Source organism: Mesorhizobium sp. WSM4815 (assembly GCF_055811575.1).
In genome coordinates this window covers 109,617-211,806 of record NZ_JBVVQS010000094.1, presented here as the reverse complement: position 1 = coordinate 211,806, position 102,190 = coordinate 109,617, and the positions used below count along the sequence as shown (strand labels likewise).

Below are 102,190 nucleotides of genomic sequence, written 5' to 3'. Positions count from 1 at the left end.
ACGCCCCCCCGCCGCCTGGCGGGCGTGGGGGGGGGCCCCCCGCGCTACCCCCCCCCGCGGGCGGCAATTGCCTTTTTTTTTGTCCGCCGCCCCCCCGCCACGGGGCCCGCCCACCCGCGCGGGGCGGGCGCCGGCCGCGATGCGCGTCATGCGCACAGAGGCGACAACGATATCGCCATCGACGGCCACGAAGGACAGAGCGCGTTCATGCGGGCCGCCCTCACGGATCTTGTAGGCGCCCAGCACGAAACGGCCCGGCCCGAAGGCTTCGTCGTTGATGGCTTCGATTTCGGGGTCATGCGCCGGAGTTTCCGGCAGGTATTTCACGTCGGCAAGGCTCATGGTCTGCGTTCCGGTAGACGGGGAAAGGTTTGCTGCAAACGGCAGCGTTCGCCAGTCAGCCCTTCATCAAGCGCGGGCGCCCTTTCGTCGTCGGTCGAACCGGATCAAAGCAAAGTCAAACATGCGGATTTTCCGCTAGCATCAATCTTCAGCCACCGCAATCGGCCGTTTGCTGCCGCCATTCGTCTGCCGCACCGGGAGATTGACGAACTGTTCAACGCCTGGCGATTTCCGCATCGTCGGTTTGTGCCTAAATCCCTACAAAGAGGAAAGGACACCACATGGGATTGCTGGTCGACGGCAAATGGCAGGACAGCGGGTACGACACCAGGGCGAGCGACGGCGAATTCGTGCGGGCGCAGTCGCAATGGCGCGACTGGGTCACGGTTGACGGCAGGCCGGCCGAAGGCCGCACGCGCGGCTTCAAGGCCGAGCCGGGGCGCTACCATCTCTATGTCTCGCTTGCCTGTCCCTGGGCACACCGGACGCTGATCTTTCGGGCACTGAAAAAGCTCGAGGACGTGATTTCCGTCACGGTCGTCCATCATTTCATGGGCGCCAACGGCTGGACCTTCCTGGCCGAGGACGGCGCCACCGGCGATACGCTCTACGGCCTCGACTTCCTGCATCAAATCTACACCAAGGCCGATCCCGCCTATTCCGGCCGCGTGACGGTGCCGGTTCTGTGGGACAGGCGAGAACAGACAATCGTCTGCAACGAGTCCTCCGAGATCATTCGGATGCTCAATTCAGCCTTCGACGAATGGGGCGATGCCAGCCTTGATTTCTATCCGAAAGCACTGCGCGGCAAAATCGACGCGGTCAACGCTCTGGTCTATCCCTCAGTCAACAACGGCGTCTATCGCGCCGGCTTCGCCACCACGCAAGCGGCCTATGAGAAAGCGTTTGGCGAACTGTTCTCGGCGCTCGACCAGCTCGAGGATCGCCTATCTCGCCAGCGTTATCTCGTCGGTGACCGCATCACCGAGGCCGATTGGCGGCTGTTCACCACGCTGGTCCGCTTCGACCCGGTCTATGTCGGCCATTTCAAGTGCAACCTGCGCCGCATCGCCGACTACCCGAACCTGTCGAACTATCTGCGCGACCTCTATCAGGTCCCGGGCGTCGCCGGCACGGTGAGCCTGCACCACATCAAGGCGCACTATTACGGCAGCCACAAAACGATCAACCCGACGCACATCGTGCCGGTCGGGCCGGAACTGGACTACGCGCCGCCGCATGATCGGGCGCGGTTCAGGAAGGCAGCGTGATCTACCAGTAGGGCGATGCCGCGGCGCCGCTGAAATTCTCGGCAACCCGCCGCAACGTGGCCGGCGTCGTTGCTTCCGGCAGGCGGTCGAGCGGAAAGAAGCCGGCTGCGGCGACCTCGCGATCCGGCAGCTTCGGCGCCGTCTGGTTGAACTGCTCGACCAAATATAGGCCGACATGGTCGCGGCGGCTGGCCCGACGGTTGAAATGCATCGATTTCAGCACCGGCGGCGCGGTCAATGCAATATTGCCCTCCTCGGAGAGCTCGCGCGCCAACGCCTCGATCATCGTCTCGCCCAGCTCGACGCCGCCGCCGGGAAGCTGCCAGCCCGGTACATAGGTATGGCGAATGAGGAAGACGGAATTGGACCTGCGATCGTGGATCAAACCACGCACCCCGAGCGTCATCGGCCGCCGCAGCACGAAGTACAGATGAAACAGCCTTGCCCTGAGACCCGGCCAGCCGGTCTGGCGGAAAGCTTGCTCCGGATCGGGCCGCATCATCACCCACGAAACCGTGGGTGGAAAGCAGCGCGCGCGTCGCTTATGAAGGAGGGATGTTCAGGCTCGCGCATATTTCCGATATCCACTTGGGACCGCTTCCCGGTGTAACCTATCGCGATCTCGCCTCCAAGCGGGTGGTAGGTTACGTCAACTGGCAGCGCAATCGCCGCCGCCACATGCGCGACGCCGTCATCGACACCATCGTCGCCGATATCAAGGCGAGTGCACCCGATCACCTTGCCGTCACCGGCGATCTGGTCAATCTGGCGCTCGATGGCGAGATCGAGATGGGCAAGCACTGGCTGGAGACGCTGGGCTCCCCCTACGATGTGTCGGTCGTTCCGGGAAACCACGACGCCTATGTGCCCGGTGCTTTCGACAAGTCCTGCCGGTCGTGGACGGCGTGGATGACCGGCGACGGCGTCAATACGCCGGTCGACCGCGAAGCCTTTCCCTATCTGCGCGTGCGTGGCAACGTCGCGCTGATCGGTGTCACGACGGCGCGGGCCACGGCTCCGTTCATGGCCAACGGCTTTTTTCTGGAAGACCAGGCGGAAAGGCTGCGGGACGTGCTCGATGCCACGGCCAAACGCGGGCTGTTCCGGGTGATCATGATCCACCATCCGCCAGTGCGCGGCGCCGTTTCGCAGCCCAAGCGGCTGTTCGGCATTGCCCGCTTCCAAAAGGTCGTTCAGCGGCACGGGGCCGAGCTTGTGCTGCACGGCCATTCGCACGAGCCGACGCTGTTCTCGATCAATGGGCGCGGCGCCAAAATTCCAGTGGTCGGCGTCGCTGCCGCAGGGCAGGCGCCAGGCGGCAGGCGTCCAGCGGCGCAATATAATCTGCTGGAGATCGATGGTGAAATAGGCAACTGGCGGCTCAGGCTGACGCGACGTGGCCTGACCGGGCCGGCCATCCCGCCTGCCGATCTCGAGGTTGTGGAGCTTGGCGCGGACGCTATGGCCTAGAGCCTGTTCCATCCCGATGGAATCGGGATGGGGCTCTATCTTTTTGTTTGACCATGATCTTTTCCGAAAACCGGTTTCCACTTTTCGCTACGCGGACCTTCGGTTCAGGATCATGGTCCAAAACTCAGTCCCATCGCAACGAGGCGGTCCCAGAACAACACGATCGATACCGCCAGCCCGACCAGGGCGCCGGCAGCGATCAGGCCGAGACCGGAGAGAAAGGCTGACCAACGCTTGCGGCGCTTGACGGATCGCAGCGGCGGCTCGGCTTCCGGGACCAAGGCACGTTTCAGGCCGGCGACAGCCTGCTCGACCCCGCCTTCCAGCATTCTCTGGCGTTCGATGACGCGCTCCGCGACGTAGCGCGTCACCTGATCGGCAACCGGTTTCATCTCGGTCGATTCGGCGAGCACCACGCGGCCGATGCGCGTGTCCTTGAGGAAACGATAGGTGCGGCGGTCGCGCCCCATGGCGACATGGCTGACGGCGTCGATCCAGAGCCGCGGCTGCAGCCCAGACGAGACGGCGAAGTCGAAATTGTCCATGTCGGCGGGCACGTCGGCGAAGATCGGCGCGAGTTCGGCGGCAAGCAATTCCAGCCGCATGCGATGCGCCTCGCGCATGTCGACCACGACGTCGTCGCGGTCGGCGAAGGCGTTTTTCACGTCGCGGATGGCGTCGGACAAATTTCGCGACTGATCGGCCTGGCTTATGGTCTCGGCTGCATCCTTCATCGGCGTTGCCTCGCGGGTTTGGTTAACACCGAATTAACACAGTCGCTGGCAAAATGCAGCAAAATGCACTTGTGAGATCGATAGGCGGCTTGCAAAATCCGGCCCGAAGCCGCGCTTTGACAGGGATCAGCCCGCTGCGGGAGCGGAGTTTGGACGAAGTGGCCTGCTGCGGCGTTTCATGTTGTGGCGGACGATCTCGGCGATCAGGCCGGGCGCTTCCTCGACCAGCATATGGCCGGCCTGCAACACATTGTGCAGGTGGAAATGCGCCGGCAGACCATCGGCCTGGCTGAAGGGCAGCACCGCGTCATCGGTCCCCCAGACCACAATCACCGGCATAGCCAGGGTTTCGAGCCGTTCGCGCGGGATGACGCCCTGCCGATCGTCCTTGGTCATGGCGGCTGCGATCTCGACAAGTTTGTGCAACTGGCCGGGACGCGCACGCATTGCGCCAAGCACATCCACGATGCGCTCCGAGGGCCGGCTTTGCGGTCCGGACATGGCGGCGAGGCAGGCGCGAATTTCACTTTTGCCGGCTGCTGCGGCGTAACGGCGCAACAGCGGGCCATTGATCTCAGTGCCAAACCCGCCCGGCGCCAGAAGCGTCAGCGAGGCTATCTTTGCGGGTTCGGCCAGTGCCATCAGCACAGCCGCCGCCCCGCCCATCGAATGGCCGACGAGATGCACCCTCCTGAGTCTGCGTGCGGCGAGGTCTGCCAGAACAGCCCGGGCGGCCGCCTTGGCCGGACCGCCACCCGGGAAATCGAGGGACAGCCCATGGCCCGGAAGATCATAGGCCAGCGTCCGTGAATCAGGTGCCAGTGTCGAAATCACCTCGTGCCAGTCGCCGTGGCAACCGCCGAAGCCATGCAGAAATACAACCGTCTTCGGGCCGGCGCCCCGTTCGGCAGCGTAAAGCGATGAAATCATGAAATTCTATGGTTTTACGCGAATTCGGATGTGGCGGGATTGCGTCTTGTACTAGGTTCGATGGCCAGTAAATTTTCGCGATCGGCCGTTCTGGTCGCAAGGACTAGCTGGCATTGCTGAGCCCGGCGGCACGCAAAGCCTCGACCAGCCGCTCGGTCAGATCTGCGGGGTATCTCCGCTCGACAAAAGCCGCGCGCGGATCGGCGGCGAATTTCGGGAACTTGACAGTCAACTCGTCCAGAAGTTCGTGCGCCAGTTGATCGCGGCCGGCGGCCTTGGCAGTGATCAGCCGCGCTGCCAGATAGTGCGATTTCGTCGGCGTCGCCTGCAACGCATCGCTGGCAAGCGCGGCCTTGTTCATATCGCCAGCCATGAACTGGCCGACGAAAAGCCCGTAATCCCACCAGGTCGGATGGGCGCTGGAGGTTTCGGCGGCTTGAGCAAGGATCGGCGTTCCCTCCCTGTACCTGCCGGCGAAAATCAGCCCGTAGGCGTAAGCTGCCGCCATGCTGAGGTCGTAAGGGTTGAGGTCGTAGGCCTTGCGCATCCAGCGGATCGATTCCTCCGAATTGCCGAGGCGGGAATTGAGATAGCCATAGGCACGGTGGGCATAGGGGCTGGTCGGCCCCATCTGCACGGCGCGACGGGCCAGCGACATCGCCTGTTCGATCGTTGCGCCGGCTGGATAGGCGTAGTGATCTGTGCCCGCCTCGAGATGCAGGGTCGCCAGCTCCGAAAAGACGAGCGACGATTTCGCATCCCGATCGACCAAGATTTCGAGGCAGCGATAGGCAGCCTCATGGGTTTTGGCGCCCTGGTCGAGATAGTATTTGTCGTTGAGCAGCAGACATTCCGTCAGGCCGGTCTGAAGGCCGCTCTGTTCGATATAGTTGTAGATCGCGCCAGAGGCGGGAACGGCCGAACTCAAAATGCCGGCGACACTATCCTCGACGGTGGAGGGTGTGCTGTCGGCGGCAGTCAAGTTGCGTGACAGCAGGACCCGCCCGGTCGCCACGCTTTGAAGCTCCAGCGTGACATCGCCTGCCGTTGGCCCCGGCAAGACATCGAATACGAAGCTGATCGCATCGGCGACCGGATCGGGCTGGCCGTCAGCATCGCGACCGATGAAGCTGACCGTGTCGAAGCGGCTGAGGCCGGCGCGCAGCGATGCGGCGACGCGGGCAGCCTCGGCACTGTTGGTTTTCACCGCAATGTAGACGAGCGGAAGGCTTTCAGCCGGAGCCCATGGCGCAATGCTGCCGGTTGCCACCGCATTTTCAATCGTCGGCGCGGCATCGCTTCCCGCCAGCAATGCGCTGCCTCCCTGACGAAGGATCAGCACGCCCAGCATGGCGATGACCAGAGCGATCGCCAGCCAGAAGAACTGGAGATGGCGCAGCAGCGAGGGTGCCGGCTGGCGAACGACGGGGGACATCAACGATGCGGCAGGTGCGGCCATGCCGGGTTCTTCGGGCGATTCCGGCAAGGTGGCCGCCGCCTCGGTGTGTTTCTCTGGATCCGGCTCGACCGGCAGGCGGATCGCGTTGAGTTCATAGGATGGAACATAGCCGCCACGCGGAATGGCAATGCGGATCGGCTCGGCAACACCCTCATTGGCAAAATAATGCTGGAGAAGCTCGCGCAGCCTGCCCGCCTGCACCCGCACCACGGCGTCGGTCGACGGATCGAAATCGCCGTCCTTGCCGAAAACATCCATCGCGATGGAAAAGCCCTTGAGCTTGTCGGCTTCGCCTGCCTGCTCGCGCTCGACCAGATAGCGAAGCAGCTTACGCGCTCGTTCGGATCTCCCGAACGTTTCGCTGGCTAGCAATCGCTCCAGCGTCTCGCGCACTGCGGGGGCGGCAGGCGTGGCATGCTGCAAGTGTCGATCCTCTCGAAGTCGGCACAGGTTAAGACGCAATCATATAGCGCCTGCACTGCCTTACAAGCATGCATCCATTATGCGATCGCGTACCACACCGGATAATCTTCCGGTGGTTAATGGTGCGAAAGACTGGAGCAGGATGATACCATCCGGGCTCATCTTGCTCCAGCTCATAGCTTTCGGCATCTGGTCTGGAGCGGTTCAGCTTTTTGATAGAACCGCCGAACCGCTCTAAAGCGCGTCGCATTTGACCGGCCTCACGCGACGCGCTTTAGGTTGTTGTTTTATGCATGTCGTTATCGCAAAACCGCTGCACACCCTCGGTTCAAGCCCGAGGGCATGCTTTTGCGCGACATGCATCAAGCATTAGTTTTACGCAATTCCGGACGGAGAACCGCTACGCACTTTTCCTGGGATTGCTCTAGTCGACCTTCCGGCCGACGATGCGATTGGCGGCGGAAACCACCGCTTCCAGCGAAGCGGCGACGATATTGGTGTTGATGCCGGCGCCGAACAGCTTGCCGCCGGGATGCTCCATCTCGACATAGGAGATGGCCGAGGCATTCGAGCCGCGCTGCATGGAGTGCTCCGAATAGTCGAGCACCGACATCGGCACGCCGACATGGCGCGACAGCGCGTCGACAAAGCCGTCGATCGGGCCGGTTCCGGAGCCTGATATCGTCACCTCCTTGCCGCTGTCGAGGATGATCGCCTCCACCGCGCGCCGCCCCTTGATCTCGATGTCGGGATAAGTGTGGTGGTCGAGGAATTTCAGCCGCGCGTCGGGCTGATCGACGTAGGTTTCGAGAAAGCGCTCGTAGATGCGCTTGGCCGGCACCTCCTTGCCTTCGGCGTCGGTGATCGCCTGGATCGCTTGACTGAACTCGATCTGCAGGTTGCGCGGCAGATTGAGGCCGTAGTCCGCCTGCAGCACATAGGCGATGCCGCCCTTGCCGGACTGCGAGTTGATGCGGATGATCGCCTCGTAGTTGCGCCCGACATCGGCCGGGTCGATCGGCAGATAGGGCACTTCCCAGTACGGCGTGTTGGCCTTGCGCAACGCCTTCATGCCCTTGTTGATGGCATCTTGGTGCGAGCCGGAAAAGGCAGTGTAGACGAGCTCGCCGACATAGGGATGCCGCTCGGGGATCTTCAACTGGTTCGAATATTCGTAGACGTCCTTCATCCGGTTGATGTCGGAGCAGTCGAGCTCGGGATCGACGCCTTGCGTGTACATGTTGAGCGCCAGCGTGACGATGTCGACATTGCCGGTGCGCTCGCCATTGCCGAACAGCGTGCCTTCGACGCGGTCCGCGCCCGCCATCAGGCCGAGTTCGGTGGTGGCGATCCCGGTGCCGCGGTCATTGTGCGGATGCAGCGAGATGAGCAGGTTCTCGCGGCTGTCGAGATTGCGGCACATCCATTCGATGCGATCGGCATAGATGTTGGGTGTCGACATCTCGACCGTGGACGGCAGGTTGATGATCAGCTTGTTTTCCGGCGTCGGCTTCATGATTTCGGTGACGGCGTTGCAGATTTCCAGCGCCACTTCGAGCTCGGTGCCGGTAAAGCTCTCCGGCGAGTATTCGAAACGATAGAAGCCGCCGGCCTTCGCTGCCATGTCGGTGATCATCTTGGCCGCATCGGTGGCGATCCGCCTGATGCCGGCGACGTCCTTCTCGAAGACGACGCGGCGCTGCAGTTCGCTGGTCGAATTGTAGAAATGCACGATCGGGTTGGTGGCGCCCTGCAGCGCCTCGAAAGTGCGGGTGATCAGTTCCGGCCGGCACTGCACCAGCACCTGCAGCGAGACATCGTCTGATACATTGCCCTCTTCGATGCACCAGCGGGCGAAATCGAAGTCGGTCTGCGAGGCCGACGGGAAGCCGATCTCGATCTCCTTGAAGCCCATGTCGAGGAGCAGGGTGAACATGCGCGCCTTGCGCTCGTGGCCCATCGGATCGATCAGCGCCTGGTTGCCGTCGCGCAGGTCGACCGAGCACCAGATCGGGGCCTTGTCGATGACTTTCGAAGGCCACACGCGGTCGGTGAGACCGACGGTCGGGTAGGGTTGGTATTTGCGGGCTGCCTCCGGCATGCCTCGGGCTGCCCCCGGCATGGCCCGGGCATCCTGGCCCATCTCCCCGCTGTCTGAGCGGATCTCTTCTCGTGCGTTCATTGTCGTCTCTCCCGGCGGCTCGCGGGATCCGCCTTCAGGCGGATTTGGTGCCGAGCGGCGCCTTTACCAGATGTTCATTCGCTAGATGTGACTTGCCAATTTTGGGACTGGCCCAATTTTGAGACTGGCCAAGGAGCATGCGCGTGAGCGGCGGTTCGACCGCCGGGCGCTCCTTCAGCGAACCCGGCGATCGCCGATAAGGCCGAGCAGCAGCAGAGCGGAAGCAAGCGCGCGCACGGTCTCGCCAGCAAAGCCGGTCTGACGGGAAGCGACGGAGGTGGCGCGGTTGGTCATGGCGGTTTTCATACAGGAGCAGCCAAAGCGAGGCAAGTGGGGGCCGAACGACATGTGTCGTAAGCAGATGAGTTGTCCGGATTAGGTAGCACGTGAGTTGTCCGGTTTTATTACCAGCGGATGGAGGCTGGGGATGAGACGGACAGCATGGCAACCCAGCGTCGAACACTCGCGCCCACAGCGACATCGGCCGTCTCTCGATCGAACCTGGCGCCGACTGGAACAAAAAACGTTCCTGCGTTGTTCTCCAACCGTCCCGATGTTCGAAGGGGCTGGGTTATACGCCGGCCAGAGGCGATCCTTGCGGCAGGCGCTCGGCGGGCACGCAAAGCCAAGGGATGGCGAGGCAAATGGATCCTGACGATCTCAACACAGAACGGATCGTTACTGTGTTCGGCGGGACAGGTTTTCTCGGGCGCCGGATCGTGAAGCGGCTCCTGGAAAGGGGTTTCACGGTCCGCGCCGCATCCCGCCACCCGGCTCGGGTGGGCCAGGTTTTTTCCTCGACGGCAAGGCCGCCCGAAGCCGTCGAGGCGGACATATTGGATGCGTCCTCGATCGGGACGGCCATTGACGGATCACAAGCGATCGTGAACGCCGTCAGTCTCTACGTCGAGCAGGGCGCCCAGACGTTTGAGCGCGTGCATGTGGAAGCCGCAGCTGAACTTGCCGCCGCGTCGCGCGCTGGCGAGGTCGACCGGTTCGTCCAGATTTCGGGGATCGGCTCCGATCCTCAATCGGATTCGAACTACATCAGGGCACGTGGGCGCGGAGAAGAGGCGGTGGCGAGCGCATTTCCCGGCGCCATCATTGTGCGTCCCGCCGTCATGACGGGACCTGACGACGTTTTCCTCACGACGATTGTCAGGCTGATACGTCTGCTGCCGGTTTATCCGCTGTTCGGCGATGGCGGCACACGGCTTCAGCCGGTCTATGTGGAAGACGTCGCAGACGCAGTCAGCCGGCTGGTCGGCGGGCGAAACCACAAGGGCTCATCGATATTCGAATTCGGCGGCCCGCGCATCTACACCTATAAGGAACTGCTGCGCCAGATCGCCCGACAGCTCGATACCCACATCAGGCTGATGCCGGTGCCGTTTGCGGCGTGGGACGCCTTGGCCGGCGTCGCGGAACTCCTTCCGGGAACGCCGATAACGCGCAACCAGGTCGATCTTATGCGGCACGACAATGTGGCCGCAATCGGCGCGCCGGGCCTGAAGGAACTCGACATCGCGCCGCGCGACATCGAGGAGGTGATCCGCTTGATCGAACGGCGCGCGTGAAGCTGCTCGGGTCCGTCTCCTGCTTAGCAGGACTTCCTGATGGGAACCTATCGCCATGCGGCGGGTTGGACGAGCTTGAACCAATGAAGAAGAAGGAAAAGAACCATGGCCAGATGCGATCAATGCGGGAATGACTACGACAAGGCTTTCGAAGTGACGCTGGCTGAGGAAAGCTATACGTTCGACAGCTTCGAATGCGCGATCCAGAAACTTGCGCCGCTCTGCCCGCATTGCGGGTGCCGGATCATCGGACATGGTGTCGAACAAGATGACATCATCTACTGCTGCGCACATTGCGCCGCGGAGGAAGGTGCAAGCGCGCTGACCGATCGCGCGCCTTGATCGCCCGCATTCCCAGTGGCAAGCGACGGAGCCGGTCGTCGAGCCTAGCTGTCCTTCCTCGGTTTCTCGGCGACGATATTGCCGCGCTTCTTCCACTCCGAGAAGCCGCCGCGCAGGCTGCGCGCGTCAAGTCCCATCTCCTGCGCGACCTTGGCGGCGAGCAGCGAGCGCCAGCCGGACGCGCAGTAAAACACAAAGGTCCTGGGCTCGGCGAATCTCGGCTTGTGGTAGGGGCTTTCCGGGTCGATCCAGAATTCGAGCATGCCGCGCGGCGCATGGAACGCGCCGGGGATCATGCCCTCGCGCTCCAGTTCCCGCGGATCCCGGATGTCGACCATGACAACGCCGTCGGGAATGGTCGCCATGTCCGCTGCCTCGACCGAGCGGACGACCGCATCGGCGTCGGCCAGCAGGTCCTTGTATCCCTTCGGCATGGTCAGCGCCCCATCGCGTAGAACTCGTCGTTCGGCCTCATGCTGGTGACGTTGGCCAGCCGGTTTGACATGGCGAAGAAGGCGGCGATGGCCGCGATGTCCCAGGCGTCCTCGTCGGTGAAGCCATGCATCTTGAGGTCCGCGATGTCCGCGTCGCCGACCTCGTAGGCGCGCGCGGAAACCTTCATGGCGAAATCGAGCATCGCCAACTGGCGCGGGGTGATGTCGGCCTTGCGGTAGTTGGTGGCCACCTGATCGGCGATCAGCGGGTTCTTTGCGCGAATGCGCAGGATCGCGCCATGGGCGACCACGCAGTACTGGCACTGATTGGCATTGCTCGTGGCCACGACGATCATCTCCCGCTCGGCCTTGGTGATCGGGCCGGGCTTGTCCATCAGCGCGTCGTGATAGGCGAAGAAGGCGCGGAACTCGTCCGGCCGATGCGCAAGCACGAGGAAGACGTTGGGCACGAATCCCGACTTCTCCTGCACGGCGAGTATCCGTTCGCGGATGTCGTCGGGAAGGCCGGCGATCTCGGGAACGGGGAAGCGGCTTATGGCGGGCGCGGTCATCTGTGTTCTCTCCCTTGCACGGCCGTCAATTCGACTAGCTTTAGGCCATCGAACGCTTTTCGGCGAGCCTCATGGAAGGGCTGGAAGTGCCGAGGATGCGGTGGTCTCGCAGTCGCCGCGCGAGTTCCAATCGCTGTGGACGATGCGGGACTCCTGCGTCGACTATGTGCGCACGCGCGATCACATCGTCGGCGGGGTGGAGGCGGTGTATCGCATGGTTGCGGAGAGCGGCGGGTCGATCGCGGCCGAACATGGCGCAGCGCGCACTAGCGAGAATGACGGCTATCGCTATAAAGTCGGAACGGCCAGGCGCCGGCCAGGTTGAAAGGCGCCACCCCAGGACCATGGCTGCGAAAGTCGGGAACATTGATCGACACGGGCTTATTGGCAAGCACGGAACCGTGCTAGCAAAACCGTGACCAGCAAAAGCAACAAAACGGCGGTTTGGCCGTTCTGATCAGCCGCATAAGCGGCGGGGCATCCGAAGACATGACTACGCCGCAAATCCTGTCGTTCGCCGTTATCTTCATAATGATGGCGGCGCTCGTGTGGGGTCGGTATCGATATGATCTGGTTGCAGCCGCGGCACTGTTGCTAGCCCTCGCGATCGGCATCGTGCCTTTTGACGAAGCCTTCAGCGGGTTCAGCGACGATATCGTGGTCATTGTCGGCAGTGCCCTGCTGGTGAGCGCCGGCATAGCACGCTCGGGCATCATGGAAGTCGCCATCAGGCGTTTCGCTCCGAACCTGTCGGGCGTTCGCTCGCAACTGGCGCTGCTGGTCATCGTGGTCACGATCCTGTCTGCCTTTGTAAAGAATATCGGTGCGCTCGCGATCATGATCCCGATAGCCTTCCAGTTCGCGCGCCGGTCGAGCGTTTCACCGTCGATATTCCTGATGCCTATGGCGTTCGGGTCGCTGCTCGGTGGACTCATGACGCAGGTGGGGACATCTCCCAATGTCGTCGTGTCCCGTGTGCGGGAGGAACTGACCGGCGCCGCCTTCACAATGTTCGACTTCACGCCTGTTGGAGCCGCGCTGGCCGCCGCCGGAACGATCTTCCTGGTGCTTTTCTATTGGCTGCTGCCGGTGCGCGAAAAGCTCGGCGGGTCGGTGAATGAAGCCATCGACATCAAGAATTACCTGACAGAGGCCAAAATTGTCCGCGATTCCACTGTGCTCGGCAAAACCGTCGCAGACCTCATGAAGCTTTCCGGCGGCGATGCCATCGTGACGTCGATCCTGCGCAACCGGACCATGCGGATGACGCCACTGCCCGACGTCGTCCTCAAACTGAACGACATTCTGCTGCTCGAGGGCGACCCAGGGGCGCTGGATCGCCTTGTCTCCCAGGGCAAGCTCAGCGTTACCGGCAACAGGGTCGGCGGTGACGTCACGGCCAGCGAGATGGTCGCCATCGAAGCCGTCATCGGTGAAAGCTCGCCTTTGATCGGCTGGACGGCCCAGCGCCTTGCCCTCTATCACCGCTTCAATGTCAACCTCCTGGCCGTCAGCCGTCACGGCGAGCGCCTCGACCGCAGGCTGGCCGAAGTCCAGCTGAGGCTGGGCGACGTCGTCGTGCTGCAGGGCAATGCAGCGACGATACCCGATGTACTGCGTGAACTCGGCTGCCTGCCGCTGGCAGAAAGGGCTATCCTGCTTGGCAGCGTCCGCAAGGGTATCGTGCCGGTAATCATCCTTGCTCTCGCCATGCTGGCGACTGCGTTCGGGCTGCTCCCGGTCTCCGTTGCTTTCTTTGCGGCCGCGGTCGCGATGGTGCTTTTCAAGGTCATCCCGGTCCGCGACGTCTACCAATCGCTGGATGGTCCAATCCTCGTCATGCTCGCCGTTCTCATTCCAGTCAGCGATTCGCTGCGCAGCACCGGGGCGACAGGGGTCATCGCCGGCGAGCTTGCCAGACTGGGGACCGTTCTGCCGGCGCCCGGCGCATTGATGCTCATCCTTGTCGCCGCCATGGCCGTTACGCCATTCCTCAACAATGCCGCCACCGTTCTGGTCATGGCGCCCATCGCCGCCGCGTTTGCCGGCGATCTCGGCTACAGGCCGGAAGCATTTCTGATGGCAGTCGCCATTGGCGCCGGCTGCGATTTTCTCACCCCGATCGGCCACCAGTGCAACACGCTCGTCATGGGGCCGGGCGGCTACCGTTTCAGCGACTATCCACGCCTGGGACTGCCACTGTCGTTCCTCGTCGTCATTGTTGCCGTGCCGATGCTTATGATGGTTTGGCCAATGAACTGATAGGCGGCGGACGGATCGCTCTTGCGACAGTCGCGGTTAGCGAAGGCGGTGGTGACGGCCGATCTCCCCCCAAGTGGGGGAGATGTCCGGCAGGACAGAGGGGGGCGCTGTCCAGGGGCGCTGTCCCTCTGCCATCAAAGGTGCTGCGCCGTCGTGACGCTCTGATGTAACGGAATGGATCCCATCCCGTGACATCAACCGAAGAATGCAGCGGCTCAGGATAAATACTGATCTGTCGTGATCCTTCGCGCCCCCCTCTGTCCTGCCGGACATCTCCCCCACAAGGGGGGAGATTGGCAGCTTTGGCGCACCGCTCGCTCCTGCAACGGTGGCGGTTAGCGAAGGCAGTGGTGACGGCCGATCTACCCCAAGTGCCCCGCCGGCGCGCCGCAGGCCTCAGCGCCCAAGGAAGAGACTGCGCGCGATGCCGCCGGACCGCTGGTGTTTCCGGTGCGCGCTTAATGAGACGTCGATCCGTGTCGAAGGCAAGGACGTTGTTCTGACCCCGGGCATGTCGGTGACGGCGGAGGTCAAGACTGGCAATCGGCGGGTGATCTAGTTCCTACTTGATCCGCTAATGGAGATGACGGATGAGGCGTTTCATGAGCGGTAACAGGCAGCATCTGCGCAAACGTTCAACGAGTCATAAAGCCCGAAAGGATATAACAATTCTGTCATTTATTTTTTTCAATGTATGCACGATTTTTTTAATATACATACATATTATTCGTCTACTTATCTTTTTGCCTTTTGGCTTTAGAGAAACAAATTTCCTCGAATGCCGCCTTTGTTGGCAAAAAACAATCCAATCATTGGTAGTAACAACTCGAATTATAGTTAAAGTATGTTGCGGTCTTCTGGTCTCTTTTCTTATCTGCGGATGCGATCTCATAGGTAAATCAGGCGCGACGTCGACTTTGACCCGTGAGGAGCGTCTTAAGCTTGCCGCAGAGGCCTACTTCGATAACCAATGTGAAAAGCAGTGGGCGCTGCTTTGGCCAATGGCGCGAGAAGGCGATGGCGAAGCGCTTTCAGAGCTTGCCTTTGAACTTGGGGGAAGGCTCGAGATACCTGCCTCGGATTCGGATATGAAAGTCGATCCGGGAGATAAGTCATTTGCCAATGTGCTTGTCATGACGATCTACGGTGCGACAGCGTCAAAACATCCTGACAAGAGCAATCTTCACTACATCTTTGACTCCGCTAGATGGAGGAAGGGCGACGTAACGGTTGTATCCATTCGCTCTGGCCGGATCAGTTATAGCTCAATCAAGGCTCCCCCTCCAGTTTTAATGACAATGTTGGAAAATTGCCTTTCTCAGGCAAACTCCTCGGCTACTGGCGACAGATGTGTCGCTGAGGCCATCAAATTGGGACTCATTCCACGCTTTTCCGAATACAGTAAAGCCTGGGACGCAGTCCCGACCACGTACCGCCCGAACCATTGCCTTCGTCGTTCTTAATAGTCTTAAGAGGATATTACCCAATCTCAGAACGTCACTTGACACCCGGAGAAGTAGATCTAGGCCGTTCTATCTACGGAGATGCAATTAATTACGGCAAAGTGACTATCACAGATCAAAGTCTCTTTGGACCCCTAGCCGACAAAGATCGAGCACATGCACGCCCGCTCGAATTTAGCGGGAGGCGTCAAGTGTTTATCTAGCCCCTCCTTCAAAAGGAGGGGGACAGCCATCACGGCTTTTCCAAATTCGCTTGGTCTCAGCGCCGGGCACCTTTTCAATATGCCATAGATGTTACCTGAAATTTCTGCAGCCCGATGCAATTTGCCATCTGCCATACGTGCCAAGTAATTGATGTTTTGCTCTAACTGCCCGGCCGAAGCTGTCGATATTGTGAAGCAGATTCCTGCGATGACCGTTACCAAAATGCGGCTCAAATGTTTCCCCTCTTCTTGCAGTCAACTCGCCCTACTAATCACCCGTTATCATAGCTTGGCCTGATTCAAAATTTCGCCAATCGGCGCCAGCGGGCATGACCACTAAAGCTCAGTTGCGGACCTCGATGGGCGAACAGTTTATTTGGTGGACAAGCTGAAAATTTCTCGGCTCATAGCCATTAATTGCATACAAGCACGGAAATTCTGGGTTCTATTCGTCCATCGAAAATGTGAATCGAACTGGATTTGTTTTGATTCCCGGCGGCCAACACCGTTTCACGCCTCGTGCAAGGATCGGAGCGGCCTTCGCCATCGACTCTGAGTGAGGCTCGTATGCGACCACAGCAACAGTCTGTGCCTTGTCGACTTTATCCAGCGTGACCTTAAAAGTCACTTTGAACGGCGTCGCGATATCGACCGGAATGACTAAGCAGCCTCCAATTTCTCGCTGAGAAGAGCCTCTAATTCGCTAGCCCGTGCAGTGCCGGCGCAAATAATTAAACCCAATACGACGACTGCACGCATTCTGATCTCCCTTTGATCAACGGCAGCTTTAAACTATTAGGCGGAGCAGCGCCGTTCTCTACCGTGTCGCGGACTGGAAAAGCGGCAAGGTCTGGGCGACACCACTTAGCGAAATCCATATGCAGTTCCAGCCTCTCAATGGCGATTTTATCGAGGGCGTTCCCGCTGATCCCGGCGCGGTCGAATGGCACCTAAGCAGGTGACCTAGAGTGCCCTACATCAGGAAATTGAAATCTCTGTAAGTAGCTGATTTTGCCATATAAAATAATGATGGCTGGGGCGCCAGGATTCGAACCTGGGATTGTCGGTACCAAAAACCGATGCCTTACCACTTGGCTACGCCCCAACAGTCAGAACATGCCCGCTGCGCGCGGCCTTATAGGACGAGCCGACGGAAAGCTCAATGCCGAGAATAGCGAGGCGCGGAACTGATCCACTGGTTCCCGCAGCGTTCGCATCATTGTCTGCTGTCGCCTTGAGCCTGTCCAGCGTTCCACCAGTCGCCGGCAGTTTCAGGTAATCGAGTTCTCAGTCACATGGCGTTACCATGGTTCCTGTTTTGTGCTCTTCAACTGGCCGCCCAAGCCGCAAGTCTTTTTGTCATCGCTTTTTCTTAATCGATTGTAGAAGCCGGCTGGCTTGCCGACGGCTTGCCTTTCGCACTGCAGCATCATATCGCTCGTGCAGGGACACGGCGGAACTTCGGCTTCGTCAATCTTTTCAATCTCCTGCAACCGGAGAGCAAGCATGACCAAATGGGTCTACACCTTTGGCGACGGCGCTGCAGAAGGCCGTGCCGGCGACAGGAACCTGCTGGGCGGCAAGGGCGCCAATCTGGCCGAAATGTGCAGCCTGGGCCTGCCGGTGCCGCCGGGGTTCACCATCACCACCGAGGTCTGCAACGCCTACTACGCCAACGGCCGCACCTACCCGGCCTCGCTGGAAGCAGATGTCGCGGTCGCATTGGATCATATCGGCCGGCTGACCGGGCGCCGCTTCGGCGATCCCTCGAAACTGCTTTTGGTGTCGGTGCGTTCCGGTGCCCGCGCTTCGATGCCCGGCATGATGGACACCGTGCTCAATCTCGGCCTGAACGACGAGACGGTCGAGGCACTGGCCGCCGATTCAGGCGACGCCCGCTTTGCCTATGACAGCTACCGGCGTTTCATCCAGATGTATTCCGATGTCGTCATGGGCCTCGACCATGAGGTGTTCGAGGAAATCCTCGAAGACCAAAAGGGCGGCCTCGGCCATGAACTCGATACCGAACTGAGCGCCATCGAATGGCAGGGCGTGATCGCGCTCTACAAGGCCAAGGTCGAGGAGGAACTCGGCAAACCGTTTCCGCAAGATCCGAACGAGCAGCTCTGGGGTGCGATCGGCGCCGTGTTTTCGAGCTGGATGAACAACCGCGCCATCACCTACCGGCGCCTGCACGACATTCCCGAAAGCTGGGGCACCGCGGTCAACGTCCAGGCCATGGTCTTCGGCAATATGGGCGAGACCTCGGCCACCGGCGTCGCCTTCACCCGCAATCCGTCGACCGGCGAAAAGATGCTCTATGGCGAGTTCCTGGTGAATGCGCAGGGCGAGGATGTCGTCGCCGGCATCCGCACGCCGCAAAACATCACCGAGGCGGCGCGCATTGCTGCCGGCTCCGACAAGCCGTCGCTGCAGAAGCTGATGCCGGAAGCGTTCCAGTCTTTCGTCACCATCTCCGACCGTCTGGAAAAGCACTACCGCGACATGCAGGATCTCGAATTCACCATCGAGCGCGGCAAATTGTGGATGCTGCAGACGAGGTCCGGCAAGCGCACCGCCAAGGCGGCGCTCAAAATCGCCGTCGAAATGGCGCGCGACAAGCTCATTTCAAAGGAGGAGGCCGTCGCCCGCATCGATCCGGCCTCGCTCGACCAGTTGCTGCATCCGACCATCGATCCGAAGGCGGCACGCGATGTCATCGGCATCGGTCTGCCCGCATCTCCGGGTGCAGCCACCGGCGAGATCGTCTTTTCCTCCAACGATGCCGAGGAGCTCAAGACGCAAGGCCGCAAGGCGATCCTCGTGCGCATCGAGACCAGTCCCGAGGACATCCACGGCATGCATGCGGCGGAAGGCATCCTGACCACGCGTGGCGGCATGACCAGCCACGCTGCGGTGGTGGCGCGCGGCATGGGCAAGCCCTGTGTGTCGGGCGCCGGCTCGCTGCGCGTCGACTACAGGGCCGGCACCCTGATGGCGATGGGATCGACGTTCCGCAAGGGCGATATCATCACCATCGACGGCGGCAACGGCCAGGTGCTGAAAGGCGCCGTACCGATGCTGCAGCCGGAGCTCTCGGGCGATTTCGCCGCCATCATGGAATGGGCCGATGCCGTGCGCCGCATGAAGGTGCGCACCAACGCCGAAACGCCGCTCGACGCGCGCATGGCGCGTTCCTTCGGCGCCGAAGGCATCGGGCTTTGCCGCACCGAGCACATGTTCTTCGAGGGCGACCGCATCGTTGCCATGCGCGAGATGATCCTGGCCGACACGGAAAAGGGCCGGCGAACGGCGCTCGCAAAACTCTTGCCCATGCAGCGCTCGGATTTCCTCGAATTGTTCGAGATCATGGCCGGCCTGCCGGTGACGATCCGCTTGCTCGATCCGCCGCTGCACGAATTCCTGCCCAAGACCGAGGAAGAGGTGGCCGAAGTCGCCGCCGCCATGAACCTGTCGCCCGACAAGCTCAGGCAGCGCACCGAAGCCCTGCACGAATTCAACCCGATGCTTGGCCATCGCGGCTGCCGGCTTGCGGTTTCCTATCCCGAAATCGCCGAGATGCAGGCGCGCGCCATTTTCGAGGCCGCCGTCGAAGCCGGCAGGAAGGCCGGCGCGCTGGTGGTCCCGGAAATCATGGTGCCGCTGGTCGGCCTGGTGAAGGAACTCGACTACGTCAAGGCGCGGATCGATGCCGTCGCCAAGAGCGTGATGGAGGAAACCGGCGTCAAGATCACCTATCTTACCGGCACGATGATCGAACTGCCGCGCGCCGCGATCCGCGCAAACGTCATCGCCGAGGCGGCCGAATTCTTCTCTTTCGGCACCAACGATCTGACCCAGACCACTTTTGGCATCTCACGCGACGATGCGGCCTCGTTCTTGGAGACCTATCGCCAGAAGGGCATCATCGAGCAGGATCCGTTCGTGTCGCTCGACATCGAGGGCGTCGGCGAACTGGTGCGGATGGCGGCCGAAAAAGGCAGGGCAACGCGGCCGGATATCAAGCTCGGTATCTGCGGCGAACATGGCGGCGATCCGGCGTCGATCCATTTCTGCGAGGAGATCGGCCTCGACTACGTGTCGTGCTCGCCCTATCGCGTGCCGATCGCCAGGCTGGCTGCCGCGCAGGCGGCGGTGCAGGCTGCAAGGAACGATCGCGGGTAAGGGCCGACGTCGGCCATGGCCGTGCCACCCAATGATCGGCGGGACAGGCCGCGAGCCGTCCCTGCTCAGGCTGGCCCAACTCAGGCTGGCCCGGCTCAGGCTGGTTTGGCTTCGACCGTCACCTTGTTGGGATAGAACGCGCCGTGATCGCGGATTGCGATCATCTCGTCGAAAGGCCGCTCATAGGCCCACATCGCATCCTTGCCTGCTTCCGCGGCAGGCAGCACGCTCCAATAGCTCGCATCGCCCTTGAACGGGCAATGAGTCGACGAGTCCGTCTTGCGAAGCTGGTCGAAATCGATGTCTTCGAATGGAATGTAGAGGATCCCGGGGTAGGGGGATTCGGTCAACAGCTTGGCCCTCCTGGACGAGGCAATGACCGCGTCGCCGGCGCGTACGGTCACAGTTCCGCTGTACGGCTCGATGGTAATGACTTTATCGGGGTTGCGCTGAAAGCCGGGTGACGGATTGGCGGACTGGTCCATGACGGTTCTCCTTGCACGACCTTAAGGTGTGTAGGGCGTGCGCGCTACGCAAGGTCGTTGTCGAATGCGGGGGCTCCATCGCCTTTAGGCGTTGAAGGATCTCTCGTCAAATCGAGCTTGGCTATGACCGACCAGGGCCGATGACCCTATCAGGCTGATAACCGATCAGGCGGCAGCCTGAAAGGCGTCCATCAGCCCGGCATAGGCGGCGGCGATACCGGCGACAGGATTTGTGCTTCGCGATGCGGTTTCGACCTTGAGCGCACCACCGCCGGTCGGCAAGGTAAGAAGCAGGAACTGGCGGTTGCCGCCATCGCCGACGCAAGCCGCGGCGACGTGCTGGCTTTCGCCTTCGTTCTGAACGCACATCTTGAACAGCAGCGTGCCGCCGACCGCCTCAAGGGCGCCGCCGACGACTTCGACGAATTCGTCCTCGGAAACGGTTTTGGCGTCCGGCACCAAATCGGCCAGGCTTTCGGCAAGCGAATCTTCGAGAGCTTTGTCGTCGAGCTGCGCGTCCATGCGAACCTCTTTCATTCGCCAATCACACCCCTACCATTAATCAAAGTTAATGTCGACAATGGCCGGATTGTGGCGGTTTTTCCTGCCTTTTCGAACAATGGGCTGCTTCTGCCCGGTCATGGCTGGACAATCCGCGTGTTCGTCCCACAATGGAGCGAAAACCAGTGGGGGAACGAAAACCAATGGGAGGAGAAGAATGCTCGGACTGATGCAGGAATGGCCGCTGCTTTGCCACAAGCTTATCGACAACGCAGCCAGGCAGCACGGCGAACGCGAGATTGTGTCGCGCTCGATCGAGGGCCCGATCGTCCGGACCACTTACGTCGAAATTCATCGCCGCGCCTTGCGGGTCGCTGAGCGGCTCGAGCGTGATGGCTTCGGGCTTGGCGACCGCATCGCCACATTGGCCTGGAATACGGCGCGCCACATCGAAGCCTGGTACGGCATCATGGGTGTCGGCGCGATCTATCACACGCTTAATCCGCGCCTGTTTCCCGAGCAGATCGCCTGGATCATGAACAATGCCGAGGACAAGGCGATCTTCGTCGACCTGACATTCATGCCGCTGCTTGAAAAGATCGCCGGCGCGGTCAAATTGCTCAAAAAGGTGATCGTGCTGACCGACAAGGCGCACATGCCGCAGACGGCGCTGCCGAATGCTGTTGCCTATGAGGAATGGCTTGACGAAGCCGACGGCGCCTTCACCTGGAAGACGTTCGATGAAAACACCGCCGCCGGCATGTGCTACACCTCGGGCACGACAGGCGATCCGAAAGGCGTCCTCTACAGCCATCGCTCGAACGTGCTGCACGCCATGATTGCGGCGATGCCCGATGCGATGGGCCTCTCCTCGCGCGACACCATACTGCCGGTTGTGCCGATGTTCCACGCCAACGCCTGGGGCCTTGGCCAGAGCGGCCCGATGATCGGCGCCAAGCTGGTCATGCCTGGCTGCAAGATGGACGGCGCCTCGATCTACGAGTTGCTCGACACCGAAAAGGTGACGTTCAGCGCCGCCGTGCCGACAGTGTGGTTGATGCTGCTGCAGTACCTGGAGGAGACCGGCAAGAAACTTCCCTATCTGAACAAGGTCGTTATCGGCGGCTCATCCTGCCCGCGTGCGATCACGGCAAAGTTCCAGGGCAATTACGATGTCGAGGTCATCCATGCATGGGGCATGACCGAAATGTCGCCGCTCGGCACGCTGTGCACCATGAAGCCGGGCTATGCCGGGCTTGAGGGCGAAGCCCGGCTCGACGTCCAGGGCAAGCAGGGTTTTCCGCCTTTCGGCGTCGAAATGAAGGTCACCGACGACGACAACAAGGAGATGCCTTGGGACGGCAGGACATTCGGGCGCCTGAAGGTCCGCGGACCGGCCGTCGCGCGTGCCTATTATGGCGGCATCGGATCCGAACAGTTCGATGAAGAAGGCTGGTTCGATACCGGCGATGTCGCCCATATCGACCCAGGCGGCTACATGCAGATCACCGATCGCGCCAAGGACGTCATCAAGTCGGGCGGCGAATGGATCTCGACCATCGAGCTCGAGAATCTCGCGATCGGTCATCCGGATGTGGCGGAGGCGGCCGCCATCGGCATCCAACATTCGAAATGGGGCGAACGGCCGTTGCTTGTCGTGGTCCGCAAGCCGGGCCGCGAGCCGACCAAGACGGATATCCTCGCCTTCATGGACGGCAAGGTGGCGAAGTGGTGGATGCCGGATGACGTCGCCTTCGTCGGCGAGATTCCCCACACCGCTACCGGCAAGATCCAGAAGACAACCTTGCGCCGGCAGTTCAGGGACTATCGCCTGCCGACGGACTGACTGACATGACGTCCTTTGCCTACAAGCCGCCGCTGAACGGCTTAAGCGCCGGTCCGGGGTGAAGCAGTGCTGAAAATGATGAAAACTCCCGAGCGACAGACGTCGAGGGCGGCCGGCTGGTCGCGGCGGACAGGCGCTTTTTCGGCGGTTCTGCTGCTGACCGTTCTCGTCGGCCACCGCTATCAGCTTGTTGAAACGCCGGCTTTCCTTTGGGTGCTCGGCATTGTCGCGCTGCTTGCCGCCTTGGCGCTGCTGTTGGCCGGCCTTGCCTTTTCGAGAATCTGGAATTTCGGCGACCGTGGCGGTCGCGACCTCAGCGTCGGCGCGGTGCTGGCACTGCTGGTGCTTGTTCCTTTTGGCATTGCCGCCTACTGGGCAGCGACTTCTCCGCCGCTCAGGGACATCTCGACGGATTTCGACGATCCGCCGGCGCTCGACACCAGCACCCGGACCGCAGACATGAACGCGCTTTCGCCACCGACCCCGGGCGAGCGGCGCCTGCAGGCCGAGACCTATCCGCTGGTCACCAGTCGCAGCTATCAACTGCCTTTCGATCGGGTCCTGGAAGCAGTCGCAACCGTGCTCGGTCGTCGCGACTGGCAGCTTGCGGCGCCGTTTCCCCGTGCGATCGGGCAAAGCGAGGTGACGATCAACGCCCTGGCCAGGAGTTTTATCCTCAGCCTTCCCGCCGACGTCGCTATCCGGGTGACCGACGATGGCGATGCGGTCACCGTCGACATGCGTTCGGCCGCGCGTTACGGCCGCTACGACCTTGGCGACAATGCGGCCCGCATCGTGGATTTCCTGGCCGAGCTGGATCAGGAAGTCGCCGGCCAGGTCGGTACGGCCCCGGCCGAGTGACGTCCAGAGCATTTTTACAGCCAAAGCGGCATCGCTTTGACGCCACAGAAATGCGGCTTATACAATCAGGGGTTGAGTATGCGACAGGCTATTCGGCCGGCTCGAATTCACCCTTGAGCAAAATTGTCTCCACCGGCCCGAGCGGATTGATGATCCGGCTCTCCAGGACTTCGACAAGCTTGCGTCCGACAGCCGCCATATCGACGGAATGAACTTCGATCTTTGCCGGCAGGAAGCGTGCCAGCCGTGTGCTGTCACGCGTGACGATGTGGACGTCGCTCCCCGGCGCAAGACGTCTTTTGTCAAGAGCGTGCAGCGCCCCCAGAAGGCCGAGTTCGTTGGCGCATGCCAAGCCTGTCGGCGGATCTGAGCAAGCCAGCAAGCGATCGAACCAGGCTGCGCTCGATTCCATAGTGAACATGCCATGACCGATCAGCGATTGGTCGATCGCAATGCCGGCCTCGGCCATTGCCCTTGCATAGCCGGAAAGACGCATGGCACTTCCGTGATCCTCAGGAACCAGAAGTTGCAGTGCAATGCGTCGGCAGCCCTTGTCCATGAGCCGTCGGGTTGCCTCGTAGGCAATCTGTTCATTGTCGACATCGACATAAGGATACGCGGTGTCCAGGTCGGTTCTTCCAAACGCGACGAATGGCATGCGTTGATCCAGCAGCAGCTTGACGCGCGGATCACCCGACACCAGGCGCGTGATGATCAGTCCGTCCGTGCTGCGCGCCTGAAGCTGCCGCTGCACGCTCTCGACGGGATCGTCGTCGGGCGTCGTGGAATAGATGGACAGACTATAACCGGCTTGCCGCGCCGCCAGCGTCATGCCTTCGATCAAAGGCAGCTTCAACAGATCGGACAGATGGTCTCGGGTCTCCATCGGCAGTACGGCCGTCAGCGTCAGCGTTCGACCGGTCTTGAGCGCACGACCATGATGATTTGGCAGATAGCCGACCCGCTTGGCCGCCTCCTTGACGCGGGCTATGGTCGAGGGCTGCACTTCCGGCCCATCCTTCAGAGCGCGGGACACCGTGGTTACCGAGAGGGAAAGTTCCGCCGCGATCTGTTTTAGATTGGCCATTGTTCGCCCGACTTCCTTTGCGAAAGCGCCGGCTGACTTGCTGACCGCCATAACGTTACCGGATTCGACCTCCCGGTCAATCCGAACGCCCGTCGCAAGCAGCTTGACTCCTGCGTATTCAGATGCAATCGTAACGTTACGATTGCAAATAAATAGCCATTTCCGGCAATATTTGTTCAAGTTGGGGAGGAGAACCTATGTCCTGGCTGCGCATTTCCTTAACAGCATTCGCCATCTCGGCTGCCGTGCCCGTCCATGCGCAAACACTCACCATCACGACCGCAGGCGGCGATTATGGCAACGCCATGAAAGAGGCCATGTGGGGCCCTGCTGCAAAAGAGCTTGGCCATGATGTCCGCGAGGAGACCCTGAGCGACGGCCTGGCCGCCTTGAAGATGCAGGTCACCTCGGGGGCAATTGCGACCGACATTATCCACCTCGGCTCGCCGGAAGGCGCCCAGGCAGCCGCTCAATCGCTGCTGGAGCCGCTCGACTACAAGATCATCGATCCCAAATCCGTGCCGGAGGGTGCCGCGTCCGACTACTGCTATCCCTTCGATTCCTATGGCACCGTCCTGTCGTGGAACACCAAGACCTATGGCGAGAAGCCGCCGAAGACCTGGGCCGAGTTCTGGGACGTTGCCAAATTCCCGGGCCGCCGCGCATTGCGCGCCAATGCGCAGGACTCGATCGAGATCGCGCTTCTCTCCGATGGCGTGGCGCCGGCGGACGTCTATGCCGTGCTCAGCACGCAGGAAGGGCTGGAGCGCGCCATCAAGCGGCTTGAAGCGATCAAACCGGATGTCGCCGTGTGGTGGACCTCGGGAGCCCAGTCCGCGCAACTGCTGAAGGATGGCGAGGCGGATTTGGTCGTTACCTGGAACGGCCGGGCAGAGACCGTGAAAAAAGATGGCGGCGCGGCTGACTACACGTTCAAGGGGTCGGTCATCGGCACGGACTGCCTTGGGGTGCCGAAGGGCGCGCCGAACAAGGAAGCCGCGATGAAGCTCATCGCAGCGATGACGCAGCCCGCGCGCGTTGCGAAGCTGACCGATTTCATCGCCTATGGCCCGGTCAATCCTGCGGCCTATGAGGGCGGCCTGATTCCCGAGGACCGTCTGAAGACGCTTGCGACCGCGCCTGAAAATGCCGGCACTTCGGTGTTTTCGAATTCACAATGGTGGGTCAAGAACGGCGAGGCTGCCCAACAAGCCTTCGACGAGATGATGGCCCGCTGAGCCTCGGCTGACAAGGCTGGAGATGATGAAGTCGCTCCCGATCACCATCGACAGCGTCAGCAAGGCTTACGGGTCCTACGTCGCACTGGATGATGTCTCGCTCGACATTCAAGCTGGCGAGTTCCTCACGCTGCTGGGGCCCTCGGGATCGGGCAAGACCACGCTGCTCATGGCTCTGGCCGGTTTTGTCCGGCCGGATTCCGGCAAGCTCTTGTTGGGCGATCGCGACATTACTCGCCTGGCGCCCAACAAACGCGACATCGGCATCGTATTCCAGAATTACGCCTTGTTTCCCCACATGAACGTCCTGGCGAACGTCGCCTATCCGCTGGCGCTGCGCAAGACGCCGAGAGCGGAGGCGCGTCAGCGGGCGCTTGCCACCTTGGCCCGCGTGAAGCTGGATGGCCTGGCGGAGCGCAATGTTGCCGCACTGTCCGGCGGCCAGCGCCAACGGGTGGCGTTGGCGCGGGCAATCGTCTTCGAGCCGCGCGTGATGCTGATGGACGAGCCGCTGTCGGCGCTCGACAAGAATCTGCGCGAAACCATGCAGTACGAGATCCGGCGTCTGCACGATGACCTGGGGATCACCACAATCTACGTGACCCACGACCAGCGCGAGGCGCTGATCATGTCTGACCGGATTGCGGTGATGAACGCCGGCCGCATCCAGCAGATCGATACGCCGCAGCGGATCTATGATTGTCCATCGACCCGCTTCGTCGCCGAGTTCATGGGCGAGGCCAACATTGTGGCGCCGGGCTCGGTGCGCAGGATCGACGGCGCCGAAGCGTCAGGCGAAACCCTGATGATCCGCGCCGAAAGCTTCCACCTTGATGCCAAGTTCGTCGGGGCAGACGGCGTGGCTCTCGAAGGAATACTGCGCGCCAAGGCGTTCCGCGGCGAGAACTGGCTTTTGACGCTGGCGCTTGACGGTGGCCAGGAGGTTCTTGTCTGCATTCCGGCAGCGCTGGCCGGCGGCTGCGCCCAACTTGCCGCCGGCCAGCGGATGACCGCCTATGCACCAGCAGCCAAGGTTCACGCGATATCGGGAGCGATGGCGTGACGGTCACCGCGGATCCTGCGCTCCTGGCGGATGCGCGCCGCGAGCGGCGGTTTTTCCTTTCGCTTTCGCTGCCGGCGCTGTTCATCGTTGGACTGGCGGCGATACTGCCCATCCTTTGGATCATCCGGCAATCTTTTTTGACCACAGGCGGTGAGTACACTGTCGGCAACTACGCCAAAGTGCTTTCGAGCGGACTGACATGGTCGGCGCTCGTCACCACCCTCGAACTGTCGCTCGGCACGCTGGCGATCTGCGTTCTTCTGGGCATCCCGCTGGCACTCGCCTTGGCCAGCGCCAGGCCAAGGGTGGCCAACGTGCTGATGGCCTTCGTCATGCTGCCGTTGTGGACCGCCATCCTGGTGCGCACCTATGGCTGGCTCGTGCTCTTGCGGCGTGATGGCCTGATCAACGCGGCCTTGACTGGTTCGGGCCTGACGGCGGAGCCTTTGCCGCTGGTCTATAATTTTACCGGAACGCTGATCGGCATGGTTCACTACATGCTGCCGATCTTTCTGCTGCCGGTTTATGCCGCGATGCGCGATATCGACCCAAACCTCGTTCGCGCGGCAGCGAGCATGGGAGCCACGCTCGGGCAGGTCATCCGCACCGTCATCATGCCGCTTTCGGCCGGCGGCATTTTTTCGGGTTCGGTCATCGTGCTCATCTATTCCATCGGTTTTTTCATCACGCCGGCGGTGCTTGGCGGCGGCAAGGTAAATCCTCTCTCTACCCGGATCGAGCGTGCGCTATCGACCTTTCAGGACTGGGGGTCGGCGAGCGTCCTGGGCATCCTGCTCCTCGTTCTCATGGCGCTGATCGGTGTGATGCTGCTGGCGGCACGCCGCCTGCTGGCCCAGGACGCAGCGGCAGCCGCCCATGCTTGAAGCCTATCCGCAAAACCGGCTCGCCCGCATTGTCCTGTGGAGCTTTGCTGCGCTGGTCATGGCATTTCTGATGTTGCCGACGCTGGTGGTGGTGCCGCTTTCGTTTTCGGCATCGAGCCTCCTCGAGTTTCCGCCGCACGCCTACTCGTTGCGCTGGTACGAGAATTTTTTCGGCTCGGCGACGTGGATGGCAGCACTCAGGACGAGCCTGATCCTTGGGACATTGACGGCGCTGATCGCTGTGCCTTTTGCGCTGCTCGCCTGCATCTCGATGAATCGGCTGGGCGGCAAGACCGCAGCTTCCATCCAGAGCATCCTGCTCACCCCTTCGATCACCCCGGGAATCCTGCTGGCGATCGGCCTGTTCTTTGTGCTGGCGGCGCAACGCCTGGTCGGGACGCTGTTCGGTGTGCTGGTCGGACATGTGGTGCTCGCCGTTCCGGTGGCGTGCATTGTGTTGTTGCCTGCCCTGGCTCGCTTCAACTGGAACCAGGTTCAGGCGGCGCGCAGCCTCGGCGCGGACTGGGCCAGGGCTATTGGCGGGATAATCGTTCCGCAACTTCGGCTCAGCCTGTTGTCGGCGACATTGATGGCGTTCCTGACGTCGCTCGACGAGTCCGTGATTTCGATCTTCGTGGCAAGTGGTCGCAACAGCACGATGCCGAAGCTCATGTTCATCTCGCTGCGCGATCAGATCGATCCGACCATTGCGGCGATCTCGACATTGTGGACCGCCATTGTTGTGGTCGTCGTCGTGATCGTCGCCCTTCGCCAAAAATCCTGACCGAGCCAAAAATCCTGACCGAGCCAATATCCTGACCAAGATGGGAAGCATGCCCCAAAATCATCACGCAGCCGGTGCTCCGGCCGATCGATCGACTGACATACCTCAGGTAGGCTTGGCCGTCATCACCGGGTCGGCAAACTGGGGGCTGGCCTTCCCGGAAGACGTCGGCTTCGATGGCGTGCGCACGCTGCGGCGCGACATGAGTTTTGAAACGCCCTTCGGTCGTACCGACAACTGGAAGTTGCTCGAGTTCGATGCCTCGATTTCAGCCGAAGGCAGAGCAAAGCGGGCGTTGTGCATGTATTCGCACGGCAATCCCCGCGACCATATCGACCATTCCTGCCATCGCCGCGCGTTCTGGGTGTTGATGCAAGCGGGGGTGCGGCAAGTCCTCGCCTGCTCGACCGTTGGCGCCGTCAACAAGGCGATCCAGCCCGGCGACATGGTGGTGCCCGCCGACATCATCGAATTGACGCAGACCCCGTTTTCACTGCTTCCGGACCGCCAGAGTTTTGACTGTTCGGGCAAGCAGATCGTATGTCCAAGATGTGCGGCGGTTCTGGCCGAGACGGCCCGCCGCAATTGGCCAGCCCGCGTTCATGGCATCGAACAGCAACTGGTGGCCGCCCACTGCTATGGGCCGCGGCTGACAACGCCGGCCGAGGCTTTGGCCTATCGCGGCATGGGGGCGGATGTGCTCAACCATTCCATCGCCCCGGAGGCGACCCTGGCGCGCGAGATCGGCGCCTGCTTCGTGCCCTGTGCGTTCGTCACGGCGGGTTTTAACGACTATATGGACCGCAACCGCCAGAAATTGCTGCAGGAGGACGTGCTGCCCAATCTCTCCATGACAGCCTCGCTTGTCGCGCTGGAGACCGCCGCGCGGCTTCCGGCCAATCCGCAATGCTCTTGTCAGGGTCTGAAGTCGCCCCAACCTGAAGAGCGTTCCAGCCGGTTCTGAGCTTTCGGGAGGGCGATTATCTGGTTGACAAACCCAAAGAGCGGGCCCGCCAAGCCTTTTCCGCTTCGGCCCAATACGCGGGATATATTGCGGCGAATGGACGGTTCAGCAAGCCGACCCTTACGGGGGTGCGAGCAAAAGAGGAATTGCCCGCCGATCAAGTAGATAACGGCAAGCTAGGCGTTGCGCTTAGAGACCCAAGATCGCGCGCATTTTCCCGAGAACTTCCGCGGCGAGATCAGGTCTGTTTTCGACAAACTCGGCGTTCCGGGCCGACCAGTCGAAGCTTTTGACTTGATCCGACAACACCACGCCTGTCGTCTTTTTGCCGCTCGGCACGGCCACTTCAAAAGGATAATTTTTGGCCTGATTTGTGATCGGGCAGAGAATGCAAAGGCGGACAATTGAGTTATATTTTGTCGATGACAGAACGAAGGCCGGGCGCCTCTCGGCTTGTTCCCGGCCCATCTGGGGGTCAAAGCTAATTCTGATTATGTCATACTGCTCAGGGCAATATGGCACGCTAGAACTCGTTGCCGACCGACTTACCGGTGGCCACCTCGTCATGACGATTTACTTCCGTGATTCCACACAGAAGAGCTTCCAGGTCATACACGTGGGTATCATCAACCGGGCGTACCAAAAGTACCCCGTTTGTCACAGATATGTCTACGGTACCGCCTTCACGCACCGAAATTTCACGCGCGAATGCGGTTGGAATACGCAGCGCCAGGCTGTTACCCCATTTTGCTACAGCGGTGATCATCGGACTATCTCCTACAGCTCTCACTGTATCTACGTTGGAGACACATAATAGGTTCCAAAGCTGAACGCAATATGAATGCAGCAAAAACCGCAACCACCATCGCAACGGATAACGGGATAGCGGCAATTTCACCAGCCAGGCAGGCTGAAAATGCCGTCGATGTCAGGGTCGCCGTCGGTGCTCGCCAGGCCGCGCGCCACCAGGTCCTCGAGATGGGCAAGCACCGACAGGCCGGCCGCGCCGTGCAGGCGCGGATCGGTATCCCGATAGATCGCCGCGACCATCTCCTTGATCGTCCGGTCGCCGCTTGTGATCCGCTCCAGGATCGCTTGCTCGCGCATCCTGCGATGCGTCTTCAACGCGCGCATGAAGCTGCGCGGCGCTGTCACCGGCCCGCCATGGCCGGGCAGCAGCAGGCGGTCGTCGCGCTCGATCAGCCGATCCAGCGAGGCCATGTAGTCGGCCATGGCGCCGTCCGGCGGCGCAACGATGGAGGTCGCCCAGGCCATGACATGATCGGCCGAGAACAGGATACCGCTTCCTTCCAGCGCAAAGGCTGCGTGGTTGGCGGTATGGCCCGGCGTCAGCACCGTTCTGATCGCAAAACCGTCGCCGTCGACCACCATATCGTCGGCAAGCGCGGCATCCGGATTGAAGGCGGTGTCGGCGCTGGCGTCGAGCGGATTGATTTCGCCGGTGCGCAGCGGCCTCGCCGGCCGATGCGGACCCTCGGCCAGGATAATTGCACCGGTGTGCTGCTTCAGCCGCGCTGCCAGCGGGGAATGGTCGCGATGCGTGTGGCTGACGAAAATATGGCTGACCGGCCTGTCTGCGATCACCGCGAGCAATGTCTTGAGATGCGCCTCGTCATCCGGCCCCGGATCGATCACCGCCAGCGTTTTCCGCCCGACGATGTAGCTGTTGGTGCCGTGGAAGGTGAACGGGCTGGGATTTTTCGCGGTGATCCGAACCACGTCGGGCGCAACGGTCACGCCCTGGCCGTAGGCCGGGTCGAAGTCGGTGTCGAATTTCAGCGCCATGGCAGTTCAGCCCTGTTCCAGAGGCGGCAAAACCGATGTCGGCAAAACCGATTGCCGCATAGCACGGAAGCCAATATAGGAAAACGCAAGGCCGCGATCTGCGGCAGTCCGCAATGAGGAAGACCATGGCAATTGCAACGACGCCGCTTGTTTCTCTCGCTCTGCCTGAAAAGGGCGCGGCCCGCCTGGCGACCCAGCTTTTGCTGGCGATCGTTGGGACGCTGCTGCTGACCTTGTCGGCCAAGACCAGGGTTTTGCTCGGACCGGTCGACATCTCGATGCAGACCCTGGCCGTGTTCCTGATATCAGCCGCATTCGGCATGCGCCTCGGCGTCGCCACGCTGCTTCTCTACATGGCGGAGGGCGCCATCGGCTTTCCGGTCTTCCAGGGCACGCCGGAAAAGGGCATCGGCATCGCCTACATGCTCGGCTCGACCGGCGGCTATCTCTTCGGCTTCTTGGTCATGGCGGCGATCGTCGGCTGGGCCGCCGATCGCGGCTGGGATCGCCATCCGGTCAAGCTCTTCAACGCGATGCTGGTTGCCGAAATCATCATGATGGCAATGGGCTTTGCCTGGCTGGCGCTGCTCATCGGCCCGGAAAAGTCGTGGCAGTTCGGCGTCGTGCCGTTCATCGTCGGCGACCTGATCAAGGTCGCCCTGGCGGCGAGCCTTGTGCCCGCCGTCTGGTCACTGCTCAAACGCTCCTGAGCTCTCGGGCGCAGCACTGATCGGCAAGCACAGGAATGATCCTGTCTCAGCGGCGGCTCGTCGGACTCGTCAAAGCAGGGCGGTCGGCATCTGCTTCGCAACGCTTTGCTAACGATACCGTCACACTATGGTCAAGGCTAAAGACTAAGGACCACGACAGCCGACGATTCGTCGCGAGCCAGTGTAACCGGGCGGCTACACATCGGGGCAATCGTTCGATACCGCTGGTTGGGTGGCTAAAAAAATAATGCGGTTTGATGACTCGTTAGGCATAGCTAAAGTTAATGGACAAATAGCAGGTTTTTTTCGACGAACCGCCTTGATTCCCGCGACATAGCTGCTCGCCGGTATCGTTGCGCTGTCGTAACCCTTGACATCGACCATGCCGAAGACCGCCGAGAGCGAGACGCGTGACTAGCCCGAAAAAAACAACTGTCAAGGCGGCTTCAGCGTTGCAACGGCCCGGCGCCGCAGCGCGCTGGTATGCCGCCAGCGTCTTTCCGGGAAAGGAAGACGTCGCCGAACGGCATCTCCGGCTGCAGGGGTTTCACCCGTTCATACCTCGCTGCGAGAAGACAATTCGTCATGCCCGGCGCGTGGAGACGCGACCGGCGGCCTATTTTCCAGGTTACCTGTTCATCGCTCTCGATGTCGCGCTGCAGCGGTGGCGCTCGGTCAATGGAACGTTCGGTGTGCGCTCCCTCATCATGCAGGGCGAGCGGCCATTGCCGGTCCCCTCGGGACTGGTGGAGCGGTTCATTGCGCTGACCGGCAAGGACGGCTTGCTTGATTTCAGTGGAGGCCTTACTGCAGGCGCTTCGGTTCGGATTCTCTCTGGTCCTTTCGCGGAGATGATCGGTCGTCTTGACCGGCTCGATCCAGTTGGAAGGGCCCGGGTTCTGGTTGCCATCATGAATGGCGAGATCCCTGTTGACATGGATTCAAGGGAACTCGTCGCGATCGCATAATTGACGCTCGGTTATGCGATGCAAGTGCTGCAAAGTCGGCTCTCGGTTTTCACCCGGGAGTGCGGTAGCCGTTGTTGGAGGCCGGGAGAACGGCGATGGCGCAGCAGCTGCAGTGTCCGCTATACTTCGTAAGGTTGCCTTGCGTACTAGTGGACACGAAGCTTGACACTTTCTGTATTTGCGTGGGATGCCAAGTGTCTCCTGACCGTTTTTCGGGACCCGCTAGAGAGCTCTGAATTGAATATGTCAATCATAAAGCCGCAAAATCAGCGGCACCTGCTACACCGGATTAGATTTCAACTCCTTGGTGGATTGGCTTTTGCAATTCTAACTCCAGCGATGGTTAGGATGCTGATCGACCCGAATATCTTGTACTACTCCAACATTCAGATTACGATCTTCGCGGGCATTGTCGCACACACTGCGGGCTTTTTTTTCTTTCGGCGAATAATAAATCTGCCTGGCGTCGCGGCTGCTGGTTATATTATGCCCACCTTTGCGCTGTCCTACGGACTTGTCTATCTGGCAATTTTCCTTTTCCGAATTGACTATAGCGCTTTCCAGGCAGCCGGCAGTTTGACGCTGTCAATCTTCTGGTATTTTGGTTTGAGCATTCTGAGCCGGCGCCTGGATCCGTATAGTCTCGCCGTGATTCCAGGCGGGGCTGTCGGTCGCCTTGAGGAGATTAGCGGCGTAGATTGGCATTGGCTCGGCTCCCCCGATACTGTCATTGATCGCGTAAGCGGGGTCGTTGCCGACCTTCGTGCCGAGCTATCCGATGATTGGGAGCGCTACATAGCCGATCAGGCTCTCGCAGGAGTTCCTGTTTATCACGTAAAGCAGATCAGTGAATCGCTGACGGGTCGCGTCGAAATCGAGCATTTGTCCGAAAACACGTTGGGTTCGCTCAATCCCAATCAGGCCTATATCAAAATCAAGCAGGTGATCGACTGGGTTTGCGCCCTGTTCGCCCTGATTGTGCTGGCGCCGTTTTTGTTGTTGGTTGCGCTGATGATCAGGCTGGAATCTCCTGGACCCGCCATATTTCGGCAGGAGCGCCTAGGCTACGGCGGAAAGTCATTTACGGTCTATAAATTCCGGACGATGACGGTCAGTGCACCTGAGGCGGCAAACGTTCGCCGTCTCGCCGTCACCAGGCCAGGCGATAGCAGGATTACCCGGCTCGGTCGCTTCCTTCGCAGGAGCCGAATTGACGAATTGCCGCAGTTGATAAATATCGTTCGCTCGGAAATGAGTTGGATTGGACCTCGCCCCGAAGCGACGGTGTTGTCTTCTCACTATTCGGTGGCGCTGCCGTTCTATCGCTACCGAAATATTGTTCGTCCAGGAATTTCCGGGTGGGCTCAGGTGAATCAGGGGTACGTGTCGGACGACGACGACGAGATCGAGAAGCTGCACTATGATTTCTATTACATCAAGAATTTCTCGCCATGGCTCGATATCGTTATTGTACTAAGGACTCTAAAGACGATGCTAAGCGGGTTTGGGTCCCGATAATTTGTCAAGTTGAATTCAGCCTGGTTTCATTGGTCGAACGCTGCATCGTTTGACTGGAGAACGCTAAAGCCGCCGAAAGGAACGAAATGAGCCGAAAAATCGCACTTATTACCGGCATCACCGGCCAGGATGGTGCCTATCTGGCCGAACTCCTTCTAGCGAAGGGCTATGACGTCCACGGTATCAAGCGGCGTTCCTCGTCGTTCAACACCGGTCGCATCGACAATCTCTACCAGGATCCGCATGAGAAGGACGTAAGGCTGTCGTTGCACTATGGCGACATGACCGACGCCACCAACCTCATCCGCATCGTCCAGGAAGTGCAGCCAGACGAGATCTACAATCTCGCCGCACAATCGCATGTCCAAGTGAGCTTCGAGACCGCGGAATACACGGCAAATGCCGACGCGATCGGCACATTGCGTCTCCTTGAAGCCATCCGGCTGCTTGGCCTGACAAAAAAGACGCGTTTTTATCAGGCATCGACTTCCGAGCTCTACGGCAAGGTGCAGGAGATCCCGCAGCGGGAGACGACGCCTTTCTATCCTCGCTCGCCCTATGCGGCGGCAAAGATCTATGCCTACTGGATCACCGTGAATTACCGCGAAGCTTACGATATTCATGCGTCCAACGGCATCCTGTTCAATCACGAAAGCCCGATGCGCGGAGAGACCTTCGTTACCCGCAAGATTACGCGCGCGGCGGCTGCAATCAGCCTCGGCCTTCAGGACAAGCTCTACCTCGGCAACCTGTCGGCTGAACGGGATTGGGGCCATGCCCGCGATTACGTCGAAGGCATGTGGCGAATTCTTCAGCATGACGTGCCAGACGACTACGTTCTTGCAACCGGGGTGAAGAACTCGGTCCGCCGTTTTGTCGAGCTTGCATTCAGCGAGGTGGGGACCGAGATCCAATGGGTCGGTTCCGGCGTCGACGAAAAAGGGTTTGATGCAAAATCGGGCGCCGTTCTGGTCGAGGTGGATCCGCGCTATTTCAGGCCGACCGAAGTTGAGCTGCTGATCGGCGATCCCTCGAAAGCGAAGCGCGTTCTCGGGTGGAAGGCAACAACCTCGCTCGATGCGATGGTCCAGGAAATGGTTCAGTCCGACCTCGAGACGGTAAGACGGGAATCCGAACACCGGCGCCTGGACGAGGATCGCATTCGCGTTGCAGCACAGTAAGCAACGTTGGACCGCTTCAACATGAAAATCTCGGTCTTGACGGTCTGCCGGAATTCAGCGGCAACGATCAGGCACACGCTTGACAGTTTTTTTGCCCAAGATCATGAGGCCAAGGAGCTGGTCGTTGTCGACGGAGCCTCGACCGACGAAACGCTCGCGATCGTTCGTTCCTATGCCGGGCAAGGGCTACAGATCATCAGCGAGCCTGACCGAGGCATGTATGACGCTCTGAACAAGGGGCTTGCGCTTTGCACGGGCGAAGCAATTGGGGCTCTTAACGCGGACGATGCATTTCACGACCGGTCCGTGCTTGGCAAGATCAGCGCGGCGCTCGCTGACGCCGATATTATCCACGGCCATCTCGACTTTGTCGACAACCACGACAGCAAGCGAGTGGTTCGTCGCTGGCGGGCGGAACCAAGACCTCGCAATGGCTTCCGTTCGGGCTGGATGCCTGCTCACCCGACCTTCTATGTTCGGCGTGCCGTTGCGGAACAGGTCGGACCGTTCAATCTGGCCCTCAAAGTCTCCTCAGACTACGACTGGATGCTGCGGGCCGTCGAGCTTCATGGCTTTAGGGTCGCGACGATCGATCAGGTCCTTGTCGACATGATGGTGGGAGGCGCAAGCACAAGGAGCCTGCGTTCACACATCGGGCACAATCTGGAAGCGCTGCGCTCTCGACGCCATTGGCTTGGGTCAGGCCCAGTCGATTACGCGCTTGTGGCGAAGCCGGCGCGGAAAATCCAGCAGTTTGTTTTTGCGCGGCGAGGCTAGACGAATATGAGTTTTGATAGCTCTTCCCTTTCGAGCAAGTGTCTGGTCGGCCCTCAAGGCATGGTCGATTTTGCATTCAAGCTATCTTGAAACCTATCGACCTTACGCACCGAAGCAGCGAGACTTTGTCGTCGAGAGCACGGCGACGTTCGCTGGGTGGTTTCGGGTAAATGACGTTCGCCGGAAAATGCAATGGAGCCTCGTACAGTGTTGAGCGACGTAAAATTCTGGGCCGCCAAATCCGGCTTGATACAAGAGCTGCGGGACATTCCGCTTCATTTTCAGCGCCGGGAAAGTTATGCCCAACACGGGGAGGATACTTTCCTCCTCAACACCATCTTCAAGGGTCAAACGCATCCTGGTCGATATCTCGACATCGGCGCTTCGCATCCGGTTCGCATCTCGAATACTTATCTCCTCTATCTCAGAGGCTGGTCCGGCATCGTTGTCGAGCCGATCAGTCGCCTCCTGCGTCTTCATCAGCGCTGGCGCCCGCGAGACACCCATGTCCAGTGCCTCATTGGCGAGACGGACAGCGTAGCAGAGTTCTTCTTGATGTATCCATCAGTGCTTTCAACCACTTCGCCAGAACAGTATCAGCATCTGTCATCAGCTGGGCACCGCTTGGTTGAGCGGCTTGAGCTTCCCCAATTGACGCTTGGCACGCTTCTCCAAGAACGCGGCGGAGGGAAACGGATCGATTTCGCAAGTGTCGACATCGAGGGCATCGACTGGATTGTCGCACAGCAGATTGCCGAGCTCAATGAGAGACTGGTTCCACGCTGCCTCTGCATCGAATCGAATGATGAAGACGCAAATCTGCGCATGACAAATCTGCTACGCGATGTTTATCGAAACAAAGAGCGCTTAGGCGTAAATACTATTTTCTGGAATGAGGCATGAGAAGGTCGACGGGCTTCAGGCTGCCCGCGACGGGCCAGCAAGGCCTGGCGCAATCGGAGGAAGTTGCCGTCGTTGTTAGATATGGCGATTCGAAATGTTCCGAAGCATCCTGACCGTTTTGTCGGGGTCAGTAATTGCGCAGCTCATTGCAATTTCGGTCCTTCCAGCCCTGACGCGGCTGTATGACGCGGAAGCCTTCGGCCGGTACCAGATCTATCTGTCGGTTCTGAACGTGGCGATCATGTTTTCTGCGTTTCGCTACGAGGTTGCGCTTCTCGGCGCGAAACCGGGGAGAGTTTTGGAAAACCTGTTAAAGCTGACATTTCGGCTATGTATCTTAACCGGTATGGTGGCTGTTGTTGCCGCCGGTATCGCCGATCTGTGGATGCCGAACCTGGTGTCGCCCCTACGCGACATCATCTTTATTCTGCCCGGCGCAATGATTGTCGCGGGACTCTACCAAATGCTCTCCTACTTGCCGATCCGAGAGCGCAATTACAGCCTCAGCGCGCGTTCGAAGATATTGCAGTCGGTGGGCTTTTCCGTTGGCGCGCTTGGGTGTGCCATATTTCCTTTCATTGGAGTTGGTCTCGTTCTAGCCGACACCTTCGGCAGGGTCGCCGGGAGCATCGCCATCCTTGTTCGCAGCGGCAATCTCTGGCGGATTCTGATCTCTCCCATCTCATTTTCTGCGATGAGATTTACGGCGGTTCGCTTCAAGGAATTTGGGTTCTTCACCTTTCCGGGAACACTTCTGTCCGCGCTCGGTGCCACCATCGTGCCCTTCGCCTTTCTTGCGCTGTTCAACCTGGAAGTTGCAGGACAGTATGCCCTCGTCGAACGTTTTATTCTCATGCCGGTTGCTATCGTCGCCGTGGCCGTATCGCAGGTCTTCACCGGTGAGTTCGCGAAACTTTATCGGACCGATAAAAACGGGTTGAATGGCGCATTTCGACGGGCGCTCTTTCAGCTTCTTGCCATTGGCCTGTTGCCGACGGTGCTGGGGGTGGTGTTCTCGCCAATCGTCGTCCCGTTCGTCTTTGGCGCCGATTGGGTCATGGCCGGCAAACTCTGCGCCATTGCGTTCCCAATCGCCTATGTGCGCTTTGTCGCAACTGCGTTGACGATGACTCTCATCATCATCGAGCGCCAGTCGCTCCAGTTCACCTGGGAAATAGGCCGGTTCCTTTTCACTCTGTTGGTGTTTGGCTGGCTCGGCTGGGCGCGGGTCGACAATCCCCTCACCGTCATGATCTGGTACGGACTGGCGACCGCTGTCACCTATGCTCTTCAACTTGCGTTGGCTGACCGTGCAACACTGATAGTCAATTTGCGGGCAAGGGAGAATGGAGTGACGATGCCATGAGGGTGGGTTTGACGTTCGCTGCGCAGCGAGTTTTCAATATGTTTGGCTACCATTTGAACAAGCTAGAGCCCGGTGTCCGCATCGATGACTCATTCGAGGAGCAATTGCGTCTCGCAGGTGACATCACCACGATCTTCGAGGTGGGAGCTGCCGACGGACGGGATACGCGGACATATGCCGACAGGTGCACGAAGGCGATCGTTCATGCTTTTGAGCCTTTGCCTGAAAACTTTGCCAAGCTCCGCAACGTTGCGGAACACGAGCCGCGTATCGTTCCCATTAACATGGCGGTCTCTTCGAAAGCCGGAACTGCGTCCTTCCATGTTGCGGCGCTTCCGGATGCCAGCTCCCTGTTCAGCGCTCGCAGTACTGGCTCAACGTTCGATAAATACACATCAAAAAAAGAAGTAATCGAAGTTAAAGTTACTACTCTAGACGAATATTGCGAGAAGGAAAAAATAAAAGGCGTAGACTTACTTAAGATGGATGCGCAGGGAGCCGAGCTCGAAATTTTAAAGGGGTCCGAAAATATAATAAGCAAAAAAAGAGTAAATGTTATTTACTCCGAAGTTAATTTTATGAGAATATATGATGGGTCCTGCCAATTCCATGAGGTGACAGCCTATCTTGAGCAATTCAACTACCGGCTCCACGCGATTTATAATCAGCACCATAACCAGTTCGGCCGGCTGGCCTGGGCTGATGCGATCTACCTGCCGAACATTGACTGAGTTTCGGCGTCTTCTATAGGGCAGGCGGTCATGGCACATCTCTACGGCTATCCCGATATCGGCCGTTTCGGTCTTGGTCACAGCATGCTCGCCTGGGCGCGCTGCGAGATATGGTGTCGAAAGAACGATGCGCAGATGCTCGGGCCGCGCTGGTTCCGGCCACGTATCGGTCCCTATTTGCGTCGTGAACGGGACAGGCGCGAATATTTCAAGCTTTTTACCAACGAAGGCTATGTCGGAGAGCCGTGGCGCACCATGCTCCTCGCAACGGCACGCAAAGTTCCGGCAGACACAGCTCCTTCCACAGCGAATGACGGCGGGAACACGGTCGTTGTCTTTAGGAATACCGTGGAATCGAACTTCGAGAAACATTTTCATGAGGTCCGCGGCTACGGTCCGGTGCTATATGACGCGTTTCGTAGGATCACCCGCAAAAGGTACCAGTCGGAGGCGCCAGCCACGCCTTTCCTAGCCATCCATGTACGCCTTGGCGACTTCTCCCGTTTCGACGTGAGCAAAGTGGAGGCGAGGACGCACAATCAGCGGCTTCCGATCGAATGGTATTGCGAAAGCCTTGTCGCCCTTCGCAAGGGATTGGGCACGAACATGCCGGCTCGTGTCTTTTCCGACGGAGATGATACCGACCTTGTTCCGCTGCTCCGTCTCCCGGAAGTGCGTCGTGCCAATGACGCAGAATCGGTCACGCACATGCTGGAAATGGCCCAGGCAAGTGCGATCATCGGAGCCGGCTCGAACTTCAATCTATGGGCGGCCTTTTTTGGACAGGTTCCGCGGATCACCTTCCCAAACCAAGCGATCGTTGTGGTAAATGACGACCCGACCCGCGAAACGAGCTTCCGCGATGATGTGCCCCTTCCTGACGCGTTCGTGAAGCACGTGAAGAGACAGTTCATACGGGAACAAAAGCAGAGCGAACTAATCTAGATCTGGCTAATGGACGGTATAATAAAGTCATGATCTTGAGCTATTTTCGATGTTCCGGTCCGGACCGGTTGGCAGGAAAAGGAGTACGGTGATTCTCAAGGCGTTTATTGGTTGGAACAGGAATGCCGCAGCATGGCTCGAACGCCGCTTTCCCCGAGTTTTCGGCGCGCCGTCTTACAAGGCGGAGCTTGAGCGTCGTATCGCCGAGGATGTTGCGCGCCTGAGGCCGTCGGCGATCCTTGAGGTCGGCGGGATCGACCGGCCACTTCTCGAGCGGAGTGCCGATTTCACCTATATCGGTCTCGACATCGAGGAAAGGCCGGATTGCTATCGCATCTACGATCGGTTTGTTGTCCAGTCGATCGAACAGCCAGTTGATGTCGAAGCGGACATGCTCATTTCGATCACATTGATGGAGCATGTGCCGGACAACAAGGCAGCGGCGCGTTCGATGTTTTTGACGTTGCGGCCAGGTGGCGTGATGCACCACTATATCCCGTCGAAATGGCATCCCTATTCGGTAGCATTGCGGCTCGTCGGGCCCGTTCTGCAAAAATGGCTGATCCCGCACCTTAGGCCGTCTGCGGTCGATGTTACCGGCTACCCGGCCTTTTTCGACCATTGCTCTCCTGCGGATATGTCGAAGGTGTTTCGCGGCCAGGGATTCGAGCAGGTCGACGTCATGGCATTTTACCGCGCCAGCGACTATTTCGCTTTCTTCTTGCCCGCCTATCTTTCCGTCGCTCTGTTCGAGAATCTTTGCGCAGTGCTGAACTGGCGCATCTTCTGTTCCGGCTTTGTTATCAGCGCCACAAGATCTGCAGACTAATTGACTCCCGCGCTTGGTTCTGTTGATGGCGCTTGATCAAAAACCGAGTAACTGAAATGCTCACATCAATTCAAAAGCGGTTAGTGGAAACCGTGCTTTTATGGTCGTTGGTTGGATACCCGCTGATGGGAATCTACACTACCGTTGCCGGTTTGGATAATCGCACAGTCTCGATTGCTCTCAGGCTAATTGTTGCCTCGGCATGCCTATTTCTCATTGCGAAAGCCATTTCCGATAAGAGGTTTAAAATCAATGCCCTTTTGGTGACATTTCTAATATTGTATTTTATTAGGCTCGTGTACGACTATGCATATCAGTACAATGATTATGCGCTCGTAGCGATTCAAGTTTACTTGGCGTCAGTCGCTATCCCGGCTATTGCTCTTGGATCGTATTCTGAATACTTATTACTAGCTCAAAAGAGAATTGTATTCCTGATTTCCTTTTCTGGCATATTATTTCTTCCAGCATACTTCTATGCATACCGAAGTGGACTTTTATACACTCAAGGTTTTGATGATTTTAGCGTTCGGTATGCTTCCGAATTCGTCAATGCGGTTGCACTTGGGCGCTTTACCTGTATTGTAGTGATTGCGTCGTTCTTTTACATGGTCGAATACAGGCCGCGCGTGATAGCGTATCCCGTGTATGTCGCGATTTTGGTCGGCGCAGGAGTCGCTCTGTTCCTGTCGGGGGCGCGAGCTGGGTTCGTTGGCTTGGTAGTTGCCGCGGCTGTCTACGCTATTGCCCGTCCATCGCGTTTAGCAATTCTGATGCCTTTCGCGCTTGGCGGCCTGATGTATCTGCCTCAGGACAACTTTCTGGTTAAACGCATGACCGATCTTGTCAACGCGCAATGGGACACCGGGGCGTTGGCACGCATGAATGTCCAGAGTACAGCGATTTCCGACTTCCTCGACAGCCCAATTATCGGGAAGCACTTCATCGATATGAACTGGGGCCCCGGCCTCTACCCACACAACATCCTCATCGAAATACTTATGGCGCTTGGTTTGGTGGGGGCGGTTCCGCTTTATCTTATATTTGGCATATCAATCTATAGAGCAATGAAATTTCGGGTCAATCTGACCTTTTACGCGATTATCTATATGGTTTCCTTCACATTCCTCCAAACGTCAGGCGCGATATGGGCGGCAGACAGCCTATTTGTGCTGACATCTGTTTTGTTGGCGGCCAGCAAGGACTTCGTGCCCCCCCGCGCTGTGGCAGCGCTTCAGCGCTCGAACAGAACCGCTCAACGCTGGTTTCACGCCCGCGCGTAAGGGGCTCAGGGAATCTTGCCTAACTCGCGAAGGAACCTCAAGGTGGCCTGCCACCATTCCGCTTGTTCGTCCCATTTTTTGGGCGAGTAGCCCGCCTCGCCAGTCATCGTGCCCCAGATAACGATACCGTCGGCGAATGCCCTGCAGGTGTCCAGTTGCGTATACCAGTAATCGCCTGGCAGAAAGGCAAAAGTCTTGTGAAACTGCGGCCATAGGAAGCAATAGACCGGCTTTCCCTGCGAGATTCTGCGCGCCTCCTCAATGTTGGCCCGCGCGAAGACCACCCAAGCGTCCTTGTCACCGTAAAACGTATAGAGGGAAGGAAAGAGCTCATCGACATGCGCCACGAGAGCGGCGGCAACTTCCGTGTTCCGAGACTTCCAGTCGTTGAGAGCATCATCGCCTTGCCAGCCGATGGCCCGCCAGTAGTCGCGGACTGGCAAAACGCTGTAAAGCCCAAGCTTGACACTTGGATCGGCCCGCCTGAAAGCGCTGAGCGTCGCCTGGTACTTGGCAATGGACGCCCTCGTATCCGCGTCGGAGCCGTCCAGCGGCCATTGCTCGATGTCGATCACCAAATGCTGGTTACTCCTCGGCAAGGCCAGAGCTTGCTGCACATGATCGGCCTTGGGAACATCAAAGCCCAAAACATGAGGATCGACGATGGTGAGATGGTCGAATCCGAACAGGTGGAAATCGGGGGGCTCGCCGGAAAAAACCAGGGTCTCGAACAGCTTGAACGGAGCGCGCGTCTGCGCCGTCGCGGGCCAGGAACTGGCGAGAATGCTTATCACGCAGAATGCTATTTTTTGAAACATGATGCTCGGTATCCGGTATCGCCAGCCAACGAGTTTCTGTAATTCGACAATGTTATGCCGGAGACGCGACGCTAGTCCAGCAGGGCCTGGTGCCGGAGGTGTGTTGCGGCGGAACGGAACATAAGCTGCGCTTGGCGAGGTGCGGGATTGGTAAAAGTTCCGTGCCAGACAACATGAGCTTTGACCGCTTTCGGGGCAACTGGTACCAACTAATATGAATCGAGCTTGTAGGAGCTTTGCGGGCTCCATGGGTTCAAAGAACGAGGCCGATTCTTGTATGAGCCAGCTCCAGGTGCCTAGTTCAAATCGTCGAATAGGGCGGATAGTCGTGGTGCAGCCGGCCTTGCCGATCTATCGCATAGATTTTTTTGAGCGATTGGCATCGCAATTTGGCGATCGTTTCGTAGTTTACGCCTCAAGGGAAGATCTTGGCGTTTTGACAAGCGACGCAGCCGAGCTGGATTGGTTTCGGCAGCTAGGTAGTATTCGCTCCGTTGGTGTAGGTCTCGACTGGCAGGTCGGTGCAGTGAATATACAGATAACGGATGCCGATCTTCTGGTAGTTTGTGGGGCGCCACGAACACTATCTACAATTGTTCTTCTTCTAAAAGCTAAGATAAGCGGTGCAAGAACTGTATGGTGGGGCCATTATTGGTCATCGACAAGCAAACCGTGGCGTCTAAAGGTCCGTTACTGGCTGATGGGGCTATCTGACGCATTATTATTCTACACAGAAAAAGAAGTGGATAGCTATCGTCGATCGTTTGGTATTGGTAAAATGCCAATTTACTCACTTAACAACGGCGTTAACATCGAGCCAATAAAGCGATTAAGGTTGCCTTACATCATCGAGAATCGTACACGCGATCTGCTATTTATTGGTCGATTGACTCAAAAATCTGGGGTCGATATTTTGCTTGACGGGTTAGCACGGCCGGAATGCTTGCACGTGACGTTAGATTTGATCGGAGATGGTGAAAGTAAGGTTAGGCTCCAGAAGAAATGCGAGGCTTTAGGTTTAAGTTCTCGCGTCTGCTGGCATAGTGCGACGACGGATGAAGAAAAAATTGCATCTATAGCAAACAGATGTAAGGTATTCATATACGCTGGGAGCGTTGGATTGAGTTTGATTCATGCATTTACTTATGGACTGCCGGCAATTCTGCATGACAACCCAAATCAACAGATGCCGGAGTATGCTGCATTAAAAGTTAATTTCAATGGCGTTACGTTCATTCAGAACGATACTCGTTCTCTTTCTGAGACAATCGCTGCGGCAAAAAACGATCCGGAGAAACTGCGTATATTGTCTTCTGGCGCTATAAGGACTACTGAGGAAACCTATAATACTAAAGACATGTCAATACGTTTTCAGCGAGTAATCGAACATCTTTCGGAAATTCGACGCGAGGAAACTTGATAATATTCATAAAACCATTGCGCCTAGGCACTGCATCTTCCATTTTGAAGGCGTGTATTAACAACCATGTTAACGAAAGTATCGGCGATGCAGGCTGCTAAAAGCGTCGGTCTTTGGTCTGCAGACTATACGAATATCACAGGACAGGCGTTAGTCACCGCACGCGTAGTGCAGCACCAACCTCAATTTGCATGGAGGGAGTACGTCTATAGTGGATCCGGGCTTCGTTCGGTTATTTCATGGGCTATCGCCGTATTGAGGCTCTGGGCCGCGGTAGCCCGCGGGCAGATAAGCACTCTCTATTTGGTCTGCTCACGTTCGAATTGGGGGTTTCTGCGCGACGTACCTGCCCTCCTAACGGGTGTTATGGGTGCGCGCGTTGTAGTGCACGCGCATGGCTCTGACATTCTCGACCTACTGGTGTCGCGCCCATTGTCGCCGCTGGCGCGAGCGCTCTATAGGCGTTGCGAGATCATCGTACCGTCGGCGCACCTGCTAGAACCGCTGAGCAAGATTATCAGGGTGCCGCTTCACCTTTGTGAGAACTATTGCATGACAGCAGGCACGGGCATCGGCGAGACGCCGGCGGCTGCGGATTCGCAGGTTTTTGTCGTGCTTTGGAATTCCAACATCATGGACAGCAAGGGTTTCTTTTTGCTTGTGGGGGCGGTGCGCAGGATGACAGAAGAGGGGTATGCTGTACGGTTGGTCTCGATTGGGAGACCGATTGGCGATGATAGTCTGAGTGAGCAGGAGGTCTGCGATCGCTTGGCTGCCCTGAAGTCAGAAAGTTGGTTTGATTATCGAGGCCTTTTGTCCCCAGATAGTGCGAACGCCCTAATAGGTGATGCTGATGTCATCTCTCTTCCATCTCGATATCGTAGCGAGTGCCAGCCGTTGGCCATCATTCAAGCCATGTGCGCAGGCAGAGCAATCGTAGTGTCGGACATTCCCGCGTTGCGGGAGACCCTGGGGGACTATCCAGCGCGTTTCACACCTGTGGGTTCATCCGAGGCGATATTAGATGCGTTGCGGGACCTATTTCGCGAAAAGTTATCTGACCCAGAAACCTTCGTAGCTCGCCATCAGGGTCCTGCGTTAGCTGCGGCAAAACGGTTCGCTATCAGCCGCTTCGATCGCGAAATGGCAACGATCGTAGGGGGGCCTGAAAACCTTAAAGGGAGTGGGAGTCTGAAATGATGGGCTTGCAGACAGCTAGACGCGCCATCCGCTATCTAGCAGGGCGTGACTTTTTCGTCAGGCCAGATTGTAAATGTGCCTACGACCGCTTTGGTTCAAGCTACGGCGGCTGGGATGTCGTGGGGGAAATGCTCGGTAAGGAATCCATAGTCTATTCCTTTGGCGTTGGGGAAGATGTGTCGTTTGACGTCGGGCTCATACATCGTTTTGGAATGGACGTGCACGCGTTCGACCCAACCCCAAAGTCTATCACCTGGGTCAATGGGCAAACCCTCCCGCTGCAGTTCAAACTTCATGAATACGGTCTTGCAGATTTCGACGGTAATATATTGTTCAAACCGCCAGAAAATCCAGATCATGTTTCCCATACTATCCTGGAACGCCCGCAGACGGATGCACAATCGATCTCCTTACCGGTTAAGAGATTGATTACTATCATGCAAGAGCTTAGGCACAAACGAATTGACTTACTGAAGATGGATATCGAGGGAGCTGAATATTGTGTCATTGAGGATCTCGAAAATACCGATATTCGTCCAAAACAGTTACTCGTGGAGTTTCATCATCGTTTCCCGACCGTCGGTGCGCAGAAAAGCCGCGACGCAATAACTAAGCTGAAATCATTAGGCTATGGGCTTTTTTCTGTTTCGCCCACCGGAGAAGAATACAGTTTTCTACACAAACTTTCTTGAGAATAGGGCCGTCTGTCCTTTTGCCACTCGAGGAAATGGATGATTTTGGAGCCTTCAAGTTTGATGATCACAATTCGCACTACGAGGGGCGCTTACGGCCGATATTCAGAAACAGGCCGACCCGCTCCGCAAGGCAGCCATCCTCCGATGCGTACGGCAGGTGGCCAGTCCATGGCAATCAGGAGGATGGCCAAGAGCGACCCACCTTTGCCGGTCAAGCGGAAAATGTCGACCGCCTCTGAACTAAGCTCCAGCCGCTCGGTGGTTCGGATTAAGATGATGTGTACGAAAAGCCGATCCCGGCGCCGGGATACCAATGGTCGTGTGGCTTCTCGGCCCAGAAGAGAAAGCGGCGACCGTTTGCCCTTGACCACTCCTCCAGCTTACTGGTCACGTGCGAATTATCGCCGATCACTATGGCGCGCGCGCTTAGCTTCTCTTGGATAAGACAGTATTCTGCCTCCTCATACGAGGCCGAATGGTCGCTATCGTTTATGAATACATCGATCGCGCTGTCGATCAGCCGAAGGCTTTCGAGGCTGTCCCCGTAGACTATCTTACCAACGGATGCATAACGACCGCTTAGTAGCCGTCCGGCCTCGGGAACGATGTCCGTTCCGATGTATTCGCCAGTTCCGTTCTTCAAGAGCGCCGCCGCAAGGAGAACCGCTCCAAGTCCTTTGTCTACGCCAGTTTCAACCACCAAAGCCGGTTTGATAGCCCTCACGACGGCATACCATCCGAGACGGCGCGCGAAGCGCGCTGTCTTGTCCGCCGCTGAGGAATATACCTGTATGCCGGTGGCAATATGCGAAGTCAAATCCTTGTCGCTTAGGGGCTCATCGAGATACCCCTTGGCATCCTCAAAAGAGCATCCGGTAACAGTGGCTACGGCATGGGCAAGATATGTGTGTGACAATTCCGTCAATTCATACGTATAATTCGTATCTTCACGAGACGTGAAGGTCCATTTAGCAGCGCGCCATACTGGCGGTCCGACAATCCCTGCTGCCCCCGCCGCCCTAACTGGGATGTTCAGATAACGACCCGCGCGCGATGCGCGCATCCTGTGGAACAACGATCTGAGGCTCAACATCTCTTCTCCAGTTTGCTCCCGATATTGCACGCCAAGGCGGACGCAACAAGAGCTACGCAGCCAAGTCTTCACGACGGCGGGCGTGTGCTGCGTCAGAGTGCGTCCAGGCGTGCGGTGCCGGAGTTGGCTGGTGGGTATGGCAGCTGATCCGGTGGCAAAGGCGGTCACGGCCCCAAGTGCCAAGGCTCCCGTTAGCAGACGACGGCGGGTAGGGGGAGATTGTCTTCACGGACCATGCGACGCTCGCGCCTTTTCTTCAAACGCGCCGCAGTCGGCTTTTGTCATCGTCAATTGGGCGTCTCCTGTGATGACAGCCGAGTCGAGTTCCGTGCCCATCGATCGGATGGCTAGGCCCGCGCTCCTAGCCCGTCGTCGCTATCGAGAAACGGAGATTGCGGCGAGGTGAAGTCCAACGAATTGCCGCCATCACCCGGTACCCGGTTTCGCGAATTGCGAATTTGCGCGGACGAAGTTCGCGCGGTTCGAATCCTCGTGACTGAACTTGACCAGTCTTGAAACGGTAGCTTAGCTGGACGTCTCGAACAACCTCCTGGACTGAGGCGTGATAGACGCGCTGCTGCAAGGTGATAGCGAGATCCGGTTGGAGCACCGACGCGCAATCCTCGGTGACCTACGCCGTTAACCTCGATTCGGAGCCCTGCAAGTGGGCCGGACGCCTGGTGGTTCCCATGCTACCCGACGCAATCCTGAGCGACGGGCTGGTCCTTCAGCGGCCGCCAGCAGATTGCGGTCCATTTATGCAACAGCGCCGCAGGTCTTTCTGCAGCCGCAGCTCTATTCCCTCAGACTTCGCGCCACCAGCCGCGCCACGCTCGGTCCGACCAGCAGCACGACGAGGAAGCGGGCCGATTGCAGCGCCATGACGAAGGCGACATGCTGTGCGGCGGCGGCGATGATGGCGAGTCCATGCCGCCGGGGCTGGTCGCCAGATAGGCGGTCAGCGGATCGAGCACATGGCTGATCATGAAGTCGAGGCCGCCGCAGATGGCGATGACGATGATGATCGAGCCGACGATCTGCGGCAGCGCACGCGTCGCCTGGCGTCGCGATCCTTCGCGACCCCCTCTGTCCTGCCGGACATCTCCCCCACTTGGGGGGAGATCGGCCGTCATCCCGGCCTTGGCTAATCTCTGATGGTGCAAGAGTGGGCGGGACGCTGAAGCTGCCGATCTCCCCTCTCGTGGGGGAAGATGCCAAGTTTTGGCAAAGAGGGCAGGACAGAGGGGGGCGCTGGCCCGCCAGCTATCCCGCCTTGGCCTCAGCCAACCCAAACCCACCGACAGGATGCGTTTCGACCTGGAACTCAAACCCGGCGATGATCGGCCGCGCCCTGGCAATCGCCGCCTGGACTTCCGGCAATTGCAGCGAAGCCTTGTGGCTTGCCTGGTCGGTCCATACCTCGGTCACCCAGATCGCGTCGGCATCGGCCGGATCGGTGGCGATGATGTAGCTCAGGCAGCCAGGCAGGGCGCCGGTGCTGGCCAGCAGGACGTCCATCATTGCGTCGCGCTGGCCGCGCGTCGCCCGCATCTTGCCGATCAGACCATACATTGCCGGTTTCTCCGTTGCTTGCTGCGACAAGTATGCAGGTCGCCGCTCACGGCATCAACTGGCCACCGTCGTGGCCGGAGATGTACCCGCTCAACTGGGCGGTGGAGAGGAACGGCGCCGACGCAGTCCTGCGGCATGCCGGCGCGGCCCTGCGGAATGGTGGCAACCATGGCCTGCTCCTCAGTCGAATAGCGCTCATGGAAGGCGATGGTGCCCTGCGCCACCGCGTTGACGCGAGCCGATCAGTTCCTTGGCCATGCCGCGGGTGGAGACGAGCCGAGCCATAAAGGCCGGCGCCGCCGCCGGCGCCATTGCGTGCCGCGATCGACGAGGTGTTGACGATGAAGCCGCCCTGGCGCCATGGCATCGGCTGGCGTGATGCGGTCAGCACGGGGCGGGCGTTGAGGTCCGCGTCGCAATGCGCCTCGGTCAGTTCGGCCAAGGCACGCGGCCGAGGCGGCATTGTTGACCAGGCCATCGCGCCGGCCGAAATGCTGCGCGTGACGACGCGCTCGACATCGGCAGCGACCGAGAAATCGCCCTGGACCGGGAATACCTCGCCACCGCCGTTGCGGATGGTTTTGGCCAGGTTTTCGCCGACTTGAATTGTAATGCAGCGCGACGCGGCATTTCTGCGCGGGTAGGCCAGTGCAAATGCCGCCCCGATGCCGGTCGCGGTGACCAGCACCGCCTTGCCGGCGAGGTCGCCAAAGTGGGGGTCACAAGGGCGGAAGTGACAAGGGCGGAAGCGACAGGGGTAGAAGTGACAGGGGCGGTTGTGGTGGCTGGCATTCCTCCGGGGTCGTCCTGCTCTTCGTAGGGCCTCGCCGTGCTCATGTTCAAGTCCGCAGAGGTTCAGGGCCGCAAATAGGCGTAGCCCTGGCGCTGCAATTCGGCGAGCTTGACGACGCCGCCGGTCGCGGCGGCATGGAAGCCGTCGAGCAGATCGGTGAGCGCAACGTCCATGCCCTGCATGGTGTTGGCGCAGGCATGCGGGGCCAGCCCGTCGCGGACCAGTCCGGAAAAACGGCTGGACATGGCAGCCGAGGCGCTCTTCGACTTGAAGGCGGCGAGTGCCGGTCCGTGCACGACCAGCACGATGTCGACCTTGCCGCCGGTGCCCTCATAGTGGTTCCTGATATTGCCAAGCACGAAGCCGACCTTGTCGAGGTCGCTGAGGTGATAGGCGACCTTTTGCCTTTCCTCTGCCACGGCGGCCGCCTTGACCTGGCGCAGCCCGAGAAGACCGGCGGCGCCGGCAAGGGCCACGCGGAAAATATCGCGGCGTCGCATCATGTCGTTCTCCAGCATGTCCGCGCAAATTGCGTGGCTTCGGCCTCGATCCTAGCATAAATTGAAGCTGCGTCGTGGTCGGGCGAAGAGGGGCGAGGAGGGGCACATGACATCGAAGACCATTGTGGGGAAGACCATTGTGGGCGCCGGACTTGCTGTCGCCTTGCTGGCCGCTGTCGCCGGCACGGCCCTTGCCGCCGATACGCCTGAGCTCACCGAACTCAGCCCGGACGGCAAGGATGGCTGTTTCGGGCGTATCTACGATGCCGCGCATCTCAAGCTGCACCCGAACCAGAAGGTGGGACGGATTTTCTTCTATTTTGGCGGCGATCCAGTCAGCCCTCCGAACGAGGAGCCGAGCAGTGGTCCATCTGGCTACAACGGTTTTTTGGCGACGACGGTGCGCGGCGCCAACAAGCCCGAATGGGTCGGTGGCTGGTGCGGCAAGGACGATCCGCAGTCGGGCGAGATCCATTGCGGCATGGAATGCGACCGCACCATGGCCTTGCTGAACGTCGACGAAAAAGGCCGGCTGATCGTCTCCGGCGTGCATCGCAGCCTTTATCTCGATGCCGGCGCCGAGGACGAGCTTGGCGAAACGGAGTTTGCCAGGCAGGCACTCGGCACGGAAGACGACGGCTTCCGGCTCGACCGCATGCCGGGTGAGACCTGCAAGGCCGAATTCGCGCGCATCGATCCCGTCGATCCGGGGCTAGGAGCACCGCTGCGCGAGCGGCTGAAACCGGACCAGCCGTTCTGCTACGGGCGCGACTACGATGCCGCGCATCTCGGCTCGCATCCCGATCAGCTTACCCACACCATCCGGGTTTTCCGGGGCCCGATCGAACTGGCCGCCTTCGCCAAGGACGGCGAGACGGCAAGCTGGCCTGATGGCGCCGAGATAGTCGTTTCCGTCACCACGCGCCAGAATGCCGTAGAGGTCACGCAGAGCTACAGTTGTGACGGCGAAGCGGACCAGTGGCGCTGTGTGGCGAGCGCAAGGACGAGCGACTTTTCCTGCGACATTGCGGCCAGGGAGATTTTTCTGCGCCGCGGCGCCAACGGCACCATGATGCTGGCCAACCCCAACAGCAGCCTGCCGATCGTCGACCTGTGCTCGAAGGCGGCCGACGGCGAGACCTCATCCGACGACAAGGTCTATCGGCTGGAGCCGATGCCGCAGGCTGAATGCGCGCGTTGATATTTTTGGGGCGCCTTGAGATTTTCGGGTCAGAAAGGAGGCCATATGGACAAGGCGAAGGTGTTCTGGTCAGGCCGCTCGCAGGCGGTGCGCCTGCCCAAGGAATTTCGTTTCGAAACCAAGGAGGTTTCGATCCGCCGCCAAGGCCGAGCGGTCATCCTTGAGCCGATCGAGCAGGATTGGGACTGGCTAGACGAAGTGACTGGGCCGCTTGACGACGACTTTGTCGAGGCAGTTCTGGAACGGCCGATAGCGACTGGTTCATCGGCGCAGAAGTTTTGAAGGGTTGGATGTGCTTGCATAGACAGGCGCATGCCTTGGAAATTGGCGGAAAACAGCCATCGCTTCGTCATCCTGGGGCGGAGCAAGGAGCGAAGCGACGCGGCGCAGACCCCAGGATCCATGCCGTGACTTCAGAGCGCTGCTGCGCTGCCGAATTCTGCTCCGCTGCACTCTCCGACTGAGGTTACGGCATGGATCCCAGGGTTTCCGCGACGGAGCTTCGCTCCTGCTTCGCCCAGGGATGACGAAGTTGGGGAGGCTTCGGCCAATCTCCAGCGTTTGCGATAGTCCGCTGAAACGAACGTCTGCGTGAACCATCTCACGCGAACGGCACGGCGGTCGTGCCCCTGGGCAGTTTTGCCTCGTCATCGGGCTCGACATGGATGGTGACGCGCACCGAGGGGATTTCTGCCTTCAGCGCATCCTCGATGCGGTCGCAGATGACGTGGCTGGCGCCCACCGACATGTCGGCGTCGACGACCAGGTGGAACTCGATGAAGGTGGCGCGGCCGGCAATCCGCGTCTTCAGGTCGTGGACTTCCAGCGCGCCTTTGCAATTGGCCGAGATGATGTCGCGGATGCGCATGTGCTCCTGCGTGTCGACGGCGCGGTCCATCAGACCGTTCATCGACGAGCCGATGACGTGCCAGCCCTGCCACAGGATGTTCAGCGCAACGATGACGGCAAGAGCGGGATCGAGGACTTGCCAGCCGGTCAGCACGGCGCCGACCACACCCATGAACACGCCGACCGAGGTCGCCACGTCGGTCATGATGTGCCTGCCGTCGGCGACCAGTGCCGGTGATTTTTCGGCACGGCCGGCACGGATCAGCGTCAAGGCCCAGAAGGCGTTGATCATCGTCGCGACGCCGTTTATGGCGAGGCCGGTCCAGGGCCGGTCGAGCGGGACGGGATGCCGCAAGGACCACCACACTTCATTGAGGATCAGAAGGGCTGCCAGCACGATCAGCACGCCTTCCAAAACAGCCGAGAAATACTCGGCCTTGTGGTGGCCGAACGGATGATCCTGGTCGGCCGGCTTGTGGCTGACCTGGATCGCCCAATAGGCGGCGGCAGAGGCAATGACGTTGACGATCGATTCCAGCGCGTCCGAATACAGCGCCACGGAGCCGGTGACGTACCAGGCAGCCAGCTTCAGGCCGAGTACGACGAAGGCGATGATGATCGACCAGAAGGCGAGGCTGGCGACCTTGCGCTTGGCGGCGTTTTTCGAATCAATAGCGGTCATCGATTGCTTCCGGCCGCCGAAACCGGAGCTAAGCCGCCTTTTCCTTGGCCTTGCGCGGCAGATGCGCAACGATGTTCTCGATGATGCGCATGCCGGCATTGTGGCCGAGCGTCATGATCGATTCCGGGTGGAACTGCACCGCGGCGATCGGCTCCTTGCTGTGCTCGAAGGCCATGATGACGCCTTCTTCCGTCTCGGCGGTGACGACGAAGCCGTCCGGCAGGCGGACCGGATCGGCGAAAATCGAGTGATAGCGGCCGACCGTCACCTCCTTGGGCAGGCCGGAAAAGATGATGCCCGGCTTCGACACGCGGATGCGCGACGGTTTGCCATGCATCGGCACGTGCAGCTGCCGCAGCTCTCCGCCATAGGCTTCGGCCAGCGCCTGCAGGCCGAGGCAGACGCCGAAGATCGGCAGGTCGCGCGCGCGGGCCCGCTTGATGGTGGCGGCGCAGTCAAAATCCTTCGGCGTGCCGGGACCGGGCGACAGCACGACCAGATTGGGTTTCAGCCGATCGAAGACCTCGTCCGGCACAGGCGTGCGCACGGTCGAGACATTGGCGCCGGTCTGGCGGAAATAATTGGCCAGCGTGTGGACGAAGGAGTCCTCGTGGTCGACCAGCAGGATGTTGACGCCGTCGCCGACGCGCGCGGTGGCGCGTTCGGTGTCGGCGGCATTGCCTGATTTGGCGTCGCGGATGGCGGAGATCATGGCGGATGCCTTCAGTTCGGTTTCGGCTTCTTCTTCCTCGGGAATGCTGTCGAAGAGCAGCGTGGCGCCGGCGCGCACTTCGGCAATGCCGTCCTTGATGCGGATGGTGCGAAGCGTCATGCCGGTGTTCATGTCACCGTTGAAATTGACCATGCCGATCGCCCCGCCATACCAGGCGCGCGGGCTCTTCTCGTTCTGCTCGATGAAGCGCATCGCCCATAATTTCGGCGCGCCGGTGACGGTGACCGCCCAGGCATGCGACAAGAACGCGTCGAAAGCGTCCATGCCTTCGCGCAGCCGTCCCTCGATATGGTCGACGGTGTGGATCAGCCGCGAATACATCTCGATCTGGCGGCGGCCGATGACGCGCACCGAGCCCGGGTCACAGACCCTCGACTTGTCGTTGCGGTCGACGTCCGAGCACATGGTCAGCTCGGATTCGTCCTTCTTCGAATTGAGCAGCTTCAGGATCTGCTCGCTGTCGGAAATGGCGTCGCCGCCGCGCTTGATCGTGCCGGAGATCGGGCAGGTCTCGACACGGCGGCCGTTGACGCGCACGAACATCTCGGGCGAGGCGCCGATCAGATATTCGCCTTCGCCGAGATTGATGAAGAAGGAATAGGGCGAGGGGTTGATGGCCTTCAGCTTGCGGGAGATGTCGGAGGGCGGCGTCTCGCAGCGCTCGTAGAACATCTGGCCGGGCACCACCTCGAACAGGTCGCCGCGCTTGAAACTCTGCATCGCCTTGCGCACCAGATTGGCATATTCGCCGGGCTCATGGTCGCCGCGCGGCGGGATGCGGTCGGCGGTCCTGAACGGCTCGACGATTTCGTCGCGCGGCAATCCCTGCGTCGAAAACCCATCGCTGGAATAGTCGTAGCGGTCGGTCCAGGCTTTTGTCGAATAGTGGTCGACGACCAGAATCTCGTCGGGCAGGAACAGCACGAGGTCGCGCTGGCCTTGCTGGCGCTCGAGCTTGTAGTCGACCGGATCGAACTGGAAGGCGAGATCGTAGCCGAAGGCGCCATAGAGGCCGAGATTGGCGTCTTCCTCCGTCTTGAACAGAGCGGTGATGGCGCGCAGCACGGTGAAGACGGAGGGAACGCGGCTGCGTTCTTCCTCGGTGAAGACACGGCCTGGCATGGCCACGTCGAGGCGGATCAGTTTTTTCGACGTCTCGGCGATCGTCACGTCGTCAAGGCCGCCGAGCGCCTGGCCGACCACCGGCAGAAGCATCTCGCCACGGCTGTTCAGCGCCTCGATGCGCATGGCGCGGCCGCGCGCCGAGATCACCAGCGGCGGGTCGATGATGGCGGTGTCCCAGCGCGTGTAGCGGCCGGGATATTCGTAATTCGAGGAAAACACGGCGCCGCGGCGCGAATTCAGCCCGTCGACATAGGCGTCGATCGCGCCTTGGTAAGGCCGGTCATGGCGCTCGCGGGTAATCGTCACGCCACCCGCCGTGACGAAGCGCTCCGCCCCGTTCTCCAGAATTTTCGTCGTCATTGCCGTCTCCATCAGCGTCTTGGCTATTTCAGCGTCTTGGATATTTTAGCGTCTTGGGGGCAACGGACCCGGGGCATGGCTTTGAAAAACAAATGGCCGCCCGGACATTCCGTTGCGGCCACCTTCTATTTTTCACGCGCACGCGTTCGAACAGGCCGCTGTCAGCGAGCCCACCACCAGACGGTCTTGATCGAGCGCATGTTCATGGCGATTCCAATAGCGGCGATTGAACGGCCGCGCAACTGGATTCAATGGAGGGGCTGGAGAAGGGGGAGGGCATGGAGAAGGGCATGAGCCCTCAATCCTCCAGCGTTCCCGACCGTGCATCGGCGCTTTTCCTGTCGCCGACCAGTTTTAGCAGATCTTCGCCGGCGCGGATGATGCGCCGGGAACGCCGTGTCAGGATGATGCCCGCCTGCGGCGCGAGCACCTCGGTGCGGCCGCCGGCTTCACCCGGCGCATGGACGATGGTGGCGAGCAGCGCGCCTTTTGCCACGCGGTCGCCGGGTTTCACCTCGTAAAGGACCGCGCCCGCCCGCGGCGCCGGCATCATGTCGATGTTTTCGAGCGGCGCGACGAAACCGGTGAAAGAATTGGGCCCGGCAAAACTGCCGGACGTGGACAGGGCCTGGTCCAGGATCACGCCGCGCGCCACCAGCAGCCGATAGAGCCCTTCGGCATCGGCGCCGGCCAGAGCGCCGTCGACATCGAGTATGCCGCGATACTCAACCGTGGTGGCGACGCGCCGGTCGAACCGCGCCACCTCGGCAGGGAGGTTCAGATACGGCGTGATCGAGGCGCCTTCGAAGGTGCCGTCGGTGTCCTCGTCCCACAGGACCACCGCATCGACGCCCATGGCCGCCGCACAATCCGCCATGGTCGGCCACAGGCTGGTGTGGACATAGAGGTAGGCAAGGCCCTCGTCGTCGCAGTGCAGGTCAAGCACGATGTCGTGGCCGATCGACAGCTGCAGCAGCCGTGTCTTCAGCCGCTGATCGGCAGTGCCAAGCGTGGTGTCGGGCAACAATTTTACGTCAGGCGCGGCCAGCAGCGGAAAGCCGCGGTTGAAGTTGGTGCGCGTGCCCAGGTGAAAACGGCCCTGGTGCTCGCCGAAATGATACTGGGCGCGGCCGATCGGATTGGCTTGCGGCACGACGGTGATATTGCCCTTGATGCGGCCTTCGGCTTCGGCCTTTTCAAGCATCGGCATCAGCGCGTCGATGGCGACGACGCCCGGCAGTTCGCCGGCATGCAGTGCCGCCTGCAGATAGGCCGAGGATGCCGCCATGTCCGTTCCCTCGAAGCGGAAGACTGGGAATTCGTAGGAAACGCCCTCGCTGTCGCCGGCGATACGCTCGATCGATTTCTGCATGATACGACTCCTGGAAAAGAGGCCGAACACATGCCCTTTCGCCGCTACGCTGTCGATTGGTCCAGCTTGCGGCGCTATGGGCGCAAGGCTCTCCTCGGCCGGGCGCGGACATACTGGTCCAACGCCTGCCCGGCCTACGCCAGCGGCTTCAACTCCTGGGCGATCGTCGGCAGAAGTTCCGAGACATTCGGGTGGATGTGCATGGCCCGCGCGAGCGTGCTGATCGGCGCCTTGGCGTACATCAGATCGAGCACGCAGTGTATCGCCTCGTCGCCGCCGGGGCCGAGCACCGAGCAGCCGAGGATTTCGTTGGTGTCGGCATCGGCCAGGATCTTCATGAAACCTTGCGTCTCGCCTTTCTCGACGGCACGGCCGACGCGGGTCATCGGCCGCTGGCCGACCAGCGCGCGGCGGCCGGACTTTCTGACCGCTGCCTCGGTCATGCCGCAGCGGCCGAGCGGCGGGTCGGTATAGAGCGCATAGGCCTCGATGCGGTCGCTCACCCTGCGCGGGTCGTTGTCGAGCAGATTGGCGGCGACGATCTCGTAGTCATTGTAGGAGGTGTGGGTGAAGGCGCCCTTGCCGTTGCAGTCGCCCATCGCCCAGATGCCGGGCACGCCGGTGCGAAGCTGGTCGTCGACGACAATGAAGCCGCGTTTGTCGGCCTCGACGCCGGCCTTGTCGAGGCCGAGATCGTCGGTGTTGGGGGTCCGGCCTACTGCCAGCAGCACATGCGAGCCGACAGCCGGCGCCTGGCCGGCGGTGAAAGTCACGGCAATGTCGCTGCCCTGCCTGGCGAAGCCGATGTCGCCGGCGCCGAGATGAACCGTGATGCCTTCGTTTTCGAGGATGGACAGGATGGCGGCCGAGACATCCTCGTCCTCGCGGCCGATCAGCCGCGGGCTCTTTTCGATCACCGTGACCTGTGAACCGAAACGGCGGAACATCTGCGCGAATTCGAGCGAGACGTAGCTGCCGCCGACGACGACGAGGTGGCGCGGCAGCACGTCGAGATCCATCATCGACGAGTTGGTCAGGAACGGAATGTCGTCGACGCCCGGCAGATCAGGCACCGAGGCGCGGCCGCCGGTGTTGATGAATATTTTTTCGGCGCTCAGCAGGTCGTCGCCGACGCGCACGGTATCGGCCGTCTCGAAGCGGGCATGGCCGCGATAAAGCGTGCATCTGTCCATGCCGGCAATCCAGCTTTCGAGGTTGCCGCGGGCGTCGTCCGACACCTTGTCCTTGCGGGCCTTGATCGCCGTGTAGTCGACGCCGACCGGACCGGAGAGCGTCACGCCGTAGTCGGCGGCGCGGCGGGCGAGATGCGCGGCATAGGCGCTGGCGACCATGGCCTTGGTCGGCATGCAGCCGGTGTTGACGCAGGTGCCGCCGAGCAGCTTTCGCTCGATCAGCGCCACGCTCATGCCGGCCGCCGTCAGCCGGCCGGCGAGCGGCGGGCCCGCCTGGCCGGCGCCGATGATGATGGCGTCGAATGACTTTGCCGTCATGCCACGGCCGCCACGATCAACAGGCCACTGAGGATCGCCACCGCGTCCTCGACGAGGGCGGCGGGCTGGTCCTTGCCGAAAGCCAGCGCCAGGCGTTTGCGCAGCTCGGCGCCGCCCAGCGTGCCGATAACCGCGCCGATGGCGCCGGCGATCAGGCCGCCGACGGTGGCGCCGCCGGTCGCGCCGATCACCGCGCCGGTGAAGGCGCCGACAGCGATGCGCGCGCCAAACTGCTGCGGCACCTTGCGGCTCGGCGTCGACGGCAACTGGTCGGTGACCAGTTCGGCAATGGCCAGGATGGTGAAAATGCCGACGGTGATCCAGTGGCCCATGAAGCTGGCCCAGGTTCCGGCGACCGGCAGCCAGCCGAGCCAGGCGCCCCAGGCGACGGCGGCGGGCGCGGTCATGGCGCGAAGGCCGGCAACGACGCCGATGAGAAGTGCAAGGATGTACAGCATGATTGACCCCTCGATCACACGGCCTGGGACAGCCCAGCCGGGGCAGGCTAGCATAGGTTCGGCATTTGACCAGAGGCCTGCGATCTCTGGCATTCGCCATATTGAAACAGCAGGGGGTAGGATGCGAGGGCCGCCATGGCTCGAACCGGCAGGATCGAGCGCAGGGCAATCGCTTCAGGACAAAAGATAGCGTACAACTCAGGTTGGATGACCAATTCTCGGTGTCGGCGCCGCCCCTCATCTGCCTGCCGGCACCTTCTCCCCGTATAGTGACGGGGAGAAGGGGCTGGCCGCAACCTCGGCACTCCTTTTGCAACGTTGACAGTTGGCGAAATCGTCGGAGACGGCGTCTTTCTCCCCGTCACTATACGGGGAGAAATACCCGGCAGGGCAATGAGGGGCAGCGCCAGACCTGAAGCGATTGCCTCACCTCGGCGCCTGCGCCACGCGCTCCTGAACGTTCTTCGAGAATTCGCGGCGGTACTGCGCGGGCGTGGTCCTGAGCCGCGCCGAAAAATGCTGGCGCAGCGAGGTGGCGCTGCCGAACCCGGCCTCGAAGGCAACCGTGTCCATTGATTTTTCCGTTGCTTCCAGCAGCCGCTGCGCCAGCGCGACGCGCTGATCGATCAGCCAGTCGCCGAAGCTGGTGCCGATTGTTTTCTGGAAGCGGCGCGTGAAGGTCCGGCGGGTGAGGCCGGCGGTAGCGGCGACACTGTCCAGGCTGTGCGTCGCGTGCAACGTCTTGCGCACGGTGTCGATGGCGTGGCTGAAGCGGTCGGCATTTTCGGTCCTGGCGATCGGACGCTCTATGAACTGCGCCTGCCCGCCCTGCCGATGAGGAGAAAGCACGATCTGCCGGGCAAGCCGGAGTGCCGCCTCCGCGCCATAGCGGGCCCGTATGATGTGGAGACAGCAGTCGAGCCCGGCGGCGACACCGGCCGAGGTCACGACATCGCCGTTGTCGATATAGAGCACCTCCGGCTCGACGAGAATGTCGGGATAGAGGGCCCGCAGCTGGTCGGAAAAAGCCCAGTGCGTCGCGGCTCGCCGCCCCGAAAGCAGGCCGGTCGCCGCAACAGCGAACGTTCCCAGGCACAATCCGACAATCAGCGCGCCGCGCCGGTGCGCGCGACGCAGCGCCTCGATCAGTGCCGCCGGCGGTGGGGCTTCGAGGTTCTTCCAGCTGGGCAAGATGACGATGTCGGCGTCATCAAGCGCGGAAAGCCCATGCGGGACGCTGATGGTCAGCCCCGCATCGGTGCGGATCGGCCCGTCCTCAATCGCGCAGACGCGGAACTCGAAGCGCGGCAGGCCGAGCGTCGTGCGATCCTCTGCGAATACAAGGCAGGGCACAGAGAGGTGGAACGGGCTGATGCCATCGAAGGCGATGGCGGCAACGATCGGATCGGCCATGATAAGCACCATCAGAATTTCCGGAATGTCCCAATTATTTCGAACTATGTCAATCGGGACACTTTTGCGGACCGATGCCGAGTCTATCCTCGATCCACCAATGTCAAACGGGCCATCAATGTCAAACGGGAAAGGAAAACTCCATGTCGGACTCAGCCAAAGGCAAAGCGCCACGCCGTGCCCTCATCGTCGTCGACGTTCAGAACGACTATGACGGCGGCAATCTCGCCATCAAGCACCCGCCCTTCCGCGACACCGTCGCCAATGTGGCACGCGCCATGGACGCGGCCGCCGAGGCAGGCGTCAAGGTGGTGGTCGTCAAGCAGTTGGCGCCGGAAACGTCACCGGTCTTCGCCAAGGGCAGCCATGGCGCCGAATTGCATCCCGAGGTCGCGAGGCGAAACCGCGACCACACCATCGAAAAGACCTTGCCAAGCGCCTTCACCGGCACCGACCTCGAGGAATGGCTGCGCGCCAACGCTATCGATACGATTACGGTCATCGGCTACATGACGCATAATTGCGATCTGTCGACGGTCATCCATGCCGTCCATATGGGCTTTGCCGTCGAGTTCCTGTCGGATGCAACGGGGTCGCTGCCCTATGCCAACAGCGCCGGCTACGCCTCGGCCGAGGACATCCATCGCGTGGTGACTGTCGTCCTGCAGTCGCGTTTCGCCGCCGTTCTCAAGACCGCCGAATGGATCGACTGCCTGAAGACCGGCGTGCTGCCCGAGCGCGATACGCCCTACGCCTCCAACCAGCGCGCGCTGGCGCGCAACGCCGCTTAGAAGTTTAGCGCGGCCAAACAAAAGAGGGCGCCGCATCGCTGCGGCGCCCCTGTCATTCCGCCCTTCGAAATTCTCAGAACAGGCCTTCGATCTGGCCCATCTCGTTGAGGAATATTTTCTCCGAGGACGGCGCCTTGGGCAGGCCTGGCATGGTCATGACCTCGCCGCAGATGACGACGATGAAGCCGGCGCCGGCAGACAGCCTGACCTCGCGCACCGGCACGGTGTGGCCGGTCGGCGCGCCGCGCAGGTTCGGATCGGTCGAGAACGAATACTGCGTCTTGGCCATGCAAACCGGCAAATTGCCGTAGCCGGCGTGCTCCCAGGCGTGGAGCTGGTCGCGCACCGACTTGTCGGCGATCGCTTCGGATCCGCGATAGATGCGCTGGACGATGGTGTTGATCTTCTCGAACAGCGGCATGGCGTCGGGATAGAGCGGCGCAAACTGCGAGGAGCCGGATTCGGCGAGCGTCACCACCTTGTTGGCGAGTTCCTCGATGCCGGCCGAGCCGTGGGCCCAGTGCTTGCACAGGATCGCCTCTTCGCCCATCGAGGCGACGTAGTCCTTCATCGCCCTGATTTCAGCATCGGTATCGGAATAGAAATGGTTGATGGCGACCACCGCAGGCACGCCGAACTGCCTGACATTCTCGATGTGACGGCCGAGATTGGCGCAGCCCTTCTTCACCGCCTCGACGTTCTCCTTGCCGAGATCTTCCTTCTTGACGCCGCCATTCATCTTCATGGCGCGCACGGTGGCGACGATGACCGTGGCCGCCGGCTTCAGGCCGGCCTTGCGGCACTTGATGTCGAAGAACTTTTCGGCACCGAGATCGGCGCCGAAACCGGCTTCGGTGACGACATAGTCGGCAAGTTTTAGCGCCGTCGTGGTGGCGACGACCGAGTTGCAGCCATGCGCGATGTTGGCGAAGGGGCCGCCATGGACGAAGGCCGGGTTGTTCTCCAGCGTCTGCACGAGGTTGGGCTGCATGGCGTCCTTAAGCAGCACGGCCATGGCGCCGTCGGCCTTGAGGTCGCGGGCATAGACGGCCGACTTGTCGCGGCGATAGGCGACGATGATGTCGCCGAGGCGCTTTTCCAAATCCTTCAGGTCGGTTGCGAGGCACAGGATCGCCATGACCTCCGAGGCGACGGTGATGTCAAAGCCGGCCTCGCGCGGAAAACCGTTGGCGACGCCGCCGAGCGAGCAAATGATCTCGCGCAATGCGCGGTCGTTCATGTCCATGACACGGCGCCAGACGACGCGGCGGATGTCGATACCGAGTTCGTTGCCCCAGTAGATGTGGTTGTCGATCAGCGCCGAAAGCAAATTATGCGCCGTGGTGATGGCATGGAAATCGCCGGTGAAGTGGAGGTTCATGTCCTCCATCGGCACGACCTGCGCATAGCCGCCGCCGGCAGCGCCGCCCTTGACGCCGAAATTCGGCCCGAGCGAGGCCTCGCGGATGCAGACGATGGCCTTCTTGCCGATGCGGTTGAGACCGTCGCCGAGGCCCACCGTCGTCGTAGTCTTGCCTTCGCCGGCCGGCGTCGGGTTGATGGCGGTGACGAGGATCAGCTTGCCGTCCTTGTTTGCCTTCACCGACTTGATGAACTCGGCCGAGATCTTCGCCTTGTCGTGGCCGTAAGGCAAAAGATGCTCGCTTGGAATGCCAATCTTCTGGCCGATCGCCTGGATCTGCTTCTTGTCGGCGGCGCGCGCGATCTCGATGTCGGACTTCACTTCGGCCATGGCGGCTTTCCTCTGGATTGGACGGTGGAGGGGACGGGTTTGATCAGTGTGGTCGCAAGCCTGTTCGGAACAGCCCGGCGCTGCAGGCGAGGGCACGTTCTATCCCTGTCGCTGCCGTGGCGTCAACTTGCATGCAACTATGTTTCCTCTAGAGAAAGACGGCTCCTGGTCGACCTGACCCGGATCTTCGCGGGTTGTCGCGCCGTATAGAAGCCAGAGCACGCGCCGTCCTGCCGTCTCAAAACAGCCGCGGAATGCACGGAATGCGACAGGGTTCGAGCGCCGGTCGGCGCTTCGAGCGGTGGCGCCAAAGCGCGTCAACGCGCTTTAAGTTCTTGCTTGATGCATGTCGTTATCGCAAATCCGCTGCGCACCCTCGGTTCAGGCCCAAGGGCATGCTTTTGCGCGACATGCATTAGAATGCACCGATCTGGTGCATCAGCCCCAAGCCGTCAAGCTGGCCGAAATGTTCGACCACGATGCCGTTCTCGACGCGATCAATGTTAATCACACCAACCGAGACGCAATTTCCGCTCGGTTCGACGCCGTGGAAGATGCCGGTGTGCGTGCCCTGAAAGCGACCGCGCGTGACCACCGTGTCGGCATCGCCGATATAGTCGTCGATGACGTGATGGCCGTCGGGGAATCCAACAAAGAATTCGGTCAGCGATTTTCGCCAGTCATCGAAGCCGATCGGATTGGCGCTGGCGAGATGAACGGTGAGATCCGGAGAGACCAGACCGGCCAGTTTATCCCAGTCTTGCGCATCGATCGTGGCATAGAAATTTCGAGCAAATTCCCGGATATCCATCGCGTGTCCTCGCTGGCTGCCGCCCACGGTTGAACGACGGCGCGACGATCAGGTTCCGCTCCTCGCAATGCGCAGCCGAACAGCCGCGCCAGAACGTCGCCGATCTCGGGCAGCGGTGATTTCAAGCCAGGATGGCTTTCACCAGTCGCTTGCTTCACCGATCCAGGACGGACCTGACCTCGACAAGGTTCGATCGAACCCTAAGCACGTAGAAACCCATCGTGGTGAGGTGGGTGGGCATGATCCAGCCATCCTCGCGGCCGTTGGAGATTATCAGAGGCTGGATGGCGAGCGCTGCCTTGAGCTGGCCTTCCACGCTGTTCCACAGCGGCGTGAGGCCGCGATTGTCGAGGATCTGCTGAAAATCGTGATGCGCCGCCGTCAGGATGCCGTAATAGCCGTAGAGCTGGCCGTAGGCGAACCAGAAGCGGTCGTCAGCGCGCGTGTCGAACCAGCCGCTGTTGAAGTTCTGCGAACGGTCGCGGATCAGGTCCGACGTCGAGCCTATGTCACTCGCGATCCGGTCGACGAACTGCAACAGATTGTCGGCGCGCGCGTTGAAGACAACCTCGCATTTCATGAGCCGGTCGTTGAAGGCGCGAAGGCTGTTCGCCGCCGTGCGATAAAAACTCGGCGTCGGGGTTTTCGGACCAAACGGCCTGAGGCCGAAATACCAGGTTTCCTCGTCGAAGGTGATCGCGCCGCGTGCATCCTGCAGGTTCTGGTCGATCTGGCTGGTGCCGCGGACGCGGCCCAGCGTGTCGACAAGCTCGACCGTGGTGCGCCGGATGGCCTGATTGACCCCGCGCTGGAAGGAGGCCTTGTTGTCGAGAAACGGCGTGCGGTCCCAGTCCATGCCGAAGAGCCCGAGCTTGTAGAGTATCATCGACGAGATCCAGGCATTCTCGTTGACGTTGAAATCGATGAGATCGGCCGTAACCTGGACAATGGCCGAGTGGGTGCAGGTCTTGACCTCTCCCTCGACGCCAGCGGTTTCCCCGGTGGCGGAAGGAGCGGGCTGCGCCGGCGTGGTTCCGGCCGGCTGCGTGAACCTATATGCTTCCGCATAGGCGGGATTGAAATTGCTCCAGACCTGCGTGTTCCAGATGAAATAGCCGTAGAGGCCGATCAGCATGAGCAGAGCGAGGCCGAGCACCGCCTTCAGGATCCAGCCGCGCTGCGTATACCAGCGCCCGGCCCACATGAACGGCCACAGGATCACGCCGACGGCGAAGCCGATGCCGCGGCCGATCCACTGGAATATCCGTGTGAAAAAATTCACGATCGGATCAAGCATGGCGATGTCACCCCTCGTCAGTCAGCCAAGTATTCGATAAGGTTAGGCATTCAATCGGTAAGGCCGTAGAGGCGTGTGCGAAACGCCACCTTGTCTTTCAGATATGTGGTTTTCAGAACGTCCACAACATGCGATCGCCAGGCGTCGCTGAAGCCGTCATAATCCCTGTAAAAACCCGGTTTGTTAAAGACGTAGCGCGAGACGAAGTCCTGCGGCACGAAATCCGAGATCAACTGGTTGGTCAGCCAGGCGTCGGGATGTGCGGGCTTGGCCCGGATCGTCAGGAAACGCTGCTGCGGGAACACGTCCTCGATCTTGAGATAGCCGAGGTGAGCGATCTCGCGCTTGGCGGCGTTGAGAAAGGGAAAATTTCCGTCCCTGGTGATCAGGTCGGCATGGCTGTGGATCCAGGTCTGCAGCCAGACCTTGTCGACGTCGGTCAGGTTGCGGTCGGGCTCGGCGTCGCGGATCAGCGCCCGCACCACCATTTCGGCGCGGTGCTCGAGATAGCCTGATGTTTCGATCCACGAGGCCCGCGGCAGTTCGATGCGGCCGGTCGCGGCAAGGAACTTGAACACCCTGTCGGCATCATTGATCGAGAGGTAGCTCACCTGCCACGGCCGCGAGCGGCGGAAGCCGGGTGCTGCCGGGTCGCTGATCACCGTCGTCATGTCGGGGTCGATGAACACATAGAGCCCGCCGAAATGGCTGGTCCAATAGGCGCTGTGGCGAAAGATCACCTGATCCGGCACCAGCGCGTTCTCGCGGATGTCGCCGCAGATCTTGGCAAGCTCGACCATGCGGGTGAGCATGGCGCTGTCGCGCCAGGCGTCCGGCTCCTGCTTCAACCGGTCGACGAGCTTGCCGAGTTCGGCGGCTTTGCCGAGCACGTCCTCCGCCGACAGCACCTTGAACTCGACTTGGTTGATCGACAGCAGGTCCTCGATGTCGTCGACCTTGGGGACCGAATCCTCGATCTCGCCGTAGATGACATCCTTGATGGTCAGCGCGTCGATGGCGCGCTGGTTCGTCGACATGAACTCGAACATCAGCTGCGAGGTGTTGGAAAAGGCGGTGTGGACCACCGGCAGGTCGACCTGCGAAGGCGTCAGGAGGATGAAGCGGCGATTGATCTCGTTGGGATCGAGGTAGCTGTAGTCGCCGCATTCCTCGGCCACTTGCGGCGAGAAGCCGGTGCGGTCGATCTCGAAGCTCTTCAGCTTCGTCGGCTTCAGGCCGAAGGCGACCAAAGCCTTGTTGTAGCGCTGGATCAGATGCGGCTCGTCGATGGTCAGCAGCCGGCCATAGATCAGCTCGTTCTCGCGCAAAAGGTCGGACTTCTTGGCGGGGCTCATTCTCCCTTCTCCCCGTTCACGGGGAGAAGGTGTCCGAAGGGCGGATGAGGGGCGCGGGCATCCCTTCTCCCCTTGTGGGAGAAGGTGGATCGGCGCGCAGCGCCGAGACGGATGAGGGGTGCTGGACGGAGCGCCATCGGCGCCAAGCTGGAGCACCCCTCATCCGTCGCCTTCGGCGACACCGCCCGGGGGCGAGCCACCGGTCTCGCCCCGTCCTTCGGACCCCACAAGGGGAGAAGGGAGCGTCGGCGCGTCTCACGCATTCCACAGGCCCTTCTTCTTCAACTCCTCGATCTCGCGCATCGCGCGGTCGCGCAGGCGGGTGTCGCGGATCATCTTGGTCACTGCGGCGTCGTCTGACTTGTCGGAATAGCGGAACTCCGAGTCGGCGTAGCGGTTGACCTCCTGCATGACCATGTCCATCGAGAACGGGCCGCGCAGTTCCTCGATCATCGCCTTCTTGTCGTCGTAGCTTTTGTGCATGAAGACTTCAGGCTTCTCGAACCATTCGTCCGGCAACTCGATGTCCATGGCGCGCATCTTGATCGCATCGGTGACGTTCTTGATGGCGCGGCCGGTGAAGCGCGGCTCGGCCTCCTTGATCATGTGCAGATAGGTGCCGATGTCGGCCATCGACTTCGGCGCGCCGTTCTCCTTCATGTAGCGCTCATAGACCTTCATCAGCCCGTCTTCCCTGGGCTTCTCGTGCTCTTCATAGGCCTCCATCACCGCGCGCTGGATTTCTTGGGCGGCATAGAGCTGGTGGTCGCCGAGCGGGATCTTGTGGTTTTTCCCCGCGAGCAGCACGAAGATGTCGATATAGTCGTCGCGCGTTTGGGGCCCATTGACCAGCCAGCGGGCGCCGGCGCGCTGGCGCAGCGCGTCGTCGACGTTTTCGGGATAGTTGGAGAACATGCCGAAGGAGCAGTTGCCGCGCACGACCGTGGCCGCACCCCCGAATGCGTCCATCAGGACGCCGGTGATTTCCTGCTGGCCGGCCGAGGCGCGATCGTCGGAGCGGCGGGCCGCCACCTGGTCGATATCGTCGATGGTGCCGAAGCCGATGACGCGCGGGTTCAGCACATTGTTGATGAACTGGCGGCAGTTCTGGCCCGACTTGCCCTGGTAGGAGGAGATCTGGTCGACGCCGAAATTCTCGTAGGCGAAGGGATAGCCGGCGACCTGGCAGTAGCCGTTGACGAGACCGGCGATCATCTGGATCAGCGTCGTCTTGCCGGTGCCGGGCGCGCCGTCGCCGATGAAGGTGAACAGGAAGCCGCCGAGCTCGACGAACGGGTTCAGCTCGCGCTCGAAATCGTATGCCATCAGCATCTTGGCGAGCTTGACCGACTGGTATTTGGCGATGTGGTTGCCGACGACCTCTTCCGGCTTCTTGAAGGTCATCACCAGCGGCTTCGACCGCTTGCCCGGCGCGACGTCGAAGCCGTCGAGGGTGAAGTCGTCGACGTCGATGCGGATATGCGCATTCTCAAACGGACCAATGCCGTCGAAGCGGCCCTTTCGCGCCAAAAGCCCGTCGATGACGACACGGGCGAATGCGCGCGCCCGGGTCATCAGATCGGCGTCGTCCTTCGCGCCTGCTATCGCCCTGTCGAGGCCGGCCACGATCGATTTCACCGCGTCCTGCGGCGTGTCGAACAAAAAGTCCGGCTCGGGCGTGTCGTTCGGCGCCTCGCCGTCGCTGTCGATCAGCTGGAACAGATAGGAGGCGAGGCTGAAGGCCGAAATATAGGCCGAGGCCGACAGCAGCTTCTTGAAGGCGGCGGCTTCGTCGCCTTCGAGCGGCGCGCGGGCGTTTTTCGCCTTCAGGCTCTCGAGATCTGAGCCTTCGGCGAAGACATCTGATATGGCCAGCGCGATCGCCAGCCCGCGCCGGGTGCGATAAAGCAGCATGTGCTGTGCAATGCTCAGCAGCTGGTCGTCGGGATGGACGGCGGCGACGGTCTTGGAAAGCTCGACCTCGCGCGTGCGGCGCACCGAGCCGACCGAGACGGTCGAGACGAAGCGGCGGTTGGTGCCGGCCAGTGCGGTACCGGATTCCCGCGACGGGTCCTCCAGCACGACGATGCGGGTGATGAAGCTCTGCGCGGTGGCGCGGTGCTTTTCGATTGCCGCTTCCGAAATCGTGGTCAGGCCGGTGTCCATGAAGGATGCTCCGCGGTTTGACTGTCAGACGTCACTGATGACCTGTCCTTTGGACAGGATGTGGACCTTGTAGCCGGAAAAGATCTTCTGCGCCTCGCCGGCGGCGTAGAGCGCCTGATAGGCCTCATGCGGGATCAGCGCGTGCTTCTCGTAGCTCGACACGCCTTGTCGCGCCGCCTCCAGATCGTCGGTGTCGATGAAGAATTCCTGCGTCGCCTTCTCGCTCGAAAACAACCCCTTGCGGCCTGGCTTTTCGGATTTCGAATAAACCTCCTGGATGGTCCAGGTCAGCAGCCAGGCGTTTTCCGGCTTGCGCACCTTGTCCAGAATGTCGGTCACCGTCGAATTGTTGTCGGTGATCCCGGCCGAATAGAAAGGCCCGAGCACGACGCGGCGCAGCTGCTTGGGGTGGAGTTGCTCGAAATCCTTGTCGAGGTTGACCGCGATCGTAGCCGGCGACAGCGTATAGGCGGAGTTCTTCTCGGTGAAGTCGTCGAAGCGGTGGGCAAGCTCGGGATTGAGCAATCCTTCAACCGGAAGCGGAATGTCGACCTTTTCGTTGAGCTTGCCATTGCGGTCGACAAGCTGCCCGATCATCTCTTCGGAGGAATCCTCGACCGTCACCATGTAGACCAGCGGCAGGTTGGCGCTGCCGTCGAAGGCTGCCCAATGGGCGAGGTAGTAAGGCCGCCTGGTCTTCGGATTGACCGAGACTTTTGCCGTCTGCGCCAAGGTGAACGGCCCGAAGGTCGTCTCGCTCCTGACGCCTTCCAGATAGAGCCGCTCGGCCATCGACTTCTGCAGTGCCTCGGGGAATTCCTTGTGGCGCAGGATGAAGTCGGCCATTTCCTCGCGCAACTCGTCGGCCAGCGGTATGTTGGCGAGACGCGTATCGGCCTGGCGGCGGTCGTTTTCAAGTTCGAGCACGTTCTGGAAGACCGGAAAGCCGCTTTCGGCGCGCGAGATGCGGAATGTCTCCATGAAGCCCAGCCGGTTGCGCCAGCAGGAAAACGAGTTGTCGAGCCGCGCAATGTATTCGGCGACGATCTTGGCGACGATGCCGTGCCGGTAGAGCGGCGAGCGATCGTCGCGCATGAACACTTCGAGGCCGCTGAGTGCCGCGGTGATCGCCGAGAAATACCGCGTTGCCGCTTCGTTTTCGGGGGTCATGCAGCCAGCCCTTGGGAGATATGCAGCAATTACGACTGCACGTAGTTTGCCGCATTGTGCTTTTTCAGCACGTCGTCGAAGCGGCGGGCAAAGGCATCGTCGGCCAGCTTCTTGCGGCGCTGGATGTCGGCGGTCGCCACCATGTTCTTCTCGTGCATTTCGAGGAGATCGCCAATGTGCTTCTGCGAGGCCGCGCCGATGCCGGCCATGGTTTCCTCGGCGGTGTTGTCGACCTGGCTGCCCAGCGTGTTGATCTTGTGAGCGACGTCCTGCTGGGCGGCGGTCTTCAGAGAATCTTCCAGCGCCTTGTAGAGCACGATGCGCTGCTCGGTATCGATGGTCAGCTTGTTGATCAGCGTCGACTGCGCCGCGATCTGGTTGTTGAGCGAATCGACGAAGGTCTGGAACATCGAGGTGTAGCGCTCCAGCGTCTGGCTTTCGGCCAGCAGTTCCTGCTCCTTGGCCTGCTTCTCGTTGTACTCGGTTGCCAGTTTCGAACGCTCGCCCTCAAGCTCGGTGCGCTCCTTCTGGCTGGTCGAGGCGGCGATCTTGTTCTCGATGTCGAGCAGCATCGGATTGAGCTCCTCGATGCGCTTTTGCACGATCTCGAGATTCGACATGGTTGCCTTGCGGCGCTCGATCACCTGCGACAGGCTGGCCTCGGAGGTCTTATAACGCTGGTCGAGGATCTGCTTCTGCGCCTTGAGGATGCCGACGATGGTGTCGGATTTCGCCAGAAGCTCCTGCAGATTGCCGGCCAGCGACATGTTGCGGACGCGGTCGGTGCGCATGCGCTGCTTGCTCTGGTCGGAAAATATGCCGACGAAGCTTTCCCAGCCGGTGTAGTTCTTCATGCTCTCGAATTCGGCGCCGAAGACGTTGGTGGCGTCCTCCAGCCCGATGATCAGGTCGGCGATGTTGCCTTCCATCACCTTCTGCTGCTTCAGCACATCCTCGATGCGGGCGTTCTCGAGGTCGAAATTGGCGTCGCCGATCTTTCTGTCGGTCTTGGCAAGCGTGTCGAGCACGGCGCCGGACTGCTCGATCTTGGTGCGCATGTCCTGCACGACCTGATTGGTCTTGGCAATTTCGGCATCGAAATTCTGCAATGTCGCCATAGGAGCCTCCCGCTTCGGCAATTGTTCGTGTCGCGAACGCCGCGAATATATGTATGGCAAGGGGGGAAGGAAAGGCGGAAGATGCCGCGATACCTCAAACAAAACCCGACCCCATCGGCCTGTCTTCCACCGCTGGTGATTGGCGAAAAGCCGAAGCGACACCCGACCTCGCCCTTGCGACCCGCTTGCGGGGAGATCGGCAGCTTCGCCGACGGCGCTGCTCAGGCCTTGGTGAAACCGATGAAATCGTCGGGCGCGGCGCGGCCCATTTCTTCTTCCCAATGGCGGCGGCAGAGCGAGACATAAACATCCTTGCCGATCGCCACCTGTTCGCCCTGTCTCGCCACCTTGCCGTCCGCGCCAAGGCGCACGACCATCGTCGCCTTGCCGGCATTCATCGTCGCATAGTGGAAGTACAGCTTGGCCATGCCGCCCTTTTAAGCCGAGTTGTCCCTACGCGGGGAGGGGGCGTCCCGACGTTCCACCGGAAAAGCGCCTGGCCACCGGAAAAGCGGCGAATCTGTCGCTGGTCGGCCAGCCCGCGCCGTTGATCGCGATTGTCTTATCGCTTGAAACCGCACCAGAATGGTGTTTGGCTGACGAAACAAGGCGGAGACAAAACCGCAATTTCGCTTCGCCGACAGATCACAATGGGAGAATACAGATGTCGCGTATGAAACTACTCGCCGCCGGCCTCGGTCTGGCGGCATTTCTTTCGGCGAGCGGTGCACTCGCCGCCGAGCCGGAAAGCTGCAAGCCGGTGCGTTTTGCCGATGTCGGCTGGACCGACATCACCGCCACAACCGCTACCGCCAGCGTCATCCTCGAAGCGCTCGGCTACGAGCCCGACGTGCAGGTGCTGTCGGTTCCGGTCACCTACACCTCGCTGAAAAACAAGGACGTCGACGTCTTCCTTGGCAATTGGATGCCGACCATGGAAGCTGACATAAAACCCTATCTCGAAGACAAGTCGGTCGAGACGGTCGTGACCAACCTTGAAGGCGCGAAATATACGCTCGCCGTTCCACAGCACACCTATGATGCCGGTCTGAAGGATTTCGCCGATATCGCTAAATTCAAGGACAAGCTCGACGGCAAGATTTACGGCATCGAAGCCGGCAATGACGGCAACCGCCTGATCCTCGACATGATCGCCGCCGACAAGTTCGGCCTGAAGGATTTCGAGCTTGTCGAAAGCTCCGAGGCCGGCATGCTGTCGGCGGTGCAGAAAGCGGCCGCGTCGGGCGAAGACGTGGTCTTCCTCGGCTGGGAGCCGCATCCGATGAACGCCAACATCAAGATGGCCTATCTGTCGGGTGGCGACGAGGTGTTCGGCCCGAATTTCGGCGGCGCGACCGTCGCCACCAATGTCCGGGCCGGCTACACCACCGAATGCCCGAACGTCGGCGCGCTGCTCAAGAACATGGTGTTCTCGCTCAAGATGGAAAACGAGATCATGGGTGCGATCCTCAATGACGGCGCCGACCCGAAAGCCGCGGCCACCGATTGGCTCAAGGCCAATCCGGACGCGATGACGCCATGGCTCGCCGGCGTGACGACCTTCGACGGCGGCGACGCCGCGGCCGCGGTGAAAACCGCACTGGGTTCGTAGCAAACTTACACCTCCCCCGTGTGGGGAGGTTCGGCGCGGCACGCGCCGCGGTTGGGATGGTTCGGAACGGAGCATAACCGTGACCATCCCACCCGGCTCGGCTGCGCGGTTCGGCCCACCCCGTCAGGGGAGAGGTGAAGAAGAATGAGGGGGCATTTGCCATGGATCCGGTTTCGCAACTGATTTCGAGCTTCAAGATCCCGATCGGGCGGTGGGGCAAGACCTTCTTCGACTTTCTGACCACCAATTTCGAGTGGTTTTTCGACAGTATCGCCGACGGGCTCACCGTCGTTCTCGACGGGCTCGTCGATCTTTTGCTGCTCGTCCCCCCGGTCCTCCTGGTCGCCGCCATAGCCGGGCTTGCCTGGTACCTGCAGAAATCATGGAAGCTGGCGCTTGCTGTCGCGCTCGGCCTGCTTTTCATCGTCAACCAGGATCTCTGGCAGGAAACCGTCGAGACGCTGGTGTTGGTCGTGGGCGCCGCTGCGGCCTCGATGGCCATCGGCGTGCCGATCGGCATCTGGGCGGCGCATAACGAGCGCGGCTACCGCTATCTCCAGCCGGTCCTCGACCTGATGCAGACCATGCCGACCTTCGTCTACCTGATCCCGGTGCTCATTCTCTTCGGCCTCGGCATCGCACCCGGCCTCATCGTCACCGTCATCTTCGCCGCTCCCGCGCCGATCCGCCTGACGCATCTCGGCATCACCTCGGTGCCGAAACCGATGATCGAGGCCGGCGAAGCCTTCGGCGCGACAAAACGCCAGCTGCTGTGGAAAGTCGAGTTGCCGGCGGCGCTGCCGACCATCATGGCGGGGCTGACGCAGTGCATCATGCTTTGCCTCTCCATGGTCGTGATCGCTGCGCTCATCGGCGCCAACGGCCTCGGCAAACCGGTGGTGCGCGCGCTGAACTCGGTCAACATCCCGCTCGGCCTCGAAGCCGGCCTCGCCATCGTCGTGCTCGCCATCATCCTCGACCGCATCAGCCGCATCGGCACCGGAGCCGCCAAATGAGCGCTGCGGTCGATTTCAAGAATGTCGACATCGTCTTCGGCGCGGCGCGCAAGGAAGCGCTGGCGCTCGTCGACAGGGGCGCGACGCGTCAGGAAATTTTGGAGAAGACCGGCGCCGTGCTCGGCTGCGCCGGTGCCAATCTGACCGTCAACGAGGGCGAGATTTCCGTCCTGATGGGCCTCTCCGGCTCCGGCAAATCGACGCTGCTGCGCGCCGTCAACCTGCTCAACGTGCCGGCGCGCGGCAACGTCATGGTCAAGGACGGCGACCGCATGGTCGATGTCGCAACCTGTGACGCCGCCACGCTGCGCCACATCCGACAGACGCGGGTCGCCATGGTGTTTCAGCAGTTCGGCCTTCTGCCCTGGCGCACCGTCGCGGAAAATGTCGGCTTCGGCCTCGAGCTTTCCGGCGTGCCCGAAGCCGAGCGCAAGGCGCGCGTCGAGCGCCAGTTGAAGCTCGTCGGGCTCGACCAGTGGGCGTCGAAATACGCCCACGAGCTTTCCGGCGGCATGCAGCAGCGCGTCGGACTGGCGCGCGCGTTTGCCACCGAAGCGCCGATCCTGCTGATGGACGAGCCGTTCTCGGCGCTCGACCCGCTGATCCGGACCAAGCTGCAGGACGAATTGCTGCAGCTTCAGGCCGAGCTGAAGAAGACCATCGTCTTCGTCAGCCACGATCTCGAGGAGGCGCTGAAGATCGGCAGCCACATCACCATCATGGAAGGCGGGCGCATCGTGCAGACCGGCGCGCCGGAAGACATCGTGCTGCGCCCCGCCAACGACTATGTCCGCGACTTCATCGCCAATGTGAACCCGCTCTCGGTGCTGACCGCCTGGAACGTGATGCGCGACCGCCGTGATCTCGACCACGGCGAGGACGGCTGGGTGTGGCTCGACCGCCGCAAGACGACGCGTTTCAAGATCGACGAGCACGGGCTGGTGGCGGCGGCCGAGCGCGATGGCAAGCCGGCGTTCTGGGTGTCGTGCGCCGATGTCGAGGCGCAGCCGGAGGAGACGACGCAGGTATTCTGGGCCAATCCCGGCACCTCGCTGAAGACGGTGATGCTGGCCATGCACCGCTCGCAGACCGCACCGGTGGCGCTGTTCGACGACCAGTCGCGCTTCGTCGGCGCCATCGGCATCAGGGACGTGCTGAGCGCGGTATTGCGGCGATAGTTGTTTCTAAACGGAACGGTCCGTATCGTTTCTTCGCGGTCTGCGCTGGCTTGGCGGCGGTCCCATATAGGCACGGACTTGTGAATGGCCGCGCCCGCCGGGAAGGCGGTTTGCGGGCGGTTCAAAATGGACGATCGCTTTCGTCCATGTCAGAATAAAAGCGAAATTCTTGCGCACAGTTGCCGGTTCCGATGCCTGAGATCGTCACAAAATCCCGCACCAAGACGCGGCCGAAGATCGAACGTCCGAAGCTCTACAAGGTCATCCTCCTCAATGACGATTTCACGCCGCGCGAGTTCGTGGTGACGGTGCTCAAGGGCGAATTCAAGCTGAGCGAGGACCAGGCGCGGCGGGTGATGATCACCGCGCACCAGCGCGGCGTCTGCGTCGTCGCCGTCTTCACCAGGGACGTCGCCGAGACCAAGGCGACACGGGCGACCGATGCCGGCAAGGCCAAGGGCTACCCGCTGATGTTCACGACGGAACCGGAGGAGTAGTGCCGGCTTCCCCTCCTCCCCTTGCTGCGGGAGAAGGTGGATTGGCGCGCAGCGCCAAGACGGTTGAGGGTACTGGACGGGGTGCGGTGATTGACAACTGCTCATCGCCGAGGCACGTTCGCAGCGCTGCGTAGGGCGCATCGGTATAACGTCGAAAGGGCAATGCCCGCCTATACTGTAACCACAGTTGCGCCCATGCCGAATCTCGAAAACCTCAAAAAGCAGGCCAAGCAATATTTGCGGTGGCACCGCGAACGGTACTATCCGGTCGCAGCCGAGATCAGGGCTGCGTTGCCACGCTTCCAGCATCTCGATGACAATCAGGTACTGGAAGCAAATTTTAAGCTCAGCGACGCGCAGGAACTGATCGCGCGTCAATCGGGGTTCGAGGGATGGCAGGCGCTCAAGACAGGAGCCCCAGCCATGACAGATCAGAAAAAACAGACCGTACCTGCACCCGTTCTGAGTTCAACCTCAGCGCAGTTGTTCGTCACCGACATCAAAGCGTCGTTCGAATTCTTCACCACCAACCTCGGCTTCGGAGTCGACTTTGTTTACGGCGACCCGGCATTTTACGGACAGGTGACACGTGACAATGCGCAACTCGCGCTGAGGTTGTTTTGCGAACCTGTGTTCGTTGGCGATATACGGCAACGTGAACACCTGCTCTCCGCCGGGATCACAGTCGATACTGCAGACGAGATCAAACAGCTCTTTCTGAATTTTCAGGCCGCAGGGGTGCCCTTTCACCAAGTCCTCAGGAAAGAACCCTGGGGTGCCAGAAACTTCATTGTTATGGATCCAGACGGAAATCTCATTTTGTTTGCTGGCCCGGGTGACTGAGCCGTCTGCGTCGTCGCCGCTTCACAAGGGACGTCGCCGAGACCAAGGCGACTCGGGCGACCGATGCCGGCAAGGCCAAGGGCTACCCGCTGATGTTCACGACGGAACCGGAGGAGTAGCGCGCCCACTTCCCCTTCTCCCCCTGTGGGAGAAGGTGGATTGGCGCGCAGCGCCAAGACGGTTGAGGGGTGCTGAACGGAGTGCCGTCGCTGCCAAGCTGGAACACCCCTCATCCGACCGAGCGGAGCCTGTCCTCGGGCTTGCCGGAGGCAAGACCCGTGGGCTCGGCCACCTTCTCCCACAAGGGGAGAAGGGGAAGGCGCGTCGCTAACGCCCCTCGCGGTACCACATCGAGCCCAATGCCAGAAGCAGCAGGCCGAGGCCGAGGAACCCGCCGAACAGCGGCACGCGCGAGACGGCCTTCAGCACGCTGTCGTCGGTGGTGCGCAGGCCGATCCAGTCGTTGCCGGCCGCCGCACCCGTGGAGCGGACCGGGACGACCGACGGCAGCGTCACGCCGCTTGTGAGATTGCCAAGGGTGGACGATTGCGCCAGCCGGCGCACGCTGCCGCCGGTGGCCTCGGCCGGGGCTCTCAGCCGGTTCTCGGTGGAGACGACGTCGGTGAATTCCGGTGCGTTGACCGGGCCGACATGGGCAAGCGCTTTCAGGTCGCCATTGCCGACCTGATAGAGGCCGATCTCGCTGGTCTCGATGCTGCCCAGGAAGACGCCGGGTTCGGCTCTCTCGAGCTTGACGGTCATCGCCTTGCCGGACGGGGTGATGATCTGCGCCGGGCCGGGATCGTCGCTCATCGTCTGGCGGCGGATTTCCAGCATCATGCCGCGGCCGTCGGCAGTCAGCCGCTCCTCCTCGAGTTCGGGCTCCTTCATCAGCCAGTGGGCGATGCGGCGATAGAGCTGGACATGCGGGCCGCCGCCCTCGAAGCCGCGCGCCCACAACCAGCCCTGGTCGGATAAAAACATGCCGACGCGGCCTTCACCCTTGCGGTCGAGCAGCAGCAGCGGACGGTCGTCGGCGCCCTTCATCACCGCCTCGCCTCCGGGGTTCTCGACGCCGATGGTGCGGAACCAGCGGCTCCAGTGCGGCGGCTCGGTGGCGGAGCCGTCAAGCCCGCGCGTCACCGGATGGCGCTGGCCGAGCTCGGTGAGGCGCGGATAAAAGGCCTTTTCGACGACTTCGCCGGTCGGCATCGCCGGCAGCGCCGACATCAAAGGCGTGCGAGCGATGGAACTTTCGCCGGCATATTCGGGTCCTGCCGCGATCAGCAGCGCGCCGCCCTTTTCAACATATTCGGCGATGTAGTCGTAATAGAGGACCGGCAGCACGTCGCGGTGCTGGTAGCGGTCGAAGATGATCAGGTCGAAATCCTTGATCTTCTCGACGAACAGTTCGCGCGTCGGGAAGGCGATCAGCGACAATTCGTTGATCGGCGTGCCGTCCTGCTTTTCCGGCGGCCGCAGAATGGTGAAGTGGACCAGATCGACCGAGGCGTCGGATTTCAGAAGGTTGCGCCAGGTGCGTTCGCCGGCATGCGGTTCGCCGGAGACCAGCAGCACGCGCAAATTCTCGCGGATGCCGTCGATCAGCGCGATGGCGCGGTTGTTGGTGTCGGTGAGTTCGTCGGGCTCGGGATCGATGGCGAGCTCGACGATGTTGCGGCCGGCGCCGGGAATGGTCACCTGCAGCGGCATGGCCTGGCCGATGGTGGCGCGCTCGACCGAAACCTGCTCGCCATTGACCGAGACGCGCACATCGACCGAGCCGGCCTCGTTGTTGGTGCCGATGACGCGATAGGTCATTTCGAGCGGCTTGCCGACCAGACCGAAGCGCGGCGCATTCTCGAAGCGGATGCGGCGATCCTTTTCCTGGTCGTTGCCGGTGATCAGCGCGTGCAGCGGCGCGTTGAAGTCGGGCGTGCCGCCCGGGGCGTCATGCACCTCGCCGTCGGTGATCATGATGGCGCCGCCGATGCGCGAAGGCGGCACGTCGCGGAAAGCACTCTCAAGCGCCCCGAAAAGCCGCGTTTCGGTGCGCTCCTCGGCGGCTTCCGGCTTGCCGGCCTCGACGACGCGGATGTCGAACTGCTTGAAGCGGCCGAGGCGCTGCTGAAGCCCGGCCAGCGCCTCGTCGGTCTGCCTGGTGCGCTCGCCAATGTCCTGGCTCTGGCTGCGGTCGACGACGACGGCGACGACGCTTTTCAGCGCCTCGCGCTCTTCGTCGAGCAACACCGGGTTGAGCAGGGCCGCAGTCAGCGCCAGCAGGGCGGCAAAACGGAAGACCGCGCCGCGCTGGCGGAACCACAGGCCGACCAATGCCAGCAGCAACAGCGGCGCCAGCACCAGGCCGAGCAGCGGCCAGGAGATGAGCGGTTCGAAGGCGAGCGACAAGTTCATGGCTTACTGCCCCAGCCGTTCGAGCAGCACCGGCACATGCACCTGATCGGATTTGTAGTTGCCGGTCAGCATGTACATCATGATGTTGACGCCGGCGCGCAGCGCATAAATGCGCTGCATCGGATCCGACGGCACGGTCGGCAAAAGCGGGTCGCCATTCTCGTCGACCGCCCAGGCGCCGGCGAAATCATTGGCGGTGATCATGATCGGCGAGACGCCGTCGCCGGTGCGTACCGGGCGGTTCTCGGTGTTGCTGGCTTCGAGCGACGCCGCGACCCAGAGCGGGCCACCGGCGAAGCGTCCGGGAAACTCAGGCAGGATGTAAAAGGATTTGGTCAGCACATGGTCCGACGGCACCGGCTCCAGCGCCGGCACGTTGAGGTTGCCGAGGATGTCGCGCAGCCGCTCCGTCGCCGGGCTGGCCTGCTCCGCGCCGATGCCGGTGGCGAACTGGTCGCGCGTGTCGAACAGCACCGTGCCGCCCTGCTGCATATAGGCGTCGACGCGGGCGATCGCGGCCTGGCTCGGCATCGGCGCGGCAGGATCGATCGGCCAATAGATCAGCGGATAGAAGGCAAGCTGGTCCTTCGAGATATCGACGCTGGCCGGCGCCCCCGGCTCGAGCGCGGTCTTCTCGATCAGGAAGCGGGTCAGGCCCTCCAGCCCGGCCTGGCTGATCGAATCGACGCTCCGGTCGCCGGTCTGCACATAGCCGATCCGGGTTTTCGAAATGTCCTCGATCGCCCGCTCATCACCGGGTTTGGCATCGTCGGCGCGGGCGATGTCGGTGTGGCCGACCAGGGCGCCGAGCGCAATCAGCAGGGCGGCGATGGTTGCGGCGGCCGTGCCGGCGCGGCGCGGCCGGCGCGATAACAGGCCGCCCATCCAGAACACCGCCAGCGTATCAAGGACCATCAGCAGGAGAGCTGCCGCCACCAGCGGGCCCTTCAAATTGTGTGATTCGTCGAAAGCGTACTGGACGGTGGTGACCGGCACGGTGATCGGAGGACGGACCAGCGGCGCCAAGCGGCTTTCGGCATTGAGCAGATTGTGAGCGATGACGCCGGTGTCGGAGCCATACAGGCCGGGCGGATTCTCGAACGTCACCGGCAGCGGGCCGGCACCCGGCACCAGCGGCCGTGCATCCGGCGTCGGCGGCACCAGCGTGCCATCGGCTGATATCATGCGGTAGGGCGCCAGCGAGGCGGCGGCGGCTTCGGCATTGGCGACCGCCGCGCCCTGGTTGCGCGACAGTTGCACGATGCGGCGCAGCATCTCGACGAAGCTGCCGGAGATCGGCAGGTTCGACCAGGTCGCCTCCGGCGTGACATGGAACAGGACGAGCGTGCCTTTGCCCTTCTTCATACCGGTCACCAGCGGCGTGCCGTCGGCAAGCGTGGCCCAGCTGCGCTCGACGATATCGGGCGTCGGCTCGGCCAGCACCTGCCTGGTGACGGTGACCTCGGCCGGCGGAGCGAGATCGGCGAAGGGGCCGGTCTTCGGAAAATCGGTGACCGGCTGCGGCGTCGTCCACGACAGCGCGCCGCCGAGCGAGCGCTCGCCGATGCGCAGCCTGACCGGCAGCAGGTCGTCGTCATTGCCGGCAGCGACCAGCCGCGAGCCGGCGAATCGCACCAGCGTGCCGCCATTGTCGACCCAGTCGACCAGCCTTTGCCGCACCTGCTGCGGAATGGTGCCGACATCGGCCATGACGATCATCGCCGGCTTCTGGTCGAGGAGCTGCGGGATGGCGTCGGCAAGGTCGGCGCTCGACGGCTCGGCCAGATCGGCGAAGGGCTGCAGCGCGCGGCGGATGTAGTACAGCGGCGACAGAAGCGGCTGCGCCTGGTCGGCTTCGGCCTGCGACAGCAGTCCGACTCGGCGGCGCTTGGAACTCTCGTCGAGCACGCGGACGGCGCCGGCCTGCCGCTGACCGTCGAGCGTGATCGAGGCGAAGTCGTTGCGCAGCTCGAACGGCACCGCCATCGTGCCGGTGGCGGTGGATTCGCCCGGCGAGAAGGTCAGCGTGGCGTCGGCGATGCGGCGGCCCTTGTCGTCGAAGGCGCCGGCGGTCACCTGAGCCGGCGCCGGATCGCCCGGCGCGCGGATGGCGGTCAGCTCGAAGCCGTCCACCTGGTTGTCGGCGCCAGTCAGGCCGATCAGGCCAGGCCGGTCGGAGGCGGCCCAGACGACACGGGCGGCGTTCTTCGACAGAAGCGTGTTGAAGGCGGCCTCGTCGCCTTCCGCCGCCAGACCGTCGGCGAGCACGGCGACGCTGGCGCCCGGCAAGCTCTCCAGGGTTGTCGCGACGCGGGCATAGACGGCCGGGCGGTCGGTCGGGATCGGCCGCGGCTTTGCCGCGCGCAGCCGGTCGAGCGCGGTGGCGGCGTCGAACGGGCCGATCTCGGCATTCGGTTTTTCGGCGGTGAAGGCGATGATGACAGGCACGTCGTTGGAGCTGGCATCGGTGATCAGCCGTTCGGCAGTGGCGACGCGCTGGCCCCAGTCGGCGGCACTTGCCCAGTCATTGTCGATGACCAGCGCAAGAGCGGTGCCCTCGGCCGGCAGTCTTTCACGCGGGTTGAAGACAGGTTCGGCCAGCGCCGCAACGATAAGGGCCGCCATCAGCAGCCTGAGCAGCGTCAGCCACCACGGGCTCTGTTGCGGCGTCTCCTCGCGCTTCAGCACGCGGGCCAGGATCTTCAGCGGCGGGAAGACCTCGGTCTGCGGCTTGGGCGGGGTGAACCGCAAAAGCCACCAGATCACCGGCAGGGCCAGAAGGCCCCACAGCACCATCGGCGCCCCGAAGGAGAGCGGCAGCCAGCTCATGCGCGGATCCTCCCGGCTGAGCTGCCATCGAGGGTCATCGCCATGTGGACACGCACCAGCGCATCGGAGGCGAGGCGGTCGGTGTGGTTGACGGTAAAGCTCCAGCCGAGGCGCTTGCACCAGTCGGTCAGTTCCTGGCGGCGGGCGATGTAAAGCAGTCGGTAGTCGTCGCCCAGTGTTTCGGCGCGGCCCGCGGTCAGCTTGTCGCCGGTCTCGGGATCGGTGAATTCGGTGCGGCCGGCATAGGGGAATCTCTCCTCGGCCGGGTCGGCGACCTCGATCAGATGGGCACGCACGCCGTGGCGGGCGAGCACGTCAAGCCAGGCGATGGTGTCCTCGACCGGATCGAGGAAGTCGCTGACGATGACGATGTCGCAGAAGCGGCGGATAGCGGACAGGTCGGGTTTTGCCGGCAATTCGCCGGCATGGCTGAGTTGTGCTGTGATCCGCTCGGCGCCGTTGCGGGCGGTGAACGGATCGGTCAGCCCGGGCCAGGCGATGCGCTCGCCGCTGCGCGACAGAAGCTCGGCCATGGCCAGCGCAAGCACCAGCGCGCGGGACTCCTTCGAGACGGTGGCGCCGGTCGATTTGTAGAGCATGGAAGGCGAGGGATCTGCCCACAGCCACACCGTATGGGCGGCCTCCCATTCGCGGTCTCGCACATAGATGTGGTCGTCGCGGGCCGAGCGGCGCCAGTCGATACGCGAGGAGTCGCCCTCGACATAGGGCCGGAACTGCCAGAAATTCTCGCCGATGCCGCGCTTGCGGCGGCCGTGCCAGCCGGCGATCACCGTGTTGACGATGCGACGCGCCTCGACCAGCAGGTCCGGCACCAGCGAAGCCCGCAACCGGCCGCGGGCGAGCGCGTCACGCGTCGCCGCCGGTGCCTGGGCCTCGCCTATACGCGCCATCAGATGCCTTTTGCCAGTTTCGCCACCACGTCGCGCACGGTCGTGCCCTCGGCACGGGCGGCAAAGGTCAGCGCCATGCGGTGCTGCAGCACCGGCTCGGCCAGCGCTCTGATGTCGTCGATCGACGGCGCCAGCCGTCCGTCATAAAGGGCGCGGGCGCGGGCGCACAGTGTCAGCGACTGGCTGGCGCGCGGGCCCGGGCCCCAGGCGACGTGCTTGTCGGTCTCGGCATTGCCCTGGCCGGGGCGCGCCGAGCGCACCAACTGGAGGATCGCCTCGACGACGCTTTCCGGCACCGGCATGCGGCGAATGAGGGTCTGGATCTCCTTCAGCCGCGCCGGCTGCAGCACGTTCTGCGCCTTGGCGTCCTCAATGCCGGTGGTCTCCAGGAGGATGCGGCGCTCCGCCTCGATTTCCGGATAGAGGATGTCGACCTGCATCAGGAAACGGTCAAGCTGTGCCTCGGGCAGCGGATAGGTGCCCTCCTGCTCCAGCGGATTCTGCGTCGCCAGCACGTGGAAGGGCGCCGGCAGGTCGTGGCGGACACCGGCAATGGTGACGTGGTATTCCTGCATCGACTGCAGCAGCGCCGACTGGGTGCGCGGCGAGGCGCGGTTGATCTCGTCGGCCATCAGCAGTTGCGCGAAGATCGGCCCGGAGATGAAGCGGAACGAGCGCTTGCCGAATTCGTCCTGCTCCATCACCTCGGAGCCGAGAATATCGGACGGCATCAGGTCGGGCGTGAACTGGATGCGGCGGGAATCGAGGCCGAGCACGATGCCCAGCGTCTCGACCAGCTTGGTCTTGGCGAGGCCGGGCACGCCGACCAGCAGCGCATGGCCGCCGGCCAGCAGCGCCACCAGCGTGCGTTCGACGACGCTTTCCTGGCCGAAGATGACGCGGCCGACGCCCTCGCGAACCCTGGAAATGTCGGCCAGCGCCGTCTCGGCCAGGGCGATCATGTCCTCTTCGCTGATCGGGCTTTCCTTGATCATCACGCTCATGCAGCATCGATCCTTCTCGTTGGAAATACCGGCTTGCAGCTTCGACGCCACAGAGTGCCGCGATTCGGCCTCGCGTGGCGCCTGTCTTTGAACTTAAATCACTGACTTAGGCTGACAAGCGGAACAACAGTGACTATTTCGTGACCATGACAGAACGCGCCGACGATCGTGAAGGAAGTTTGACGGCAGCGACCGCGGCGCTCGGACTGGAGGCGCTGATCTCGCGTGCCGCCCGCGCGGGCAAGGGACCGGCGCCGGTGGATCGTTGGAATCCGGCCTTTTGCGGCGATCTCGACATGGAGATCAGACAGGACGGCACCTGGTTCTACCAGGGCACGCCGATCGGCCGCATGCCGCTGGTGCAGCTGTTTTCCTCCGTGCTGCGCAAGGACGAAGACGGCAGGACCTACCTGGTGACGCCGGTGGAAAGGGTCGGCATCCGCGTCGTCGATGCGCCGTTCATCGCCGTTGAGATGGATGTTTGCGGCACCGGCGATGGCCAGGTCATCACCTTTCGTACCAATGTCGGCGATGTGGTCGAGGCCGGGCCGGAGCATCCGCTGCGCTTTGTCGACGAGGAGGCAACCGGCGGCCTGAAACCTTATGTGCTGGTGCGCGGACGGCTTGAGGCGCTGGTGGCGCGGCCGGTCATGTATGAATTGGTCGAGCATGGCGAGGAGATCGAGGTCGGCGGCCGAAGGATGTTTGCCGTCCGCTCGAAGGGTGCGGTCTATCCGATCATGCCGACGGAAAAGCTGCAGCGGCTGAGCGCATGAGAGGGCGACGCCAAATGGACCGGGGCCAAATGGACCGGGGCCAAATGAACCGGGGCATGATGGACCAGGTGACGCGATGGACCAGGTGACACTATGGACCAAGTGACGCCGGCGCCGTTTTCGGCCGAGGATTTTCGCGCCCGCGTCGCGGCGCAGCCGCTGGCGCATGCCGCCGACGATTATGGTGACCATCGCTTCAACCCGGGACATCCGCGTTTGAAGCTCGCAAAGGCGCTGCGCGATGCCGCCGTGCTGATCCCGGTGGTCGATCACGGGCGCGACGCAACGCTTCTGCTGACCAAGCGGGCGGAAAAGCTGCGCAACCATTCGGGGCAGGTGGCCTTTCCCGGAGGCACGATCGATCCTACCGACCCGAGCCCGGAGGCGGCGGCATTGCGCGAGACATTCGAGGAGATCGGGCTTGGCCAGGATCGGGTCGAGATCATCGGCCGCATGCCCGATTACGTCTCCGGCAGCGGCTACCGGATCGCCCCGGTGCTGGGAATAGTGCGGCCGGACTTTTCACTGACGCTGAATTCCGAGGAGGTCGACGCCGCCTTCGAAGTGCCGCTGCGCTTTCTGATGGACCCGGCCAACCACGGCCGCGACAGCCGCATGTGGAACGATCTCGAATGGGTCTTCTACGAAATGCCCTATGACGGACAACGCATCTGGGGCGTCACCGCGGGCATCATCCGCACGCTCTATGAAAGGCTCTATACGTGAGCGGCCGGGTGTCGCTCGCGGGCAAGGCCGACTGGCTCGGGGAACGGCATTTGCAGCGCCTGCTGGCGGCTTTGGCGGATGGCGGCGAGGAGGCGCGCGTCGCCGGCGGTGCGGTGCGCAATGCGCTCATCGGCCAGCCGGTTGCCGACGTCGATATCGCCACCACGACCGTGCCTGATGAAACCATCCGCCGCGCCGAGGCGGCGGGTTTCAAGGCGGTGCCAACCGGCATCGAGCACGGCACCATCACCATTGTCGCCGGCGGCAAGCCGTTCGAGGTGACCACGCTGCGCGCCGACATCGAGACCGACGGACGGCGGGCAAAAGTGTTGTTCGGGCGCGACTGGAAGGCCGATGCGGAACGGCGCGATTTCACCATCAACGCGCTCTATGCCGAGGCCGACGGCACGATCGTCGACCTGGTCGGCGGCATTGCCGATGTCGAGGCGCGCCGGCTGCGCTTCATCGGCGATCCGGAGGCGCGCATCCGCGAAGATTATCTGCGCATCCTGCGCTTTTTCCGCTTCTTCGCCTGGTATGGCGACGGCCGGCCGGATGCCGAAGGGCTGAAGGCTTGCGCCCGGCTCAAGGAGGGGCTTGGCCAACTCTCGGTCGAGCGCGTCTGGTCCGAACTGAAGAAGCTGCTGTCGGCCCGCGATCCATCGCGCGCCCTGCTGTGGATGCGCCAGGCGGGCGTGCTCACCAGCGTTCTGCCGGAGAGCGAGAAATGGGGCATCGATGCGATCCATGCGCTGACCAGGGCGGAGAAGGATCTCGGCTGGGTGCCGGACCCGCTGCTCAGGCTGGAAGCGATCGTGCCACCGGACGCAGCGCGGATGAAGACGCTCGCCGAGCGGTTGAGGTTCTCCGTCAGCGACGCCGGTCGCCTCAGGCAGTGGGCGCTGACAGCGCCCGTCGAGCCGAAGACGACCGAAGCGGGACTCGCAAAACGGCTCTATCGCGGCGATCGTCAAGGCATAGTCGATCGCTTGCGGCTGTCGCTCGCTTCCGCTCGAGCCCGCGCCGTCGAGGACAACGACGCGCTGCTCGAAGCTGGCGGCGTCTCGCGGCTGCTGGCCTTTGCCGAAAAATGGAAAAAGCCCGGCTTTCCGCTCAAGGGCGCCGATCTGGCGAGGCTTGGCGCGTCGCCTGGGCCGAAACTCGGCGCAACCCTGAAGAACCTCGAAAACGAGTGGATCGAGTCCGGCTTTGCGCTGGATCGCGGCGCACTTCTCGAGCGCGCCGCAGAAGCACTCGAAAGTTAGAGACCGTTTGGAAACTCTACTCTGGCGGCCATCTGATGGCGTTTTCTGCGCTTCCGGTGCTCACGGACCCGAATGTCCGCTGCGCTCCGGTTCTCGAAGCCACCACCATATGACTCGCCAGAGCGAATTTCGAAACAGTCTCTTAGGCAAATCAGGCCGCGTCGCGAGCCTTTTCGATGCGCGAACGGATCGCTTCGATCATCGTCTCGCGAATGATCGTCTCGCCATGCGTCTCACGCATATGCTCGACGGCGCGCCGCATGATCTCGGCTTCCTCGTCGGCGCGCGTATGCCAGTCACAACCCGGAACCAGCGAGCCGCAGTGGAATTCCTTCATCGGATTTCTCCCTTTTCCTCCTCGGAGCGCCGCATCTGCTCTGACACGGAGGCTCCAGCACCTTTGATCGACGCATGATCTCTGTCGGAAACCGGTTCGGTTTTCGGGTCATGCGCTGGCCGAACCAGCATAACACGATCGGATGGTTTTGGTTGCTGCAGAGACCGAAAAAGGCGGAGCATCGCTGCTCCGCCCTCTTGACGCTACCCCGGAGGCAAGACCTCGTCTTGCTCCAGCGGCCAGGCCATCACTTCACGATCGTGACTGCCTCGGCGATTTTGTGCTTGCCGCTCATGTCCCACGAAACGCGGACCTTTTCGCCGGCCTTCAGGCCAGGATTCTTGAAGGCCTTGGGCAGCGTAAAGGTAGATCCGTTATCCAGAACGAGGCTCATCGCCGTTCCATCGTAAGTCTTGATCGTGCCCGTGGTATGCTTGACCGCTGCGAAGGCAGCGCCACCAGAGGCAAGAACGGCAGCAGCCGCAACCGACATAATAAGCTTGCGCATGGCATGCTCTCCTGGAAATGAAGGCACCATTTTGGGAAGGTGCCCTACTTAATCATGGGCCGTCCAGTCGCGTCGGGTCGCGGTTCCAGGGAGGCGAGAACCGCCGGCGTTTCCCGGCCCGTAACGAAAATAGTCTTGCTTTTTCAAATGGATATTAGACGAAAAAGATATTCTGCGCGCCACATTCGCCGCCAGAATCCTGCGATTTGGACCCGATTGCGACTCACGTCCAACTCACCGAGATTTTACGGCCATTTCACCTCTGGCGGCAGGCTGGACAGGATCGCGGCAACGTTGCCGCCGGTCTTCAGCCCGAAGATGGTGCCGCGATCGTGAAGCAAGTTGAATTCGACATAGCGGCCGCGGCGAATGAGCTGTTCTTCGCGGTCGCCCTCGGTCCAGTTGTCGTTGAAATTGGCCCGCACCAGATGCCCGTAGACGACGAGAAAAGTGCGCCCGACATCCTGGACGAAGTTGAAATCGGCGTTCCAGCCGCCTCTGTCCTCGTCCGAATGCAGCCAGTCGAAGAAGATGCCGCCGGTGCCGCGCGGTTCGTTGCGGTGCGGCAGATAGAAATACTCGTCGCACCAGGCCTTGAATTTCGCGTGGTCGGCGACGCCAGCGTGCTTCTCGCAGGCAAATTGCATGGCGCGGTGGAAGGCGACCGTGTCCGGGTCCTCCTGAGTGCGGCGACGGTCGAGCACCGGCGTCAGGTCGGCGCCGCCGCCGAACCATTGGCGCGAGGTGACGACCATGCGCGTATTCATGTGCACCGCCGGCACGTTGGGGTTCCACGGATGGGCGATCAGCGAAATGCCGCTCGCCCAGAAGCGCGGGTCTTCCTCGGCGCCCGGCATCTGCTTCCTGAACTCCGGCGAGAACTCGCCATAGACCGTCGAGGTGTGGACGCCGACCTTCTCGAAGACGCGGCCGCGCATCATCGACATGGTGCCGCCGCCGCCCTTGCCGGCGTCGCGCTGCCACGGCGTCTTTTCGAAGCGGCCGGGCGACCATGAGGCCTGCGGCCCCTGCAGGTCCTGCTCGATCTGCTCGAAGGCGGCGCAGATGCGCTCGCACAGCGTCTCAAACCACAGCCGCGCCTTCATCTTCTTCTGTTCGATGTCGGCCGGCAGCCCCGCCGGTATTTTGGGTCGTTGCAAATGCTGTCTCCGGTTGTCGGGCGTACCCCGACAAATGACTCGTCTTTTCCGGCCGCGATCCCTAATCTCTTAGGTGCAAGGGTCAAGTGTGAATGGAGTTCTTTCGTGCGCACTCCGGCAAGACCGCCGCTGGATGGCCTGAAGAAGAGGCTCGACCGTTCGCGCGCCGAGCGCGAGCGCATGCCGCGCGACGGGTTTTTGCGCGAGACCTTCGTCCTGCCGCGCTCCGATGCGCGGCTCAAGGCGAAGGAGTGGTTCGAGCGCTTTCCCAAGCAGGCCTACTGGACCGAGATCGAAAGCTGGTTCGAGCGGCCGGGCGACGTCATCGAATTCACCATCAGGCGATTGCCGGCGGCGGATTAGCGAGCGACCAACAACCGCCTTGCGCCCGGGCCTTGGGCGCTCAGCCGGTCTTCCTTGTTGCGCAGCGGGCACTTGTCGATCGACATGCAGCCGCAGCCGATGCAGTCGGTCAGCCCGTCGCGCAGCTTCTTCAACTGGGCAATCTTGCGATCGAGCTGGTCGCGCCAAGCGGTTGAAAGCACATTCCAGTCCCCGCGCGTCGGCGTGCGGCCTTCAGGCAGCGATGCCAATGCCTCGCCGATCTCGGCCAGCGAGATGCCGACCTCCTGTGCCACCTTGATGATCGCCACCCGCCGCAGCACGTCGCGGCCGTAGCGCCGCTGGTTGCCTGATGTGCGGTGGCTGCGGATCAATCCGCGCGCCTCGTAGAAATGCAGCGCCGACACTGCCACCCCGCTGCGCGTGGCCACCTGGCCGACCGTCAATTCCGTCACCGCAGCCATTTGAATTTTCCGCTTGACCTCAAGTTAAGTTGAGCTTGTAACGAAGAAACCCTTGATATGCAAACCGCAGGAGAAGGCGATGTGCGCCTGGGTGAGAATGACAAGCGGCGGTGCGGTCGTCGGCGAGAAAGCCGCCACAATCTCTGCACCCGCTACGCCTCTGCAAATCCTATCCGAGCTGCCGGATCGCCTCGCCGGCCACCATGGCGACGGAAAGCGCGACGTTGATGCTGCGCGCGCCCGGCTGCATCGGGATGATCAGTCGCGCATCCGCCGCCTCGTGGACAGGATCAGGCACGCCTGCGGATTCGCGGCCGAACAGAAGAATGTCGGCATCGGCGAAGGCGAAATCGGTATAGGCGGTCGCGGCTCTGGTCGACAGCAGCACCAGCCGCCGCGCTTCGCCTCTGCGCCAGTGCTCGAAGGCTTGCCAGTCGACATGCCGGGTCAGCGCCGCCATTTCGAGATAATCCATGCCGGCCCGTTTCAGCGCCCGGTCGGAGAGCGGGAAGCCGGCCGGTTCGATGATGTCGACGCCGAGACCGAGGCAAGCCGCGAAGCGCAGGATTGTCCCGGTGTTGCCGGCGATATCCGGCTGGTAGAGCGCGATGCGGAGACGGTTGTTCATTTCCGCATCCTTCTAATAAGTGGCAGATCGGCCACAACAGGTTCGCGGTTTTGGAAATTTCTGGACCGGCGGGTGGTCATTTTCTGCGAAGTCGGTTATACGCCGGGCATTGTCAACCCGAACCGATGGAGGGGTAATTCATGATGATCATGCACATCCAGCGCCCCTCATGTGGGCTTACCAGCCTGCCGGCGGTTTCGGTTCGACGATTCTCCTGACCTTTTAGATTTCGATCGCACCGATTCTTAGCCGAAACCCTTTTTCGGTCTTCGAAGGAATCCTGCGATGTTTTTCAAGCTGTCGAAGGGGCTGAACGCCCCGCCTGAGCACGCCGCTGTTCAACCCCCGCCTTTCGCCGGCCATTCAGCTGCGAACAGGCCGGATTTTCTTCCCTATTTTCACATGGAGGACGGACCGATGTTCGATCCCTGCAAAATTCCCGGTTCAAGAAACCTGCACGAGCGCAGGATGGCGACCTGGGCGCTTTTGGTCGGCGAAACCTACTCGTCGGCGGTTCACGCCGAAACCCGCCGGCGCCCGCATCGCGGCATGCTGCCGGACGTCGACTTCTCGCGCGCGGTTCCCGACCGCAGCCGGCCGTCGCTGGTGCGCCGGATCATCAGGCTGATCCGCCCTGGCGCGAAATCCGGCGCGAAACTCCGGGTCGTCGACGCAGCGCTGTCAGGATCGTCAAACGAGCCTGTCGGCGAAAAGCCCGCAACATCCTATATTGCGCGAAGCAGGATCGGCGGCCCGGGTGATTCCGGGACGCCGGTCCTTGCTGCCACGCGACCCATGACGCCATGCGCTCCCAGGACGCTACACGCTCCCGCGCGGCGAGAGCGAAAACGAGCATGTGAGTACCAAGACAATGTTCCGCTGGTTTGAAACAAGGCTCGATCCGTTCCCTGCCGAGGAGCCGGTCGAGCCGCCGAAGACGCTGATCGCCTTCTGCGTCCACTATACGCGCGGCGCCTGGCCCTACATCGCAATCGATGCGATGCTGGTGACGGCTATCGCCCTTGCCGAGGTGTGGATGTTCGGCTTCATGGGCCGGATCGTCGACTGGCTGTCGGTGCAGAATCGCGAGACATTCCTGCAGACCGAGGGCTGGAAGCTCGCAGGCATGGCTTTCATCGTGGTTTTCGCGCTGCCGGCGACGGTCTGGTTCCATGCGCTCCTCAACCAGCAGACGCTGATGGGCAACTATCCGATGCGTATCCGCTGGCAGGTGCATCGCTACCTGCTCAAGCAGTCGATGGCCTTCTACCAGGACGAGTTCGCCGGACGCATCGCGACCAAGCTGATGCAGACGGCGCTCGCCGTGCGCGAATGCGTCATCAAGCTCATCGATGTGCTCAATTATGTCGTGGTCTATTTCCTCGGCATGCTGTTGATTGTCGGCTCGGCCGACTGGCGGCTGGCGGCACCGCTTGCCGTCTGGCTTGCCGGCTATGTCTTGCTGCTGCGCTATTTCATCCCGCGATTGGGCAAGGTCGGCGAGGAGCAGGCCAACGCGCGCTCGACCATGACCGGCCGCGTCGTCGACAGCTACTCCAACATCCAGACGGTCAAGCTGTTCTCGCATGCGCGGCGCGAGGCGTCCTTCGCCCGGGAAGGCATGGCCGGCTTTCTCGATACGGTCTACCGGTCGATGCGGTTGGTGACGCAGCTCTACGGCCTGCTCTACGTCCTGAACTCACTGCTGTTGTTTTCGGTCACTGCAATCTCGCTGTGGCTGTGGCTCGGCCAGGTGGTGACGATCGGCGCCGTCGCCCTGGTCATCGGCCTCGTGCTTCGGCTCTGGGGCATGTCGCAATGGATCATGTGGGAGATGTCCACCCTGTTCGAGAATATCGGTACGGTGCAGGACGGCATCAGCTCGATCTCGTTGCCGCGCGTCGTCGAAGACAGGCCTGGCGCCAAGGACATTGTCGTGATCAAGGGCGAGATCCGCTTCGAGGACATCCGCTTCCACTACGGCAAGCAGAAAGGCATGATCGAAAGCCTGTCGCTGACGGTGAAGCCGGGCGAAAAGGTCGGCATCGTCGGCCGCTCGGGCGCCGGCAAGTCGACGCTGGTCAACCTTCTGTTGCGCTTCTACGACCTTGAAAGCGGCAAGATCCTGATCGACGGCCAGGAAATCGCGGCGCTGACGCAGGATTCGCTGCGCGCCCAGATCGCCATGGTCACGCAGGATACCTCGCTGCTGCATCGCTCAGTGCGCGAGAACATCCTTTATGGCCGACCGGACGCCAGCAACGAGATGCTGGTCGAGGCAGCACGCCGCGCCGAGGCGCTTGATTTCATATCAAGGCTTTCGGACGCCAGTGGCCGCACCGGTTTCGATGCGCATGTCGGCGATCGCGGCGTCAAATTGTCCGGGGGCCAGCGCCAACGCATCGCGATTGCCCGTGTCATGCTGAAGGACGCACCGATCCTCATCCTCGACGAGGCGACGTCTGCGCTGGATTCAGAGGCCGAGGCGGCAATCCAGGAGAACCTTTACAAGCTCATGCAAGGCAAGACCGTCATCGCCATCGCGCACCGGCTCTCGACCATCGCGGCGATGGACCGGCTCGTCGTCATGGACAAGGGCCGCCTCATCGAGGAGGGTTCGCATGAGCAACTCGTCGCCAGCGGCGGGCTCTATGCGCAGCTTTGGCAGCGTCAGTCGGGCGGCTTCCTGCTCGACGAGGGTGCGGCCGCCAACGATGCCCTTGTGAAGGGTCAAGCAGCGGAATGATGGGCCGCAGAATGATGGCACCAGAATGATGATTGCCGAATGATGATTGCCGTCTATCGCTGGTTCGAGAACTGGGTCTATCCGTTCAGGGAGCCCGCGAGCCTTCGGCCACCGGTCAGCGTCAGCGGTTTCCTCTGGCACTATGTCGGCCAGGCGAAGGTCGCCTTCTTCGCCATGCTTGTCATCGGCGGCATTGCGCCGCTGGTCGAGGCTGGGCTGTTCTACTTCGTCGGCAGGCTGGTCGACATTCTCGACCAGCTCCCCGGCGAGCGCAGCTGGGACGCGCTGTGGACTGCCGCCGGCCCCGAACTTGTCTTCATGGCCGCCGTGGTGCTGGTCATCCGCACCATCGTCGTCGGCCTGGCGGCGCTGGTCGACGAGCAGACGATCACCCCCGGCTTCTACAATCTGGTGCGCTGGCAGGCGCACCGCCATGTCTCGCGCCAGTCCTACAACTTCTTCCAGAACGATTTCGCCGGCCGCATCGCAACAAAAGTCTGGCAGGCCGGGCAGGCAACCGGCGATTTGATGCAAAGCTTCATCGAGGTCGTCTGGTTCATGGTCGTCTATACGGTGACGACGCTGGTGCTGGTCGCCGGCCTCGACTTGCGGCTGGCGGCGCTGGTGGTGATCTGGATCACCGCCTTCGGCTGGCTGGCCAGGCGCTATCTGCCGGCGATCCGCAAGCATGCCGAACGAACCGCAGAGGCCGGTTCGATGATCACCGGCCGCTTCGTCGATTCCTACTCGAACGTGCAGACGCTGAAGCTGTTCTCCGCCGATGGCGACGACCGTTACATCAGGAGCGGTTTCGATATCTATCTCGATGCGCTGCGCCCGTTCACCCGCAGGCTGACTGGCGTGCGCATGGCGCTGACGACGCTGTCGGGGATCATGATCACTGCGATCGCCTGTTTTGCCGTCTATCTCTGGCTCGAAGGCTCGATCACCGTCGGCGCCGTCGCTTTCACGCTGTCCCTGGTGCTGCGGCTCAACATGCTGCTCGGCCGGCTGATGATGCAGCTCAACAGCATCCTGCGGAATCTCGGCGTGCTGGAAAACTCGAAGGCGCTGATCTCGCAGCCGCTCGGCCTGACCGATACGCCCGACGCCAAGGAGCTTGTCGTGACCGGCGGCCGGATCGAAGTGAACAACGTCGAGTTCCACTACGGCAAGGGATTCGGCGTGCTCAACGGCATCGATCTTGTCGTGCGGCCGGGCGAGAAGGTCGGACTGGTCGGGCCGTCCGGCGCCGGCAAGACGACGCTGGCCAATCTGATCCTGCGCCTCTACGAGCTCGAGGCCGGCAAGATCACCATCGACGGCCAGGACGTCTCGAAGGTGACGCAGAATTCGCTGCGTGCCAACATCGGTGTCGTCAGCCAGGATACCGCGCTTTTCCACCGTTCCTTGCGCGACAACATCAAGCTTGGCATGCCGGAAGCAACCGACGCCGAGGTGATCGCGGCCGCGAGGAAGGCCGAGGCGCACGACTTCATCCTCGACTTGCGCGACAATCGCGGTCGCCAGGGCTATGAGGCCTTTGTCGGCGAGCGCGGCGTGAAATTGTCTGGCGGCCAGCGCCAGCGCGTGGCGATCGCCCGCGTCTTCCTCAAGGACGCGCCGATCCTGATACTCGACGAGGCGACGTCGGCGCTCGATTCTGACATCGAGGCGGCCATCCAGGAAAATCTGGCGCGGCTGATGGAGAACAAGACGGTCATCGCCATAGCGCACCGGCTGTCGACCATCGCCGCGCTCGATCGCCTGGTGGTGCTCGACGGCGGCCGCATCGTCGAGCAAGGCACGCATGACGAGCTGGTCGCGCTCGATGGGCTCTATGCGCGGCTGTGGAAGCGGCAGTCCGGCGGCTTCCTGTTCAACGAGGAGAGCGTGCTGGAGGAGACGCGGCCGGCGGAGTAGGGCCAGATTTCAGCAAACCGGAGTGAATCATGTCGGTGCGAATGCCATCCAATTTCGGACGGTCGGGGGCGCAGGAGAGCGCGCTCGACCTGCTCGGCCATGAAATCCTCGGCGAAAAGGCGGCGGCGCTCGGCCGCGCCGGCCGGCGCGTGGATGAAACGCTGGCGAGATTGCGTGAACATGGCGACGATGGCGAGCATCGCGCCCGGCTGCTCAAGGACGCGGCCGAGGCGGTCCACGCCTACTTCATCCAGCGCGAATTGTGCGGCTTGCGCAAGCACGACGCAGTGATCCGGGAATACAATATTCCCAAGGCCGTGCTGGCTAGGCTCGGCGCGAAATAGACAACGGTGTTGAAAAGCTCATGCTACCGAAGAGGAATACCGATTTCGACCGTTCCAGAAGTTCGGGTGCGAGCGCATTATGGCGCTAGTCTTGAGGACAATCAGCGCTAATACGCCTAAAAACTTCAAAGGTTTAGCGGCCAATCGGTCTTCTGCCGGGCGGCAAAAGGTCGGCGTCACTCCGGCAAACCCGCGAACCGCATGTGTTCGATCCAGCGCTCGAGGCTGGGAGCGGCCCACATCTTCTCCCACTGCTTGCGTTGTTTGCTGATGGAGTCGCCGGGCGAGTCATTGAGGAAAATCGCAAGCGCTTCCTTTGCCTCCCTCTCGTTTCCCAGGCAGGCGTGGATCCCCGCAAGCATTCGATGAGCGCCGCTCGGCATTCTGGCCATTTTCCGCATCGCCGTCAGCGCAGCCTCGCAATCGTTCTTTTCCCACAGCGCCCAGCCCATGTCCCAGTGGTACCAGTCAGGATGGAAAGGATCGATGCCCTTGGCCTGCTCAATCCGATCGATCGCTTCGTCGATTCGGCCGGCAAAGATCAGCGGGGACGCACTGCCGGCTAGGATATTCGAGGCGCTGGGATTCAGCGCAATCGCCTGATCGTACCGAGCAATGGCCTGCTCGATCTCTCCGGCTTCGGTATGAATTTTGGCGCGGACATAATGCGCGTTGGCATCGTCCGGAGCGAGCAGGATTGCCTTGTCCGCGTATTCGGCGCCGCGCTTCAACGCCTCGTCGGGGTTGTTCTCCTGCTTGTGCCAGAATAGCGCGTCATTGCGATAGGCAAAGGCCATCCCGATATAGCCGTACTGGGAGTCTGGATCCGCTTCGACCGCCTTGAGGCTGAACTGCCGTAGCAGCTCGTTCCCCGCGGCAGAGAAGTCCTTGTCGGTCTCGGCAAACCCCATCTGGACATAGCTCAGTGCGCTGACCTGCGCGGCGTCGCTCTGTGGCAGCGGGCGCTCGATCCTGCGCCCGACCCGATCCGCAAGCGTGCGGATGATCTCCTCCTGGACGACGAAAAGATCGCCAATCTCGCGGTTGTAGGTGTTGGCCCAGACATGCGATCCGTCATGCGCGTTCAGCAACTGGGCCGTCACTTTCAGCCGGTTTCCGATCTTCTGCTGGCTGCCTTCGAGCAGGTAGTCGACGCCGAGCTCATCTCCAATCTGCCTGGCGTCGACCGGCTGGTCGCGGTACCTGAAGCTCGAGTTCCGGGCGATGACGGCATAAGTCTTGCTCCGCGCCAACTCAGTGATGATGCCCTCAGCGACGGCATCGCTGAGATAACCCTTGTCCGCACCGGTACTGAAGTCGTCGAAGGCAAGGATCGCAATCCTCGGCATGTCGCTCGAAGGAACCGGAGCGACTCGCCAAGTCTCCATGCCGTAGTATGCGCCGATGGCTCCCGCAACGAGAACGAGTGCGGCAAGAATGAAGCCGCGTCGCGAGAATCGTGTCCTGCCTGGTTCCCGGCCGGCCGCGGCGTTTGGCTCCGCCGCGTCCGATGGATCGGCGTTCAGCCGGTAGCCTCTCTTCGGAAGGGTTTGCACGATCATGTGCTTGTCGTCTCCCAATGCGCGGCGAATATCGGCAATGCATTGGGTGAGACTATCGTCAGTCACGAAGGTATCGGGCCAGACCGCCTGCATCAGCGCATCCTTGGACACGATCTCGCCCGGTCGCGCCGCGAGCGCGGAGAGCACCTCGGCGGACTGGCTGCGAAGATTGACCGCTTTGCCTTCGACGGTTCGGAGTTCTTTGCATTTCGTCAGGAAGACAAAACCGCGAAACGTGATCGTTTCAGCAGATTTCAGATCAATTTCAGGGGCCGTTCGGGACATTTCACCTTCCTGGCGCGCTTCCTAGCTTAGCCCATTCGGCCGCCGCCTCCAAGCGATCCCTGCAGCACCGGATGGAACGGAGGACGAAATGAATCGCACCAAGCTCATCATTGCTCTGGCTCTTCTTTTGGCAGCGCAAACCGCTGCAAACGCAGATTCCCGCACCGCACGAATCTGTGGCCCTGATCATGTCAACGAGGTTGCCTCGGACGACGTTCGTCCCAACTCCGGCAGTCACAATGTCGCCAGCCTTAGGTCGATGGATGACCGCGCCATGTTCACCGCTATCGCTGTCACAATCCATCTTACCAACCAGGGGAAGCTAGTCAGGCTCCCCCAGGTGAAACCCATGACCTCCATGGCCGAATGCAGAGCTTGGACCCATCAACAGGAGTTCATGCGCGTACTCCCCGGCTATCTCGCCACCTTCCATTACTGCGACTGCGCATCCGAACCGTGATTTTGCAAGGTCTGGCTTTTCACGCTCGGACCGAAACCTGGCCTCAAGCGATATCGCCCGAGCTGCGATGAGTTTAACGAGCGAAGGCAGGCGGAGACACGTCGGTGTCAGGATGTCTGCTGCAGCCGGCATTTACAGTGCAGCCAAATTGCCAATGCCCGGCGCGGTCGCGCGACAAGCGGTCCTTCGTGCGATCCGACCTCTTTGGCGGCAGGCGCTCTCGGGTGGCCCGAAATTTGGTGCCGTAAGGCGGCAAAGATGATATCTTAGCGGCAACTAATATTTTGGTCGAGGGGACGACCAAGCAAAGGAGGACCGACCATGAAGCCGCATTCTCTCAGCGCTCGCCGGATTGGCGTGCTTTTGTTCTCCCTGTGTGCTTTCGGGTTGATGACGTCAGCCTCAATGCCCGCAGACAGCAAATTCGCTGTCGAGCCGGTGGTTGAGAAAAAGGTGAAGGAACTGCCCTCCGGACCGTTGTACTGGCGGCTGGAAAATTTCCCAACGTTGGCGAAGGCCCAAAGCGCTGCCGGCCCGACCTCGCTTGCGGCGGAGGTCGCAGGCAAGGTCTGGCTGTTCACGCTTGGACCGAAGGATGGCTCTACGCCCGGCGCAACCAAGGTCGTCGAGATCGGTCCCCTTCCGCCGATCAGCGCGAGCGAGTATTTGCTGCGTGTCAACCGCGCCGGTGGAGCGCCTGGCGCCAAGACAAAAGTCCACACGCATCCGGGACCGGAGGCCTTCTATGTGCTGGCCGGCAAGCTCGGCCAGAAGACGCCCCACGGCGTAACCTATACTGAAGCCGGCACGTCCATGACCGGACACGGGGCCGACACGCCGATGGAGGTGTTCAACGCCGGCACCACCGATCTCGACGAGCTGGCCATCTTCGTGGTGGATGCCAATCGGCCGTTCTCGTCACCGGCCAGCCTCGACTGAGCCGACATTTCCCGGGGTGGCCCGAATGTTTTGGACGAGCTGAGACGGCACCCAAGCGAAGATCCGCAAGATTCCAGAAAATTTTGGATCTTCGCTTACACGCATCATCGAATGGCAGTTTTGGACCTCAATCCTGCTACAGATGACAATTCCTGGTACTTCCGCTCTCCACCAAAGCGGTTGTCTAACCTCGGGTACCAAGCGTCAGATTTTCATCACTAGTTCGACCATGATCTTTTCCGAAAACCGGTTTCGGTTTTCGCTGACGCGGACCTTCGGTTCGTGATCATGGCCTACTCCAGCCATTTGGTGATGAAGCTGCCGTTTTCGTGGATGTCGGTGGTCTCCAGCGGGCCAGGGCCGAGATTGGTGAATTTGTGCGGCGTGTTCGGCGGCACGATCAGGATCTGGCCGGCCGACGCCTCGATCTGTCGGTCGCCGACGGTGAACAGGCCGGTGCCAGCGCGGATAATGAAAATCTCGCAATAGGGATGCATGTGCAGCCGCGGGCCGCCGCCGATCTCCGGCAGATGGTTGAAGATCAGGCAGCTTCTGGAGCCGTAGGCGCCGCACTGCAGTTCACCCTGCCAATGGTCGGGGCTCCTGGCCCATTTGTCGCGGTCGATGACATGCGCCATGAGCCGAGGATAGACCGAGGCTGGGTCTCCTGTCGAGGCAAACACCGGCGCCGGTTTTGCCATTGTTTTCCTGTGGCTTCGCCGTCTTCGTCGCCACGCCGTCCGCCGTCGAATTGCGTCCCCGCGACAATCTGCCCTTGTGCCTTCACCCGTCTGGACAAAAACGGGCTTCACGCATAAACCGAAGGCCAATTGCCGGAGGAATTCGCTAGCCTGTTCGCCATGCGCTGTCGGGTTGGCGTGAAAGAGCGGGGAACAAGCCTCGGCCACCGGCACGGAAGAGGCGAAAGGATCAGGCACCCGTGAGCGCAACCGACATCCAGGATCCCAACCGTCGTGATTTTCTCTACGTCGCCACGGGCATGGCCGCGGTGGTCGGCGCGGGTGCCGTCGCCTGGCCGTTCATCGACCAGATGCGCCCGGATGCCTCGACGCTGGCGCTGGCCTCGGTAGAGGTCGACGTCTCCTCGCTGACGCCGGGAACGTCGCTTGTCGTGAAATGGCGCGGCAAGCCGGTGGTGGTGCGCAATCGCACCGAACAAGAGATGAAGGACGGCGAGGCGGTCAATCTGGCCGAGCTCAAGGATCCGCTCGCCCGCAACGCCAATCTGCCGGCCGATGCGCCGGCGACCGACGCCAACCGTACCACGCCGGGCAAGGAGGCCTGGATGGTGATGGTCCAGGTCTGCACCCATCTCGGCTGCATTCCGCTCGGCCAGGAAGGCGAGTTCGGCGGCTGGTTCTGCCCGTGCCACGGTTCGACATACGACACCGCCGGCCGCGTCCGCGGCGGGCCGGCGCCGGAGAACATGTCGGTGCCGGTATTCCAGTTCATTTCCGACACCAAGATCCGTATCGGCTGAGGCGAGGGGACATTTCGATGAGCGAGGGACACTCGACCTATACGCCCAAGACCGGTATCGGACGCTGGGTCGACGCCCGCATGCCGCTGCCGCGGCTGGTCTATGACAGCTTCGTCGCCTATCCGGTGCCGCGCAACCTCAATTATGCGTGGACCTTCGGCGGCATCCTGGCGCTCATGCTGGCGGCGCAGATGCTGACCGGCATCGTGCTGGCCATGCACTACGCGGCGGACAGCAGTCTGGCCTTCGATTCGGTCGAGAAGATCATGCGCGACGTGAATTCGGGCTGGCTGCTGCGCTATCTGCATTCGAACGGCGCGTCGTTCTTCTTCGTCGCCGTCTACATCCACATCTTCCGCGGCCTCTATTACGGCTCCTACAAGGCGCCGCGCGAGCTTCTGTGGATCCTCGGCTGCATCATCTATCTCCTGATGATGGCGACAGGCTTCATGGGCTATGTGCTGCCCTGGGGACAGATGTCGTTCTGGGGCGCGACCGTCATCACCGGCTTCTTCACCGCCATTCCGCTGGTCGGCGAATGGATCCAGCAGCTTCTGCTCGGCGGCTTCGCTGTCGACAACCCGACGCTGAACCGTTTCTTTTCACTGCACTACCTGTTGCCGTTCATGATCGCCGGCGTCGTCGTGCTGCACATATGGGCGCTGCATGTGGTCGGCCAGTCGAACCCGACCGGCATCGAGGTCAAATCGAAGACCGATACCGTCGCTTTCACCCCTTACGCGACCATCAAGGACGCGTTCGGGATGCTGGTGTTCCTGTTCATCTTCGCCTATTTCGTCTTCTACCTGCCGAACTTTCTCGGCCATCCGGACAACTACGTCGTCGCCGACCCGCTGAAGACGCCGGCCCACATCGTGCCGGAATGGTACTTCCTGCCGTTCTACGCGATCCTGCGCGCCATCACCTTCAATATCGGGCCGATCAACTCGAAGCTCGGTGGCGTGCTCGCGATGTTCGGCTCCATCGCCATGCTGTTCCTGGTGCCGTGGCTCGACACCTCGAAAGTGCGCTCGGCGGTCTACCGGCCCTGGTACAAGCTGTTCTTCTGGCTGTTCGTGATCGATGCCGTCCTGCTTGGCTGGCTGGGCTCGCAGCCGGCCGAGGGCAGCTACGTCTTCATGGCGCAGATGGCGACATTGTTCTACTTCGCCTTTTTCCTGGTCGTGCTGCCGGTGCTGGGCCTGGTCGAGAAGCCGCGGCGATTGCCGAACTCGATCACCGAGGCAGTTCTCGAGAAGAACAAGGGTGGCGGTGGCGGGCATCCGGCTCGCGCGACAGCCGCGCCGGAAACCAAGGGCTGAGCATGACCCCGAAAAGTGGAGACCGGTTTTCGGACAAGATCATGCTCGAGACGACGACAGCGCGCCAGAGAATCTCAAGGGGATTTGGTATGAAGACGATTCTCACCTCACTGGCGCTGCTCGGCCTTGTGCTGGCAGGCACTGCGGCCGCGACCACCGGGGCGATGGCCCAGGAGGAGGCGCACAGCGAAGCCGCGCCGACGCATTTCCCGATACACCAGCCGAAGGAGATGGACTGGAGCTTCGCCGGGCCTTTCGGCACCTACGACAAGGCGCAGTTGCAGCGCGGGCTGAAGGTCTTCAAGGAAGTTTGCGCCACCTGCCATTCGATGAAATTGGTGGCGTTTCGCACGCTGGAAGATCTTGGCTATTCGGAAGCGCAGGTCAAGGCGCTGGCCGCCGAGTACACGATCAACGACGGTCCCAACGATGCCGGCGACATGTTCGAGCGTCCCGGCATACCGTCCGACCATTTCCCGGCGCCGTTCCCCAACGACCAGGCAGCAGCGGCCGCCAATGGCGGGGCTGCGCCGCCCGATATGTCGCTGCTGGCCAAGGCGCGCGGCGTCACGCGCGGTTTTCCGCAATTCGTCTTCGACATCTTCACGCAATACGCCCAGGGCGGTCCCGACTACATCCACTCGCTGCTGACCGGCTATGACGAGCAGCCGCCGGCGGGCATGGAGATACCGGAAGGCACCCACTACAATCCGTACTTCATAGCCGGCGTCTCGCTGAAGATGCCCAACCCGCTTTCCGACGGTCAGGTGACCTATGACGACGGCTCGCCGCAGACGGTCGACCAGTATTCCCGCGACGTGTCGGCCTTCCTGATGTGGGCAGCCGAGCCGCATCTGGAAGCTCGCAAGAAGACCGGCTTTCGCGTGCTGGTCTTCCTGTTGCTGTTCGGCGCGCTGGTCTATCTGACCAAGCGCAAGGTGTGGGCCGGCGTGGCGCACTGAGCTACGGAAAACCACGAAATCGAAAGGGCGTCGAAGGGCGCCCTTTTTGCGCGTCCGAGGACTGCCTCCGAAGGCCCCCTCCGAAGGTCGCCGGCTCCAGTCCTTTGCCGGACAATTTTCTTCCAGGCGCCACATCGCGGTAGCCGTCGGCGGCCGCGCCGGGTTACGATCGGCCAAAATTCCCTCTCATGTCTTCAAGTCGGACGAACGCCCGGAGAGCCGCCCCATGAAACCTTCGCTCGAAGACACGCTGCTTGCCGCGATCCGCACCATTCCGGACTATCCGAAGCCGGGCATCCTGTTTCGCGACATCACCACGCTGCTAAGCAATGCGCGCGCCTTCCGCCGCGCCATCGACGAGCTGGTGCATCCCTATGCCGGCCAGAAGGTCGACAAGATCGCCGGCATCGAGGCGCGCGGTTTCATCCTTGGCGGCGCCGTCGCCCACCAGCTCTCGGCCGGATTCGTGCCGATCCGCAAGAAGGGCAAGCTGCCTTACGAGACGGTGCGTGTCGCCTACAGCCTCGAATACGGGCTGGACGAGATGGAGATGCACAGGGATGGCGTGTCTCCGGGTGAGAAGGTGATCCTCGTCGACGATTTGATCGCCACCGGCGGCACGGCAGAGGCAGCGGTCAAGCTGCTGCGGCAGATCGGCGCCGACATCCTCGCCGCCTGCTTCGTCATCGACCTGCCGGACCTCGGTGGTCGCGAGAAGCTCGAAGCGCTCGGCGTGCCGGTCAGGACGCTGATCGGGTTCGAAGGGCATTGAGAGAGTGTTCTGCCTTCTCCCCTTGTGG

At 61.3% G+C, this 102,190-nt stretch carries 95 protein-coding genes, 1 tRNA gene and 5 pseudogenes; 52 read left to right on the top strand and 49 right to left on the bottom strand.

What is annotated here, in order from left to right:
- Window positions 1-118: 118 nt before the first annotated feature.
- A pseudogene (locus tag AC0L2B_RS17095) lies at window positions 119-342 on the bottom strand (GNAT family N-acetyltransferase); the annotation flags it as partial.
- 281 nt (window positions 343-623) lie between these two features.
- Between AC0L2B_RS17095 and AC0L2B_RS17090 the strand changes: the two are divergent.
- Window positions 624-1,613, top strand: coding sequence for a glutathione S-transferase family protein (locus tag AC0L2B_RS17090; RefSeq protein ID WP_473746175.1), 990 nt, complete (start codon window positions 624-626; stop codon window positions 1,611-1,613).
- A gap of 1 nt (window position 1,614) precedes the next feature.
- Here the strand turns inward: AC0L2B_RS17090 and AC0L2B_RS17085 are convergent, their stop codons facing one another.
- A complete protein-coding gene (locus AC0L2B_RS17085; protein WP_473746174.1) occupies window positions 1,615-2,115 on the bottom strand; it encodes an NUDIX domain-containing protein in 501 nt (166 codons plus the stop codon).
- Window positions 2,116-2,168: 53 nt separating this feature from the next.
- Here AC0L2B_RS17085 and AC0L2B_RS17080 point away from each other — a divergent pair, with 53 nt between their 5' ends.
- Window positions 2,169-3,083 carry a metallophosphoesterase family protein gene (locus AC0L2B_RS17080; protein ID WP_473746173.1) on the top strand — a complete coding sequence of 305 codons (915 nt, stop codon included), beginning with the start codon at window positions 2,169-2,171 and terminating at the stop codon, window positions 3,081-3,083.
- Window positions 3,084-3,193: 110 nt separating this feature from the next.
- Here AC0L2B_RS17080 and AC0L2B_RS17075 read toward each other — a convergent pair whose 3' ends face one another.
- From AC0L2B_RS17075 to leuA, 4 genes are all read right to left on the bottom strand, one after another.
- Window positions 3,194-3,817 (bottom strand): hypothetical protein, encoded by a 624-nt coding sequence (locus AC0L2B_RS17075; RefSeq protein WP_091594623.1) that lies wholly within the window; start codon window positions 3,815-3,817, stop codon window positions 3,194-3,196.
- 126 nt (window positions 3,818-3,943) lie between these two features.
- Window positions 3,944-4,747, bottom strand: coding sequence for an alpha/beta fold hydrolase (locus AC0L2B_RS17070; protein ID WP_473746172.1), 804 nt, complete (start codon window positions 4,745-4,747; stop codon window positions 3,944-3,946).
- 103 nt (window positions 4,748-4,850) lie between these two features.
- Entirely contained in the window at window positions 4,851-6,629 is a 1,779-nt protein-coding gene (locus tag AC0L2B_RS17065) for a hypothetical protein (RefSeq protein ID WP_473746171.1), read from the bottom strand.
- A 424-nt stretch (window positions 6,630-7,053) separates the two neighbouring features.
- Window positions 7,054-8,772, bottom strand: a complete 1,719-nt coding sequence (leuA, locus tag AC0L2B_RS17060; protein WP_473746198.1) for a 2-isopropylmalate synthase — start codon at window positions 8,770-8,772, stop codon at window positions 7,054-7,056.
- Window positions 8,773-9,455: 683 nt separating this feature from the next.
- On the opposite strand from leuA, the gene AC0L2B_RS17055 reads away from it, so the two are divergent.
- Together AC0L2B_RS17055 and AC0L2B_RS17050 are read left to right on the top strand one after the other, a co-directional pair.
- Complete coding sequence (locus AC0L2B_RS17055) at window positions 9,456-10,388, top strand: complex I NDUFA9 subunit family protein (RefSeq protein WP_473746169.1); 933 nt, start codon at window positions 9,456-9,458, stop codon at window positions 10,386-10,388.
- Between the two features lie 105 nt (window positions 10,389-10,493).
- Entirely contained in the window at window positions 10,494-10,730 is a 237-nt protein-coding gene (locus AC0L2B_RS17050) for a hypothetical protein (RefSeq protein WP_023797920.1), read from the top strand.
- Between the two features lie 44 nt (window positions 10,731-10,774).
- Here the strand turns inward: AC0L2B_RS17050 and AC0L2B_RS17045 are convergent, their stop codons facing one another.
- Together AC0L2B_RS17045 and AC0L2B_RS17040 are read right to left on the bottom strand one after the other, a co-directional pair.
- Window positions 10,775-11,164, bottom strand: a complete 390-nt coding sequence (locus AC0L2B_RS17045; protein ID WP_473746168.1) for a rhodanese-like domain-containing protein — start codon at window positions 11,162-11,164, stop codon at window positions 10,775-10,777.
- Between the two features lie 2 nt (window positions 11,165-11,166).
- The gene (locus tag AC0L2B_RS17040) at window positions 11,167-11,736 is read right to left on the bottom strand and encodes a peroxidase-related enzyme (protein WP_023797919.1); all 570 of its coding nucleotides are present in this window, start codon (window positions 11,734-11,736) and stop codon (window positions 11,167-11,169) included.
- Between the two features lie 100 nt (window positions 11,737-11,836).
- Between AC0L2B_RS17040 and AC0L2B_RS17035 the strand changes: the two genes are divergently transcribed.
- The 3 genes from AC0L2B_RS17035 to AC0L2B_RS17025 all read left to right on the top strand — a co-directional run bounded on the left by AC0L2B_RS17035 (window position 11,837) and on the right by AC0L2B_RS17025 (window position 15,461).
- Complete coding sequence (locus AC0L2B_RS17035) at window positions 11,837-12,061, top strand: hypothetical protein (RefSeq protein ID WP_473746167.1); 225 nt, start codon at window positions 11,837-11,839, stop codon at window positions 12,059-12,061.
- 164 nt (window positions 12,062-12,225) lie between these two features.
- Complete coding sequence (locus tag AC0L2B_RS17030) at window positions 12,226-13,998, top strand: SLC13 family permease (RefSeq protein ID WP_473746165.1); 1,773 nt, start codon at window positions 12,226-12,228, stop codon at window positions 13,996-13,998.
- A gap of 602 nt (window positions 13,999-14,600) precedes the next feature.
- A complete protein-coding gene (locus tag AC0L2B_RS17025) occupies window positions 14,601-15,461 on the top strand; it encodes a hypothetical protein (protein ID WP_473746164.1) in 861 nt (286 codons plus the stop codon).
- A 134-nt stretch (window positions 15,462-15,595) separates the two neighbouring features.
- On the opposite strand, the gene AC0L2B_RS17020 is transcribed toward AC0L2B_RS17025, so the two are convergent.
- Complete coding sequence (locus AC0L2B_RS17020; RefSeq protein WP_473746161.1) at window positions 15,596-15,898, bottom strand: hypothetical protein; 303 nt, start codon at window positions 15,896-15,898, stop codon at window positions 15,596-15,598.
- 796 nt (window positions 15,899-16,694) lie between these two features.
- A tRNA-Gln gene (locus tag AC0L2B_RS17015) sits at window positions 16,695-16,769 on the bottom strand.
- A 401-nt stretch (window positions 16,770-17,170) separates the two neighbouring features.
- Here AC0L2B_RS17015 and ppdK point away from each other — a divergent pair.
- On the top strand, window positions 17,171-19,849 hold the full coding sequence (ppdK, locus tag AC0L2B_RS17010) for a pyruvate, phosphate dikinase (protein ID WP_473746160.1): 2,679 nt from the start codon (window positions 17,171-17,173) through the stop codon (window positions 19,847-19,849).
- A 95-nt stretch (window positions 19,850-19,944) separates the two neighbouring features.
- Here ppdK and AC0L2B_RS17005 read toward each other — a convergent pair whose 3' ends face one another.
- Together AC0L2B_RS17005 and AC0L2B_RS17000 are read right to left on the bottom strand one after the other, a co-directional pair.
- Complete coding sequence (locus AC0L2B_RS17005; RefSeq protein ID WP_473746159.1) at window positions 19,945-20,334, bottom strand: DUF427 domain-containing protein; 390 nt, start codon at window positions 20,332-20,334, stop codon at window positions 19,945-19,947.
- Window positions 20,335-20,499: 165 nt separating this feature from the next.
- Complete coding sequence (locus AC0L2B_RS17000; protein ID WP_023797902.1) at window positions 20,500-20,856, bottom strand: hypothetical protein; 357 nt, start codon at window positions 20,854-20,856, stop codon at window positions 20,500-20,502.
- A gap of 196 nt (window positions 20,857-21,052) precedes the next feature.
- Between AC0L2B_RS17000 and AC0L2B_RS16995 the strand changes: the two genes are divergently transcribed.
- Together AC0L2B_RS16995 and AC0L2B_RS16990 are read left to right on the top strand one after the other, a co-directional pair.
- Window positions 21,053-22,681, top strand: a complete 1,629-nt coding sequence (locus tag AC0L2B_RS16995) for a fatty-acid--CoA ligase (RefSeq protein WP_473746158.1) — start codon at window positions 21,053-21,055, stop codon at window positions 22,679-22,681.
- Window positions 22,682-22,756: 75 nt separating this feature from the next.
- Window positions 22,757-23,542 (top strand): DUF1499 domain-containing protein, encoded by a 786-nt coding sequence (locus AC0L2B_RS16990; protein WP_473746157.1) that lies wholly within the window; start codon window positions 22,757-22,759, stop codon window positions 23,540-23,542.
- Between the two features lie 88 nt (window positions 23,543-23,630).
- Here the strand turns inward: AC0L2B_RS16990 and AC0L2B_RS16985 are convergent, their stop codons facing one another.
- Window positions 23,631-24,809, bottom strand: coding sequence for a LacI family DNA-binding transcriptional regulator (locus AC0L2B_RS16985; RefSeq protein ID WP_473746156.1), 1,179 nt, complete (start codon window positions 24,807-24,809; stop codon window positions 23,631-23,633).
- A gap of 17 nt (window positions 24,810-24,826) precedes the next feature.
- Between AC0L2B_RS16985 and AC0L2B_RS16980 the strand changes: the two genes are divergently transcribed.
- The 5 genes from AC0L2B_RS16980 to AC0L2B_RS16960 all read left to right on the top strand — a co-directional run bounded on the left by AC0L2B_RS16980 (window position 24,827) and on the right by AC0L2B_RS16960 (window position 29,562).
- Window positions 24,827-25,867 carry an ABC transporter substrate-binding protein gene (locus AC0L2B_RS16980; RefSeq protein WP_473746155.1) on the top strand — a complete coding sequence of 347 codons (1,041 nt, stop codon included), beginning with the start codon at window positions 24,827-24,829 and terminating at the stop codon, window positions 25,865-25,867.
- A gap of 25 nt (window positions 25,868-25,892) precedes the next feature.
- On the top strand, window positions 25,893-26,930 hold the full coding sequence (locus tag AC0L2B_RS16975; protein WP_473746196.1) for an ABC transporter ATP-binding protein: 1,038 nt from the start codon (window positions 25,893-25,895) through the stop codon (window positions 26,928-26,930).
- Window positions 26,927-27,814: an ABC transporter permease gene (locus AC0L2B_RS16970; RefSeq protein WP_473746154.1), complete on the top strand. Its 888-nt coding sequence runs from the start codon at window positions 26,927-26,929 to the stop codon at window positions 27,812-27,814. Before AC0L2B_RS16975 ends, AC0L2B_RS16970 begins: the two co-directional genes overlap by 4 nt.
- Window positions 27,807-28,598, top strand: coding sequence for an ABC transporter permease (locus AC0L2B_RS16965; protein WP_473746153.1), 792 nt, complete (start codon window positions 27,807-27,809; stop codon window positions 28,596-28,598). The genes AC0L2B_RS16970 and AC0L2B_RS16965 overlap by 8 nt, the downstream gene beginning before the upstream one ends.
- 115 nt (window positions 28,599-28,713) lie before the next feature.
- Window positions 28,714-29,562 (top strand): phosphorylase family protein, encoded by an 849-nt coding sequence (locus tag AC0L2B_RS16960; RefSeq protein ID WP_473746152.1) that lies wholly within the window; start codon window positions 28,714-28,716, stop codon window positions 29,560-29,562.
- 189 nt (window positions 29,563-29,751) lie between these two features.
- Here AC0L2B_RS16960 and AC0L2B_RS16955 read toward each other — a convergent pair whose 3' ends face one another.
- The 3 genes from AC0L2B_RS16955 to AC0L2B_RS16945 form a co-directional block, all read right to left on the bottom strand.
- Window positions 29,752-30,129 (bottom strand): type II toxin-antitoxin system PemK/MazF family toxin, encoded by a 378-nt coding sequence (locus tag AC0L2B_RS16955; protein ID WP_473746151.1) that lies wholly within the window; start codon window positions 30,127-30,129, stop codon window positions 29,752-29,754.
- On the bottom strand, window positions 30,086-30,328 hold the full coding sequence (locus AC0L2B_RS16950; RefSeq protein ID WP_473746150.1) for an AbrB/MazE/SpoVT family DNA-binding domain-containing protein: 243 nt from the start codon (window positions 30,326-30,328) through the stop codon (window positions 30,086-30,088). The genes AC0L2B_RS16955 and AC0L2B_RS16950 overlap by 44 nt, the downstream gene beginning before the upstream one ends.
- Window positions 30,329-30,456: 128 nt before the next feature.
- Window positions 30,457-31,368, bottom strand: coding sequence for an MBL fold metallo-hydrolase (locus tag AC0L2B_RS16945; protein ID WP_473746149.1), 912 nt, complete (start codon window positions 31,366-31,368; stop codon window positions 30,457-30,459).
- A 125-nt stretch (window positions 31,369-31,493) separates the two neighbouring features.
- Between AC0L2B_RS16945 and AC0L2B_RS16940 the strand changes: the two genes are divergently transcribed.
- Entirely contained in the window at window positions 31,494-32,078 is a 585-nt protein-coding gene (locus AC0L2B_RS16940) for a biotin transporter BioY (RefSeq protein ID WP_473746148.1), read from the top strand.
- A gap of 195 nt (window positions 32,079-32,273) precedes the next feature.
- Here the strand turns inward: AC0L2B_RS16940 and AC0L2B_RS16935 are convergent, their stop codons facing one another.
- On the bottom strand, window positions 32,274-32,462 hold the full coding sequence (locus tag AC0L2B_RS16935; protein WP_473746147.1) for a hypothetical protein: 189 nt from the start codon (window positions 32,460-32,462) through the stop codon (window positions 32,274-32,276).
- Between the two features lie 26 nt (window positions 32,463-32,488).
- On the opposite strand from AC0L2B_RS16935, the gene nusG reads away from it, so the two are divergent.
- From nusG to AC0L2B_RS16885, 10 genes are all read left to right on the top strand, one after another.
- Window positions 32,489-33,046: a transcription termination/antitermination protein NusG gene (nusG, locus tag AC0L2B_RS16930; RefSeq protein ID WP_473746146.1), complete on the top strand. Its 558-nt coding sequence runs from the start codon at window positions 32,489-32,491 to the stop codon at window positions 33,044-33,046.
- A gap of 348 nt (window positions 33,047-33,394) precedes the next feature.
- Complete coding sequence (locus AC0L2B_RS16925; protein WP_473746145.1) at window positions 33,395-34,564, top strand: sugar transferase; 1,170 nt, start codon at window positions 33,395-33,397, stop codon at window positions 34,562-34,564.
- 86 nt (window positions 34,565-34,650) lie between these two features.
- Window positions 34,651-35,745 (top strand): GDP-mannose 4,6-dehydratase, encoded by a 1,095-nt coding sequence (gmd, locus tag AC0L2B_RS16920; RefSeq protein WP_473746144.1) that lies wholly within the window; start codon window positions 34,651-34,653, stop codon window positions 35,743-35,745.
- 21 nt (window positions 35,746-35,766) lie between these two features.
- Window positions 35,767-36,522: a glycosyltransferase family 2 protein gene (locus AC0L2B_RS16915; RefSeq protein WP_473746143.1), complete on the top strand. Its 756-nt coding sequence runs from the start codon at window positions 35,767-35,769 to the stop codon at window positions 36,520-36,522.
- 210 nt (window positions 36,523-36,732) lie between these two features.
- The gene (locus AC0L2B_RS16910; protein WP_473746142.1) at window positions 36,733-37,425 is read left to right on the top strand and encodes an FkbM family methyltransferase; all 693 of its coding nucleotides are present in this window, start codon (window positions 36,733-36,735) and stop codon (window positions 37,423-37,425) included.
- 94 nt (window positions 37,426-37,519) lie between these two features.
- Window positions 37,520-38,791, top strand: a complete 1,272-nt coding sequence (locus AC0L2B_RS16905) for a lipopolysaccharide biosynthesis protein (protein WP_473746141.1) — start codon at window positions 37,520-37,522, stop codon at window positions 38,789-38,791.
- Window positions 38,788-39,522 (top strand): FkbM family methyltransferase, encoded by a 735-nt coding sequence (locus AC0L2B_RS16900; RefSeq protein ID WP_473746140.1) that lies wholly within the window; start codon window positions 38,788-38,790, stop codon window positions 39,520-39,522. Before AC0L2B_RS16905 ends, AC0L2B_RS16900 begins: the two co-directional genes overlap by 4 nt.
- 30 nt (window positions 39,523-39,552) lie before the next feature.
- On the top strand, window positions 39,553-40,467 hold the full coding sequence (locus tag AC0L2B_RS16895; protein ID WP_473746139.1) for a hypothetical protein: 915 nt from the start codon (window positions 39,553-39,555) through the stop codon (window positions 40,465-40,467).
- Window positions 40,468-40,555: 88 nt separating this feature from the next.
- Window positions 40,556-41,296 (top strand): methyltransferase domain-containing protein, encoded by a 741-nt coding sequence (locus tag AC0L2B_RS16890; RefSeq protein ID WP_473746138.1) that lies wholly within the window; start codon window positions 40,556-40,558, stop codon window positions 41,294-41,296.
- Between the two features lie 125 nt (window positions 41,297-41,421).
- On the top strand, window positions 41,422-42,579 hold the full coding sequence (locus AC0L2B_RS16885) for an O-antigen ligase family protein (RefSeq protein ID WP_473746137.1): 1,158 nt from the start codon (window positions 41,422-41,424) through the stop codon (window positions 42,577-42,579).
- A gap of 5 nt (window positions 42,580-42,584) precedes the next feature.
- Here AC0L2B_RS16885 and AC0L2B_RS16880 read toward each other — a convergent pair whose 3' ends face one another.
- A complete protein-coding gene (locus AC0L2B_RS16880) occupies window positions 42,585-43,397 on the bottom strand; it encodes a hypothetical protein (RefSeq protein WP_473746135.1) in 813 nt (270 codons plus the stop codon).
- Window positions 43,398-43,674: 277 nt separating this feature from the next.
- Here AC0L2B_RS16880 and AC0L2B_RS16875 point away from each other — a divergent pair, with 277 nt between their 5' ends.
- The 3 genes from AC0L2B_RS16875 to AC0L2B_RS16865 all read left to right on the top strand — a co-directional run bounded on the left by AC0L2B_RS16875 (window position 43,675) and on the right by AC0L2B_RS16865 (window position 46,709).
- Window positions 43,675-44,817, top strand: coding sequence for a glycosyltransferase family 4 protein (locus AC0L2B_RS16875; protein ID WP_473746134.1), 1,143 nt, complete (start codon window positions 43,675-43,677; stop codon window positions 44,815-44,817).
- A gap of 552 nt (window positions 44,818-45,369) precedes the next feature.
- Window positions 45,370-46,017 (top strand): glycosyltransferase, encoded by a 648-nt coding sequence (locus tag AC0L2B_RS16870; protein ID WP_473746133.1) that lies wholly within the window; start codon window positions 45,370-45,372, stop codon window positions 46,015-46,017.
- Window positions 46,014-46,709 (top strand): FkbM family methyltransferase, encoded by a 696-nt coding sequence (locus AC0L2B_RS16865; RefSeq protein WP_473746132.1) that lies wholly within the window; start codon window positions 46,014-46,016, stop codon window positions 46,707-46,709. The genes AC0L2B_RS16870 and AC0L2B_RS16865 overlap by 4 nt, the downstream gene beginning before the upstream one ends.
- Before the next feature lie 271 nt (window positions 46,710-46,980).
- On the opposite strand, the gene AC0L2B_RS16860 is transcribed toward AC0L2B_RS16865, so the two are convergent.
- From AC0L2B_RS16860 to AC0L2B_RS16840, 5 genes and pseudogenes are all read right to left on the bottom strand, one after another.
- The gene (locus AC0L2B_RS16860) at window positions 46,981-47,805 is read right to left on the bottom strand and encodes a class I SAM-dependent methyltransferase (RefSeq protein WP_473746131.1); all 825 of its coding nucleotides are present in this window, start codon (window positions 47,803-47,805) and stop codon (window positions 46,981-46,983) included.
- Between the two features lie 795 nt (window positions 47,806-48,600).
- Window positions 48,601-48,869: pseudogene (locus tag AC0L2B_RS16855) on the bottom strand (AbrB family transcriptional regulator); the annotation flags it as partial.
- Window positions 48,870-49,068: 199 nt separating this feature from the next.
- Window positions 49,069-49,377: a putative quinol monooxygenase gene (locus tag AC0L2B_RS16850; protein ID WP_236387524.1), complete on the bottom strand. Its 309-nt coding sequence runs from the start codon at window positions 49,375-49,377 to the stop codon at window positions 49,069-49,071.
- A 46-nt stretch (window positions 49,378-49,423) separates the two neighbouring features.
- Window positions 49,424-50,065 carry an oxidoreductase gene (locus tag AC0L2B_RS16845; RefSeq protein ID WP_473746130.1) on the bottom strand — a complete coding sequence of 214 codons (642 nt, stop codon included), beginning with the start codon at window positions 50,063-50,065 and terminating at the stop codon, window positions 49,424-49,426.
- 167 nt (window positions 50,066-50,232) lie between these two features.
- A complete protein-coding gene (locus tag AC0L2B_RS16840; RefSeq protein WP_473746195.1) occupies window positions 50,233-50,670 on the bottom strand; it encodes a DsrE family protein in 438 nt (145 codons plus the stop codon).
- Window positions 50,671-50,776: 106 nt separating this feature from the next.
- Here AC0L2B_RS16840 and AC0L2B_RS16835 point away from each other — a divergent pair, with 106 nt between their 5' ends.
- On the top strand, window positions 50,777-51,871 hold the full coding sequence (locus AC0L2B_RS16835; protein ID WP_473746129.1) for a hypothetical protein: 1,095 nt from the start codon (window positions 50,777-50,779) through the stop codon (window positions 51,869-51,871).
- A 45-nt stretch (window positions 51,872-51,916) separates the two neighbouring features.
- Complete coding sequence (locus AC0L2B_RS16830) at window positions 51,917-52,153, top strand: antitoxin (protein ID WP_473746128.1); 237 nt, start codon at window positions 51,917-51,919, stop codon at window positions 52,151-52,153.
- 319 nt (window positions 52,154-52,472) lie between these two features.
- On the opposite strand, the gene AC0L2B_RS16825 is transcribed toward AC0L2B_RS16830, so the two are convergent.
- From AC0L2B_RS16825 to AC0L2B_RS16800, 6 genes are all read right to left on the bottom strand, one after another.
- Window positions 52,473-53,402: a cation diffusion facilitator family transporter gene (locus tag AC0L2B_RS16825; protein WP_473746127.1), complete on the bottom strand. Its 930-nt coding sequence runs from the start codon at window positions 53,400-53,402 to the stop codon at window positions 52,473-52,475.
- 28 nt (window positions 53,403-53,430) lie between these two features.
- The gene (locus tag AC0L2B_RS16820) at window positions 53,431-55,620 is read right to left on the bottom strand and encodes an anthranilate synthase (RefSeq protein WP_473746126.1); all 2,190 of its coding nucleotides are present in this window, start codon (window positions 55,618-55,620) and stop codon (window positions 53,431-53,433) included.
- A gap of 298 nt (window positions 55,621-55,918) precedes the next feature.
- Window positions 55,919-56,992 carry a succinylglutamate desuccinylase/aspartoacylase family protein gene (locus AC0L2B_RS16815; RefSeq protein WP_473746125.1) on the bottom strand — a complete coding sequence of 358 codons (1,074 nt, stop codon included), beginning with the start codon at window positions 56,990-56,992 and terminating at the stop codon, window positions 55,919-55,921.
- 134 nt (window positions 56,993-57,126) lie between these two features.
- Window positions 57,127-58,503 carry an FAD-containing oxidoreductase gene (locus AC0L2B_RS16810; protein WP_473746124.1) on the bottom strand — a complete coding sequence of 459 codons (1,377 nt, stop codon included), beginning with the start codon at window positions 58,501-58,503 and terminating at the stop codon, window positions 57,127-57,129.
- Window positions 58,500-58,961 (bottom strand): DUF4126 domain-containing protein, encoded by a 462-nt coding sequence (locus AC0L2B_RS16805; RefSeq protein WP_473610747.1) that lies wholly within the window; start codon window positions 58,959-58,961, stop codon window positions 58,500-58,502. Before AC0L2B_RS16805 ends, AC0L2B_RS16810 begins: the two co-directional genes overlap by 4 nt.
- Before the next feature lie 426 nt (window positions 58,962-59,387).
- Window positions 59,388-60,374, bottom strand: a complete 987-nt coding sequence (locus tag AC0L2B_RS16800; RefSeq protein WP_473746194.1) for a helix-turn-helix domain-containing protein — start codon at window positions 60,372-60,374, stop codon at window positions 59,388-59,390.
- Between the two features lie 143 nt (window positions 60,375-60,517).
- On the opposite strand from AC0L2B_RS16800, the gene AC0L2B_RS16795 reads away from it, so the two are divergent.
- On the top strand, window positions 60,518-61,165 hold the full coding sequence (locus tag AC0L2B_RS16795) for a cysteine hydrolase family protein (RefSeq protein WP_473746123.1): 648 nt from the start codon (window positions 60,518-60,520) through the stop codon (window positions 61,163-61,165).
- A 73-nt stretch (window positions 61,166-61,238) separates the two neighbouring features.
- On the opposite strand, the gene AC0L2B_RS16790 is transcribed toward AC0L2B_RS16795, so the two are convergent.
- From AC0L2B_RS16790 to AC0L2B_RS16755, 8 genes and pseudogenes are all read right to left on the bottom strand, one after another.
- Entirely contained in the window at window positions 61,239-62,918 is a 1,680-nt protein-coding gene (locus tag AC0L2B_RS16790) for a formate--tetrahydrofolate ligase (RefSeq protein ID WP_254020013.1), read from the bottom strand.
- A gap of 415 nt (window positions 62,919-63,333) precedes the next feature.
- The gene (locus tag AC0L2B_RS16785) at window positions 63,334-63,756 is read right to left on the bottom strand and encodes an ester cyclase (protein WP_473746122.1); all 423 of its coding nucleotides are present in this window, start codon (window positions 63,754-63,756) and stop codon (window positions 63,334-63,336) included.
- Window positions 63,757-63,883: 127 nt separating this feature from the next.
- Window positions 63,884-65,026 (bottom strand): DUF2333 family protein, encoded by a 1,143-nt coding sequence (locus AC0L2B_RS16780; protein ID WP_091598492.1) that lies wholly within the window; start codon window positions 65,024-65,026, stop codon window positions 63,884-63,886.
- 50 nt (window positions 65,027-65,076) lie between these two features.
- Window positions 65,077-66,381, bottom strand: a complete 1,305-nt coding sequence (locus tag AC0L2B_RS16775; protein WP_473746121.1) for a DUF6638 family protein — start codon at window positions 66,379-66,381, stop codon at window positions 65,077-65,079.
- A gap of 255 nt (window positions 66,382-66,636) precedes the next feature.
- Window positions 66,637-68,547 (bottom strand): AAA family ATPase, encoded by a 1,911-nt coding sequence (locus tag AC0L2B_RS16770; RefSeq protein WP_473746120.1) that lies wholly within the window; start codon window positions 68,545-68,547, stop codon window positions 66,637-66,639.
- A 24-nt stretch (window positions 68,548-68,571) separates the two neighbouring features.
- Complete coding sequence (locus AC0L2B_RS16765; RefSeq protein WP_027151017.1) at window positions 68,572-69,717, bottom strand: hypothetical protein; 1,146 nt, start codon at window positions 69,715-69,717, stop codon at window positions 68,572-68,574.
- Window positions 69,718-69,746: 29 nt separating this feature from the next.
- The gene (locus tag AC0L2B_RS16760; RefSeq protein ID WP_091598480.1) at window positions 69,747-70,835 is read right to left on the bottom strand and encodes a hypothetical protein; all 1,089 of its coding nucleotides are present in this window, start codon (window positions 70,833-70,835) and stop codon (window positions 69,747-69,749) included.
- A gap of 221 nt (window positions 70,836-71,056) precedes the next feature.
- Window positions 71,057-71,221: pseudogene (locus tag AC0L2B_RS16755) on the bottom strand (thymidine kinase); the annotation flags it as partial.
- Between the two features lie 278 nt (window positions 71,222-71,499).
- On the opposite strand from AC0L2B_RS16755, the gene AC0L2B_RS16750 reads away from it, so the two are divergent.
- The 6 genes and pseudogenes from AC0L2B_RS16750 to clpS (AC0L2B_RS16725) form a co-directional block, all read left to right on the top strand.
- Complete coding sequence (locus AC0L2B_RS16750) at window positions 71,500-72,447, top strand: choline ABC transporter substrate-binding protein (protein ID WP_473746119.1); 948 nt, start codon at window positions 71,500-71,502, stop codon at window positions 72,445-72,447.
- Between the two features lie 161 nt (window positions 72,448-72,608).
- Window positions 72,609-73,463 carry a choline ABC transporter permease subunit gene (gene choW / locus AC0L2B_RS16745; RefSeq protein WP_023799956.1) on the top strand — a complete coding sequence of 285 codons (855 nt, stop codon included), beginning with the start codon at window positions 72,609-72,611 and terminating at the stop codon, window positions 73,461-73,463.
- Window positions 73,460-74,641, top strand: a complete 1,182-nt coding sequence (gene choV / locus AC0L2B_RS16740) for a choline ABC transporter ATP-binding protein (protein WP_128247190.1) — start codon at window positions 73,460-73,462, stop codon at window positions 74,639-74,641. The genes choW and choV overlap by 4 nt, the downstream gene beginning before the upstream one ends.
- A gap of 191 nt (window positions 74,642-74,832) precedes the next feature.
- Window positions 74,833-75,138: an ATP-dependent Clp protease adapter ClpS gene (clpS, locus tag AC0L2B_RS16735; protein ID WP_473746118.1), complete on the top strand. Its 306-nt coding sequence runs from the start codon at window positions 74,833-74,835 to the stop codon at window positions 75,136-75,138.
- A 195-nt stretch (window positions 75,139-75,333) separates the two neighbouring features.
- On the top strand, window positions 75,334-75,981 hold the full coding sequence (locus tag AC0L2B_RS16730) for a VOC family protein (protein WP_473746193.1): 648 nt from the start codon (window positions 75,334-75,336) through the stop codon (window positions 75,979-75,981).
- A 20-nt stretch (window positions 75,982-76,001) separates the two neighbouring features.
- A pseudogene (gene clpS, locus AC0L2B_RS16725) lies at window positions 76,002-76,100 on the top strand (ATP-dependent Clp protease adaptor ClpS); the annotation flags it as partial.
- A 208-nt stretch (window positions 76,101-76,308) separates the two neighbouring features.
- Here clpS (AC0L2B_RS16725) and AC0L2B_RS16720 read toward each other — a convergent pair.
- From AC0L2B_RS16720 to AC0L2B_RS16705, 4 genes are read right to left on the bottom strand one after another with little or no spacing between them, the layout of a single operon-like run.
- Complete coding sequence (locus tag AC0L2B_RS16720) at window positions 76,309-78,396, bottom strand: hypothetical protein (RefSeq protein WP_473746117.1); 2,088 nt, start codon at window positions 78,394-78,396, stop codon at window positions 76,309-76,311.
- A gap of 3 nt (window positions 78,397-78,399) precedes the next feature.
- Window positions 78,400-81,225 (bottom strand): DUF4159 domain-containing protein, encoded by a 2,826-nt coding sequence (locus tag AC0L2B_RS16715; protein ID WP_473746116.1) that lies wholly within the window; start codon window positions 81,223-81,225, stop codon window positions 78,400-78,402.
- Window positions 81,222-82,136, bottom strand: a complete 915-nt coding sequence (locus AC0L2B_RS16710) for a DUF58 domain-containing protein (RefSeq protein WP_473746115.1) — start codon at window positions 82,134-82,136, stop codon at window positions 81,222-81,224. The genes AC0L2B_RS16715 and AC0L2B_RS16710 overlap by 4 nt, the downstream gene beginning before the upstream one ends.
- A complete protein-coding gene (locus AC0L2B_RS16705; RefSeq protein ID WP_473494947.1) occupies window positions 82,136-83,140 on the bottom strand; it encodes an AAA family ATPase in 1,005 nt (334 codons plus the stop codon). The genes AC0L2B_RS16710 and AC0L2B_RS16705 overlap by 1 nt, the downstream gene beginning before the upstream one ends.
- 146 nt (window positions 83,141-83,286) lie before the next feature.
- Here AC0L2B_RS16705 and AC0L2B_RS16700 point away from each other — a divergent pair, with 146 nt between their 5' ends.
- The 3 genes from AC0L2B_RS16700 (at window position 83,287) to AC0L2B_RS16690 (ending at window position 85,907) form a co-directional block, all read left to right on the top strand.
- Window positions 83,287-83,916 (top strand): DUF1285 domain-containing protein, encoded by a 630-nt coding sequence (locus AC0L2B_RS16700; protein WP_473746192.1) that lies wholly within the window; start codon window positions 83,287-83,289, stop codon window positions 83,914-83,916.
- 93 nt (window positions 83,917-84,009) lie between these two features.
- Window positions 84,010-84,642, top strand: a complete 633-nt coding sequence (locus AC0L2B_RS16695) for a CoA pyrophosphatase (RefSeq protein WP_473746113.1) — start codon at window positions 84,010-84,012, stop codon at window positions 84,640-84,642.
- Window positions 84,639-85,907, top strand: coding sequence for a CCA tRNA nucleotidyltransferase (locus tag AC0L2B_RS16690; protein WP_473746112.1), 1,269 nt, complete (start codon window positions 84,639-84,641; stop codon window positions 85,905-85,907). Before AC0L2B_RS16695 ends, AC0L2B_RS16690 begins: the two co-directional genes overlap by 4 nt.
- Before the next feature lie 151 nt (window positions 85,908-86,058).
- Here AC0L2B_RS16690 and AC0L2B_RS16685 read toward each other — a convergent pair whose 3' ends face one another.
- The 3 genes from AC0L2B_RS16685 to hemF all read right to left on the bottom strand — a co-directional run bounded on the left by AC0L2B_RS16685 (window position 86,059) and on the right by hemF (window position 87,912).
- The gene (locus tag AC0L2B_RS16685; protein ID WP_023799945.1) at window positions 86,059-86,244 is read right to left on the bottom strand and encodes a DUF1059 domain-containing protein; all 186 of its coding nucleotides are present in this window, start codon (window positions 86,242-86,244) and stop codon (window positions 86,059-86,061) included.
- Between the two features lie 247 nt (window positions 86,245-86,491).
- Complete coding sequence (locus AC0L2B_RS16680) at window positions 86,492-86,752, bottom strand: DUF1344 domain-containing protein (protein ID WP_473586924.1); 261 nt, start codon at window positions 86,750-86,752, stop codon at window positions 86,492-86,494.
- A gap of 245 nt (window positions 86,753-86,997) precedes the next feature.
- Window positions 86,998-87,912, bottom strand: coding sequence for an oxygen-dependent coproporphyrinogen oxidase (gene hemF / locus AC0L2B_RS16675; RefSeq protein WP_473746111.1), 915 nt, complete (start codon window positions 87,910-87,912; stop codon window positions 86,998-87,000).
- Window positions 87,913-88,017: 105 nt separating this feature from the next.
- On the opposite strand from hemF, the gene AC0L2B_RS16670 reads away from it, so the two are divergent.
- Window positions 88,018-88,275 carry a hypothetical protein gene (locus AC0L2B_RS16670; RefSeq protein ID WP_006202578.1) on the top strand — a complete coding sequence of 86 codons (258 nt, stop codon included), beginning with the start codon at window positions 88,018-88,020 and terminating at the stop codon, window positions 88,273-88,275.
- Here the strand turns inward: AC0L2B_RS16670 and soxR are convergent.
- The gene (gene soxR / locus AC0L2B_RS16665; protein WP_023799942.1) at window positions 88,272-88,718 is read right to left on the bottom strand and encodes a redox-sensitive transcriptional activator SoxR; all 447 of its coding nucleotides are present in this window, start codon (window positions 88,716-88,718) and stop codon (window positions 88,272-88,274) included. The two genes, AC0L2B_RS16670 and soxR, sit on opposite strands and share 4 nt — an antisense overlap.
- A 169-nt stretch (window positions 88,719-88,887) precedes the next feature.
- Entirely contained in the window at window positions 88,888-89,346 is a 459-nt protein-coding gene (locus AC0L2B_RS16660) for a tRNA (cytidine(34)-2'-O)-methyltransferase (protein ID WP_091598453.1), read from the bottom strand.
- A 417-nt stretch (window positions 89,347-89,763) separates the two neighbouring features.
- Here AC0L2B_RS16660 and AC0L2B_RS16655 point away from each other — a divergent pair, with 417 nt between their 5' ends.
- From AC0L2B_RS16655 to AC0L2B_RS16640, 4 genes are read left to right on the top strand one after another with little or no spacing between them, the layout of a single operon-like run.
- Window positions 89,764-90,234: a hypothetical protein gene (locus AC0L2B_RS16655; protein WP_287064227.1), complete on the top strand. Its 471-nt coding sequence runs from the start codon at window positions 89,764-89,766 to the stop codon at window positions 90,232-90,234.
- Window positions 90,218-92,092: an ABC transporter ATP-binding protein gene (locus tag AC0L2B_RS16650; protein ID WP_473746191.1), complete on the top strand. Its 1,875-nt coding sequence runs from the start codon at window positions 90,218-90,220 to the stop codon at window positions 92,090-92,092. The genes AC0L2B_RS16655 and AC0L2B_RS16650 overlap by 17 nt, the downstream gene beginning before the upstream one ends.
- Window positions 92,093-92,131: 39 nt before the next feature.
- A complete protein-coding gene (locus AC0L2B_RS16645; RefSeq protein WP_473746110.1) occupies window positions 92,132-94,015 on the top strand; it encodes an ABC transporter ATP-binding protein in 1,884 nt (627 codons plus the stop codon).
- A gap of 29 nt (window positions 94,016-94,044) precedes the next feature.
- Window positions 94,045-94,359, top strand: coding sequence for a DUF6665 family protein (locus tag AC0L2B_RS16640; RefSeq protein WP_202366300.1), 315 nt, complete (start codon window positions 94,045-94,047; stop codon window positions 94,357-94,359).
- A gap of 176 nt (window positions 94,360-94,535) precedes the next feature.
- On the opposite strand, the gene AC0L2B_RS16635 is transcribed toward AC0L2B_RS16640, so the two are convergent.
- Both AC0L2B_RS16635 and AC0L2B_RS16630 read right to left on the bottom strand, forming a co-directional pair.
- Window positions 94,536-95,450 (bottom strand): tetratricopeptide repeat protein, encoded by a 915-nt coding sequence (locus AC0L2B_RS16635; protein ID WP_473746190.1) that lies wholly within the window; start codon window positions 95,448-95,450, stop codon window positions 94,536-94,538.
- Between the two features lie 492 nt (window positions 95,451-95,942).
- Window positions 95,943-96,206, bottom strand: a pseudogene (locus AC0L2B_RS16630) (winged helix-turn-helix domain-containing protein); the annotation flags it as partial.
- 88 nt (window positions 96,207-96,294) lie between these two features.
- Here AC0L2B_RS16630 and AC0L2B_RS16625 point away from each other — a divergent pair.
- Window positions 96,295-96,666 (top strand): hypothetical protein, encoded by a 372-nt coding sequence (locus AC0L2B_RS16625; RefSeq protein WP_473746109.1) that lies wholly within the window; start codon window positions 96,295-96,297, stop codon window positions 96,664-96,666.
- Window positions 96,667-97,071: 405 nt separating this feature from the next.
- Window positions 97,072-97,605 carry a cupin domain-containing protein gene (locus AC0L2B_RS16620; RefSeq protein ID WP_473746108.1) on the top strand — a complete coding sequence of 178 codons (534 nt, stop codon included), beginning with the start codon at window positions 97,072-97,074 and terminating at the stop codon, window positions 97,603-97,605.
- 293 nt (window positions 97,606-97,898) lie between these two features.
- Here the strand turns inward: AC0L2B_RS16620 and AC0L2B_RS16615 are convergent, their stop codons facing one another.
- Window positions 97,899-98,243, bottom strand: coding sequence for a cupin domain-containing protein (locus AC0L2B_RS16615; protein ID WP_473746189.1), 345 nt, complete (start codon window positions 98,241-98,243; stop codon window positions 97,899-97,901).
- A 302-nt stretch (window positions 98,244-98,545) separates the two neighbouring features.
- Here AC0L2B_RS16615 and petA point away from each other — a divergent pair, with 302 nt between their 5' ends.
- The 4 genes from petA to AC0L2B_RS16595 all read left to right on the top strand — a co-directional run bounded on the left by petA (window position 98,546) and on the right by AC0L2B_RS16595 (window position 102,162).
- Window positions 98,546-99,106: a ubiquinol-cytochrome c reductase iron-sulfur subunit gene (petA, locus tag AC0L2B_RS16610; RefSeq protein WP_077380015.1), complete on the top strand. Its 561-nt coding sequence runs from the start codon at window positions 98,546-98,548 to the stop codon at window positions 99,104-99,106.
- 17 nt (window positions 99,107-99,123) lie between these two features.
- Window positions 99,124-100,428, top strand: coding sequence for a cytochrome b (locus AC0L2B_RS16605; protein WP_091598435.1), 1,305 nt, complete (start codon window positions 99,124-99,126; stop codon window positions 100,426-100,428).
- An 89-nt stretch (window positions 100,429-100,517) separates the two neighbouring features.
- The gene (locus AC0L2B_RS16600) at window positions 100,518-101,390 is read left to right on the top strand and encodes a cytochrome c1 (protein WP_473746107.1); all 873 of its coding nucleotides are present in this window, start codon (window positions 100,518-100,520) and stop codon (window positions 101,388-101,390) included.
- A gap of 226 nt (window positions 101,391-101,616) precedes the next feature.
- Entirely contained in the window at window positions 101,617-102,162 is a 546-nt protein-coding gene (locus tag AC0L2B_RS16595) for an adenine phosphoribosyltransferase (protein WP_029349931.1), read from the top strand.
- The last annotated feature ends 28 nt before the right edge of the window (window positions 102,163-102,190 follow it).

What these genes read in the sequence shown, in the direction of transcription:
- AC0L2B_RS17090 (WP_473746175.1), top strand. Translation starts at nt 624, where the DNA reads ATGGGATTGCTGGTCGACGGCAAATGGCAGGACAGCGGGTACGACACC.
- AC0L2B_RS17085 (WP_473746174.1), bottom strand. Translation starts at nt 2,115, where the DNA reads ATGATGCGGCCCGATCCGGAGCAAGCTTTCCGCCAGACCGGCTGGCCG.
- AC0L2B_RS17080 (WP_473746173.1), top strand. Translation starts at nt 2,169, where the DNA reads ATGTTCAGGCTCGCGCATATTTCCGATATCCACTTGGGACCGCTTCCC.
- AC0L2B_RS17075 (WP_091594623.1), bottom strand. Translation starts at nt 3,817, where the DNA reads ATGAAGGATGCAGCCGAGACCATAAGCCAGGCCGATCAGTCGCGAAAT.
- AC0L2B_RS17070 (WP_473746172.1), bottom strand. Translation starts at nt 4,747, where the DNA reads ATGATTTCATCGCTTTACGCTGCCGAACGGGGCGCCGGCCCGAAGACG.
- leuA (WP_473746198.1), bottom strand. Translation starts at nt 8,772, where the DNA reads ATGGGCCAGGATGCCCGGGCCATGCCGGGGGCAGCCCGAGGCATGCCG.
- AC0L2B_RS17055 (WP_473746169.1), top strand. Translation starts at nt 9,456, where the DNA reads ATGGATCCTGACGATCTCAACACAGAACGGATCGTTACTGTGTTCGGC.
- AC0L2B_RS17050 (WP_023797920.1), top strand. Translation starts at nt 10,494, where the DNA reads ATGGCCAGATGCGATCAATGCGGGAATGACTACGACAAGGCTTTCGAA.
- AC0L2B_RS17045 (WP_473746168.1), bottom strand. Translation starts at nt 11,164, where the DNA reads ATGCCGAAGGGATACAAGGACCTGCTGGCCGACGCCGATGCGGTCGTC.
- AC0L2B_RS17040 (WP_023797919.1), bottom strand. Translation starts at nt 11,736, where the DNA reads ATGACCGCGCCCGCCATAAGCCGCTTCCCCGTTCCCGAGATCGCCGGC.
- AC0L2B_RS17030 (WP_473746165.1), top strand. Translation starts at nt 12,226, where the DNA reads ATGACTACGCCGCAAATCCTGTCGTTCGCCGTTATCTTCATAATGATG.
- AC0L2B_RS17025 (WP_473746164.1), top strand. Translation starts at nt 14,601, where the DNA reads ATGAGCGGTAACAGGCAGCATCTGCGCAAACGTTCAACGAGTCATAAA.
- ppdK (WP_473746160.1), top strand. Translation starts at nt 17,171, where the DNA reads ATGACCAAATGGGTCTACACCTTTGGCGACGGCGCTGCAGAAGGCCGT.
- AC0L2B_RS17005 (WP_473746159.1), bottom strand. Translation starts at nt 20,334, where the DNA reads ATGGACCAGTCCGCCAATCCGTCACCCGGCTTTCAGCGCAACCCCGAT.
- AC0L2B_RS17000 (WP_023797902.1), bottom strand. Translation starts at nt 20,856, where the DNA reads ATGGACGCGCAGCTCGACGACAAAGCTCTCGAAGATTCGCTTGCCGAA.
- AC0L2B_RS16995 (WP_473746158.1), top strand. Translation starts at nt 21,053, where the DNA reads ATGCTCGGACTGATGCAGGAATGGCCGCTGCTTTGCCACAAGCTTATC.
- AC0L2B_RS16990 (WP_473746157.1), top strand. Translation starts at nt 22,757, where the DNA reads ATGATGAAAACTCCCGAGCGACAGACGTCGAGGGCGGCCGGCTGGTCG.
- AC0L2B_RS16980 (WP_473746155.1), top strand. Translation starts at nt 24,827, where the DNA reads ATGTCCTGGCTGCGCATTTCCTTAACAGCATTCGCCATCTCGGCTGCC.
- AC0L2B_RS16975 (WP_473746196.1), top strand. Translation starts at nt 25,893, where the DNA reads ATGAAGTCGCTCCCGATCACCATCGACAGCGTCAGCAAGGCTTACGGG.
- AC0L2B_RS16965 (WP_473746153.1), top strand. Translation starts at nt 27,807, where the DNA reads ATGCTTGAAGCCTATCCGCAAAACCGGCTCGCCCGCATTGTCCTGTGG.
- AC0L2B_RS16955 (WP_473746151.1), bottom strand. Translation starts at nt 30,129, where the DNA reads ATGACGAGGTGGCCACCGGTAAGTCGGTCGGCAACGAGTTCTAGCGTG.
- AC0L2B_RS16950 (WP_473746150.1), bottom strand. Translation starts at nt 30,328, where the DNA reads ATGATCACCGCTGTAGCAAAATGGGGTAACAGCCTGGCGCTGCGTATT.
- AC0L2B_RS16945 (WP_473746149.1), bottom strand. Translation starts at nt 31,368, where the DNA reads ATGGCGCTGAAATTCGACACCGACTTCGACCCGGCCTACGGCCAGGGC.
- AC0L2B_RS16940 (WP_473746148.1), top strand. Translation starts at nt 31,494, where the DNA reads ATGGCAATTGCAACGACGCCGCTTGTTTCTCTCGCTCTGCCTGAAAAG.
- AC0L2B_RS16935 (WP_473746147.1), bottom strand. Translation starts at nt 32,462, where the DNA reads ATGGTCGATGTCAAGGGTTACGACAGCGCAACGATACCGGCGAGCAGC.
- AC0L2B_RS16925 (WP_473746145.1), top strand. Translation starts at nt 33,395, where the DNA reads ATGCTGATCGACCCGAATATCTTGTACTACTCCAACATTCAGATTACG.
- gmd (WP_473746144.1), top strand. Translation starts at nt 34,651, where the DNA reads ATGAGCCGAAAAATCGCACTTATTACCGGCATCACCGGCCAGGATGGT.
- AC0L2B_RS16915 (WP_473746143.1), top strand. Translation starts at nt 35,767, where the DNA reads ATGAAAATCTCGGTCTTGACGGTCTGCCGGAATTCAGCGGCAACGATC.
- AC0L2B_RS16905 (WP_473746141.1), top strand. Translation starts at nt 37,520, where the DNA reads ATGTTCCGAAGCATCCTGACCGTTTTGTCGGGGTCAGTAATTGCGCAG.
- AC0L2B_RS16900 (WP_473746140.1), top strand. Translation starts at nt 38,788, where the DNA reads ATGAGGGTGGGTTTGACGTTCGCTGCGCAGCGAGTTTTCAATATGTTT.
- AC0L2B_RS16895 (WP_473746139.1), top strand. Translation starts at nt 39,553, where the DNA reads ATGGCACATCTCTACGGCTATCCCGATATCGGCCGTTTCGGTCTTGGT.
- AC0L2B_RS16885 (WP_473746137.1), top strand. Translation starts at nt 41,422, where the DNA reads ATGGGAATCTACACTACCGTTGCCGGTTTGGATAATCGCACAGTCTCG.
- AC0L2B_RS16880 (WP_473746135.1), bottom strand. Translation starts at nt 43,397, where the DNA reads ATGTTTCAAAAAATAGCATTCTGCGTGATAAGCATTCTCGCCAGTTCC.
- AC0L2B_RS16875 (WP_473746134.1), top strand. Translation starts at nt 43,675, where the DNA reads ATGAGCCAGCTCCAGGTGCCTAGTTCAAATCGTCGAATAGGGCGGATA.
- AC0L2B_RS16870 (WP_473746133.1), top strand. Translation starts at nt 45,370, where the DNA reads ATGACAGCAGGCACGGGCATCGGCGAGACGCCGGCGGCTGCGGATTCG.
- AC0L2B_RS16865 (WP_473746132.1), top strand. Translation starts at nt 46,014, where the DNA reads ATGATGGGCTTGCAGACAGCTAGACGCGCCATCCGCTATCTAGCAGGG.
- AC0L2B_RS16860 (WP_473746131.1), bottom strand. Translation starts at nt 47,805, where the DNA reads ATGTTGAGCCTCAGATCGTTGTTCCACAGGATGCGCGCATCGCGCGCG.
- AC0L2B_RS16850 (WP_236387524.1), bottom strand. Translation starts at nt 49,377, where the DNA reads ATGTATGGTCTGATCGGCAAGATGCGGGCGACGCGCGGCCAGCGCGAC.
- AC0L2B_RS16840 (WP_473746195.1), bottom strand. Translation starts at nt 50,670, where the DNA reads ATGCGACGCCGCGATATTTTCCGCGTGGCCCTTGCCGGCGCCGCCGGT.
- AC0L2B_RS16835 (WP_473746129.1), top strand. Translation starts at nt 50,777, where the DNA reads ATGACATCGAAGACCATTGTGGGGAAGACCATTGTGGGCGCCGGACTT.
- AC0L2B_RS16830 (WP_473746128.1), top strand. Translation starts at nt 51,917, where the DNA reads ATGGACAAGGCGAAGGTGTTCTGGTCAGGCCGCTCGCAGGCGGTGCGC.
- AC0L2B_RS16825 (WP_473746127.1), bottom strand. Translation starts at nt 53,402, where the DNA reads ATGACCGCTATTGATTCGAAAAACGCCGCCAAGCGCAAGGTCGCCAGC.
- AC0L2B_RS16820 (WP_473746126.1), bottom strand. Translation starts at nt 55,620, where the DNA reads ATGACGACGAAAATTCTGGAGAACGGGGCGGAGCGCTTCGTCACGGCG.
- AC0L2B_RS16815 (WP_473746125.1), bottom strand. Translation starts at nt 56,992, where the DNA reads ATGCAGAAATCGATCGAGCGTATCGCCGGCGACAGCGAGGGCGTTTCC.
- AC0L2B_RS16810 (WP_473746124.1), bottom strand. Translation starts at nt 58,503, where the DNA reads ATGACGGCAAAGTCATTCGACGCCATCATCATCGGCGCCGGCCAGGCG.
- AC0L2B_RS16805 (WP_473610747.1), bottom strand. Translation starts at nt 58,961, where the DNA reads ATGCTGTACATCCTTGCACTTCTCATCGGCGTCGTTGCCGGCCTTCGC.
- AC0L2B_RS16800 (WP_473746194.1), bottom strand. Translation starts at nt 60,374, where the DNA reads ATGGCCGATCCGATCGTTGCCGCCATCGCCTTCGATGGCATCAGCCCG.
- AC0L2B_RS16795 (WP_473746123.1), top strand. Translation starts at nt 60,518, where the DNA reads ATGTCGGACTCAGCCAAAGGCAAAGCGCCACGCCGTGCCCTCATCGTC.
- AC0L2B_RS16790 (WP_254020013.1), bottom strand. Translation starts at nt 62,918, where the DNA reads ATGGCCGAAGTGAAGTCCGACATCGAGATCGCGCGCGCCGCCGACAAG.
- AC0L2B_RS16780 (WP_091598492.1), bottom strand. Translation starts at nt 65,026, where the DNA reads ATGCTTGATCCGATCGTGAATTTTTTCACACGGATATTCCAGTGGATC.
- AC0L2B_RS16775 (WP_473746121.1), bottom strand. Translation starts at nt 66,381, where the DNA reads ATGAGCCCCGCCAAGAAGTCCGACCTTTTGCGCGAGAACGAGCTGATC.
- AC0L2B_RS16770 (WP_473746120.1), bottom strand. Translation starts at nt 68,547, where the DNA reads ATGGACACCGGCCTGACCACGATTTCGGAAGCGGCAATCGAAAAGCAC.
- AC0L2B_RS16765 (WP_027151017.1), bottom strand. Translation starts at nt 69,717, where the DNA reads ATGACCCCCGAAAACGAAGCGGCAACGCGGTATTTCTCGGCGATCACC.
- AC0L2B_RS16760 (WP_091598480.1), bottom strand. Translation starts at nt 70,835, where the DNA reads ATGGCGACATTGCAGAATTTCGATGCCGAAATTGCCAAGACCAATCAG.
- AC0L2B_RS16750 (WP_473746119.1), top strand. Translation starts at nt 71,500, where the DNA reads ATGTCGCGTATGAAACTACTCGCCGCCGGCCTCGGTCTGGCGGCATTT.
- choW (WP_023799956.1), top strand. Translation starts at nt 72,609, where the DNA reads ATGGATCCGGTTTCGCAACTGATTTCGAGCTTCAAGATCCCGATCGGG.
- choV (WP_128247190.1), top strand. Translation starts at nt 73,460, where the DNA reads ATGAGCGCTGCGGTCGATTTCAAGAATGTCGACATCGTCTTCGGCGCG.
- clpS (WP_473746118.1), top strand. Translation starts at nt 74,833, where the DNA reads ATGCCTGAGATCGTCACAAAATCCCGCACCAAGACGCGGCCGAAGATC.
- AC0L2B_RS16730 (WP_473746193.1), top strand. Translation starts at nt 75,334, where the DNA reads ATGCCGAATCTCGAAAACCTCAAAAAGCAGGCCAAGCAATATTTGCGG.
- AC0L2B_RS16720 (WP_473746117.1), bottom strand. Translation starts at nt 78,396, where the DNA reads ATGAACTTGTCGCTCGCCTTCGAACCGCTCATCTCCTGGCCGCTGCTC.
- AC0L2B_RS16715 (WP_473746116.1), bottom strand. Translation starts at nt 81,225, where the DNA reads ATGAGCTGGCTGCCGCTCTCCTTCGGGGCGCCGATGGTGCTGTGGGGC.
- AC0L2B_RS16710 (WP_473746115.1), bottom strand. Translation starts at nt 82,136, where the DNA reads ATGGCGCGTATAGGCGAGGCCCAGGCACCGGCGGCGACGCGTGACGCG.
- AC0L2B_RS16705 (WP_473494947.1), bottom strand. Translation starts at nt 83,140, where the DNA reads ATGAGCGTGATGATCAAGGAAAGCCCGATCAGCGAAGAGGACATGATC.
- AC0L2B_RS16700 (WP_473746192.1), top strand. Translation starts at nt 83,287, where the DNA reads ATGACAGAACGCGCCGACGATCGTGAAGGAAGTTTGACGGCAGCGACC.
- AC0L2B_RS16695 (WP_473746113.1), top strand. Translation starts at nt 84,010, where the DNA reads ATGGACCAAGTGACGCCGGCGCCGTTTTCGGCCGAGGATTTTCGCGCC.
- AC0L2B_RS16685 (WP_023799945.1), bottom strand. Translation starts at nt 86,244, where the DNA reads ATGAAGGAATTCCACTGCGGCTCGCTGGTTCCGGGTTGTGACTGGCAT.
- AC0L2B_RS16680 (WP_473586924.1), bottom strand. Translation starts at nt 86,752, where the DNA reads ATGCGCAAGCTTATTATGTCGGTTGCGGCTGCTGCCGTTCTTGCCTCT.
- soxR (WP_023799942.1), bottom strand. Translation starts at nt 88,718, where the DNA reads ATGGCTGCGGTGACGGAATTGACGGTCGGCCAGGTGGCCACGCGCAGC.
- AC0L2B_RS16660 (WP_091598453.1), bottom strand. Translation starts at nt 89,346, where the DNA reads ATGAACAACCGTCTCCGCATCGCGCTCTACCAGCCGGATATCGCCGGC.
- AC0L2B_RS16655 (WP_287064227.1), top strand. Translation starts at nt 89,764, where the DNA reads ATGTTCGATCCCTGCAAAATTCCCGGTTCAAGAAACCTGCACGAGCGC.
- AC0L2B_RS16650 (WP_473746191.1), top strand. Translation starts at nt 90,218, where the DNA reads ATGTTCCGCTGGTTTGAAACAAGGCTCGATCCGTTCCCTGCCGAGGAG.
- AC0L2B_RS16645 (WP_473746110.1), top strand. Translation starts at nt 92,132, where the DNA reads ATGATGATTGCCGTCTATCGCTGGTTCGAGAACTGGGTCTATCCGTTC.
- AC0L2B_RS16640 (WP_202366300.1), top strand. Translation starts at nt 94,045, where the DNA reads ATGTCGGTGCGAATGCCATCCAATTTCGGACGGTCGGGGGCGCAGGAG.
- AC0L2B_RS16625 (WP_473746109.1), top strand. Translation starts at nt 96,295, where the DNA reads ATGAATCGCACCAAGCTCATCATTGCTCTGGCTCTTCTTTTGGCAGCG.
- AC0L2B_RS16620 (WP_473746108.1), top strand. Translation starts at nt 97,072, where the DNA reads ATGCCCGCAGACAGCAAATTCGCTGTCGAGCCGGTGGTTGAGAAAAAG.
- AC0L2B_RS16615 (WP_473746189.1), bottom strand. Translation starts at nt 98,243, where the DNA reads ATGGCGCATGTCATCGACCGCGACAAATGGGCCAGGAGCCCCGACCAT.
- AC0L2B_RS16605 (WP_091598435.1), top strand. Translation starts at nt 99,124, where the DNA reads ATGAGCGAGGGACACTCGACCTATACGCCCAAGACCGGTATCGGACGC.
- AC0L2B_RS16600 (WP_473746107.1), top strand. Translation starts at nt 100,518, where the DNA reads ATGAAGACGATTCTCACCTCACTGGCGCTGCTCGGCCTTGTGCTGGCA.
- AC0L2B_RS16595 (WP_029349931.1), top strand. Translation starts at nt 101,617, where the DNA reads ATGAAACCTTCGCTCGAAGACACGCTGCTTGCCGCGATCCGCACCATT.